The following is a 97,433-nucleotide window of genomic DNA, read 5'->3' as shown; positions in this document are numbered from 1 at the left end:
CAAATTTATCAAGTGGTGTTGGAACTGCAATAGCTACTGCATCCACATCTTTAACAAAAGAGAAATTAGTAGTAGCTTTTATTTTACCTTCTTTAACTAAATTTTCTAAATCCTCATCTAAAATATCCCCAATATAGTTATGTCCTTCATTTACCAAGTTTACCTTTTTTTCTTGAACATCAAAGCCTATTACAGCATATCCTGCTCTTGCTTTTTCTACAGCTAGGGGCAATCCTACATAACCTAGCCCAACAACTCCTAGCTTTGCAGTTCTGTTTTTAAGTTTTGATAAAAGTTCATCCTTTAATATTGACATTATTTTTCCTCCCAAATAGTAAAATAATTTATTGTTTTCTTTTATAAGTAGGAACTTTTTCCTCTAATAGCTCTATAATATTTTCTCTATCCTTTTCAATAACATTTTTAAATTCTTCAATTGATTTTTCTACATAATCAATATCAAATCCCATAGGCTTTTCTACAAAAATTTTCTCATGCTCTGTAGAAGTAAGTGCAACTTCATCCATTAATAATTCTTCGTATAACTTTTCACCAGGTCTAAGGCCACTATATTCTATTTTTATATCTACATCTGGTTTTAAACCGGATAATCTTATTAAGTCTCTTGCTAAATCTACAATTTTAACTGGCTCTCCCATATCAAGCACAAATATTTCTCCACCTTTTGCCATTGCTCCTGCTTGAATAACTAATTGTGCTGCTTCAGGAATAGTCATAAAAAATCTATTTATTTCTGGATGAGTAACAGTAATTGGACCTCCTTGCATGATTTGTTTTTTGAAAAGAGGAATAACTGACCCGTTACTGCCTAATACATTCCCAAATCTAACTGCTACGTATTCCGTTTCACTGCCTTTATCGAAGGCTTGAATAATTTTCTCACAAAATCTTTTTGTAGCTCCCATAACATTTGTCGGATTTACAGCTTTATCAGTGCTTATTTGAACAAATCTTCTAACATTATACATATGGCTACATTTTACCACATTATAGGTACCAATAATATTATTTTTTATTGCCTCTGCTGCATTATCCTCCATAAGTGGAACGTGTTTATGTGCAGCAGCATGGAATACTACATATGGTCTATATTTCTCAAAAATTTCTTTTAATCTTTCAAAATCCCTTATTGAAGCAATTACAACAGCTAAATCTAAGTCTGGATATTTATACTTAAGCTCCATTTGAAGATCATAAGCATTATTTTCATATATATCTAAAATAATAAGTTTCTTAGGCTTAAACTTAACTATTTGTCTACAAAGTTCAGAACCTATAGAACCTCCTCCGCCAGTAACCATAACTACTTTATTTAAAATGTATTCATTAATATTTTCATTGTTTAATTTAACTGGAGGCCTTCCAAGAAGATCATTAATATCAACATCTCTCAATTGGCTAATATTAACATCACCATTAATTATTTCATATATTCCCGGAAGAGTTTTAAGCTTACATCCTGTTTTTTTACATATGTTATAAATATCTTTTCTTTCCTGAAATGGTGCAGAAGGTAAAGCAATGAATATTTCTTCAACATTATATTTCTTGCATATATCTTCTATATCTTCTCTTCCACCTAATATTTTTATACTATTAATTACATGTCCAACTTTATATTCATCATCATCTACTAAACCAACAATATCATAATTTAGGGAATTATGCTTTTTTACTTCTTTTATTAGCATAGCTCCTGCATCTCCAGCACCAACAATGAGAAGTTTAGATTTTTTTTCATTCATGGTAGAATTATTTTCATTTTTTTCCATAATTCTATACAAGAATCTAGTTCCACCTAAAGCACCAACACTTAAAACCCAGAATATTATATGTACAGTAGCTGGAAATCTATAATGCATAAGTTTTAGTAATGAATAGTTAATTGTATAACTATACAAAATAAAAATTATATTTGTTAGGGTAACTGAGTATACTATTGAAAGCAATTCTCCTATTGAAGCATATTTCCATATAAAATCATATAGATTAAATAATCTGTTACAAAAGATAGTTATTAGTATGACCGGAATAATTGAAAATTTAAAAAACAATATATATTCACTAGGAATCTTAAAGTCGAATCTTAATAATAAAGCAAAATACAAAAAAAATGTAACTAGAATAGTATCGTATATTAAAAACTTTTTATTACTTTTCAAATTACCACATCCTTAAGTTGTAATTGAATATGCCCTTAATTATTTTACATCATTTATAGAAATATTCAATGTTTTTTATTTATAAATATGAATTAACAAGACATGTTTCATGCATAAAATTTAATTTATGTATGAAACATGTCTATTATATCATAAAAATATAAGATTTTATTATATATTATTTTGTACTTTCTGTGAATTTATATCATAAAGTCATTATATAATACTTATTATTCTTCTTTTAATTCATTTAATATTTGCTCTAATTCTTTTACCACTTCGTCATTTTTGTCTAGTGTTTTAGCTATTTCTAAATGGATTTTCGCTTGTCTTATGTCTCCTGAATTTAAATAGCACATAACTAAATTTGTACATACTTCAACAGATTTAGTTACTTCAAATACTTTTCTTAAATACTTTATTGCCAAATCAAAGTCTTCTAAACAAGCATAATTAATAGCTAGTTCGTTAAAAGCTTCTGGGAAGGAGTTATCAATTTCTATTGACTTTTCTAAGTAGTATATTGCCTTGTTGAAGTTCTCTAGTATCCTATAACCAATTGCAATATAAAAATATATTTCTGCACTATCTCCCATTTGATTGAGCAAAGGAATCAGAATTCCTAATGCTTTTTCGGGGTCTTCATATACAAGTTCTTTACCATTTTTATAAGCATTAATAAGGTTTAAGGAGCTTTTAAACTCTAAAACTTCTTCAGTTTTTTTACCACCTGCCGAAATATAAGAATTAATGCTGTACAGTGCACCTTCATAGTCACCTTTTTCCTGTTTTATGATTCCTTCATAGTAATAAGGTAAGGCAAAATTCTTTATCTCTTTTGCTTCCTCAATAATTTCTATTTCTTCATCAATGTATTCATCATTTGTGCTTCTTAGATTTTCTAATAAGTTTATTAATTTTTCGTAAATTTCAGCTGTAGCTTCAATCTTTGAAAGCCCTTTTAGAAGAATATATCCATCTTCATATTTTTTTAACTTTACTAATTCTGCTATCTTACCTTTAATATATTCTTTTGAATTTGGAACATTATTAATAATATTTAAATATAATCTATTATACTTAAACTCTTCATCTGCTCCTAATACATAAAACATACCTTCTATGAAAAACCCAACAGGTATACTACTAACATCTTCATCTTTATTAACCTTTTCAATTATGTTTTCTGACACTATGGGTAAATAAAATTCTCCCACTTCATTAATTTTGATTTTAAATATGCTCTCAATTCTTTCTTTCTTTACTTCTAAAAATAGAAGCAAAGAAAGCTTATTTTTCATTTCTGTTTTTACTGTCATTTTATCCACCTTATATTTTTTAATTTATTCAGAGAAATCACAAGAATTTTCTATAATATTCATAACTGAATTTTTAAACATATTCATTTTATATTCTGCATCTTCTTTTGATTTACCAACTACCGACATATATATTTTCATCTTTGGCTCAGTTCCAGAAGGTCTAGCAACAAAGCTTGATTTATCTTCTAATATAAATTTTATAACATTTGATTCTGGAAGATTAATTATTTTTTCTGTAAGATTTAGCAAATCTTTTTCTAGTCCTGCCATATAGTCTAATTTTTTAGCAATTTTAATCCCATTTATTTCAACCTTCATGGAATGTCTTAAAGCCTCTAGGGTTTTGCTTATCTTCTCTTGCCCTATTTTTCCTTCTAAATCAATTGATACAAGGTCTTCTTTAAAAAATCCATACTTTTCATATAAATTTAATAAAACTTCATATAAGTTTAACCCATTTTTCTTGTAGTACGCTGCCATTTCACAAATTAGCATAGCTGCAATAACTGCATCCTTGTCTCTTACAAAGTCTCCAGCTAGGTAACCATAGCTTTCCTCAAAACCGAATATAAATTTCTTTTCTTCATCCTCTGAAAACTCTTTTATCTTTTCTCCTATATACTTAAATCCTGTTAACACATCCATTATTTCAATATTAAATTCTTTAGCAATTTCTGCTGCCATTTCAGTAGTTACAATAGTTTTTATTACTACTCCATTGCTTGGAAGAATATTAAATTCCTTTAAAGTAGATAGGATATAATTTGTTAAAAGTATTCCCATCATGTTACCATTAAGAATTTTATATTCTCCATTTTTATCTCTCACAATAGTTCCAATTCTGTCGCAATCCGGATCAGTTCCGAAAATAATATCTGGTTTTATTTCTTCAGCCATTTTCATGGCAAGTGAGAACACCTGAGGCACTTCAGGATTTGGATATTTAGCAGTCGGGAAAGTTCCATCTGGATGCTCTTGTTCTGAAACCACCCATAAATTGCTGTAACCCAACTCACTTAAAATCCTTCTAACTGGTATATTTCCACTGCCGTGTAAAGGAGTATAGATTATTTTCAAATTTTTTGCTTCTGTTTGAATAATTCCCTTCCTCATACTTAAGGATTTTACTTTTTCAATATATAATTTGTCAATCTTTTCTCCAATTACTTCTAATAAGCCTTTATTTGAAGCTTCTTCTAAGCTAATAGATCTTACCTTATTAAAGTTATCTACCTTATTTATAAATGAAGTAATCTCCTTTGCTGCAACATCAGTTACTTGTCCACCATCTTCTCCATATACTTTATAGCCATTATATTCCTTCGGATTATGGGAAGCAGTAACAACTATGCCTGCTTTACTCTTTAAATTTCTAACAGTAAAAGACAATTCAGGTGTTGGTCTTAAGCTTTCGAATAGATATACTTTTATACCATTGGCGCATAATATTGAAGCTGCTCTTTCTGCAAATTCTTTTGACATTATTCTCGAATCATAAGCAATGCTTACAGAAATACTCCTTTGTCCTTTATATTTTTCTAGTAAATAGTAAGCTAAGCCTTGTGTAGCTTTTCCAACAGTATAGACATTTATTCTATTAGAACCTACCCCTATGATACCTCTAAGACCACCTGTTCCAAATTCCAATTCTTTATAAAATCTATCTTCTAAATCCTTTTCATCTATGATAGCATTAATTTCTTCCTTAGTTTTCTCATCAATGCTTTCTGACTCTAGCCAAGAATTATAAATTTCATAATAATTCATTCTTAAATCCTCCTCACAATCAATAAAATAATTATACTATAAAAGGTAAAAATAGAACAATTATTTATAAAATTTTAATACTAAAGACTGCCTTTCAGCAGTCTCTAAAATAATTGGCTATTCTATTGTTGAGTCTTTTCATTTACATTTGAGATTGTATTTATCTCCTCTTGATCTGAGAAACTTACTCCTGACTTACTTACAACAGCTAAAACGGAATTAATATCATCTAAAAATGTTATTTCTTTTGCCAATTCAAGATCAGCTATTCTAAATACATCACCTATCTGCATTTTAGAAACATCAACATTTACAACCTTAGGTATATCGTTATATTTACCTTGAATTTTTACATTGTTTCTTTCCTTTTGAATTATTCCTCCATTTTTAGCAGCTATACTTTCACCAACAAATACTATTGGGACTTCTGTTTGAATTACATTTTGATCGTTTATTTCCTGTAAATCAATATGTATTATCTTTTGAGTTACAGGTTCTTTTTGTAATTCCTTTATTAGTGCCTTGTGTTCACTTTTGTTTATTATTAAACTTATAGCAGAGTGTTCTCCCTGCATTTGGATTTCTCTGTTAAAATCTAAATCTGCTACTTCAAACATTATATTACCTAGGCTTGAACTATATAAAACACCAGGAATCTTTCCCATTCTTCTAGATCTTCTTGCAGAATGAGAACTAGATTTTATTCTTTTCTCACATTTCAATGTTTCCATTATTATCCCTCCTTATCCTCTCTTATTATGGTCAAAAGGGATAATAATATACATTGTTTAAGAATTTTATGAGGTAAAATTCTTAGTAACCAGTAACCAATTCCCGGTAACCAGTTTTTATTAATTCACTGGCAACTGGTTACTGGTCACGGGTTACTTTAAAAAATGCGTCGCATTTTTAATATATAACTCTTCCATCTACATCCTTAATATCTTTACATCCTGTTAGAATCATAGCAGCCTTTAGGTCATCTTTTAATTTATCAACATACATCTTAACACCCTCTCTTTGTCCACCAAAAGAAGCTGTTACAAATGGTCTTCCTATTAATACAGCATCTGCTCCAAGTCCTATCATTTTTAATATATCTACACCATTTCTTACTCCACCATCAGCTAAGATTGTAACTTTTCCTTTTACTTTAGAAGCTATCTCAGGAAGTACATCTGCAACACCTGGAGTTTGATCAAGTACTCTTCCTCCATGGTTTGATACTACAATAGCATCTACTCCTGCTTCTACAGCAAGTTCTGCTTCATCTGGAGTCATAATTCCTTTTAATATAAATGGTAGTCTTGTGCTCTTAACTATTTCTTTAATTTCTTCAACTGTTTTTGGCATTACTGGTTTTCCATGCAATGCAAGAGTTATAAGTCCACAAGCATCAATATCCATTCCAACTGCAAAAGCACCAGCTTCTTCTGCCAATTTTATTTTATTTATAACATTTTCGTTAGCCCAAGGTTTAATAATAGCAATACCTTGTCCATTAAACTTTTTTAATTGTTCCAAATTCGTAGTTAAAAATGAATCCACCGCTGTATCTCCTACCATTGGATAGATTCCTGCATCTAAACAGCCTCCAATAACCCAAGATATGTATTCTTCTTCAGTGAATTTACCCCCCATGTTTAAAGTAGTTCCTGATACTGGTGCTGCCAAAAGTGGTATATCCATCTTCTTACCAAAAAGTTCTATTGATGTATCTGGATTCTTAGCTCCATGAATTACTCTCATATTAAGTTTGTATGCATTCAATGCTTCAAAGTTTTCCTTAAAAGCTGAACCAGTTCCTTTTCCACCCATCCCTGGGACTTCACCTGCACAAACAACTCCATTACATGATGTACAAACTCGACAGCTGCCATTTAAGTTTTCTTTAGCCTTCTTAAGCATTTCTTTATAATCCATAAAAATTACCTCCCGCATTTATATCTTTTTCAGATATAACTTTTATTTGATTATTAATTAATAGCTCTGCAGTAACTCCATTTCCTTTAATTAACTTGCCCTCGAAAAGTCCATTATAAATTTCCCCGCATCCACAGGATGGACTATTTGCTTTCAAAATTGCAAGCTTAGCTCCAACACTCTTTGCAATTTTTAGGGTTTCATAGGCACCCTTAACAAATTGTTCTGTACTGTCCTTGCCTGTTTTACTAACAACCTTAGCTTTACCTTCTAACACATCTATTCCTGAACCACCTTGAATTTCTTGTGGCTCCCTTGGAGTTTCAAGTCCACCTAATTGTTCTGGACAAACTAGTACAGCATTACCTTCCTTAAAAATACTTAATACTTCTTCATTTAAATTACTTCCACCATTATATCTACAGTTAACGCCACAGAGGCATGCACTAATAATTATCATCTTATTTAGACCTCCAAGAATAATTATAAACCACTATAAACTATTTTTAAATAGTAATTAGTTATATTTTTCTACCTTATGTGATAATAAATAACCTTTATTCATTATTTTAGTTCTACAACTGTAACTCCTGTACCGCCTTCTCCATATTCACCTAATCTATAGCTATTTACATGTGGGTTACTTCTTAACATATCATTTATAGCTTTTCTAAGTATTCCTGTTCCCTTTCCATGTATAATAGTTACCTCATTAAGTCCTCCAATATAGGCATCATCAAGATATTTGTCAACTGTGTAAATAGCTTCCTGTGAGTCCATTCCTCTCAAATCTACTGATGTAGAAATAGATTTTAAATTAAGATTTAGACCTTTTTTATTAATTTTTTTATTTTCCACAACATTGCCCTTTATTTCTCTTAAATCCTTTATGTTTACACTTATTTTTAAAATTCCAGCTTGAACTTGAACTTCTCCTTTATTGTCTGGAGTAGTTAATACTATTACCTTTTTATCAAACTTAGGAAGGTAAACTTCTTGTCCCTCATACACTGTAGTAAGCTCTTCTCCCTGTTCCTTTTCCTTTTCCATACTGCTCTCTAATTTATTTATTTTATCTTTTAATTTTTTTCTATTTTCCTCTAAAGCCTGTCGAACATCAGAAGAGTATCCCATTCTTTCAAGCTCTCTTATATCTTTTAATATTTTATCAGCCTCTTCTTTGGCTTCTTTGATTATCTTCTTAGCTTCTTTTTGAGCTTCAATAATAGCCTTTTCTCTTATATTTTCAAATTTATCTAACTTTTCCTCATACTTTTCTTTTAGTTTAAATGCCTCTTTCTTAACATAAGCAGCTTCCGATGCATCTCTTTGAGCCTTAATATTTTTATCTTGAAGTGATTGAATTAAATCTTCAAATCTTAAAGTATCTTTAGAAATCCCACTTTTAGCATCCTCTATAATATAATCAGCTAAGCCTAATCTTCTTGAAATTTCAAAAGCATTAGATTTTCCTGGAATTCCTATAAGTAATTTGTATGTTGGTCTTAAGGTTTCTACATCAAATTCAACTGAAGCATTTTCAACTCCTTGAACTCTAAGAGCATATGCCTTTAATTCACTATAGTGAGTTGTTGCAACAATTTTTGTTCCTCTTTCTCTTAAATTTTCTAATATTGAAATAGCAAGAGCAGCCCCCTCAGTTGGATCTGTTCCAGCTCCTAGTTCATCAAATAAGGCTAGCGACTCATCATCAGCATTATTTATTATATTTACAATATTAGTCATATGAGAAGAAAATGTAGATAAGCTTTGTTCTATACTCTGCTCATCCCCAATATCAGCAAATACCTCTTTAAAAAAACTAATCTCTGAACCAGATCCAGCTGGAATCATAAGTCCACTCAATGCCATTATGTGAAGCAGGCCAACTGTTTTTAAAGTAACAGTTTTACCTCCAGTATTGGGTCCAGTTATTATTAATGAAGAAACTCCTTCATTTAAATACATATCATTTGTTACTACATCCTTTGGATTAATTAATGGATGTTTTGCTTTTAAAATATTAAAGTATCCTTCTTCATTTACATTAGGGCAAATTGCATTAATACTGCCAGCATATTTTGCTTTTGCAAATATAAAATCTAACTCCCAAATTATATTTGCATTACTTTTGATTAATTCTATATCCATATATACCTTAACTGAAAGCTCTCCAAGTATCTTCTCTATTTCTGCTTTTTCTTTTAATACCAATTCTTTTATTTCATTATTTAAGGTTACTAGACTCATAGGTTCTATATATAAAGTTGCTCCTGAGGAGCTTTGATCATGAACAAGTCCCGGAACTGATCCTTTATGTTCAACCTTTACAGGTAAAACATATCTTTCCCCTCTAACTGTATAGATATTTTCCTGAAGAAATTGTGAATAGGTCCTTACAAGTGAGTTTACCTTTGTTTTTACGGAACTTACCTTTTCCTTCAGGCTTCTTCTTATATTATAAAGTGCTGAACTTGCCCTATCGGATATTTCTTCTTCACTTATTATTGCATTAAATATCTCTTCCTCTAGATTTTTTAAAGGTTTCAATCCTTCACAAATATCTTCAATTATTCTAAAGCTCTCTTCTTCATCCTTTCTGCTAATATAGCTTTTAAATCTTCTACTGCATCTTAATAAATTTGCAATTCTTAAAAGCTCCACCGGTAATAATACAAATCCTCTTTCAGATTTTGCTATACCTTCTCTTATATCATAGATACCTTCAAAGGGCGGCATTCCTTTTTTTATCATTAACTCAAAAGCTTCTCTTGTTTCTTCTAAATGCTCTTTCACTTCATACAAATTGCTATAAGGCACCAAAGCATGAATTATATCTTTTCCAGCAGCAGTATTTGTATATTTTTTCAACTCTTCTTTTATTTTATTAAATTCTAGTACCTTTAAAGCTTTTTCATTCATCCTACTCTACTCCTCTTTTAAAGTGTCCTCTTGTATAATTCTTAAAATCTTCATCAAATTTTTCATCCATATAGGTCTTAAGTATTTTTACAGCTTCTTCATAAGTTTCATCTGTAAAATCAATTCTAAATGAATCTATTTTTAATTTTCTTAACTCCTGTAAATTAGGAATAAGATTTATTGCCACAGGATTGTATAAGTGGCTTCTACAAAATTTATCCGTTAAAATTCTAAATTCTGTTTCCTTTCGATCCTTTAAAATAAATTGACCCTTTTCACATGCATTTGTACAATTACTATCAATACTATCTTTTTTACCAAATAAGCTGCCTATAGGACAATACTCATTAACCATAAGCTCTGGTTTCCCATAAATAAGCTGATATGGTCTAATTGAAGTTTTAGATAACAAACTTTGTATTTCTTTTTTATTTAATTCTAAACTTAAAGTGGCAGCCTCAATATAGTCACTATAGCTATTCAATGCATAAGAATTGAATATATTTAATTTATAATCACCGATTATACTAATACTTCCGCTAAATTTCTTTATTATTCCTAAGTTTGAAGTAATTATTCCACAAATATTGCATATATTTTCTTCAATTATTGCACATATATACTCAAACTCATTTCTCACAATTGTAGGTATCCTTAAATATACTTTTTTGTCTTTAATATTTTTTATGTCCACATTACAATTCTTCATGAATATATCCACAGCTACATTCTCTATCTTAAACTTTTCTACAGCTCTTAAATGATCTGTTGAGCTTATTAATACTATCGTTGAATTCAACACGTTATTTTTTTGCAGCACTTTCTCAATATTAAAGTCTAAGCTTTCTATATGTTTTCTTGAATCCTTACTTATAATATCCTTGGTAATTTTATCCAATAATTCTCTGCGGCAAGAATTTATTAGAGAGATTGGTATAAATCCCTCTTCAAATTCAATAAAATTAATTGATTCAAAAGAAAAAGGTGTGTCTCCTGTTTTATTTAAATTTCTAATTAAATTTTCCTTATCTACTCCCTTTTTTAAAGGCTTTTGAACCTTTTCTCCACAGACCTCATAAGTTTTGTCTTTATAATTACCTCTTAAGATGAAAGGTTCACCAATTTTAAAAGTTACCTCTAAATTTATTTTATTTTTTCTATGATAAATATCTTTATAAGTATTACTTAATTCATCCATTAAGCTTATATCTAGAGTTTTATATAAAACATCTCCCGCTTTGTAGTTTACAGGTTTTATTTTTACAATTTCACCTATATAGGCTTCATCTACTTCTATATTATTTTTTTCTATTTTTGATATTGTAAATCCTTTATCTTCACTTCTAACACCATCTTTTACTTTGATGTTTTCTTCTAGCCTAATTGTGTGATCTTTATTTACTTTACCTAATAATATTCCTGTATTTCTAGGATGCCCATAAGACATAAGTTCTTTTCCTGGATTGCCATAAAGATATGCATTAGAAAATCCTTCTCTATTAAATAGTTGAGTAAGTTTCTTTTTTTCTGTAGAAACATTTTCTTTTCTTAGGTTCCCGTCAATAGCTTTTCTATAAGTTGAAACTACTCCAGCTACATATTCTGGTCTTTTCATTCTTCCTTCAATCTTTAAAGAACTAGTGCCGCTGTCAATAATATCTTCTATGTTTTCAAGAGTACATATATCCTTAGGACTCATTATGTATCCTTTTTTTATTTCATTATTTTCTTTATTAATTATTTCATAAGGAAGTCTACAGGGTTGAGCGCATCTTCCCCTATTTCCGCTTCTTCCTCCTATGATGCTACTCATGAGACATTGTCCAGAATAACAAATACATAGTGCACCGTGGATAAATATCTCTGTCTCTATCATTAATCCCTTTGAAATACGTTCTATCTCTTTTAATGATAGTTCTCTCGCTAATACTATTCTTTTAAATCCTAATTCCTTTAAGAATAATGCTCCCTCTCCATTATGTACTGTCATCTGAGTAGAAGCATGAATCTCAAAATTCGGGAAATTTTTCCCAATTAATTGTGCTAATCCAAAATCTTGAATAATTAAAGCATCTATCCCTATTTCATATAAAAGCTTAACATATTCCAATGCTTCTACTATTTCTTCTTCTTTTATAAGTATATTAAGGGTTACATATACCTTAATATTATACAAATGGCAGTATGAAACAGCCTTAATCATTTCCTCTTCATTAAAATTTGAAGCATAGGCTCTAGCAGAAAATTTATTTCCACCAATATATATAGCATCTGCACCATTTTGAACTGCAGCATAAAGACTTTCCATTGAACCTGCTGGAGCAAGCAATTCTATTTTTTTCATTTATATCTCCCCTAACATCTATATCAATTATACATTATAACAAAACAAGCTGATTCAAAACAACTAAAGTAACTTTTTCTTTAAATAAATCATAAGATAATAAAGTAATACTACAAGGAGGTAGCTTAATGTATTATAATAATACATTTTTCTATAATAATGTTAACCCTTACAATAGAATTCCCTTTTTTAGAGGTAGTGATACCATGGAAGACTCATCACTTCTAGCAGTAGCGAGAATAAACGGCAGTCCAACTTATCCTGAAATAAATGGTATAGTCTATTTTAAGGATGTGCCAGGTGGAACAGAAGTTTATGTATCTGTTACAGGCTTACCTGCATTTAAACCTGCTGAAGGGAATAATTCACAAGTTGGTCCTCATGGTTTTCACATACATGAAAATGGCTGTTGTAACATAGAAAATCCTAATGATCCATTTAAATGTGCTGGAGAACACTTTAATCCTACAAACCAGCCTCACGGAAATCATGCTGGAGATTTTCCTGTCTTATTTTCAAATAATGGAGTAGCTAGGATGAGTTTTTTTACTAATAAATTTAAAATTTCAGACATCATTGGTAAATCAGTAATTATTCATGAAAGTCCTGATGACTATAGGACTGAACCTGCTGGAAACTCCGGTAAAAGAATTGCCTGTGGAGTAATAAAAAAAGTATAAAAAAAATCGCTAATCCCTAATTTCTAACCGCTAAATATCTTACTTCTTGATATTTAATAGCGGCTAGTGACTAGAGATTAGCGATTAATTATTTTAGAATAAGTACTACAGGGCAATGGTCAGATCCAGTAACTTCATTGAGAATTTCAGAATCGATAACATCTCCTATCATATTTTCAGATACGAAATGATAATCTATTCTCCATCCTGCATTGTTTTCTCTAGCATTAAAACGGTAAGTCCACCACGAATACTTTATTTCATCTGGGTGAAAGTATCTAAATGTATCAAAATACCCTCTATTAATTATGTTATCCATCCATTCTCTTTCAATTGGTAGAAAACCAGAGGTTTTGCTATTTGCCTTTGGGTTTTTTAAATCGATTTCCTTATGAGCAGTATTATAATCCCCACAAATTAATAGCTTTTTACCTTCATTTTTTAAACCATCGCAATAATTGAACAATGCCTCGTAAAAATCTAGCTTGTACTTTAATCTTTCTTCATCCTTTTGTCCATTAGGAAAATAAATATTAAATAGAATGAAATCCTTATATTCACATATTAATATTCTTCCTTCTTTATCAAACTTTTCAATTCCAATGCCATATTGAATGGCAATTGGCTCTTCTTTAGTAAAAGTTGCTACTCCGCTATATCCCTTTTTTTCTGCACAAGAAAAATATGCTTTATATCCTTTAATACTTTTAAACTTTTCATCTATTTGATCTAATTGAATTTTGCTTTCTTGTATACATAATATATCAGGCTTTTCATCATAAATCCACTGAATAAAGCCTTTCTTTTCAATAGCTCTTAATCCATTTACATTCCATGAGTATACTTTCATATATTCCACTTCCTTTGACTTAACTTTTGTTATTTACATTTTACTCCTAAAGAGGTAAAAATCAAATTAATTTTTTATAAGTTTCATATAACTGATTTGTGTATTTCTCCCAAGTATATTCCTTTTTAACTAATTCCTTTAGTTTTTCAGCCTTGTGCATTTTTAACCCTGCTCTAATGCTTTCATAAATACTATTTTCATCATACGGATTGCAGTATATTGCTAAATCCTTAAAATACTCCTTTGCACATCCTTCTGAAGTTGTTACTATGTTACATCCACTTGCTGCAGCCTCAAGAGATGAAAATCCAGGCATTTCAAAAAATCCAGCTTTCACATGCAACTTTGCAAACCTATAAGCATTGTAAATGTTATAGCTATCCATAAATCCTAAGTACAGTACATTTTTATACTTCATGCACTCCTTATAATAGCTACTCTCTTTTATTCTACCAATTAAAAGCAGCTGAATATCTAACTCATTACATATTTTAGCAATTATATGTTGATTTTTCATTGAACAAATTTTACCTACGCTTAGTACATAAGAATTTAAATTATACCTTTCTCTAATGCTATATAAAGGAACTTGCTCATCCTCAACCTCTACTCCATTATAAATTACATTAAATTTCTTTTTTATATTAAAGTCTCTAATTATATTTTCTCTTTCACTTATACTATTAGTTATAATTGCAGTACTTCCCATAAATATTTCTTTTCTGTATGCATTACTAGCTTCCCATAGCTTTAACTTATCTTTATAATCCTTAAAAATAAGATATTTTTGGGGATTATGATATACAGGTGAAATAACTATTTTTTTCTTATACTTATGAGCTATTTTATAATAATTATAAATATCCCCTATCTTATTAATATTAAATAAATGAATGATGTCATAATTATAGTAATCAAAAATACATCCATTATTTATAGATACTTCTACTCCTAATTTATCTAAATATTTTGCTGTTTTCAATACTTGAGTTGAGTCTCCAGCAATATTTCTATTATAATCTTGCCTCGTACATAGCAGTACTTTCATATAGTGTTTATCCCCCTAAAAATTATTATAAAAATCCTAGTTTAAAATATCTCTATGCTTTATAATATTAAATTATCCGTCTCTTCATATCTTATAATGGGATAAAAATGAATAAATGAAGTTTTTTTACTAATATATAGATATGCCATTGTACTAAATTTGTGTTTTGCTTTTAGAAAGGATGTATTGAATATACTAAAATAGTAGACCCTGCTAAATGCAGGGCCTAAGATACTTCTATTTTTATTGTGGAATTTCTTCTGCAGCTACAGTGTATTGTGTTAAGCTTACATCCTCATCTCCCAAAGTAACTCCAGTTCCATTTACCGTAATTGTAATATAATATTCTGTTGTATCTTCTGTTGATTTTAAAGAAGGAGTATCTAAGAATAAAACAGGCACTTGATAACTAGTAGCTGCAGGAGTACCTACAATACCTGCAACAAGAGTATTATCAAAACTATATGCTAAATCAGTTAAAGCTGCATCTCTATAAACATTGATTGTTACTGAAACTTCATCAGTAACAGCTAAAAGTATACCAGCCAGACTTAATGAAAATATACCTTTAACTAAAGCCTTATCATTTCTATTTGCTAATTCTAATACTAAATTATCTAATAAAGTTTCTGTAGCAGGTACTAATGCTTGAGCAGTTGTACTTGCTGCGTAATCAAATGCCACATCAGTTTGTAATCTAAGACTTCTTGACACTTTTATTTCCCCTTTATCTTGAATTTAGATAACTAATAGTTACCTATATATATTATATGTACAAGCCAATTTTCGGTTACTCATTGAAATTTTAACGCTATTTTAAGCTAATAACTTTAGGTAAGCATAATTAATTAGTCCATTTGTAACACCTAAATTTTTCCTATTGAATATAATAAATTAGTATATTAATAACTGGAGGTACTATCATGGAGACAGTTTATATAATAACTTTTTCTTCAACTAATAGCAGTTTAATGCTATATAAAATTTTAAAAGATTCCAAAATGAAAGTTACTATGATACAAACACCTTGTAAACTTTCAGCAGGATGTTCAAGAGCATTAGAAATTAAACAATTAGACTTGAGTAAAGCAATTGAGAAAATTAACAATTTTAATATAGAAATTCAGAGCATTTATAAAAAATTTATAAATCCAAAAACAAGACGCTACGAATATTTGGAAATTTCATGTTAGTAAATGTGGATTTTGTAGATAATTTATTTTTAAGGAGGATATATGATATATTTTGATAATGCTGCAACTTCTTTTCCTAAACCTACCTCTGTATATGATTCTGTAGATTATTGTCTTAGAAATTATTGTTCTAATCCTAATAGAGGTTCTCACAATCTTTCAATAAAATGTGAACTTAAAATAATTGAATGTCGAGAACGTTTAGCTAAGCTTTTGAATGTAGATGACCCAATGCAAATTGTGTTTACATCTAATGCCACTGATAGCTTAAATATTGCAATAAAAGGTGCGCTAAAACCTGGCGACCATGTTATAACTACTATGATTGAGCACAATTCTGTTTTACGTCCTTTAGAAAGTCTTAAAAAAATCGGAATAGAAACTACTTTTTTGCCTGTAGACTTATATGGATATATATCAATTGATGATATTAAAAATTCTATAAAGAAAAATACCAAGGCTATAATAATTAACCATGGTTCTAATGTTTTAGGAACTATTCAAGATATTGAAGTAATTGGTAGGTTATCTAAATCACTAGGTATATTGCTAATTGTAGATGGTGCACAAACTGTTGGCTATATAGATATTGATGTAAAAAAAATGAATATTGATATACTTGCTTTTCCAGGACACAAATCACTTTTTGGCTTGCAAGGTACTGGTGGTTTATATGTAAGCAAAGAAATTGACCTATTACCGCTTAAAGAAGGTGGTACAGGCAGTAATTCAAGTAGCTTACTCCAGCCATCTTTTATGCCTGACAAACTTGAAAGTGGAACAATGAATACTCCTGGAATTATAGGTTTAAGTGAAGGAGTTAATTTCCTTTTTACTGAGAATCTTATAAAAATAAGAGAGCACGAAATAGCCCTAATTAAATATCTTACTGAAGAATTATTAAAATTACCTTTTATCAATATATACGGTGAATTAGATGCTCCTAAAAAGACACCCGTTATATCCTTTAATGTGGAGGGCTTCGATAGTTCAGAAATGGGAGCATTTCTGAGTCAACACAATATTTGTGTTAGAACTGGTTATCACTGTGCTCCTATGATTCATAAAATCATTGGAACAGATAAAAGGGGTACTATACGTATTAGTCCAGGATATTTTAATTGTTTTAAAGATGTTGAAAATTTCATTGACACAATCATTCAAATTTTCAATATGCATTTTTAGATTTTATCTATATTTTAATTTTTGACTACTATATTTACTATATAAATGGAGGCCAGTTTAACATGAAAAATGAAGTCAGTTTATGTATGATTGTAAAGAATGAAGAGAAATATTTACCTCAATGTCTTAAAAGTATTAAAGATATTGTTGATGAAATAATTATTGTTGATACAGGCTCTACTGATAGAACTGTAGATATCGCTAAAAGCTTTGGTGCGAAAGTTTATTATTTTCAATGGAATAATAATTTTAGTGAAGCAAGAAATGAATCATTAAAACATGCTACAAAAGACTGGATATTGATTTTAGATGCTGATGATGAATTATATACCAAAGATCAAGAAAATCTTAAGGATTTACTAACTAAACAGTTGGACGAAAATGCAATTTACTTTTTTGAAACCTTAAACTACTATGGCAGCACTATTGATGATAATTCTATAACTGTAAATTTAAATCCACGACTTTTTAAAAACAATCAAGGAACTCATTATGAAGGAGAAATTCATAACCAGCTTGTTCATTCGGAAAATAAGTATAATTTAATTTATAAATTTGTACAGATTCATCACTATGGGTATATGGAAAACAGCATAAGTTCTAAGAATAAAAGAAATAGAAATATTACTCTTTTAAAAAAACAAATTGAAGAAAATCCAGATGATGTTTTTGCATATTTCAATCTTGGTACTGAATATGCAGCATTGAATGATGAAAGAACAGCATTAGAACACTATTATAAATCTTTTGAAAATTTTGACCCCCTTAATGGTTATAGTTTTCTACTAATCTTAAGAATAGCAATTTTAAATCACAAAATAAAAGATTATAATACTTCACTAAAATTTATAAATATAGGTATAGAACACTATCCAAAATTTACTGATTTGTACTTTTTAAAATCCCTTATCTTTAGAGATACAAATATGCCTATGTATCAAATAAAAGCATTAGAAAAATGTATTGAATTAGGTGAGCCTTCTCCTGACTTAAAGTGTTTTTATGGTGTAGGTACCTTTAAAGCGTATTATGAATTAGGCAATGCATATATAAAACTAAAAGACTATGATACAGCATATAATTATTTTATTGAAGCTATGAAGTCAAAACCTGATTTTATTGAGCCTATATACTGTATTGGTCATATATTAAAAATCCAAAATATCCCTATAGATGATTTTAAAAAAATTATAGAGAAATTTTTTATAGACTCTCCGAAAAGTAATTTTATTATTGCAAATTTATTTTATAATGAACAATACTATAAGACAGCCCTGGAGTATATAGAAAAATGTGAAAAAGCTAATATAAGTACAACTGACCTATTATTACTTAAGGCTAAGTGCCTTGTAATGACTGGTTACTTTAATGATTGTATTAATATAAAATGCATAGATGAAAAAAATTCATCTTATTTATATCTTAACATGTATAAAATCATAAGTAGTATATTAACTAATAATAATGTCAATGCTTTGTCTCTACTAAGTAACTTTAAAGAAGATACCTTATCTGGTCATGATAAAAAATTATTAAGAGTATATACCCAGTTTATAAATCTATTTATAAAAAAGCCTACTCTAATCATATCCGAAGAAGAAAATGAAGCTGATTATCTTCCAATAATATTAGAAATTTGTGAAATATTGCTTATAAATGATAAATTTGACGAACTAGCAATAGCTGTAAATTTATTGAACCTAGTAAATAATAAATTTGTATTGCTTAACCTTGGAAAATTGTATTATAAACATGGATATATTGACCTTGCCAAGAAAGAAATATTGCGGTCAATAAAAGAACTTGAAGTGTATGATAAAGAAGGATTAGAAATATTGATGCATTAACATTATATTATACACTGTTGTAGCTCTACTATCATATAATAATAGGAAAAAAATAAACTTTTAAGAGTTTTGAAAGCAATGATTAAACAAGGGGAGATAAAATTTGATAAGTATTAGTTTATGTATGATAGTAAAAGACGAAGAAGACACACTTAGTAGATGTTTAGACTCAGCAAAAGATTTAGTTGATGAAATCATTATAGTAGATACTGGTTCTGAAGATAAAACAAAAGAAATTTCAAAAAATTATACAGAATATATATATGACTTTCCTTGGATTGATGATTTTGCTGCAGCTAGAAACTTTTCTTTTAGTAAAGCGAATAAAGAATATATATTTTACCTAGATGCTGATGATGTGATACTGGAAGAAGATAGAGAAAAATTTAAGAATTTTAAAAAAGAATTAGACCCATCCATAGATTCTGTTACAATGAAATATAATGTAGGTTTTGATGAAGATGGAAATGTAACTTTTAGCTATAGACGGAATAGATTAGTGAAAAGAGAAAGAAATTTCAAGTGGTATGGTGCATGTCATAATTATTTAGAAGTATATGGCAACATAGTAAATAGCGATATTGCTATTAGTCATAAAAAAATACGCCAACAAACAAATCGTAACTTGAAAATTTATGAAAAAAAAATAGCTAGAGGTGAAGAATTTTCACCAAGAGATACTTTCTACTATGCTAATGAACTATACGATCATGAGATGTATGAAAAAGCTTTAGAAAACTATGATAACTATTTAAATATGAATGGTGGATGGCATCAAGATAAAGTCTATGCATGCGGAAAAGTGGCGGACTACTATCACTCAATTGGAGATTATGAAAATGCAATGAATTATAGTCTTAGATCGTTTAAATACGATTCGCCACATGCTGAACATTGCTGTAGACTTGGAAGCTACTTCAAGGAAAAAAACAACTTCAAGCAAGCAATATTTTGGTTTGAACTTGCTACAAAATTAGATATGCCCGAAGAGAATATGGGTTTTACCAGTAATGCATACTGGACCTGGGTTCCTCATATACAATTATGTGTTTGTTATGATAAATTAGGTAATCATGACTTAGCTTATGAGCATAACGAAATAGCCAGTAGTTATAATCCAAATAATAAAAGTGTTTTGTATAATAAAAAATACTTTGAAAAACTAGGTTATAGTTAAAAATAGACTGCACCATCAAAATCTGGTGTAGTTTTTATACTAATCTTGTCTTATATATCTCCAATAAAGTACTAATTTCATATACTAAAATATATAGAAATAAGCTTTAAGCAGTAATTATTTTTATATAGATATTCATTTTTGTAAATTAATTTATTGAATTTTGGGAAATGAATAAGACCGAATTTTATGCTAGAAGAAGGAGGAATTTATTTTGAGAGAACAACTTAGAATTTTGACAAGTTCATATAATATGCTCCCTGGCCCAACTGGACCTACTGGTCCTGCCGGTCCTGCCGGTGGTCCTACCGGAGCAACTGGTCCTATAGGTCCTACTGGCATTACTGGACCAACTGGTCCTATGGGTCCTACCGGCGCTACCGGACCAACTGGTCCTATGGGTCCTACTGGCGTTACCGGACCAACTGGTCCTATAGGCCCTACCGGCGTTACCGGAGCAACTGGTCCTATGGGTCCTACTGGCGTTACCGGACCAACTGGTCCTATGGGTCCTACTGGCGTTACCGGACCAACTGGTCCTATGGGTCCTACCGGCGTTACCGGACCAACTGGTCCTATGGGTCCTACCGGCGTTACCGGACCAACTGGTCCTATGGGTCCTACCGGCGCAGGATTAGCCGGCTTTGGTTATGTATATCAATTAGCTACTGTTGCTGACGCCACAGTAGCTGGTGGAGCTGACGTGCCTTTTAGCAATAATGGACCTTTAACTAATATTACCCATTCAGCAGGTACTACAACTATAACAGTTGCTACAACCGGAGTTTATAAAATTTTCTATAGTGTGAGTATAACTGCTGGTGTCGGTTCTGCAATTGCAATCGCAGTAAACGGAACAGTAGATGCTTCCACACCAATTTCAGCTCTAGTTGCTACTGGAGAAGTTTCAGGTGAAGCTATATTATCACTTGCAGCTGGAGATGTTATTACCTTAAGAAATGACTCCGCTACTCCATTAATAACAACCTTAGCTCCTTCAGTTGGTGCCCAATTGACTATTGTACGTTTAGAATAGAAATATTACTAGTCTATGTAAGTAAAGAATAAAGGAGGCTTGATGCCTCCTTTTTCTCATAATATATAACTAAAACACTTAAGCAATAAATCCACCTTGAATTAACATTTTTTTAGCTTCATTATATCCTAATATATAGTCACTAGATGAATATTCTTTTTTATTTAAAGGCTCTAAATTCTTTTTTATATAATGTTCTTTTAAACCTTTTATATCAAGTTGAGGTAATATGACAAAGTAATTTTCATCATAAATATATGCATTTTCAACTTCATATCTCGATATTAATACTTCATGCAGCTTTTCACCAGGTCTTTTACCTATTATTCTAATTTTACAATTTTCATTTCCAAATTCAGCTTGTATAACTTTGGCTATATCTATTATTTTATAACCTGGCATTTTCATTACGAAGGTTTCTCCACCTATGCTATTGCCAATTGCTTTGAATAATAACTGTATTGCTTGTCTTAAAGTCAAAAAATACCTGGTCATATCTGTATCTGTAATAGTGATTTCATTAAACCTTTTTACTTGATCTATAAAATATGGTACAACACTTCCATTGGTTCCTAATACATTTCCTCCTCTTATGCAGACAAACTTAGTCTCATTAGTTAAAGTATTTGCATGAATTATTAATTTTTCACCTATAGCTTTTGTCATGCCATAAACGTTTATTGGTTCAACAGATTTATCCGTAGAAACATCAATTACTTTAGACACCTTATTTTCAATTGCTGCCTTAATAAGATTGTCGATACCTATAATATTGGTTTTCATTGCCTCATAGGGCTGTTCTTCACAAATAGGAACATGCTTTAAGGCTGCCAAATGAAAAATATAATCTACATTTTTTGTAGCTTGTTTTATGGAATCATAATCTCTTATATCACCAATTATAAACTTTAATCTTTCATTATTAAATTTCCTCTTCATATTTACTTGATTTAATTCACTTCTTGAATATATTATTATTTGCTTTGTATTCATCTCTAAAAGCTGAGTAGTTAGTTCATTTCCCCAGGAACCTGTACCTCCAGTAATTAAAATAGATTTATTCTCAAACATATGCAATCCCCCATTTATAAAGTCGCATACAGTACAGTTTCATACCAGCATTTTTTATTATGATGTCTCAGATAGAGTTTATAGCTTTTATTGAAGGCTTTGATTAAAATAGGTATCTTCCATAAGTCTGATGCTAAATGATAGACACAAATAGCTAGTTTTGGATTATTTCTTAATATGGTATTTCTACTGCCAATAAGAGCCTCATATTCACTTCCTTCAATATCCATTTTAATCATTGTAATATCTTCATTATTGCATATTTTATCTATATTAGTAACCTTTATAAAACTATCAGAAAACATGTTAATGCAGGATGCAGAGCTATTTAAGTTAGAAAATCTAACAGTTTTATCACTATCAAATAATCCAAGCTGATATGCCTCAACTTTTTCCCTTATTTCTAAATTTTCAATATACTCCTTAAGTTTATTAAAATTATTGTTATCTGGCTCAAAACAATAATATTTTTTAAAAACACCTTTGCTTTGCTTTATATAACTTTCTAAAGTATCTCCTGTAAAGGCTCCTCCATCAATGATTGTTTCATTATCTCCAAACTGAAAGATATCCTCTAAAAAGTATTGATTTTCATCAAAAGTAATTTTCTTAAAAATACTTGGATTTTGATTAAATACATACTTTATTAATCCTAAAAATATAACTTTTGATACTCTATCTTCAAGCAGATTATAAACCTCTTGTAACTCGTCTAAATGCATTAAATACTCAAGAGAAAATCTATGGTATATATATTTTAAACCTATAGACTTTAATCTAACTGAAATATCATCACTCCATTTAGAGGTAATTATAATTGGTAGATTATTGTGATGGTTTTTTAATTCTTCTATGGAAATAATCGGTATATAATTTAAAAATTTGCCAATTTTATCAATATCATCATCACAACAAAACTTCACGTCAATGTTATCATAATCACTTAAAAACATTCTTGCTTTTTCTCCTGCACCATATAGTATTACATCTACTTTATTATTCTTTGATTTACACTCTTCAAAAATATTATAAAAGTGCGAAGCTTCTCTTTTTATATACTTTCTTATATTCATGTTATCACCTACTTACAAAAATACTGTTCATACAACTGCTTGTTTTTTAACATACAATCTCTTAATTCCATAATCATTTCTGTATAAGTCGGTAAATTCACAGGAAAATCACTTCTTATACTAATCAGAGATTTATTGTTATAATTTTCTTTACAATCTTCAATTATGATATTCTTTTCAAAAACTACATTTATAATTTTTAATAATTCATATTTACTAATTGGTTTATTTGCTGCTAAATTATAAAGTCCAGTTAAATTACTTTCTATCATATCATGCAAGGATTTTGCCAGTTGAAGTGTGGTAACTCCCGACCAAATAACTTTAGAATATCCTTTAATAGAATTAGTTTGTTTCATAAACCAATGAAATAGACCAGTTCCATTGTTTTTTAGCTCTGGTCCTATTATGGAAGTTCTAACCGTTAAATCTTTATTATTATTTATCTCACCTAATATTTTGGTCCTTGCATATATATCCTTTCCATCAGTTTCTGAAGTTTCACTATAATTACCTGTGTCTCCAGAAAAAACGCAATCTGTACTTAAATGAATAAGTTTTACATTAGTATTTTTAAATTTCTTTTCTAAATATCTTGGAAAATAAGAATTAATAAATATAGTTTTAGATGGGTTATCTTCAGCATTTTTATTTAGAATTCCTATGGAGTTGATTATAACATCAGGATTAATCATCCGAATGGTTGTATCTAGTAAATCTAAATCAAATATATCTAATAGTATTGACTCTGAATCCAATTTAATATTATGGCATATTTTATATATTTTATATTTTTCCGTGAAAGTCTTTAAATATTCACAAATCATATGCCCTGCCATTCCAGCTGCCCCTAGCACTAAGACTTTTTTCATTATTTCTCACCTCTAATTAGAAAGTAAAAAATTCACAACTTTATTTGATACATTGTTATCTAAATACCCTTCTGGACAATTCCAATTTTTATTTGAGTTTGCCATAAGCTTTGAACATGTATTAATCTTTTCAAGATTAATACCAGAAACTATATTACTTCCACATTCAACGGTTTCAGGCCTCTCAGTAGTTTCTCTAATTGTAACTGTAGGAATTTTGAAAATACAGCATTCTTCTTGAACTGTACCACTATCTGTTAATACTAAAAGTGTATTTTTTTCAAGCTTAATAAAATCGAAAAAGCCAAAGGGTTCACTGTAAATTATATCTTTATTTTTATTTAGCCAGCCAAATTTTTCTATTTTGTTTTTTGTCCTTGGATGGATACTAAAAATTATTTTACAATTAAATTCTTTTTGAACTTCCTCAACTGCACTTAGAATGATTTCTAATCGTTCTTTTACATCCACATTTTCGGCTCTATGAATAGTAGCTAATATATATTTACCTCTTTCTAGGTTTAAATCTGTAAGAATATTACTTTCTTCAATGCATTCATTGTAATATTCAATTACCTCAAATATTGGATTGCCAGAAACAAATATTCTATTTTTCAATATCCCCTCTTTTAAAAGGTTTTCTCTACTTCCAAAAGTATATGGCAGTGCATAAGTAGAAATTGCATCTATTATTTTTCTATTCTTTTCTTCTGGTACCTTTAAATCAAAGCATCTATTCCCAGCTTCCATATGGAATACTGGTATACCTAATCTTTCAGCAATAATTGCAGCCAATCCACTATTTGTATCACCTAATATGAGTATTTTATCAGGTCTTTCTTTTAAAATAACTTCTTCTGTAAGTTCTAGTATTCTACCAATCTGAATCCCAAAACTATTTCCTGGAGCTTGCAAATAGTAATCAGGTTTTCTTATATCTAATTCTTCAAAAAATATATCATTTAATGAAGAAGAATAATTTTGACCTGTGTGGACTAGAATATGAGTACATAATCTATCTAATTTTTTTATAATCAATGATAATCTTATTATCTCTGGTCTAGTTCCTAAAATAGTCATTATTTTCATTAACCAATCACTCCTAAATTTTTCACTTCTTCAATATATTTATTATATAATTCTTTTAATTCAAGTATCTCACTGGTATAAGTATTTCCCTGTTTTAAGCCTTCTTCAATATATTTCATACCTTCTTCTGCAAATACATAACAGTATTTCATAAGCTCTTGTTTTGTAACATCCCTACTCACATAATTAGGTATTACTCTCATACTTAAGTGATTCTGAATTTGATTGTAATAAAACTGTGCTATTATATAATTTTTGTATTGGTTTTTATCTTCTAATTGACTCCACAAAATTTCTGGATTATATACTTCTTCTTTATAATTGTTGATAATATAATCAAAAATAGAAACGGAATTTTGTATTCGTTTTTGTATGTTTTTTGATAAGTTATCTGTATGAATTCTATAATTTACTACGGCTTCATCAATTTTTCCATAATTCCAGCCATGTTTTATAAAATGTATAGTATTTAATGTATCAGATGAAAAATCATTACCCCTATATACTAACCAACTTATTTTGTTATTTTTGAAAAAGTCTAATCTGTATAAACAGTTCATTGGAATTAACCCAGAAGCAGATTTAAATATATGTTGAACAACCTTATTTTTAGTATATACTTTGTAATTCCACTCTTGTGTTTTTACATTATTGTCATTAATAATATTAAAATCACTATATACATAGTCTTTTTCTGGATTTCTTTCTAAATAATCTACAAATTTTAAGATAGCATCTTTTTCAACAAAATCATCACATGCGATCCATTGAAAATATTTCCCCTTCGCATTACTAATAACTTCTTGAATCCCTTTTGATGCTCCACCTGAATTAACATCATGATAAATTGCATTAATATTTTTGTATTTTTCTTCGTAATCTTTTATTATTTTTTCAGAACCATCAGTGGAACAATCATCAATAAGTAATATTTCTATATTTGAATAACTTTGATTTAGAAAGGAATCTATACATTTTGACAAATACTTCTTGCCATTATAGTTTGTAATTCCTATTGTCACTAGTGGTTGTTCAATTTTAATATACTTTTTTGTTTTAATTAAGTCTAAAAATAAAGACTTGATTTTTTCTAATTGATAATCAAGTTGAAAGTATTTCTCTACAAAATAACTATATTCTTCTGATTTGTATTCATTACTCACTATCATATTGATAGCATCATCTATAGTGTTCCAAATTAGAGCTTGTGGATATATATTTCTTGCTCCAACAAAATTATGAATTATAGGTTTTATACCTTTTGCCATAGCTTGCATAACACTTATATTCTGAGACTCAAGGATACTTGTACATAATATATAATTTTTATCCTCAAGCCATTTATCAAGGTCATTTTGCCATCCTTGATAAATCACATTATTTTCTAAGCCAAATTCTTTTATCATCTGATTAAAATACAGAACATCTCTATGGTCTTGAAAGTTACCCGCAATGAATAATTTATATTGATTATTCTTATCATAAATAGCCTTAAAGGTATGCAATAATAACATAGGGCCCTTCTTATAATTTATATATCCAACATACGCAATATTAAACCCCGGTTTTCTACGATTAAAAGTCCATTTCTTAGTATCTATGCCATTTGGAATTACTACGGTTTTTTCTTCATTTACATTAAAATTATCAATTATAAAGTTTTGTATGTGTTCTGCTACCAAAATAACTTTATCAATATTTTCCCACGTAACTTTATCTGGATATTCTGTAAAAGCTTCATAACTGTGCAGCCTGCAGATAATAATTCTTTCCTTAGCAAGATTAATTTTGCTTCCATAGGATACCAATTCATCACACCATTCAAACCAGCATATATCTCCCCATTCCATACCCTCATCAATTTGTTTCAAATTTGTCACTACTATCTTCTTTGTTATATATTCTTTTTCTAGTTCATTTATAATATCTAACAGAAAATTGTCTAATCCATGTTTCACAAAAAAAACAATTTTTTTCTTATTATTTTTACTAGTATCAATTTTACTATTAATAATCTCTTCCACTAAACAATCCTCCTAATTCAATAAAATTTCTACTAATTTGAACTATGTTAGTCAGTAAACATTCAAATATCGTATTTAAGATAATATTTGAATGTTACTGAATTTATTTTCATATATTAATAAAAGGTGATGCCCTTTCTATTCCTTATAGGAGCCATAAAAGTTTACAGTTTCAACATCACCTGGATTTTCTTTTGGAATAATAGCTACATTATAAGTTTTATCTATATGAAGAGGATTTCCACTTGTTGAATTATCATATTCATCAGCAACATAATAATTATCTGTATGCCCACTACCACTTCTTGTAACTCCCACATTTACTATTGCATCATATTTTGATGCAGGAGCCACAGTTCCTATAACTTGAACTTGTTTAGTAGTTCCATTGTCTATAGGATATCTAGTACAGCATTGATTCTTATTAATTATTGGATTAATTGCAACGTTTATAAAAGGAATAAGATAAGAATTCTCATTTATTGCAGAGCCAAATTCAGCAATAACATTTTGATTTCTACAATACAATGCTATACCTGTATTGGTTAATTGATTTTTAACCCATAGTGAAACAATATAACTTAAATTCACTGTTACAGCCACCTTGGAAGTTATTGGATAAAATTTCATCTTAATAATTTTATTTTCTCTTGGTGGATTATTAAAAGTGGTATAAGTGCTAAAATAATCACTTAATGGCGATATAAAAAATTCAATTTTACTATTATTATAAAAATTATTAGTTTTAAATAGCACAAGTTCTGCATTTGAAACATACACATTATTTGGTATAGCTGAAGAATCAAAGAACAAGTAGCTAGTATACATATATTCCCCATCAATTCCCACCATTATAATGTCTTCATTTATATTTCCATTTGGAAATTTATTGGTTACTGTAAGACTTTTAGTAGCAGGAATTAGTATACTGGACAACTTTCCACCTCTTTTCTAAAATGTTAACTTGAAGCATGGAGCCATTTACGGCTCCATATAAATAGTTAGTATTAATTGTTAGGAGTATAAGACCAAGCAGATACAGCAGCAACAGTGTCTGAGCCTAAAACTTTTGGTACAATAGACATAGTATAAGAGGTATTAACTGCTAGGGAAGTAGCACTACCTGTATTATCGAAAGTTATTTCTCTATAAAATGAACGGTTCCTAGCTGCAGTGACTCCATTAGTAACATTAATTGTAATTGTTAAAAGACCATAGCTGCCAGCTGCAACAGTTCCTGTAACGGCAACAGGACGAGCTGTACTTGAAGCAGGTGTATCAAAATTAATTGTTGTAGCCATTAAAATTTCATCTCCTATATTTTCTTATATTTATTTTTAGGACTTTTAATCCCATTATTAATATATGAATTTACATACTAATGGTTACAACACTCCATTAAAGTTGTCTTTTTACCATACGTATAAAAAATACTACGCCTTAAGCATAGTATTTTTCATGAGGATCCAACATATTTTTATACACTAAAACAAGATTATACTAAACTACTTGGTGGGTCAAAATCGTCAAATGGGAATGGCAAACTATTGAAATATTCACAAGGATCACCAGGTTGGATTGGATCACAAACTGGTACATCACAATTTCCAGCAGATGCTACAAGCATATTTACTATTCTAAATAACTTAATTATAGTAAATAGTCCTATTGTTATATCAGCATGATATTCTGTTTCTGTACCTACTACATAAGTTCCTATATTTATTGTTAGTGGATTTGCAATAGCTTCAACAAGTGTATAAGGGTTTGCTTGACTGTATACTGAACTTGGGTCATATAAAGTATTTAAAGTAACTACAGTTGATGTAGAAGCTTCTCCACCAAATAAAGGAACTAATTTTGTATAAGTTGTAAAAGCATTAATGTCGGTTGTTGTCCCTGTTCCTAATGTTACTGGAATTGGGTCTCCATTACTGTCTAATAAATTAATTTGATACGCAAATGTATATTTGATAGTAACATCATAGAAACCATCTTGTGAGAATACACTAGGTTGAATACTTAATACTTTAATATCAGAAACTGAAAATGTGTTAGGTACCAACTGAACTCCAGAAACTGTTGAATCAAATTTAATTATACTATTTGGTGCAATTGTTCCAATTAATCCTCCCCCTGAAATATTTTCTGTTTCCCCTGATCTAGAAGAGTCTATTTGAATCATTCCAGGAGTAGGAATAGTATTAGAATCTAAAGGTTTTAAACAATCTTGTTGTCTACATTTTCCATAGACTTTCTGTCCAATTATACATTCATCAGTTGTAACCTGTTGTACTTCTGAGTTGGTTACTTGAAAATTGTCTTGCATAGAGATTACCCTCCTTATTTAGGTTAATAATTATCTAGTAATATAGTATGAGATGAATTTTAAATTGTGATTGATTTTATATTTAATAAAATTTGAGTTATTTTTTTATATTAAACATAATTGTTCTAATATTCACATAGTAATATTAAAAATTGTATTTAGGTGGTTTTATGATTAAAGATTTAAATATAATACATTATAAAGACTTTTGCTTTTATATATTTTTAATTAACAATACACTATATATTAGTGAAGGTAATAATATAAAAGTAATCGATAAAAGCGTTTTAAGATATACATTAACGTGTAATAATTACTTTTTATGGATTTGCTATTATACTGTAAACTATTCTGTTTTTATAATTGAATTTGACTTAGAAAATAAAGTTTATAGAAACATCTATAATAATGAATTTTTATTTTATAAACCTTACACCCAAAATATAGATTCCCTAAATCTAATTGTAAATTCATATAATAATATCCAAATAATTTTTAGAGGCTGGAGCAATTTTAGTAAAACTGGACTTATATTTCATTGCAATACTAATACAAATAATATTAGTCTTATAACTAGTAGTAATTGTGCTAGTTACAATAACCCTTTTACTATTTGTAATAAGGATGATACTACGTTTATTCTTATATGTGAGGATTTTAATGACGGAAAATATACTTTATATAATCTATTAACCAATAGGGTAATTGCTAGATTTACTATATCAGATATAAATAATATGTCTTTTATAAATTATAAAAACAGATTGCTAATATTTTACAATAAGCTACATAAAAAAAATTTATCAATATATTACAGAGAACTTATTGTGAAGCATAACAACGGATATTTAAATGATGAGTGTAGCCTATATCTTCCTGAAAATATTCTAAATCCAAATGTATCCTCCTATATGGGAAAAATATATGTAGTTTGGCATAATACTAATCCTATAAACATTGCTGTATCAGATAATTTAAAAACATGGAATTATAACTATATAACTAAATTTAATAATTCTAATTTAGTTAAAGCAACAATTATTAAAATTACTAAATATAACAGTGAAAAGTTAAAAACCTATATAAACGCTTCTAAAATATATTTATTATTAAGCTCTTTTGAAAATAAGGAAAATGTAGAAATTCAAGATAATGTTATTTACGATTATGAAAGCCTGCCACAAATATATAAAAAAATGAATCTTGAATATAGCTTGAAAGAAAAAGCTCTATACGAAAGATATCTTAATACTCAAATAGAGAATTTAACCCATTCAAATCAAATAGAAGAATATCATAAAAATATATGCAATAATTACCTACATACTATAGGTAATTTAATAAAATTCTTAGAAGAAAAAGATAAAATAATAAATTCTCTACTCAATATGAAATAAATTTGTTTAAAATGCTTAATATTTTACTAGTTATAAAATATATGACTAGAATCATATTATATAGTAGTAATATTGTGGAGGAGTAGTATGAATTCATTTAAAGAAGAGACTTTTTTGATTGAAATTAAAGATGAACTTTTTTATTTTTATAGAAATGATGAGAAAATATACCTAGTAAAATATAAACAAAATCAACTTATTGAGGAAAAATTTATAATTAATAATTGTAAATATTTAAATAATGTCATACTTAATCATAATAATGAAATATCACTTATTATTACTAGTTACGAAACAGAGCTAATCCTATTCACAATATTGAATGAAGAAATAACCAATAGAATAACTCTCATAGAATCCTTACAAAATGCAAAATATGTCCAAATCGCTTCTGTAAATAATGCATTAAACATATTTTATATAAATAATAATACGCTTTGTTTTAGAATACTAAACAATAAATTACTCTTATCCCCACCATTAATATTAGATATAATAGACAAAAGCTGTAAGCCTCCATTTATAATAAATGCAGAAAATAATGAGTTATCCATTTGCTATATTAAAAATGGATATCCAAATTTGATTGGCTATAGAGAATTTAATTTTAGAAAAAATAGTTGGAGTAATTTTAATGTTCTAGATTCAGCTTATTTTTTAATAAAAGATTACAGTTTTATTAAATTTAAAGAGATTATTGGATACTCATTTATATTTTCAAAGCAAAATATAAATAATAATTTAATGAGATTTGGATTTGGTTCAAAATCGAATATAAAAAGAGATTTAATTGAAGAATATTCCAATATTTTTAGTTCAAATACTATATTTTTAGGCTTAAAAAATAAGTTTAATTTACTTTATATAGTAGACAATATCATAAAATTAAAAGAAATAGACTTAAATAATAATACAGAATATATTATTGACTTAGATATATTTAATATTAAAAATATAAAAAAATTCTCTTTTCAATCAAATAATAATATTTATACTAACTTTATATTTGCTATAGAATGTGAAAATGAAACTATTTATACTGATAATTATTTTTATAGAAAACATTTAGATAAAAGCCAAAAAATTGAAATGAATATTAATAATAATTATTCTGCTAAAAACTTCACGGTAAAAGAAATAGACTCTTACGAAATAGCTAATAAGGATATGTATTTAAATCCAATACAAGAAAATATAGTTGAAGAACTTAACATTAAACTAAAAAAATATGAAGAAAAACTAAATTTAATTTCTAAAAATAAAGCAAAAAATGATGAAGAAAAAAATAAACTTCGTTTAGGTATGGCATCTTTGTATGAAGAAATCACCAAAAAATATAATAGAATCAATACACTAGAAAAGGCTCTAACTGAAAAGCAAAATTTAATATTTTCTTATGAAAAAAAATTAAAAGATCTAACAAGTTCTACATCAAAATTGCAAAATAAAGAACTTGAATTAGGGAAAAAAGAAGAGGAAATATTAGAATTGAAAAAACTTATTACTGAAAAAGATATGGAAAGGTCTAATTATTCAAATGAGTTGAAGAACCTTAAAGAAGAAATAGCTAAATTAAACAGGCTTGTAAAAGATAAGACTGAAGAGATTAATAATTTAAAAACTCAACTTAATTTTTTAGAAGAGAAAAATAAAGAGTCTTTTATTAAAAAAATATTTAAAACTGGATATTAGATAATTACCTACCAATATTTTAAAATAGATTATATAAAAGGCCTCCTAGATATAATTTTATTATCATAGGAGGCTTTACTTATTTTATATTCAATAATGGATTGTCTTTTTTCTTAATCTTAGCTAAGTCAATCTGATTTTCTATCAGTCTATTTTGAAGATCCATTATTTTATATTTTGAGGATTGAACTTGGAACTTAAGCTCTTTATTTTCTGCCTTTAAATCATTCTTTTCTTTCAAATATTTTTTTGAAGTTTCTTTCAATAACTCCAATTCTTCTCTTAAAGCTTTATTTTCATCCTCTATTTCTTTTATATACTCTCCGCTTTTAGTGCTTTCAAGCTTATTTTGCAATTCTATGTTATATTCCTCTAAATTATTAATATGCCTTTTTAAATCATTAACCTGTGTCTGTAACGCTTTCTCAGCATTGCTTGCCTGTTCAGCTTCTTTTTTAAGGGTTTCAATGATATTGTCCGCCTTAAATTTTTCATCAACTATATTTAACGCTGCAAGAACAGAAGCATCTGACACGTTAAGTCTGCTATTCTTTTTTAGCATATCTATAATTCTTTTATCTACATAACTTGCTACCCTATGCAAATATTCTTCTCTTTCCTCACCTTTTAAATTGTATTCTGAACCATTTATTTTAACCGTTACAACATTCATTTGAACACCCTCTTAAGATAAATTCAATTATTTATCTATATTTTAACACAAATTAGCAATATATAAAATACACTTTATTATGCAAGGATTGATTTATCTATGATTATCTTAATTCAGCACCTAATTTATTCTCTAAAGCTTTAAGAATTCTATCATGAACTTTATTAACTTCATTATCTGTTAGTGTTTTATTCTCTCCTCTATAAACAAAAGAATAAGCAATACTTTTCTTTCCTTCTGGTATTTGTTTTCCTCTGTATACATCGAAGAGTTTTGCGCTTTCAAGAATAGCTCCACCTTGATTTTTAATTATATCTTCTATATCCTGAACTAAAATATTCTCGTCAACTATAACAGCTAAGTCTCTTGTTACGGCAGGGAATTTTGGAAGAGGAATGTATTTTTTATCTAGTTTAGCATATCTAAATAATACATCTAAATTAATTTCTGCTATATAACAGCTTTCTTCAACCTCATAATTTTCTGCAACCTCTGGATGAATTTCTCCAACTACACCTGCTTGCTCTTTCTTTATAACTATTGAAGCAGTTTTCCCTGGATGATAGCTATCATTATTAGTTTCTCTTTGGAATTTTGCATTTTCTATTCCTAATGAAACTAATACATTTTCCACTATTCCTTTTATATCATAATAATCTGCTTCACCATACATAGCTATAGTTAATATGTTTCTTTCTTCTGGCAATTCCTTTGGATCTTCTTTTGGTAAATATATTTTCCCTATCTCAAATAATCTTACAATTTCATTATTTCTTGCATAATTTCTGCTTAGAGCCTCCATTATTGAAGGTATTGTTGTAGTCCTCATAATACTGTAATCTTCGCCTAGTGGATTTTTTATTGCTACAACCTTTCTAAGAGCGCTATCACTCTTTATTAATACCTTATCAAAAACCTTTGGACTTACAAAAGAATAAGTTATCGCTTGATTTAGTCCACTGGCAATAAGTGTATCAACTAGCTTACTGCTAAGTATTTGCTTATGACTTTTACCAGCTTTTTCAGTTTGAGTACTAGGGATAGTTGATGGAACTTTATTATAGCCATATATTCTTGCAATTTCTTCTGCAACATCCTCTTTTATATTTATATCAGATCTAAAGGTTGGTACTGTAATTACTAAATCTTCATTTTCAATACTTGTTTTTAAGTCTAATCTCTCCAAGTATTCCTTCATATCTTCTTTAGATATATTTATTCCTAAAAATTTATTTATCCATGAAGAATCTACCTTTAAAATGTGACTCTCTATTTTTTCAGGATAAATATCAATAGTACCTTCCATAATCTCTCCAGCACCTATTTCTTCAACTAGGGCACAAGCTCTAGCTAAAGCCATTTCTGTTAGATTAGGATCTAAATCCTTTTCGAATTTTCCTGAGGCTTCTGTTCTTAAAGCAAGCTTTTTTGATGAGATTCTTATATTAGTTCCATCAAAGTTTGCACATTCAAAAATTACTTCCTTAGTGTCTTCTTTTACTTCTGAATTTAAACCACCCATGATTCCTGCAAGACCAATAGTGGTATCCCCATCTTTTATGTTAAGCATTGAAGAATCTAGAATTCTTTCTTCCCCATCTAAGGTAGTAAATTTTTCTCCATCATAGGCTCTTTCAACAACAATAATATTTGAACTTATCTCTCTTCTGTCAAAAGCATGCATTGGTTGACCCATTTCTATCATTACAAAGTTTGTAATATCAACTATATTATTTATAGGTCTTACTCCAGCTTCTATAAGTCTTTCCTGCATCCATTGAGGAGAAGGCTTTATTTCAATATTCTTAATTCCTTTAGCCATATATCTTCTGCAAAGAGAATCTCTAACTTCTACCTTAATATCTCCTTCTATTTTATCACTGCAAGTTTCTTTATAATTTAAGTTTGGAAGTCTGTATGTTTTTCCAAGGGTAGCTGCAGTTTCTCTAGCAATCCCAATAATACTTAAGCAATCTGGTCTATTTGAAGTTATTTCAAAATCTATTATAGCCTTTTGCATATTAACAACTTCTTTAATATCTTTTCCTATAGGTGTTTCAGTAGGTAAAATCATTAACCCATGAACAGGCTCATCTCCTGCTATTCCCAATTCTTCTTCAGAGCAGAACATTCCATTTGAAACTTCTCCTCTAAGCTTTCCTTTTTTTATTTTAGTTCCATCTGCTAAAGTAGATCCATGAAGTGCAGTAGGTACTATGTCTCCTTCTTTCATATTTGTTGCCGCAGTAACTATTTGAATTGTCTCATCTTTTCCAATATCTACTTGGCAAATTGATAATCTCTCAGCTTCAGGATGTTTTTCCAGCTTAATTATTTTACCTGTTACTACGTTATCAACTACATCTCCAGTTACAATTACTTCTTCTACCTTAGATCCAGATAGAGTTAACGCATCTGCTAAGTCTTTTGGTGAAACATTTATATCAACATAATCTTTAAGCCAATTAACTGGTACTTTCATTTTATTTCCTCCTCATTATACAATTAATAACTAAAATTGATTTAAAAATCTCATATCGCTTTCATATAGTAATCTAATATCATCTAGCTCATATTTTTGCATTACCATTCTATCTAATCCAAAACCAAAAGCAAAACCGCTGTATACTTCTGGATCAATTCCGCAGTTTCTTAATACTTGGGGATGAACCATTCCGCAGCCTAATATCTCAATCCATCCACTATTCTTACAAACATTACATCCCTTACCACCACACACAAAACATGTTGCATCCATTTCTGCAGAAGGTTCTGTAAAAGGAAAATGATGTGGTCTGAATAATGTCTCCATTTTATCTCCAAACATTTTTCTTATGAACATTTCAAGAGTTCCTTTTAAATCTGCAAAAGTAATTCCTTTATCTATTACTAGTCCTTCTATTTGATAAAATATTGGAGAGTGTGTAGCATCCACCGCATCTGAACGATAAACCTTTCCAGGTGCAATCATTTTAATTGGAGGCTTTTGATTTTCCATAGTTCTTATTTGTATAGGTGAAGTTTGAGTTCTTAAAACTATATCGTCATTTATATAGAATGTATCTTGCTCTCCTCTTGCTGGATGATTTTTAGGTATATTCAAAGCTTCAAAGTTATAATAGTCTTTTTCAACCTCTGGACCTTCTTCAATAGAAAATCCCATAGATATAAATATATCTGTAATACTATTTAATGTTAATTCTAAAGGATTCTTGCTGCCAATTACTGGTTTCTTACCTGGCATTGAAATATCGATAATTTCACTTTTTAATTTCATTTCCTTTTCTTTTGATTTCATTTCATTAAGAGAAGCTTCAATAAAGTTTTCTAGCTTTTCTCTAACCTCATTAGCTAATTTCCCTATTATAGGTCTTTCTTCTGCGGAAAGCTTACCCATTCCCCTTAAAATTTCAGTAAGTTCACCTTTTTTCCCAAGGTATTTTACTCTAATATTTTCAAGCTCAGTTTTATTTGCAATATTCTTTAATTCTTCTAGTGCATTGCTTTTTATTTGTTCTAATTTTTCTCTCATAATAGTACTCCTTTCGTTTAATTTAATAAGTAAAAATGCAAAAAAATAAAAAACTCCGTCCCAAAATAGGGACGAAGTATATCCGCGTTACCACCCTTGTTAGCTATAAATCAATATAGCTCCCTCAAAATTTTATCGGATTTACCGCTAATTGCTACTATCTTCACAACTAGAACTCCAGAGTGAACTTCAATATATATTCTTTTAATAAGCTCTCAGTCTATGGCTTATTCTCCCTGTAAAAATAATTCTATATCTACTCTCTCTATCATAGTTTATGTATATTTATTTTTTGATTATAAGCTTAAATAATATTATAACTATCAGATTAAAAAAATTCAAACATTTTTTATATTTTATTTACAACTAATACTTTGCCTTACCACTTCATACATCATAATACTTGCGGCAACCGCTGCATTTAATGATTCAGCTCCTCCAGGCATTGGAATTTTAACCTTTTCATCAGAAAATGAATAAACCTCTTCACTTATTCCATTTCCTTCATTTCCTACACAAATTACTACTTTACCTTTTAGATCTATATTATAAAAATTTTTCTCTGTATCAAGAGAACTTACAATAAATTTAAATCCATTTTTTTTAAGTTTATTTATTATTTGAAATTCAACATCTTCTTTAACTGGAATATTGAAAATAGAACCCATTGTAGCCCTTAAGGTTTTGTCATTATATACGTCTACTGTACCCTTTGTTGTAATTACTCCAAGAGCACCGCTGGCATGAGCACTTCTAATTATAGTACCTAAGTTTCCAGGGTCTTGAATCTTATCCACTAGAACATAGAAACCTATATTATCTACTAATTCCTTTTCATTATTCCATACAACTGCTATAATTCCTTGTGGATTATCAGTTTCACATAATTCTTTGATTATATTTTTCTTAACAACATAAATTTTAGTTTCTTTAGTAATAAAATTCTTTATATTTAAAGAATTATACTTATCTAAAACATCTTCACCAATGAATAGATATTCTACCTTAAAAAAAGATTTTAAAGCTTCTTCAACAAATCTAAAACCCTCTACAATAAATTGTCCTTTTTCAATTCTGTTTTTCCTTTTATGAAGTTTTTTTACTTCCTTAATAAGTAAGTTATCTTTACTTTCTATTATATTCATGGAAGTCTCCTCAAGGTATATTATTTTATTTTATTCTCTAAGGCATTTAACTCTTCAATTCCACCTATTGCTACTATTACATCACCTTCTTCAATATGGTCATCAGCAGAAGGTGATATATTTATTTCATTGTCCCTCTTTACTGCCATAACATTAATTCCATATTTTGAACGCAAATTTAGCTCTTTCATTGTTTTTCCGTGCCACTCCTGTGGACTTACAATTTCAGCAATGCTATAATCATCTGATAATTCAACATAGTCTAAAATATTTGCAGAAACTAAATTATGTGCAACTCTAATTCCCATATCTCTTTCTGGAAAAATAACTCTATCTACTCCAATTTTTTTAAGTACCTTTGCATGTAATTCAGTGTTTGCTTTTGCAATTATTGTTTTTACGCCTAATTCTTTAACTAATAGTGCTGTCATAATACTTGCCTGAACATTTGAGCCTATTGTTATCACTGCCACATCAAAATTTGTAATTCCAAGAGTCCTTAAGCTGTGTTCATCTGTACCATCTGCTTGCACCGCGTGAGTTACACTATCAGCCATTTCTTGAATTATCTCTTCATCAGAGTCTATAACCATTACGTCATTTCCTAATGAATACAATGTTTTAGCAATTGAACTTCCAAATCTTCCTATTCCTATTACAACAAATTGTTTCTTTTTCATAAAATTCACCTCTACCCCACAAGAATTTTACCTTCCGGATATTTTATTGTATTTCCATTCTTCTTATTTGATAAAGCTAATAATAAGGTTAATACTCCAACTCTTCCAATATACATAGTTAAAGCTATGAAAACTTTACCAACTAAGCTTAAATTTGGCGTAAGTCCTAAAGAAAGCCCTACAGTACCAAAAGCAGAAGTAACTTCATAGATAATGTACTCTAAGGATGCTCCTAATTCAGTAAAAGATAATATCATTGTTTCTATTATTATCAATGCTATAGCTATAGTTGATATTGCAAAAGCTTTATAAACCAACCCTTTACTAATTGTTCTATCAAAAATTTCAGTATCTTCTTTATTTTTCATAACACTAATTATTGTCATAAAAAGTATTCCAGCTGTTGTTGTTTTAATTCCTCCCGCTGTTCCTCCTGGGGATCCGCCAATAAACATTAACACTATAGTTAAAAAGATACCAGCCAAGGTCATGTCCGAGGTCACAATAGAATTAAATCCTGCAGTTCTTGGAGTTACAGAAGCAAAAAAAGCTGATAGTAACTTACCCTTCATTGACATATTTTCAATTGTTTTAGGATTATTCATTTCAAATAAAAACATGAAAATCCATCCAACTAAAATTAGTAGAATTGTCATTCCAATTACAAGCTTAGAGTGTAAAGATATTTTTTTTGTTCCGTTATAATTATATATCTCAGCCCAAACTGCAAATCCAAGGCCACCAATTATAAGCAAAGCTGAAATTGTAAGTATTACAACTGAGTTTTCTGCATATGGTACTAAACTATTCCCAGTAAGGTCAAAGCCTGCGTTACAAAATGCAGATATTGAGTGAAATATACTAAAATAAATTCCTTTGCCAATGCCATAATCAGGTATGAACTGAGTTGACAAAAATAGTGCACCTGCACCTTCAATAGCAAAGGTAAAAATAAGAATATATTTTGCTAGCTTTACAAGTCCTTGAAGAGAGAAAGTATTCATAGCTTCTTGCATTATTAGTCTTTCTTTTAATGTTATTCTCTTTCCTAAAATAAGGGCAAACAAAGTTGCAAAGGACATAAATCCTAAACCACCAATTTGAATTAGAAATATTATAACAGTAGTTCCAAAATAGGTCCAGTGCTCAGCTGTGTTAAGAGTAACAAGTCCAGTAACACAAACAGCAGAAGTTGAAGTAAAAAAGGCATCAATAAACGGTGTTACTGTTCCATCTTTAGATGCAATAGGAAGCATTAATAATAATGCACCTATTAATATTACTATACCAAATCCTAGGGCTAATATTTGCACTGGTGATAAGTTTTTGCTAGATTTTTTTTCCAACTCCAACACCTCTAATTATTACGTTTATTTAAGATTATATCACTTACGAATTAAATGTCAAAAATAATAAAAATGCAGCTATTAGGCCGCATTTTATTAAGCATTTAATTGTTTTTTAGCTACTTCTACTAAATCAGCAAAAGCTTTAGGATCATTTATTGCAATCTCTGAAAGCATTTTTCTGTTCATATTTATTCCTGCAAGCTTTATTCCATTTATAAATCTAGAATATGAAAGACCACTTAATCTTGTTGCAGCATTTATTCTTGCTATCCAAAGTCTTCTAAATTCTCTTTTCTTTAGCTTTCTACCTACGAAAGCAAAATTCATTGCTCTTAATACAGTTTCGTTTGCTACTCTAAAGGTTTTACTTCTTCTTCCATAAAATCCTTTTGCAAGCTTTAATATTTTTTTATGTTTTTTACGAGCGTGCATAGCTCTTTTTACTCTTGCCATTAAATAAACCTCCTTCTTTAAATATATCGATTATAGATATGGTAACATCTTCTTTATTGATTTTTCTTGTGTATCAGATACTAAAGCACTTTGTCTAAGATTTCTCTTTGTCTTTGAAGATTTCTTTGTTAATATATGGCTCTTAAAAGCTTTAGCTCTTTTTATCTTTCCACTTCCTGTTTTCTTAAATCTTTTTGCTGCACCTTTGTGTGATTTCATTTTTGGCATTTGAATTTCCTCCTTTCAATTTTTCAATTATGCTCTCTTTGGAGCTAATATCATAATCATATTTCTTCCTTCGAGTTTTGCTGCCTTTTCAACAACACAAACATCTTCTATTTTTGAAACAAAGAGATCTAATATTGAATTCCCTTTGTATGAATAGTCGGCTTCTCTTCCTCTAAATCTTACTGTAACCTTTACTTTATCTTCATCTTGTAGAAACTTTCTAGCATTATTAGCTTTTATTTCAATATCATGCTCTTCGATAGTAGGACTTAGTCTTATTTCTTTTATATTTACAACCTTCTGGTTTTTCTTTGCTTCTTTTACCTTTTTAGTTTGTTCATACAAAAACTTACCATAGTCCATTATTCTGCAAACAGGAGGATTTGCATTTGCTGATATCATAACTAAATCCATTTCGCTTTCTTCAGCAAGCTTCATTGCATCATTTATGTTAACTACTCCTAATTGCTCTCCATTACTATCAATTAATCTTACTTCTTTTTCTTTTATGTCTTCATTTATAAGAACTTCTTTCTTAATATTGTTTCACCTCCAAAAGAATTCATAGATACAAATATTAAAATTTATACTCTACGGAATAATTATTCTTATCTTTATGAAAATAAAAAGGGACGGCATAAGCCGTCCCATACAATACATAGCAAATAAGCTTAAAATAGCTCGTATGTATACCTTCCTAGCGATGCTGTAAGGTGAGAAACAGCTTCGTTTCCACTTAACATAATGTATTTTACTATTATATATAAAACATGTCAATAGTTTTTTATAATTCATTTACTCTATTTGTAATTTCTGAATTGATTTTTTCTATAAATGACTCTAAGCTAACAGATCCTAAATCTCCATCTTTTCTAGATCTTACTGAAATATTATTTTCACTCATTTCCTTTTCTCCTAATATAAGCATGTAAGGAACTTTCTCTAGCTGAGCTTCTCTAATTTTATATCCTATTTTTTCTGCCCTATCGTCTATCTCAACTCTAATACCATTTTCAAAAAGAGTCTTCTCTACAGATTTTGCATAATCCATGAATTTATCAGATATAGGAAGAATCTTAACTTGAACTGGTGCTATCCATACTGGGAATTTTCCTGCATAGTGCTCTATTAGTATACCGATGAATCTTTCTATACTTCCAAAAGCAACTCTATGAATCATTACAGGCCTATGCTTTTCACCATCTTTTCCAATATAGTTTAAGTCAAATCTTTGAGGCATTTGCATATCTAACTGAATTGTTCCACATTGCCATGTTCTTCCTATACAATCTTCTAAGTGGAAATCTATTTTAGGACCATAAAAAGCTCCATCACCTTCGTTTATCTTGTACTGAAGTCCTAATTCTTCTAAAGCTTCTCTCAATCCATCTTCAGCAATTTGCCACTCTTCATCAGTTCCCATTGAATCTTCTGGTCTTGTAGACAATTCTACATGATACTTAAATCCAAAAGTTTTATAAACTCCATCTATTAGCTTTGCAACTCCTTTGATTTCGTCCTTTATTTGCTCTGGAAGCATAAATATATGAGCATCATCTTGAGTAAAGGCTCTTACTCTCATTAGTCCGTGTAAAGCTCCTGAAAGTTCATGTCTATGAACTCTACCTAGTTCAGCCACTCTCATTGGTAACTCTCTATAAGAATGAATTTGTGTTTTATAAGCAAGCATGCCTCCTGGACAATTCATTGGCTTAATAGCAAAATCTTGATCATCAATAGATACTGAGTACATGTTATCTTTATAATGATCCCAGTGACCTGAATTTTCCCAAAGATGTCTACTTAATATGATAGGAGTTTCAATTTCTACATATCCTGCTTTTCTATGAATCTCTCTCCAGTATTCTAACAGACTATTTTTAATCTGTACTCCTTTAGGTAAGAATAATGGGAAACCAGGACCTTCTTCTGGAATTACGAATAAACCTAATTCCTTTCCTATTTTTCTGTGATCTCTCTTTTTAGCTTCTTCTAGCATGTGAATATAATCATCTAAGTCGCTCTTCTTAGTAAAAGCTGTTCCATATATTCTTTGGAGCATTTTATTTTTTTCATTTCCTCTCCAGTATGCACCTGCAACAGATAAAAGCTTTATGGCCTTTACTTCTTTTGTTGAAGGCACATGTGGACCAGCACAAAGATCAACAAATTCTCCTTGCTTATAGAAAGAAATTTCCGCATCTTCGGGTAAATCTTGAATAAGTTCAACCTTATATGGTTCATCTTTTTCTTTCATAAACTTAATAGCATCTTCTCTGCTTAAAACAAACTTTTCAAGCTGCATGTTTTCCTTTACTATTTTTTCCATTTCTTTTTCTATTTTTTCCATAACCTCTGGAGTAAATGGAAAATCTGCATCAAAATCGTAATAGAATCCATTATCTATAGAAGGTCCTATAGCAAGCTTTACCTCTGGATATAATCTTTTAACAGCTTGAGCTAAGATGTGAGATGCTGTATGTCTAAGAGTTGCCTTTCCATCCTCATCTTCAAAGGTTAAAATTTCTAAAGTGCAGTCTTCAGTAATCTTATCCATTAACTCAGCTTTATTCCCATTTATTTTAGCGCCTAAAGCCTTTTTTCTTAATGAAGGACTTATTATATTAGCTACTTCACCAACACTTAAACCTTCTTCAACTTGAAGCTCTTTTCCATCTTTTAATGTTACCTTTAACATAGTTTTCCTCCCCTTTTAATAATCAATTTATAATTTTATATTTTTCACAAAAAATAAAAACTCATCCCAAACAAAATGGGACGAGTAAACGTCGCGGTTCCACCCAAATTAACAATATAAATCTAGATATTGTTATCTCATTAACTATAACGCCAGAAAAGCGGAAAATACTTACTATTATTTCAATATTCAACTCAAAGGTGGTTTTCAAAAGTGCTTAAACAGAAAATCTTGCAGCCGACGAATTTTCCTCTCTTAGATCAGTAAACTTTTTACTTTTCCTTTTCACTGTTTTTATAATATTCTTTTTTATGATTATATTCTTTATACTCCATACTGTCAATACCTTTATGCCTTTACTATATTTTTTACCTTCTTACACATTTTGCAATCGTGGCAAAATTCTACCCGCTCCTCAAATACTTTTGTTATTGTGTCAATTACCTCTTTATTTTTAGAATTTTTTCTATTGTGAATAATGATTCTTTCAGGACAGTATGTTATGAGTCCACTTATAATTAAATCCTCAACTGTTATAGAATCTGAATATCTTGCATCCGATAAATCACTTAACAATTGATCCATTATATCTTTTCCTTCTCTATCCTTTATAATATAATTTCCATCGGAAGTAATCACTATATTTATTAAATCGATTTTGCTCTCCTGAACCTCCACAAAATATTTTAATAGCTTTATAAATTCATTATACTCTTTTTCAGCCATGAACTTTTCTACAACTCTATCGATAACAGCTTCTAATTCTCCTTTAAGTTCTTTTAGTCTAAAAGTAATAAATCCTTTTATATTTATTTCTTTATTTTCTTCTACGCAAGCTTTTATTTTATTTATAATTGCATTTTTCTTGTTTAAACAATAAACCATATCTTCATCATTTATTACTTCTTCATTTCTTAATATTTCTAAAGTTCTATTAGATATTTCTTTTAACTCATCATATCTTAAGAAGAAATAGGTATCTACTAAATAATGATATATCTCATCATAACAAAATTCTTTTATTACAATTTTATATATAATATTTGATATATATAAATTAAACTTATTAACTAGCTTTGTACTGTAATCTTTATCACTGCAAAATATTTTTATGAAATGAGTGTCTAATTCCAAGGATTCAGAAATTCCAATAAAAGTATCTTTTTCATCAAAATACTCTTTCATCTGCCTTAATTCATCTACAATGTCCTGGTAATCCTTTTCAAAAACGATAGTTAATAGTAGCACATACTTCACTCCTTCCTTGAGTTAGTATATGTTTAAAATAAATGTCTATACAGATTGATTAAAATTTTGTAATATGAATTAAAGTGAAATTAGATGAGTGGTGATTTAATTGAAAAAATTAATTGTTGACTATAGAATTTCTGAAGAGGAAAAGAATAGCATATTAAAGCTGGGATATAATTTCTTATTATGTCCTCCTTCAAAAGATTTGCATTTTTCAGTTTCCGGTCATCCTGACATGCTAATGCATATCCTGAATAGTAAAAATATAATTGTTCATAAAGATATGCCAAAGGAATTTGTTTGTATATTAAAAGATTCTGGATATAACATTTTATACAGCAATTCCTCATTAAAATCTGCTTATCCACACGATATTATCTTAAACGCTTTAAATATTTCTAATTACTTTGTCCACTACCTTGATTATACTGATACTAATTTGCTAAACTTCTTTAAGTACCAAAAAAATTTTCTTAAAGTAAAACAAGGATATACAAAGTGTTCTACAGCTATAATAAATGATAAAGCTATTATAACTAGTGACACTGGAATTGCTTCCATTTTATCTTCAAATCATATAGATGTACTCTTATTACCACCAGGAGATATTTTACTTCCTGGACTTAATTATGGCTTTATAGGAGGTTGTTGTGGCCTAATTAGAGAAGATGTTTTAGCATTCTACGGCAATTTAAAATATTACAAATACAGAGATGAAGTTATGAATTTTCTAAAAAAACATAAAGTTACACCTGTATTTTTAAGAGAAGGTCCACTAATAGATAGAGGAAGTATTTTTGCAATATAAAAAGCATCTTAAAAATTATTAAGATGCTTTTTTGGAGGCGCCACCCAGATTTGAACTGGGGGATCAGAGTTTTGCAGACTCGTGCCTTACCACTTGGCTATAGCGCCACATTTTGTTTTATATAATATACTATGCTGAATAAAAATATTTGAGACAAAATCTTTTATTAATAGGAATAATAAAAGCATCCTAAACATATTATTAAGATGCTTTTTGGAGGCGCCACCCAGATTTGAACTGGGGGATCAGAGTTTTGCAGACTCGTGCCTTACCACTTGGCTATAGCGCCTTATTTTGGAGCGGAAGACGAGATTCGAACTCGCGACGTTCACCTTGGCAAGGTGACGCTCTACCACTGAGCCACTCCCGCAAAATTGGTGGCTCGAACTGGAATCGAACCAGTGACACGAGGATTTTCAGTCCTCTGCTCTACCAACTGAGCTATCGAGCCATTATGGCGACCCAGAAGGGGCTCGAACCCTCGACCTCCGGCGTGACAGGCCGGCACTCTAACCAACTGAGCCACTGGGCCATAATGTATTAAAAAACATGGTGGGCACAACAGGGCTCGAACCTGTGACCCTCTGCTTGTAAGGCAGATGCTCTCCCAGCTGAGCTATGCGCCCATGTTTATTAGCAACAAATAATATTATATAATGTTTTATTATCTTTGTCAACAATCTTTTTATTGACTAATTTAGGTATTTCTTCTACTTGCTCGGTGCATTAATATAATATAAAATTATCCTCACTTTGTCAATATATAAAATTATTATTTATGAAAATAAATATTATTATATATATATATTTGAAAATTTAATTAGTTAATCTATCTAAGCAAAATAACATATACCCTGTAAAATAAAAATACAATCTATTCTCTGTATCTATCTCACAGGGCACTGTTCACCTCAACTTATTTTGTAGTACATTTTCCTTAGCCAAATATATGACATGCAACGAAGTGTCCAGGTTTTACCTCTTTTAATTCTGGTCTTTCCTCTCTACATCTTTCTGTGGCATGTTGACAACGTTCAACAAATTTACATCCAGGTAAAGGATTAATAGGACTTGGCACCTCCCCTTCTAGTAGAATACGTTTTTTGCTTTTTTGCATATCTGGATCCGGTATTGGAATAGCTGATAGTAATGCCTTTGTATATGGATGCATTGGATTCTCATATAACTCATCACTTTCAGCAAGTTCTGCTATAACACCAAGATACATTACAGCAACACGATCAGAAATGTATCTAACCATGGATAAATCGTGAGCTATAAACAAGTAAGTTAATCCATATTGTTTTTGTAAGTCTTGCAGTAAATTAACAACTTGTGCTTGTACAGAAACGTCTAAGGCCGAAATAGGTTCATCACAAACAATGAAGTCTGGGTTTAAAGCTAACGCTCTAGCAATACCTATTCTTTGTCTTTGACCACCACTAAATTCGTGCGGAAAACGGTTAGCATGCTCTCTATTTAATCCTACTAACTCTAAGAGCTCATATATACGATTTTGTCTTTCCTCACCCTTTAAAATACCGTGAATATCAAGTCCCTCACCTATTATATTTCCTACAAGCATTCTTGGATTTAAAGAGGCATAAGGGTCTTGGAATATCATCTGAGCTTTTTTATTGAATTCTTTTTTATCTTTAGAATTCATCTTATGAACATCTTTACCATTAAATTCAACTGTTCCTTCTGTTGCTTTATAAATATTTAAGATAGTTCTTCCAGTAGTAGATTTACCACAACCCGATTCTCCTACAAGTCCTAGAGTTTCTCCTTTATATATATCAAAGCTAACATCATCAATAGCTTTTAGGTAAACGTCTTTGCCAACTTCAAAGTATTTTTTTAGATTTTGTACTTTTACTAATACTTGTTTATCATTTTTATTAAGATTCATTAGTCCCTTGTACCTCCTTTCTCTCCAGCAATACCTCTATGAGGCTTATTAATAGGTGCTTCAACCACAGGAGCATCTGGATGATTTAACCAACATGCTGATTGATGTCCTTCCTTTATATCGAATATAGGAGGCATATCTTCCCTACAGATTTTCATTGCATGTTCACATCTATCTGCAAATGGGCATCCCTTTGGTGGAGCAAATAAATCTGGAGGTGTTCCCTCAATAGATGCTAATCTTTCATCTTCCTTGTCTATATCTAGTCTTGGAACTGATTTTAGAAGACCCCAAGTATATGGGTGTCTAGAATTATAGAATATGTCATTGACAGTTCCTTTTTCTACAATCTTTCCTCCATACATTACCATAATTCTTTGTGCTATATCTGCAACAACTCCCAAATCATGAGTAATCATAATTATTGAAGTATTAATCTTCTTTTGAAGATCCTTCATAACATCTAGAATTTGTGCTTGTATAGTAACATCTAGAGCTGTCGTTGGTTCATCAGCTATTAAAAGCTTTGGATTACATACTAAGGCAACTGCAATCATCGCACGCTGTCTCATACCACCTGAGAACTGATGAGGATATTCTTCAAATCTCTTTTCAGGATTAGGTATTTGAACTAGCTTTAACATTTCTATAGCTCTCTTTTTAGCTTCTTCATATGAAATATTTTGATGCTTTCTAAGCCCTTCTACAATTTGTTTTCCAACAGTCATAGTTGGGTTCAATGAGGTCATTGGATCTTGGAAAATCATACTAATCTTTTTACCTCTGATTTTAGTCATTTCCCTTTCTGATTTTTTAGCTAAATCTTCTCCATCAAATATTATCTCTCCACCCTTAATTCTTGCTGGTGGTTCTGGATTTAATCTCATTATTGCTTTTGATGTAACCGATTTACCGCAACCAGACTCTCCAACTATAGCAATAGTTTCACCTTCATATAAGTCAAAGGATACTCCTCTTACTGATTGTATTTCTCCAGCATAAGTATCAAAGGAAACTTCTAAATTTTTCACGTCTAATATCTTATTCACCATAATTCACTCCCTACGCTCTTAGTTTAGGATCTAGTGCATCTCTTAATCCATCTCCAAGTATATTAAACGCTAGCATGGTTAAACTAAGTGCTAGTGCTGGTACTAATAGTTGTTGTGGATATTGAGTAAATATGCTAGCACCGGTATTTACCAATGCTCCCCAAGATGCCATAGGTGCTGGTATCCCTAGCCCTATAAAGCTTAAAAATGCTTCTGCAAATATCATTCTTGGAATCATCATTGTCATATTAACTATAATTGGTCCCATTGCATTTGGAATTAGGTGCTTAAATATAATTCTTTTGGATCCTGCTCCTAAAAGCTCAGCTGCTATAACATATTCAGAATTTTTTAGTCTTAAAATTTCTCCACGTACAATCATGGCAGTCTGCATCCAACCTGTAGCTGCAAGAACTATGATTATTGGTCCAAGCCCCGGCTTCATAACGGTAAGTAGCAATATAATATATAACAAATCTGGTATGACCATTATTATCTCAACAAATCGCATCATAAGAATATCAGCCGTTCCTCCTACATAACCAGCAACGCCTCCATAAACGATTCCTATAAATACAGTAATTAATACTGAAACAAAGGCAATTAAGAAAGATACTTTTCCACCTTCCCAAAGACGGGTAAATAAATCTCTGCCGAATTCATCAGTTCCAAACCAGTATTGCTTATTGAACCATTTTTCTCCACCTGTCTCAATAACAAGCTTACTTCCACTCTTATTAAATTTAACTCCCCTAAAATCTGGATCTTGTTGAAGTAGCTTATCTGACTCAGCATTTAATTTTGTTATAACACTATCCAAAGTATCATTTGAGCCTGCCTTTATTGATAAAGAAAATTCCTTTTTATCTCCTTGATAGGAAACTTCTGATTTGTTTCCTACTTTAAATTCTATAATACCTGCTCCTTTAAATTCTGCATTCTTAAATTCAATTTTAGTTTTTCTTAAGTTAGATTTATATGCACTATATTTAAGAACTTGATTCTTTAATACTGCTATACTTCTTTGATTGGACATTACCGATGTTTGGTTTTGATTAGCTAAATTTTGCTGACGGTAATCATGCCCTTGTACCTTAGCGGAAATAATCGGTCCAATTATAGACATAGTAATTAAAATTACTAAAATCCAAAAGGAGATCATAGCAGGTATATTTTTCTTCAATCTTCTCATAGCGTCTTCTAAATAAGACATACTTGGACGTTTAATTTTTTGAGCTTCATTTAAATTTTTTCCTACATGTTGGAACATAGATTTATCTAAATTTGCCATGCTATTTATTTTCCTCCTTTTCCTGATAATCTAAGTCTTGGATCTATGAATCCATATACTATATCAACTAACAATACTGAAATAATTATCAAGATTGCATAGAATATTGTAATTCCCATAATCATTGAGTAATCTTGTTCTAATATTGAACTAACAAATGAATCTCCAAGTCCTGCCACTGCAAATACTTTTTCTATAACTATTGATCCTGTTATTATTCCTGCAAATAATGGACCAACAACTGTTACAACAGGCATTATTGCATTTCTTATTACATGCTTCCACACTAATTGTATCTTATTAAGTCCTTTTGATTTTGCAGTTTGAATATAGTCTTGTCCCAAAACTTCTAGTGTTGTTGTACGCATAAGTCTTGCAATAAATGCTAATGTAGCAAATCCTAAAGTTATCGACGGCAAAATAAGTGATTTTTGAGTACCATCTACTGTTACAGGAAGCCAACCCAAATCTACTCCAAAGGTATATGCAAGGAAAGGTCCCATTACTATACTTGGCACAGATACCCCTATAATTGCTATGAATATTACAAGATAGTCAGATACCTTTTCATGGTTTAATGCTGCAATAATACCTAAAATTAGTCCGAAAAATGTTGCGAACACCATTGCTCTCCAACCAATTGCTAAAGATTTTGGAAAGCCGTCTTTTATAATTTGATTTACAGATCTTCCTGGGTACTTTATTGATGTTCCTAAATCTCCTTTAACAAGATTACCTATATAAATACCGTATTGTTCTAATAATGGTTTATCTAAAGCATATTTACGCTGCAAAGCTTCTTTTACAGCTGGAGACATTTTAGGGTTGTGAAAAGGATCACCAGGAAGCGCTTTCATAAGCCCAAATGTCAAGGTTGCTATTACCCATATAGTTATCAAGGCGTATACTATTCGTTTTAATGTATATTTCAGCACATTAACTTCCTCCTATTAATTTATTTATATTATCAAATTAATTTATAAACCAATTAAAATATGTATCATAGTTTATAATAAATCTGTATAATTCTACCTTATGTATATATCATAAGCAAAAAGGTATACGCGAAAACATATACCTTTTCACTAATTATTATTTTTTTAAAATTAACTATTTTGCTTGTTCTGCCTTAGCTTTCATGTCTATATCAGCCCAGTAGAAGTCAGTATCTGGACCTGCTCCTCTGTTAACTACACCAGTTAGATAATTTTTATATACATAGTGTGCAATTCTGAAATATTGTGGAGCTGTAACAGCGTTGTCTATTAGCATTTTTTCAGCTTTATATAACATATCCATACGTTTTGCTGCATCTTTTTCTGTTCTAGCACTTGATATTAATTTATCATATTCTGGATTGTTGAATTTTCCATAGTTATTTCCGTTTGTAGATTCAAATAAATCTAAGTATGTCATTGGATCCATATAATCTGGTCCCCAACCATCAGAGCATATTGCAAATTGTCCTGCTTTTAATCTTCTTAATTTTTCTCCCCATGGTACTGGTACAAGATTAACAGTAACTCCTATTTCCTTCCAGTCTTGTTGGAACTTTACTGCCATCTTTTGCGCAATATCGGTATCCTCTATAACCATGTCTAATGCTGGTAATTGTTTTAATCCTAATTCTTGAAGTCCTTTTGCTAAGTATTGTTTAGCTTGTTCTTTGTCATTATCCTTTATTAACTCTACTCCATTTTCTTCTCTAAAGGATTTGCTTAATCCTGGGAAGCTTTCAGGTACAAAAGCTAATGCTGGTTTATCTCCTAGGTTGATTTTTTCTACAAAGCTCTTACGATCCATTGCTAATGTTAATGCTTTTCTAATATTAACATTCATTGTAGTTTTATTATTAAATTGATTAAAGTCTACATAGAATACACTGTAATCAGGTCTATCTACCATATCTTGTAGTTTAAGCTGATCACGTGTTGCAAGATCTTGGAATTCTGGAAGGTCTTTTGCTTGGATAGCAGAACCATCAAGTTTTCCAGTTTTTAATAAGTTAGTTCTTGTTTCAACTTTATCAACTACTTTTAAGTTGATTTCATCGATTTTAATATTGTTCTTATTCCAATAGTTCTCGTTTTTAACTAATTTAAAGCTATCTTTATGCTTCCATTCAGTTACTTTCCATGGTCCATTTGAATTAAGTCCAGCTGCTTCAAGTCCATAAGTGTTATCAGCTTTATGCTTTTCATAAAAAGCTTTATTCATTGGATAGAATACAGGGAATGCAGTTAAACCAATAAAGTATGGAGTAGGACCAGCTAATTGAATTGTTAAATTTTCTCCTTCAGCCTTAACTCCAACTTTTGACCATAAATCATCTTGAATCTTTTTAAATTCAGTTTTTTCTGCATCTGTCATTTTTTCTTGTCTATCAGCTATTTTAGCATTAATTTCTTTTTTCTTATCAGCATTTGTTTCTTTCTTTGCACTATCAACTAAAGCCTTAAAGCTTGCATCTTTTCCTGATAAGAAAGATTTCTTAGTTACAGCAGCGTATGCATCAGCACCCTTAATATATTGACTGATCATAAAGCTATATACTGTTTGCTCATCCAAAGCCAGTCTCCAAGCAAAAAAGAAGTCATCAGCAGTAACAGGTGTTCCGTCACTCCATTTAGCATCTTTTCTTAGCTTAAATGTGTAAGAATTAGCAGCCTCATCAAATTTATATGATTCAGCTATACCAGGTTCATACTTGCCTTCCTCTTTACCAAAACGCATTAATCCCTCAATAAACATGTTAGCAATAACCATGTCTGGTTGTCCTGAAATTTGTTGTGCGTCTAGTATTTCCGGTTCAGCCTTTGAGTAATAATCAAGTACCTTCTTCTCTCCAGCTGCTCCATTGCCGCCATTGCCGCAGCCAGTTAGAATAACTGATAAGGCTAAAGTGGCAGACAGTAATACTGATAGTAATTTCTTCTTTACTAAAATTCCCCCTTAATATTTATTAAATTTTATTTAAAAAATTTAAAACAACACTAATAAATGGAATGCGAAATTTTCTAGCATACCATTTTCTTTATTAATAATAGCTTTATTGTATCATACTTAAATAAAGAATTATTAAAAAATTTCAATCTAAAACCATAATTTATATATATCACAAAAGTAGAATATTGCAATTATTAATTTATCAATAAACAAGGACTTTTTTTATCATATTATCATACCCATAATTTTCTGTCAATTAAAATTTGTATTCCATATAGCTATATTTGTCTTATTTAGTCGTTCATTTTTACAATATATTTCATTTTTTAAGATATATTACATTTATTAAATACATTTTTTGCCTTACATAGTATAAATAGTATATTTTTAAGCTAAAACTTTAATATGGTAAAGTGATAAATGGCTAAATTTTCTATATCAATTTCTCAATATCTTCTTTATTAAATTCATATATTTTATTACAGAAGTTGCATTTTAATTCCTCTTTTTTACCTTCATTGTAAAGTTTTCTTAGTTCTTCTTTTCCTATACTAATTAAAGCCTTTTCTACTTTTTCTCTAGAACAATCGCATTGATATTTCGGTTCTAATTCCTCTAAAATTTTTAAATCCATATCATCGAATAAAAAGTTTAAAACATCTTCTAAAGACTTCCCTTTAGAAAAATTACTAGTCAGTGATCCTAAATCTTGAAGTCTATAAGTAATCAAATCTGCTAGCATTTCATCTGCTCCAGGCATAAGCTGAATAATTATTCCCCCTGAATTTTTTATAGTTCCATCTCTGTCAACTAAAACTCCCAAAGCTACTGCAGATGGGGTTTGTTCCGAAACTGTAAAGAAATATGCTATATCTTCCGCAATTTCTCCAGAATAAATTCCTACTTGTCCTACGTATGGTTCTTTTAACCCCATATCCTTAATGACTATTAATGAACCATCCTTTCCCACTGCCCCTCCAACATCCAATTTACCTTGCTTATTTGCAGGCAAATCTACTGAAGGATTACTAATATATCCTTTTACTCTTCCATTACTATAAGCTGTAACTATTATTGGTCCTGCTGGTCCATTTCCATTTATTTTAATAGTCATTACATCCTTTTCAGATTTTAGCATTGTTCCCATAATTGCCCCAGCAGTAAGCATTCTACCAAAAGCAGCTGCCGCAGTAGGAGCACAATTATGCAGCTTTACTCCAGTATTAACTAGTTCTTCAGTATAAGCAGCAATAATTCTCACTTGTCCCTTGTTTGCTAAAGCCTTAATAATTCTATCCGCCATTGCATTAACCTCCTCTTATTTTTGAACTATATAGGCTATTCTCTCTGTATCTGCATTTATTGCATCATAACAGTAATTGTCAAGTTTTTTTATTATCTTATAGCCAAGTCCTAATAATAATTTATCTATAGTTTCGTCCTCGTATGCCCTTTCTACATGGTGCTCATCAAATCTTCTGTAAACGTCCTTTTCCCTTATAAAAAATGTAAGATACATATTAACTATATTTTCTTCTAAAACGTTTTCCCATATATAAACAATATTATCATCATCATAATTAAATAGGTTATTTCCTAACACGTTAGTTAATTTATAGTAAGAATTTATATCGAAAATAAATACTCCATCATCCTTTAAATGATTATATACTCCTAAAAAATACTGTTTTAAATCCTCAAGTTCAAGTATGTAGTTCGTTGAATCTAAAACACAAGTGACTAAGTCAAATTTAGTATTTAAATTAAGACTACTTATATCTTGGCACACAAATTTTGCTTTTATCTTTTCATTTCTAAGCTTAGCTTCAGCTTCACTAAGCATTTCATTTGACATATCTACAGCCCATACATTATTAAAAAATTTCCCTATCTCTTTTGTCATGTTACCAGTTCCACATGCAAGATCTAAATAACTATCTTTGTTTATCTTTAGTTCGTTGCAAATATTTATGATTTTATTTGACCATGCTTTATAATCAATATCTCCATAAAGCAGTTTATCATAAATATGTGCAAATTCCTTATAACAATCCAATACCTTTCCCCCTACTTTATTAAATTACATTAATTTTACAAGAAAGTTAGAAATAAACCATAATATTTATATATTAAAATTATAATTCTCAGATAAATATAATATATTTATGTATTAAAAATCAATAAATTATAGAAAATATTTTTTATCATGTACAATATTGATTTCTTGTACTTTAATTGTATCCATCCATTTCACGAATGATATTGTTATTTGGTACCTTAAGTTCTCTTTTCTTTCTAGTCATTATTCCACCAATTCTCCCTGTTTCTTCGGCAGTCAATGCACCCCATCCAAGCTTATCTACCTTATCTTTTAATCCAAGTTCCTCTGCAATTTCATATTTTATCTTTTCTCTAAGTTTCTCCATTTCGGAAAGTTCCTTATTAGACTTTATCTTAGACTTAATTATCTTTTTTAAAGGTGTCCCACTCACAAAGATTTCTCCTTTCAATCCAATAGAATATAAATTTTTAAATATCTACTTCTAATATTATTTTCCACTGAATATGAAACTTTTATACTTTATTATGTATATAATATTATTATATTTAAGTATTTTTTTGATTATTTCTAAAAAGCATAATAAAGCAATAAAAATAATTGTATTTTTTGCGCCATACGTTGTATAATTATTAGTAATGTGTATATTAAATTTGAATGGGAAATAACTATAATTTTAGATATAGGGGGATTTATTATGCAATACAACGTTGCAGTAGTTGGGGCCACTGGTATGGTTGGTAACAAATTTATTGAAGTTCTAGCTGAAAGGAACTTTCCAATAAAAAACATTTATTTTTTTGCTTCAAAAAGATCAGCTGGAAAAATACTAAAATTTAAGGACGCTGATGTAGTAGTAGAAGAGCTTTGCGAAGAAAACATAAAAAATAAACAGATTGATTTTGCTCTTTTTTCTGCTGGCGGAGATACCAGCTTAAAATTCGCACCAATTTTCGCTAAATATAATGCTGTTGTTATAGACAATAGCAGTGCTTGGAGAATGGATCCTGAAGTTCCATTAGTTGTTCCTGAAGTTAATCCTGAAGCGATAAAGCTTCATAAAGGAATTATTGCTAATCCCAATTGTTCTACAATACAAGCTGTAGTAGCTTTGAAACCTTTAAAAGATAAATATGGAATTAAAAGAATAGTTTATTCTACTTACCAAGCAGTTTCAGGTGCAGGTGTAGCTGGATTTAATGATTTGAAAGAAGGATACCTTGGAAATTCACCGAAGAAATTTCCTTATCCAATAGCAGGAAATGTTCTTCCTCATATTGATTCTTTCTTAGAAAATGGCTATACAAAAGAAGAAATGAAAATGATAAATGAAACTCAGAAGATTATGAACGATTATGACTTAAAAATTACAGCTACTACAGTAAGAGTACCTGTTTTTTATGGTCATAGTGAAAGCATAAACGTGGAATTAAAACAACCTTTCGAAATAAAGGATATCTTCAATCTGTATAGTAATGCACCAGGTGTAATACTAAAAGATGATGTTGAGAACCTAGTTTATCCATTACCAATAGAGGCTGAAGGTCATGACGAAGTTTACGTTGGTAGAATCAGAAGAGATTTTAGTATTGAAAATGGCTTAAATCTATGGGTAGTTGCAGATAACATTAGAAAAGGTGCAGCTTCTAATGCTATTCAAATTGCTGAATGGATGATTTCTCACAAATAAATACATTGTAAGGGGGTACTCAAAATGGCTTTGTTTAAAGGTCCTGGAGTAGCTATTGTTACTCCTTTCAAAGATGATAAAGTTGATTTTAATAAATTAGAAGAATTGTTAAATTGGCATGTTGAAAATGGCACTGCTGCCATAATAATATGCGGCACTACTGGCGAAGCGTCAACCATGTCTGAAGCAGAAAGAAAAGAAACAATTAAATTTACAGTTGATGTAATAAATAAGAGAATACCTGTAATTGCAGGAACTGGAACTAATGATACAGCAAAAAGTGTCAGCATGAGTGTTTGGGCTGAGAGTATAGGAGTTGATGGGCTTTTAGTAATTACTCCATACTATAATAAAACTACTCAAAAGGGAATTTATGAACATTTTAAAGCCATAAACGATAAAGTAAATATTCCTATTGTTGTTTATAATGTTCCTGGAAGAACTGGTTTAAATATAACTCCGAAAACTTTACTAAAGCTTTCTGAATTAAAAAATATAACTGCAATAAAAGAAGCAAGTGGAAACATAAGTCAAATTGCTGAAATGATGTCTTTATGTAGAGGTAAAATAGATCTATACTCAGGAAATGATGATCAAATAATACCTTTACTTTCTCTAGGTGGGCTTGGAGTTATTTCTGTTGTAGCAAATTTATATCCTAAAGAAATTAGCAACATTTGTGATTTATATTTTAATGGTCGCCAAGATGAAGCACTAAAATTGCAATTAGATATGCTTCCAGTTATAAATGCAATGTTTATAGAGGTAAACCCTATTCCTATTAAGACTGCTATGAATTTTAGCGGAATGAATGTAGGTCCTTTAAGACTTCCATTATGTGAAATGGAAGAAGGAAATTTAAAGACATTGAAGGATATTGTAGAAAAGTTCAACTCTTTTAAGGGGGAATAACTTTATGAAAAAAATATTGTTATGTGGATGCTTGGGTAAAATGGGAAGGGTAATTACTCAAAGTATATCAAACTTTCCAAACTTAGAAATAGCTGCTGGTGTTGATATGCAAAAAGACTCTTCTGTAAAATATCCTATATTTGCACATATTTCAGAATGTACTATACCTGTTGATGTGGTTTTGGATTTTTCAAGACCAGAAGCATTAGATTCTTTATTAGATTACTGTTCAAATAAAAATCTTCCTTTAGTCCTATGTACAACTGGATATTCAGAGGAAGCCTTAGAAAAAGTCACAGAATATAGTAATAAAATACCTGTTTTCAAATCAGCTAATATGTCAATAGGAATTAATCTTATTAATGGAATATTAAAAAACATTAGTGCTATGCTTTATAATAACTATGACATTGAAATAATAGAAAAACATCATAATCAAAAGGTTGATTCTCCAAGTGGTACAGCTCTATTATTAGCAAATTCTATAAAAGACTCTATACCAGAAGAAACTAATTTTGTATATGGTCGTGAAGGAATAAAGAAAAGAGAACATAAAGAAATTGGTATTCACGCTGTTAGAGGTGGAAGCATTGTTGGAGATCATCAAATAATTTTTGCTGGGCAAGGAGAAATTATTGAACTTAGCCACTATGCACTTTCCAGGGAAGTTTTTGCCATAGGCGCACTTAAAGCTTCTGAATTTATGTGCGGTAAAGAAAAAGGCTTTTATACAATGGATGATGTATTAAAATAAACTAAAATAGTAGCTTTGAAATAACTTTTCAAAGCTACTATTTTTTCATTTAATTTATATCTATATTTTTTTAATAAATTTTTCTAATCTTATTAATGCTTCTTGCAAGGTCTCCATACTATAAGAGTAGGAAATTCTAAGATACCCTTCTCCACCACTACCAAATGCATTTCCTGGAACCATTGCAATTTTCCCTTCTTTTAAGGCCCTTTCACAAAAAACTTCGCTTTCTAAGTTAAACTTCTTTATACTAGGAAATATGTAGAATGCCCCCTTTGGCATATTTACATCTAATCCAAGGTCAACTAATCCTTTATAAACAAAATCTCTTCTTTTTATGAATTCACTTTTCATGTATTCAACCTCGGGAATACAATTTCTAAGCCCTTCTAATGCTCCCCACTGAACTATAGAAGGAGCACAGGATACATTATATTGATGAACCTTAATTATACCATTCATTAACCTTTCTGCAGCACAAATGTAACCTAACCTTAGACCAGTCATAGAGAACATTTTAGAAAAGCCGCTTACAAGTATAACTTTTTCTCTAATATCCTCAAACTGAGCAATAGAATAATATTCTTTTTCAAAGCTTAAGGAGCTATATATTTCATCACTTATAATTACAATTTCCTTATCTTTTAAAATATTATATAAAGCATCTCTGTCTTCCTTTGTAAGTATCGCTCCAGTTGGATTGCTTGGATAAGAAACTACTATCGCTTTAGGTTTTTCTTTAATTATTAGTTCTTCTAGTTTTTCATAATTAATTGAAAAATCCTCTTTTAATTCATAATTAATAACCTTCCCACCTAGAATTCTTACACAGCTTTCGTAAGCAGGATAAGCTGGTGTTGGTATAAGAACCTTATCTCCTGATTCAATTAAGGTACCAAATACAGAAAAAAGTCCTTCGCTGCCACCTACAGTTAGGCATATTTCTTCTTCATCAAATTTTATTTTAAAACTATTTTTCAAGTATAATGATATTTCTTCTCTTAATACTTCTATACCTGCATTTGCTGTATATTCAGTTCTATTTTTTTCAATAGCGTCAACTATAGCCTCTTTTATTTTAGAAGGCACCTTAAAATCAGGTTGACCAAGAGTTAATGATAGTGCCTCTGGATAGTTTTGAACCTTATTATAAAACTTTCTAATTCCAGATATTTCAATGCTATTTACATTTTTTGATATTATTCCGTTCATATTTTCATCTCCTCGTTCACTGCAATTAATTCCATTTTACTGTAATTGTTTATTTAGGTCCATATTTAATTTCTAATTTGTGTGTTTTTACATATTCTTACTTTTAAATAATTGATTTTTTCATTATAATATAAACTATACTTATTTTTTAAAAGGAGGCTATTTAATGCAATATGATTTAACTAATCCCTATGAAATTGCAAGGTACATAAAAGAAGCTAAAAAAACTACTCCTCTAAAAATCTATATTGATGGAGATTTAAAGGGCTGTGATTTTGGTAATATTGATTGTTTTGGGGATAACAATTTCTATGTACTATTTGGTGAGAGTTCAGATATACTGAATTTTTTAGAAAAATATAAAGGAAAAATTAATAAGTATAGAATGGAACAGGACAGAAGAAATTCTGCAATACCACTATTAGATATAAAATATGTTGATGCTAGAATAGAACCAGGTGCAATAATAAGAGATAAAGTTCTTATCCAAAAAAACGCTGTTATAATGATGGGAGCTGTAATCAATATAGGTTGCGAAATTGGTGAAGGAACAATGGTGGATATGAATGCAGTACTTGGCGCTAGAGCAAAGGTAGGTAAAAACTCCCATATAGGTGCTGGAGCTGTTGTAGCAGGAGTTTTAGAACCGCCAAGCAAATCTCCTTGTGAAATTGGTGATAATGTTTTAATTGGCGCTAATGCAGTTGTTTTAGAAGGAGTTAAAATAGGTTCTAATTCTGTTGTAGCTGCTGGATCCGTTGTAGTAGAAGATGTACCTGAGAACGTAGTTGTTGCAGGCAGTCCAGCTAAAATAATAAAACACGTGGATGAAAAAACTAAAGATAAGACGAAAATACTTGATGATTTAAGAAAATAAATAAAAAATACTTGGCTGGGCCAAGTATTTTTTATTTATTCCGCTATATCTTCTAAAAATTCAATTTCTTGATTAACATTATCATCTGGATTTGCATATTCTAACTTTGATATAGACACTTCATAAGCAGTTTTTGTTAAGGTATCACTTTCACCAATCTTTTTCTGATATTGTCTGCTCTGAAGTCTTCCCCATACCTTTATATTGTCACCTACTCTTAAAGATTTACAAAACCTAGAATTTCTACCCCAAGATATAGTTGGTATATAATCTGATTTGTTATATGGCCTATTAACTGCTAATAAAATATCCGAAATTTCTCTTCCAAAAGGGGTAGTTCTGTATACAGGTTCTTTGCATATATAGCCGTTTAAAAATATTTGGTTTGGATTTTTGCTTTTTTCTATGCAAGGCTGTATATCTCTTGCAAATACCGTTAAGATTAGTCTATTAGAACCATCGATAAATTTGTTATATGACCTAAGCTGTCCTTCAATAACCAAGTCTAATCCTTCTTTGATTTCTAATTCAGTAAGTAGTCTTTCTGAAACTGTAATAGGTAAGATATCGCTTACATCACTTAACCTATTTACTGCAATTTTAAAAGAATAAAACCCTTCTCCATACATGTCGTGACTAAATTCTAAGCCTGATACACAAGTACCTTCTAAATAAATTTTGTTGTTTAACATTAAATTGTCCATCATAACCCATCTCTCCCTTAGTTTCCTTTATTATTTATCTTACTGAAATATAATTATTCAGTTAATTAATAAAATATAACAACCAAATTGAAATAATTAATAAAATTGTTTTTAATTGAAATGCATTATGTAGTATTACAAATAAATACCATCAAAAGCATATTTCCATTATAATACAATTATGAGTTAAATTTCAACACCTTTGTGAAATTTAACCTCAATCTAATTATTTATTTTCTGAACTCCTCTATGATCAATAGAATAGTTGTCTTTATAGATTAGTTCAGAAACAGTTACAAAGCTATAACCTTCTTTTTTTAGATTTTCAATTATTTTAGGTAAAGTCTCAGTAGTGTACTTAGCACCGTTATGGAATAGTATTATAGAACCTGGTTTTACATTTTTAATTACTCTATTAAACTCAATATCAGCCCCTTGTTCTTTCCAATCTATGCTGTCTACATCCCATTGAATAGCGATATGTCTGGTTCTTTCCACTACTTGTACTAAATCTTTGTTATATTCTCCAGATGGGAATCTAAATAACTTAGTATTTGAACCTGTTAATTTTCTTAGTTTTTCATCTCCAAGAGTAATCTCCTTAGTTAATCTTTCTGCTGAAATATTACTCATACTTGGGTGACTATCAGAATGATTTCCTATTTCATTACCTCTTTTATAAATTTCTTTTGTTTCTTCCGGAAATTCATCTACCCATTTTCCAAGCAGGAAAAATGTTGCTTTTACCCCTTCCTTATCTAATATATTTAAGATTTCAATGGTATTATTATTTCCCCAAGTTGAATCAAAAGTTATTGCAACCTTTTTTTCATTAGTTTCCACTGAATATATTGGCGAATAATTCTTTTCTACTAGATTTACACTTATAACATACTTACTTAATAGAAAAGAAGAGATAATAATTAGCATTCCTGCAGTTATACATATGCCAGTAATAAGCTTTTTTGATATTGTAGTAAAAAAAACTATTTTCATATTTCCTCCTTAAAGCTTTTTATTAAATTTATATTTAGTTTATTACTAAATATTACCTATAATCTAATATCCTTCTTACCCAAATATGAAAAAAATTATAAGCACCGATTTATTTCAGTGCTTTTTATGATATAATAATTTAGTAAATAGTCTTAAAGGAGTGAGAATTGTGTATAATACTACCTCAGACTTAGCTGAAGACAAACTTCTTTTACTTTATTTGTTGGAAAAAATTAAACTCCCAATATCAAACAATAAAATAACTCAAATAATTTTAGAGAATAATTTTATCAATTATTTTTCTCTTCAACAATATATAACTGAACTTTTAAATTCTAACTTTATAGACACTATAGAGCAAGAAGGTAAAAATAGAATTGTTATATCCGATAATGGTTTAAAAGTTTTATCATTATTTAGAAATAGAATTTCTGAAAATAAAATAAAAGCAATTGATGCATACTTAGATAATCAGCTTGATGATATTAAAAAGGAAATCTCGGTTTATGCTGAATATACAATTGAAGGCAATAATTATATTGTAAATTTAAAAACTTTAGAGAAAAATTATATTTTAATTGATATAAAATTGAATGTAGCAACCAATAAGCAAGCTCAAGATCTATGTGCAAAGTGGAAGAAAAATTCCTCGGATTTGTATAAAAAATTGCTTCAAGTGCTTATTGATGATTAAATATATGTCATTCCATTAGGTTCACCACCTATGGATATGACTTTTTTATTTTCTCTCTTTATGTCAACTCTAATTAATAAGTTATTATAATTATCCCCCACGTAAATGAAATCTCCAATTTTTATAACGCCCCTTGGCATACCTCCAATATTTATCTTTTTTACTTCGTTGCAGTAATTTATGTCTACAATGCTTACAGTTCCTTCTCCAAAATTGGATACAAAAGTGTATGCTGAATTTACAAACATATCCACAGGATATTTTCCAACCATGACCTTATTTATTTGTTTAAAGCCTTTTAAAGAGATAATACTTATGTTTCCTCTAACATCTGCTCCTAAATTACTTTCACAAATTATAATATGGTTTCCATCTACTGAAAATACTGCTTTCGTTGGGTATGCACCAACCTTTATTTCCTGAATGTTTTTTTTATTCTCTAAATCAATTAAGGTTAGACTATCATTTTCAAAGTTCGAAACTATCATAAGCTTCTTCTGCTTATTTATTTCTATACTATGAGGTAAATTGCCGCAGGGTAATTCCTCATCAATTTTATTTGTAAGTAAATTAAATTCAACTACATAATTTGATTCTCCACAAATAACATACGCCTTATCTTCATACACAACAGCATCATTGCAATGCATTCCAATAAAATGACTTTCTATTTCTTGTTTTTTATATCTATCTATTATGGAAATGCTATTGCTATAATTATTTGCAATAAGTAATTTATCTCCGTATTTACAAATGCCATGTGGTCCTACTCTATCCATTTGAGATGCCTCTAAAGAAATCTTACATTCTTCACTAAATTTATTTAAATCAATTACAGATAAATTATCTGAAGATGTATTACATACATATAAATATTCCTCCACCCGTCTCACCCCCCCTTGTACAATATATGAGATTTTTAATGAATTTGAACCCTTTTTGCAGAGGCTATTATGAGAATTTTACTCCGTAAAATTCTTCAGTAACCAATTCCCAGTAACCAGTTTTTATTAACTCTATTAGCTACTGGTTACTGGTTACTTAAGAAAAATGCCCTGCATTTTTCTTATGCTTCTAATTAAAGATAAAGCCTTGCCTATTTAGGAATAATACTTTATAATATTAAAATCATACATTAAAGTTTTTACTAAGGGGGAGTTTTGCTATGTACACATATAATCCTAAAGGAATTTGTAGTATGCAAATTAATTTTGAAATAGAAAATAATAAATTAAAAAACGTTTCTTTTACAGGTGGTTGTGATGGAAACTTAAAGGGTATTTCTAATTTAGTTGAAGGAATGAATGTGAAAACAGTTTTTGAGAAATGTAAAGGTATTACTTGCGGTAAAAAACCTACATCTTGTCCAGATCAGTTAGCTAAGGCATTAGAAGAATTAGTAATTAAAAAAAATAAGTAAAGAGGCTTGCCTAAGGCTGCTTCTTTACTTATTTCTTTTTAATCTAACTTGGAAACAAATTTATTATCTTTTATATAGAATCTCCATAGAAAATCTTTAGCTTCTTCTGCATAATCAATTCCTATTCTTTTTGAAGATACTATTTCTATTTTTTCTTCCTTTACATTTTGCAAAATGTAAAATTTATCCCCACAAAGATCTTCACCATTAAGCTCTTTCGTAATATTCATTGCCTTACATAGCTTTCCAGGCCCATTTGTTATATTTTTCTTTTCATAGCTATTTAGTTCCTTAAAACTTTTACCATACCTATTTCTGCACATTGTATCAAGTTCGTTAATAGGTTCAATTGCTCTAATAAGTATTGCCTCAGGAAGGTTTTCTTCTGAAGTAACCACATTCATGCAGTAGTACATTCCATATATTAAATATACGTATGCATATCCACCTTCCTTGTACATAACCTTAGTTCTTTCTGTAATTTTACCACTATATGAATGAGCCGCTTTATCCACAGTTCCCATGTAAGCCTCTACTTCCACTATTTTACCTTTAAGTATACTATTTTCATTATTCACCACAAGGTACTTACCTAGTAACTCCTTTGCAACTAACAAGGTGCCCCTTTTGTAAAATTCTCTAGTTAGTTTCTTCATTAATTGAATCTCCTTTAGAATATTTCTATTAAAAATTATATTCTTTTTTAAACACTTATCAGTACTTCCTCATATACTAATATTGATAGGAACTGCCGAGAATCCTATCAATTCAATTTCTCCAAGAAGGGAGGAAATTATAATGAGTAACAACTGCCATCCAATAAGAAGAGATGACAATCTTCTATTCATAATAATATTAATAATATTAATTTGCTGCTTCTGCGGTGGATTAGGTTTTGGTTTCGGTGGATTAGGCTGTGCTGCACCTATATTCTGCTGTTGTTGTTAGTATGTAGCAAATTGGCGGTATATTATGTAATTTTATAATATACCGCTTTTATAAAATGTTATAAATTCCAATAAAATACTAGAATAGCGCAAATTTTGATGATATAATCAATTAAGTTACATATATCAAAAGGAGAGATGCTACTTGATAAACCGTAAAAAAATCCCTTACTTCAACTTAATTCCAATTTTAATTATTGCATTTTTTCTCTTTAAAATTATTAACAACATTGATTATTTTGTTCGTGGATTTGGGTTTATTATATCAATCTTAAGTCCTTTTTTTTGGGCATTTGGAATAGCTTATATATTAAATCCAATGATGGTTTATATAGAAAATAAATTCAAATTAAGAAGAATATTAAGTATAATAGTTGTTTATATTATTGTATTTGGATTTTTAGCCCTCATTGTGAATATAATTTCACCAACTATATCCAAGAATATAAAAGATTTAGTTAATAATACTCCTATTTATTTAAATAAAACACAAGATTGGTTTGAAAATAATTTATCCCATAGCAGCTTTTCTAATAATCCTGAAATAATGAGTTATGCTCATAGAACCTTTAACAGTTACTTGGAGAAATTTACCATGTCACTAAATAGAACTTTAAATTTAGCTTTTAGTAAAGCTATTGCCTTTACTTCTTCATTTTTAAAAATGATTTTTGGTTTCATAATAGCTGTTTATATTCTTAAAGATAAAGAAAACTTTATAAAGAATGCAAAAAAGTTTCTTTTTGCAATGTTTAATAAAGATTCTGTTGAATCCTTCCTAATCTACGGAAGAGAAGTAAATTCCATATTCTCTCGTTTTATTATCGGAAAAGCAATAGACTCCACAATAATAGGTATTCTATGTGCTATTGGATTATCAATAATTGACGTACCATATGCTCTCTTAATCAGTCTAATAGTTGGAGTTACAAATATGATCCCTTACTTTGGACCATTTATTGGAATGATTCCAGGCGTTACAATTACTCTCTTTTATAGTCCTATTGTTGCACTAAAAGTACTTTTATTTATTTTCCTTCTTCAACAATTTGACGGCTGGTATTTAGGCCCTAAAATCCTTGGAGAACAAGTTGGTGTAAGTCCTTTTTGGATTATTCTGGCTATAATTGTAGGTGGAGGTACCTTTGGAGTTTTAGGTATGTTCTTGGGAGTACCTTTTATTGCTATTATAAAAATAACTCTCCAAAGGTATATTGATAAACGCTTAGCAGAAAAGAGTAAAGAAAATAATACTAAACCAGATGTTTATTAGTAATCACCTTTCTCATATCTCCAATCATGTAAAGTGAGCCAGAAATCAATAATAAATCATCTTCACTGCAATAACTAATAGCCTTTTCATAGGCTTTTTTATAATCCTCTATGGCTTCACAATTTGTATTGTATTTTTCCACTTCACTCTTTAAAGTAGCTGCTAGCTCCCCTCTATCACTGTGAGGAGTAACACAAATGATTCTTTTAGCAATAGGAGCTATAATCCTAATCATAGCTTCTACTTGCTTATCAGCTAAAATCCCAAGTATCAAGACTACATCTTTATAATTTAAGTATTCTTCAAGACTTTCCCTTAACTTAACAATACCATCAATATTATGAGCACCATCTATAATAGTTAAAGGTCTTCTTTCTAATATTTCCATTCTACCAATCCATTTAACCTTACTTAGTCCTTTTTCTATAGCTTCATTAGAAATCTCAATGCCTAAGCGTTTAAGCTCTTCAATTGAATAAATTACTGTAGCACAGTTTAAAATTTGGTGTCTACCTAGTAAAGTTAAACTAATATTATACTTATTATCTTTTGTATCTATTTTAATATCTTGAACCCTAATGATCTTATCATTAAATATAGCGTCTCTTACCCCTAATAATTTAGCAGAATTTGCTGGAACCTTAATAAGCCTAGTTCCTTTTTCTAAAGAAACTTTTTCTATAACCCTCTCTGCTTCTTCCTCTTGAGGATAAAGAATTACTGGAACAGTCTCTTTAATTATCCCTGCCTTCTCATAAGCTATTTCTGATAAGGTGTTTCCTAAAACATTCATGTGATCATAGCTTATTGAAGTAATTATACTTAAAATAGGAGTAATTAAATTTGTTGAATCAAGTCTTCCTCCAAGTCCTACTTCTATTACTGCAAAATCTACAGCTTGTTTATAAAAATAAAGAAGCCCTGCACAGGTTATTACTTCAAATTGAGTTGGATTATCATATCCAAGCTCTATTACCTTCTCTACAGCATTAGCAACTTTTGAAATCACTTCTGCTAATTCATCTTTAGGAATGTTTAAATTATTAATTTGAATTCTCTCTTCAAATTCTTCAATAAAGGGTGAAGTATACATTCCTACCTTATACCCATTTTCTATTAAAATTTTTGATATCATGGCTGTGGTAGATCCCTTGCCATTTGTCCCTGCAATGTGTATACACCTAAGCTTTTCTTGTGGATTTCCCAGTAGCTCTAATATCTTTCCTGTTCTACTTAACCCTAATTTCATGCTAAATTTCGCTAAATCATCTATGTATTCCATAGCTTCTAAATAATTCACTATAACTTCCTCTCTTCATTTTTAATAATTACTTTTAAAAACGCTGATATTTATCATATCAGCGCCTAGATTATTTTGTTATTTATCTTTTTAGACTTTCTATTCTTTCCAACACCGCTTTGTACATTTCTTTATATTTTTCGCCTTTTTCTTTCTCTTCTTGAACAACAGAAGCAGGTGCTTTGCTTACAAACTTTTCATTTGAAAGCTTCTTTTCAACCCTGTCAATTTCACTTTGAAGCTTATCTTTTTCCTTGTTAAGTCTTTCTAATTCCTTCTCTAAATCTACTAAATCTAATAAAGGCATGAATAATTCTGCACCTTTAATAACTGCTGATACAGAGTTTTCTGGAATTTCTTCTTTTGAGCTTACAAACTCAACCTCTGAAGCAGAAGCAAGTTTTTCAAAATATATTTTCCCTTCCTCAAAAGCTTCCTTTCCTTCTGTAGCAAATATAATAACCTTTGCTTTTCTTGAAGGTGGTACATTCATTTCAACCCTAACATTTCTCAAAGCCTTAATAGCTTCAATTATGTTGTTCATTTGTGCTTCTACATTTTCATCTTTTAATTCTGCATGAAAAGTAGGCCAGTTAGAAATTACAATAGATTCTTCAGTATTTGGTAAATTAGTGTATATTTCTTCGGTAATATATGGCATAACAGGGTGTAATAATTTTAGTCCTGTTGATAAAACTTCATTTAATACATTTAATACTACACCTTTTGCTTTTTTATCTTCACCATATAATACAGGTTTTACAAGTTCAATATACCAGTCACAGAACTCACTCCACATGAAGTCATATATTTTTTGTGATGCAATTCCTAATTCGAATTTTTCAATGTTTTCTGTTACTTCTTTTACTACAGTATTAATTCTTGATAAAATCCACTTATCAGCAATTGTATATTCCTTGCAATCCTTAAACTCTTCCATTATATCTTTGTCTAAATTCATCATTACAAATCTTGAAGCATTCCAAATTTTATTTGCAAAATTTCTAGCAGCTTCTACTTTTTCTTCATAATATCTTATATCATTACCAGGTGCATTGCCTGTTACAAGCATAAATCTTAAGGCATCTGCTCCATACTTTTCAATTACTTCAAGCGGGTCAACTCCGTTGCCTAGAGATTTTGACATCTTTCTTCCCTGTGAATCTCTAACAATACCATGAATAAGTACTGTATCAAAAGGTATGTCTCCCATACTGTGGAGGCCTGAAAATATCATTCTAGCTACCCAGAAGAAAATAATATCGTACCCTGTAACTAAGGTACTAGTTGGATAGAAGTACTTTAAATCCTCAGTTTTTTCAGGATATCCTAAAGTTGAGAATGGCCATAGTGCTGAACTAAACCAAGTATCAAGAACATCCTCATCTTGAACTAGATTTTTGCTATTGCACTTAAGACAGCAGCTTGGTTCCTCTACAGCTGCAATTACTTCACCGCAGTCTTTACAATACCAAACTGGAATTCTATGTCCCCACCAAAGCTGCCTTGAAATACACCAATCTTGAATGTTTTCCATCCAATTAAAATAAGTCTTTGAAAATCTTTCTGGTACAAATTTAATTGATCCTTCTTTTACTACTTTTATAGCAGGTTCAGCAAGGGGCTGCATTTTTACATACCATTGCTTAGATGTTACAGGTTCTATAATAGTATTACATCTATCATGAGTTCCAACATTATGAGAATGATCTCTTACCTTAACAAGATATCCTTGTTCCTCTAAATCTTCTACTATAGCTTTTCTTGCTTCATATCTATCAAGACCAGAGTATCTGCCATAGCCTTCAGCTATGCTGCCGTCTTTATTCATAATTACAATTTCAGGAAGGTTGTGTCTTTTTCCAACCTCATAATCATTAGGGTCATGTGCTGGAGTAATTTTAACCGCACCAGTTCCAAACTCCATATCTACATAATCATCTGTAATTATAGGTATCTCTCTATTAACTAGAGGTAGCATTAAAGTCCTTCCAACTAAATGAGAGTATCTTGTATCCTTTGGATTTACTGCAACAGCAGTATCTCCAAGCATTGTCTCAGGTCTAGTTGTGGCAATTTCTATAGTTTCCTCTGAACCTACTACCGGATATTTAATATGCCAGAAGTGCCCTTCTTTTTCTTCGTATTCTATTTCAGCATCTGAAATTGCTGTTTGGCATTTAGGACACCAGTTTACTATTCTGTTTCCTTTATAAATTAAGCCTTCATTATATAAATCAACAAATACTTGTCTAACTGCCTTACTTAAGCCTTCATCCATAGTAAATCTCTCTCTTGTATAGTCAGCAGATATTCCTAACTTGTTATATTGATTTTTTATTTTTTCTCTGTATTTATCTGACCATTCCCATACTTTTTCTAGGAAAGCTTCTCTCCCCATCTCTTTTTTATTAAAGCCTTGTTTAATTAGCTCTTTTTCAACTCTTACCTCTGTCGCAATACTTGCATGGTCCTCTCCTGGCAGCCATAAAGCACTATATCCCTGCATTCTTTTAGTCCTAATTAGAAAATCTTGAAGAGTTCCATCAAGTGCATGACCTAAATGTAATTGTCCTGTAATATTTGGTGGGGGCATCATAATAGTATAAGGCTTTTTCTTCTCGTCTACTTTCGGAGTAAAATAACCTTTATTTTCCCACTCCTTATAAATTCTATCTTCAAATTCTTTTGGATCATAGGTTTTTGCAATATTTAATTCAGTCATATTTATTCCTCCTCATTTATAACATATAAAATTCCAATACAAATAAAAAAAGCATTGACCTCCCAAAGGACGACAATGCGCGATACCACCTTAATTCCTGCAATAAATACAGGCATCTTAATCTATTAACGATGTAATCTAATCCACCGTCTTTATCTACTAAAATTCGATAAAGAAGCTCCAAAGCTACCTTCAAGATATTTTGTATAGAAAGTCTTTCAGCCTCAAACTTTCCTCTCTTAATACTCCTGTATCTTTACTCCTCTTTTTCACTGCTAGTAAACTATATACAATTATTTTTTATTATACATCTATTTTAAAAACTGTCAAGAGCACGGTTTTAAGAAAAATGCGTCGCATTTTTCTTAAGTAACCAGTGACCAGTTGCCAGTAGAATTAATAAAACTGGTTACTGGGAATTGGTTACTGTTTACTAAGAATTTTACCTTGTAAAATTCTTATGTTCTCACTTAAATAACTCGCTTTGAATATTGTAATATTATAACCCAAATCATTATAAATATATACTATATAAAATTATATCTCTTTAATTAAATAAAGATAAATGAGGTATTATATATGGAAGAAGCTATACTAACAGGAGTAGATTTATGTAATTCAAAAATAATACATCACAGCAAAAAAGAAAAAATCTACCTTACCTCCGATAATAAAATCATTAAAATATGCAAAAATACTGATGAATGTAGGCGAGAATATTTAATTTTACGTTATTGTCAAGAAAATAAGTACTTTCCAAAAGTTTATGAATATAGATTAGGATACATTATAAGAGAATATATAAGCGGCACATGTTTAATAGATTATATAAAAAAGTATAGTCTTTCTGAAACTATGGCTTTAGCTTTAGTTGATTTGATAGATAATTTCAAGCTTTTAGAATTTACAAGATTGGATACAGGTATTTCTCATATTTTCATAACTGATGACAATAAATTAAAAGTAATAGGATTAAAAAACAATTTTATTAAAAAGGAAAAATACCCTAAGCATATGATATCTGGCTTAAGAAATTTAAAAGTATCAAAGAAGTTTTTTAAGATTTTAAAAAAAGAAAGACCTGAATTATATGATGTTTGGAGAAGCTAATTCTCTATGCCTAATGATGAAAGGAGATGACTTATGTCACCTCCTTTCTGATTTAGACTTGTACTACCTTGCAAGTTTTACCTCAACTAAATTAGAATGTTGTGGATTTCCTTTTGCTAGTGGTGTTGGTTTAGATGTTGTGAGTACGTTAATAGATCCTCTTTGATCAATTCCCCCGCTATCAGGGGTATACCAAGCTCCCTGAGAAACTGCAACAACTCCTTCTACGATTCTTTCCGTAACAAAAGCTGGAATATGAATCACACCTCTGTCATTCCATATTTCAACTAAATCATTATTTTTAATATTACGTCTTTCAGCATCCTTAGCATTAATCCAAGCTCTCTGTTTTTCAATTTTTTCCAATGCAGAATTGCTATCATGAGTAGAATGGGTTCTACGTTTTGTATGCCATCCTATTAATTGTAATGAATATTTCTTTCTTAAAGCATCATCTACTCCCTCAAAAGAAGCTACATACTTAGGAATGGCAGGAATCTCCTCTGGTTTATTCATTTTAAATAAAGTTTCTGAAAAAATTTCAATTTTACCAGAAGGTGTTGGAAATGGATTTTGTTCTAAATCTTCTATCTGTTTCTTAAAAGCAATAACTGTAGGATTATTTTTGTACTGGTATCCACCATTAGACGCAAAAATTTCAAATTCCGGCAGTTCACTTTCTTTTTTTCTCAAAGCTTCATAAAGTGTTTTTAACCAATCCCGTACACTATTATGGCCTTCAGTAAATTGCCCTTTTAAATTTAGTCCTTCTGCAACCTCACACAGCCAATCATATTCAAAACGGCATTCATAAAGTGGTTCAATTACCTTTTGATTATATAAAAGATAATCTCCATATCCCCAGGGCATAGTTATGTTTTCTCCTTCGAACATGGAGGTTCCAGGAAGCAAAATATCTGCAAACTTTGCACTAGGTGTCATGAATAAGTCAGAACAAACTATAAATTCACATTTTGAAGTATCCTTTAAAATTTCAATAGTTCTGTTAATATCTGAATGCTGATTTAGTAGTGTATTACTTGCTAAATTTAATATCATTTTGATATTCCCATCCAGCCTTTCCGATCCTCTTACTCCATCATTCTTTGAGGTCATTTCACTTCCTCTAATAATAGCATCTGTCCATAAAAAGCAAGGAATTTTAGCTTTATATGGATTTTCTTTTACAGGGAAACTCGGGCTTTTATGCCTCTCTACTGAACCCATTCCACAGGCCCATCCTCCAGATATTCCAACATTACCTGTTATACAAGCAAGCATTGTTCCACTTCTTACATTTTGTTCTCCATTTGCATGCCTTTGAGGTCCATAGCCTTGTACTAGTGCAGCTGGCTTACTAGTTGCATACTCTCTTGCAAGTTTAATAATAGTATCCTCATCAACTCCAGTAATTTTCGCTGCCCATTTTGGAGTTTTAGCAATACCATCTTTTTCTCCTAACAAATATGATAAATAGCTCTCTTTACCATCATATCCCTCTGGCATATGCTTACTATCAAATCCTATACAATACTTATCCATAAAAGCTTGATCATGTAAATTCTCAGTATATATAGTATATGCCATTCCATCCATAAGAGCGCTGTCTGTTGCAGGTTTTAATCCTATCCACCGATCTGCAAATGCTTTTGCTGTATCACTGTAACGAGGATTAACCACAATTATTTTCGCTCCAGCTTCTTTCGCCTGTTTCAAATGCCACAAGGCAGTACCAAACCTGGTTTCTACAGGATTGTGTCCCCATAGTATAATTAACTTTGAATTAACCCAATCTTCAAGGCTGTTTCCTGTTAAATTTGTCCCATATGTGTACGGTGTGGCAGTACTAATACATGCTGTACTGTAGCTGTTATAACTATCTAAAAATCCACCATCTAAAGCTAATAAACGTTTAGCGAGAACATTTCCCTTCATTAATGCACTTACACCTGTAGCATAATTTACATACCTAGATCCTACACCATAGGTCTTCTTTATTCTTTTCCATTCAGCTATAATAATATCTACCGCTTCTTTCCAAGAAATTCGGACGAACTTTCCTTCTCCACGTTCACCAACTCGTTTCATTGGATATTTTAAGCGATTATCTCCCAAAAAAGTTTCTATATACTGCTTACCCCTTGTGCAGGAACAAAGTGGTGGTGTGCCATTTTTTCCATCACTGGAATCAGTAGTCAATTTAACTATCTTACCATCAACTACATGAGCTTTAATAATACATCTCCCACCACAATTATTTATTCCTGATGTTAAGTATACCTTTTCCATGCCTATTCTCCACCTAACTTGTATATCTTCAGTTGGACTAATTATAACATTATTCCACCAATTATCATATATTCATAACTATATCTATGGCATTTTAATGTTTTTAAATTGCCACATATGTTATAATACTAGTAATATCATTTAATTTTTTGAATATTTTGTATAAATAATGTTAATAGGAGTGTTGAAATAGTATGAATAGATGCCCTTGGTGCGGTACAGATGAATTATATGTTAAGTATCACGATGAAGAATGGGGAGTTCCAGTTCATGATGATAAAAAACATTTTGAATTTTTAGTCCTGGAATCAGCTCAAGCTGGTTTAAGTTGGATTACTGTGTTGCGAAAAAGAGAAAATTATAGAAAAGCTTATAAAAACTTTGATGCTGCAAAAATTGCCTTATACGATGAGAATAAGATTAACGAACTTATGCAGAATGCAGGAATCATAAGAAATAGAAGAAAGATAGAAGCTTCCATAAACAACGCTAAAGGCTTTCTAAATATTCAAAAGGAATTTGGAAGCTTTGATAAATACATTTGGGGCTTTGTTAATAATGAACCTATTGTTAATCATTGGCATGATATATCTGAAGTACCTGCCACCTCAGAAATTTCTGATAAGGTAAGCAAAGATTTAAAATCAAGAGGCTTTAAATTTCTAGGCAGCACTATAATATATGCTCATCTTCAAGCTACTGGTGTCATAAATGACCACTTAATTAGCTGCTTTAAGCATAATGTTTTATAGTACTGCTACTATTGGGAGTTCTTATTATCATCTTAAAATTTTATATTCCTCTTTTGTAATAACCTCAATGAATGAATTAGTTATGCTAGGATCAAATTGAGTACCACTGCATTTTTTCAGTTCCTCTATTGCCTCTTCATAAGTTTTTCTTTTATTATATGGTCTATTTGAGGTCATGGCATCAAAGCTATCAACAACTGTTAAGACTCTTGCTAAAAAAGGAATTTCTTCTCCCTTTAAATTCCCAGGATATCCTTTCCCATCATATCTTTCATGATGATGTAGTATAAGCGAAGAAATATCTCTTAGAGATTTAACAGGCTTAATTATTGCAACTCCATTTTGTGGATGTTGTTTAAGAAGTTCCCATTCCTCATTAGTTAGTGGCATCTTTTTGTTTAATACTTCCTTTGAAATATTTATCTTTCCAATGTCATGCATATATGCTCCATATATCAATTTCTTTTTATCATCATTGCTAAGTCCAAGCTTATCAGCTAATATTCTGCCATAAGCTACCACTCTCTCAACATGTCCATATGTATATCTGTCCTTTGCATTAATAACACTTATTAATGTTTTTATAGAGGTTACAAGGTCTATATCACTTTCCTCTATATCCTTCTTTAATTCATCTAGTATAGAAGTATAAGTCTCCACCCTATTTTTATTGAAAAACTTAGCTCTATAAAGTGCATCATCTGCACTTTTAATAAGCTCAACATCATTTTTCGCTTTATCTGGATAAACAGAAACTCCTATAGAAACAGTTATCTTACCATTAGGCTGATTTTCTTCTCCTTCAAAGTAAGTTTCCTCAATTTTGCTTCTTATATTCTCAGCTATTTTAATTGCATCCTCTTCAATAGTATTAGTCAATACTATTGCAAATTCTTCACCGCCATACCTGGCTACAATATCTGTTTTTCGTACACTACTTTTCAGTATTAATCCTATACTTTTAAGTACTTCATCACCTTTTTGATGTCCATATAAATCATTATAGTACTTGAAATAATCTATATCCATTAATATCATGGAAACAGGCTTTCGTTCCACTTCACATGATAATATTTTCTTATTTAATACTTCATAAAAAAATCTGTGATTATACAGACCTGTTAGTCCATCTTCATTTACTAACCTTTTAAGTTCCTCAATATGCTCCCCTTCTATTTTTACATAAAATCCCAAAGGCCATGCTGTAAGGATAAATACTCCCACTAATATTAAATCATTTTCGAAATAAGAATTCACTTCTCCACTATGAACCCCCAAAATATCTATTGCTAATATAATAACTGAAGAAATACAGGCAATAATTATTCCTTGTTTCATACCAGATTGTATTGTAGATGTAATAATAATAAATAAAAATAGGAACTTATAACTACTTTCATAGCCTCCCGAAATGAGTATTGCAGTAAAAAATATAACAGTAAATATAAATCCTTCGGCAAATTGTATATATTTATCATCTTTTAAAATATTCTTTTTATCTGTTGGAAATGTCCATACAATATAAACTAAAGATAATAATAATACTAAGATAATGCAAAATAAAGATGTATAAAAACTTTTTGTATTTGATAGTACAAATCGATTATCAAAGTAACTTCTAAAAAATGCTACTCCTGAAAATAATAGTGCTGCTAATTTTACTATTGAGAGTATTTCGTATATTCTTTTATGTTTATCAAATTCAAAGTTTGACATTTTCTATTTACCTCAATTCACTTATTATAAGTATAAGGTGGTATTTAACCACCTTATACTATTCTTCTCTTAGGCATTTTGGTTCTTCAGGCTGATATGAAAACCAAAGGCATGCAGAAGTAGATACTGAAGCTGCAACAAGAGTAGTAATAGTCGCAACTAAAGCTAAGAATTTAGTATTTAGTTTTTTCATAATATATTCACTCCTTTTTATTTAATTATCTAATTATATAATTTAAAAAATCATCTAACTTTCTCAATGTAAAATGACCAGACCTTGTCAGTGTAAAAACTTGCCAATCTATGCCGCCACTAATACATAGAGCATATACAAGAAATATTTTCTTTGCAAAAAAAATATAAAGCATTATTGTACATATTGTAATTATAAGATAAATACTTAAAATAACTAATGATCCTTTTTTCATCCTCTTCTTTTTTTCATCCTTTTTTATAGGTTTTGCTAGACTATCAACAGGTGCTAGCATATAAATTATTATGTATGCCCATAAAAAAGTACTTAAAATAATAATTATAGTCATGTTCAAATCAATGAAACTATTTACTAAATTATAGATTAATATAGCTTGTCCAATACATATTATTAGTCCAATAAAAGTACACTTCCATGGTGAATTAGCATGAGCTCCACCTGAGTATTTTCTAAGAATGCTTGCTGTAAATAATACTATTGTAGCTTCAAAAGAAACGTGAAATAAATAGCCAATTACACTTACCGAGAATATAGAAAGAAAAGTCTGCAATAAAGCAAATGTGCCATAGGCTATAACTTCTTTTTTATCATTATCCAACTTTAATTCTGATGCTATTTTATTTGCAATACTATGTGATAAATTATTCATTTAGTTAAGTTCCAACTCTTTCTTTTTTAGTAATATTATATAGTAGCCAATTACTACACATGCAAAAATCACAATTGATGGAATCCCATACAATATTTTTGCAGATGGTTGAGTAAATACATAGTTTATATCAACTTTAAAAATATACTGTATTATTAGAACATTGATTCCTTCAAATAAAAACTGTAGCATTATAATAATTACTCCTGATCTTATTGATTTAATTAGACTTATCTTATTTATATTAACAGTCAATATAATTAATACAAAAATGTTTAGTATAGCATGCACACCATAGTGAATTGGTAGGCTTCTAATTAGATATACCAGAATAACATATAATATACTTGACATAATAAAACTCTTAGCATTGATAATTCTCTTTGAAAATGCATATGTTCCAAAAATAAATAAAAATCCCTCTGGTACTCCACGTAAAAATAATTCTAGCAGAGTTATTTTCAACATATCTTTTCTCCTTTGTTTGTGTTATTATTATGAAACTCCTCTTCTTATCATCAGAGGAGTAAGCGATTCACGACAAATCACAGATTTGTGTTCTCTGCTTATGAAACTCCTCTTCTTATCATCAGAGGAGTAAGCGATTCACAACAAATCATAGATCTGTGTTATCTGTTTAAATTCCCTACTTTTTTCTGTATTTAAATGCTTAATTACGTTATAAATAATAATAAAGGCAAAGGCTCTTATAAAAACATCACCTATACTTAATATACTATAACCTATATCGATTACATCGGTTAAAAACTTTAATTTTGTATCTGAATTTCCTAAAACATGTATATCATTTACCTTTTTAAAAGTATCAGGTTTTACATAGCCTGTCCAATATGATAATTTAGGGAATACTGGCATATAACCATCATTGTATTTTATTGCAATTTTATTTAGAACAGTCCCTAAAACAACAAATATTGATCCAATAATAGAACTATAGTATTTCCTATATTTAATGATAGGAAATAAAAATAAATATAAATATAACAATTTCAATATTCCTGCATATTGTATGAATCTGTATTCTCCCATAAAAATTGATATTTGTAAAAGAATATAGACTAATTCACATACTAATATGGGATATATTGTCCATGATTTAAAAAGTGGTTTTAAGTTATATCCTTTTAATTTTGCAACAAGCATTGCTAATAATAATGTTTCTATCATATTATTACTCCTGCGCTTTCTTTATAATATTGAATAACACCTTAATTATAACAACTTTTCTAAATTAATTCCACTTATTTCTTAAAATACCATATATGTAATTATAACTTGGATAATACAGCTGAATATTTTTATTCACTCACCCCTTTATGATTATAAACATATACTATTTTATAACATAAAATATTTCTATTGAGGGGGATTGAAAAGTGATAAAAAAAATACTGAGTACATTTTTAGCTGTAATACTAGTGGCAAGTTCAATTTTCCTTGTTGGCTGTGGTGAGAAAGAGAATACTACAACTTTGCAAAAGGTTAAATTAAACGAAGTTGTTCGTTCTGTTTTTTATGCTCCAATGTATGTTGCCTTAAATGAAGGCTTCTTTAAAGATGAAGGATTGGACATAGAACTTTCCACTGGACAAGGAGCAGATAAAACCATGCAGCAAGTTTTAAGTGGTAGTTCTGACATTGGTTTTAGTGGACCTGAACAAGTAGTATATATCTACAATCAAAAGCGTAAGGATTTGCCGATAGTATTTGCTCAGTTAACTCAAACTGACGGTTCTTTCCTAGTTGGAAGAAATCCTGAGAAAGATTTTGATTGGAAATCACTTAAGGGAAAAACTGTAATTGGCGGAAGACCTGGTGGAGTTCCTCAAATGGCTCTTGAATATGTTCTTAAAAAGAATGGTTTAGAGCCTGGAAAGGATGTAACCTTTATTACAAACTTAGATTTTACCGCAACAGCAGGAGCCTTTAAGGCTGGCACTGGAGACTATGTAGCCCTATTTGAGCCTACAGGAAGTATGCTAGAAAAAGATAAATCTGGATACATTGTGGCTTCTGTAGGAAAAGAAGCAGGAAATATTGCTTATACTTGTTTCTATGCTACTAAATCATATATGGAAAAAAATCCTGAAGTTATTCAAAAATTTACTAATGCAATTTATAAGGGTCAACTATGGGTAACAAATCATAGTGATGAAGAAGTAGCTAAATCCATTCAATCCTTCTTCCCTGGAAGTGATCTTTCTATATTAACAAATGTTATTAAAAATTATAGAAGCATTAATGCCTTTGCTGAAGATCCAACTTTAAAAGAAGCTGATTTAAATAAACTTATGGATATAATTCAAGGCTATAAAGCTGACTTAATCAAAGAAAGGCCTGCCTTTGGAGATGTAGCTACTAATGAATATGCTGAAAATGCTATAGATTAAACAAATTTAAAAGAGTGTTGATTTTCAAATTAATGAAATCAGCACTCTTTTTATAGCTTTTATCTATGTTCTTTTACACAAATTATTAAATTTGTTTCCCGCTAGCTACTTCTCCAATAGCCTCTAATTTATGATTTAAGCCATTTTCTTCTTTTAAATTCTTTTCTGCTACTGCAAGCATAAGCTTTATTCTATTTAATTGATTTACTTCACTAGCTCCTGGGTCATAATCTATAGCAACTATATTGGAGCCTTTATATCTTCTTCTTAATTCCTTAATTACTCCTTTACCAGTAACGTGATTTGGAAGGCAAGCAAATGGTTGTAAGCAAACAATATTCTTTACTCCATTGTGTATTAATTCAACCATTTCACCTGTTAAAAACCATCCTTCTCCTGTCTGATTGCCTATAGATAGAATAGGTTCTGCACCGTCGGCAATTTCCTTAATAGTTGCGATAGAATGGAATCTCTTGCTATTATCTAGGGCTTTCTTCATATCTTTTCTAAAATAGTCAATACCCCAAATTACTGCATCGCTAATTAGCTTAGATTTTAGATTGCCAGATAAATACTTGTATTTAAAAGTTTCGTCATAAGCACAGTAAAGGAAGAAATCTATAAGATCTGGAACAACTGCCTCCGCTCCCTCACTCTCTAGAATAGCTACAATGTCATTATTAGCAGTTGGATGATACTTTACTAATATTTCTCCAACTACCCCAACTCTAGGTTTTACTATATCTAGTATCTCTAGATTATCAAATTCCTCCACTATTTCATATATATATTGCTTTGCTTTTTTATAATCTCCTTCTCTTACTACCTTTTTACACTTCTCAACCCACTTTTCATAGAGTAAATTAGCAGATCCTTTTATTTTTTCATAAGGTCTTACTCTATATAAGACCCTCATAAACAAATCTCCAAATAAAAGTGCTGTCAAGGCTTTTTTAGCCATCTGGAAAGTGATTTTAAATCCAGGATTACTTTCGAGTCCCACATAGTTTAATGAAATAACCGGAACATTTTCAAAACCAGCTTCCTTTAATGCTTTTCTAAGAAAACCTATATAATTACTTGCTCTGCAGCCTCCCCCAGTTTGGCTCATTATTAGTGATGTATTATTAATATCATATTTTCCTGATTTTAAAGCTTCTATCATCTGACCGACAGCTATAATTGAAGGATAGCAGGCATCATTATTAACATACTTCAATCCTTCTTCAACTGCTTTCTTATCCACTGATGGCAAAATCTCAACTCTATACCCTGAAGAAGCTAAAGCCTCTTCTAAAAATTGAAAATGTATAGGTGACATCTGTGGCGCAAGTATAGTATGTTTTTCTCTCATTTCCTCTGTAAAGGAAACTTTCTTCTCTGGTTTATATGTTTTCTTTGCCTTAATACCCCTTCTATCTCTTTCATTCATTGCAGCTATTAATGAACGCATTCTTATTCTAACTGCACCAAGGTTGCTAACCTCATCTATTTTTAATAAGGTAAATATCTTATTATGACCTTTTAATATTTCTTCTACCTGATCTGAGGTAACTGCATCAAGACCGCATCCAAAGGAATTTAGCTGAATTAATTCAAGATTATCCTGTGTTGCAACAAATTCTGCTGCTGCATATAACCTTGAGTGATATACCCACTGATCAACTACTCTGAGTGGTCTTTGAACTTTTGCTAAATGAGCTACCGAATCTTCTGTAAGTACAGCCATATTATATTCAGTAACTAATTTTGAAATCCCATGCTCTATTTCTGGATCTACATGGTATGGCCTCCCAGCTAAAACAATACCTTTGCTACCAGTTTCTGATAAATACTTTAATACTTCTTCTCCTTTAATTTTTATATCATTTTTATAATTTTCTCTTTCCTGCCAAGCCTTATGGGCAGCTTCAATGATCAGATTTTTAGAAATTCCGAATTTTGAAAACTCCTCATACAACCTTCTTGCAATTCTATTTTTATCATCTAAAGGAAGGAAAGGATTTAAAAACTTAATATTCTTTTCTTTTAATATGTCTACGTTATTTTTTATTACTTCTGGATAGGAAGTGACAATAGGACAACTATATTTATTATCTGCTCCCTCTTGTTCTTTCTTATCCACAGGAATGCATGGATAAAATATCATGTCTACTTTTTTCTTAATTAAGTCCATAATATGTCCATGAACTAATTTTGCCGGGTAGCATACAGACTCTGATGGTATAGTTTCCATGCCAAGCTCGTATACTTCCTTAGATGACCTTCTTGATATTTCAACTCTATATCCAAGCTCATTAAAGAATGTAAACCAGAAAGGATAATTTTCATACATATTTAGAACTCTAGGAATTCCAACTGTTCCCCTTTTTGCTTCTTCCTTTTTTAATGGAATATAGTTGAAGGTTCTATTATATTTGTATTCATATAAATTTGGTATTTTCTTTTTTGTAATTTCTTTTTCAACGCCTCTTTCACATCTATTTCCTGTAACAAATTGTCCACCTTCTGAAAAGTTATTAATAGTCATTAGGCAGTTGTTACCGCAATGAGAACATCTTTTCATAGTTGTATCTACTTTTAATTTATCTAAGCTTTCCAAAGAAATTAGACTAGTATTTAAACCTTCTTTATATCTTTCTCTTGCAATAAGTGCAACTCCAAAGGCACCCATAAGTCCTGCTATATCTGGCCTTACTACTTCTCTTTCTGAAATAAGCTCAATACTTCTTAAAACAGCATCGTTATAGAAGGTTCCTCCTTGAACAATGATCTTTGAACCCATTTCTTCAGGATTTCTAACTTTAATAACCTTATATATAGCATTTTTTATTACTGAATAGGATAAACCAGCAGATATATCGCCAACAGTTGCCCCTTCTTTTTGAGCTTGTTTTACTCTTGAGTTCATAAATACTGTACATCTTGAGCCTAAATCAACAGGTTCATTTGCAAATATTGCAGAGTTTGCAAATTCTTCCACACCCATACTTAAGGATTTTGCAAAGGTTTCAATGAAAGATCCGCAACCTGAAGAACAAGCTTCATTTAGCATTATGCTATCTATAACTCCATCTTTTACCCTTAAGCATTTCATATCCTGTCCACCTATATCTAGGATAAAATCTACTCCAGGTAAAAAATGTTCAGCTGCTTTATAATGTGCAATAGTTTCTATTTCACCTATATCCATTCTTAAAGCGGCCTTTATAAGACCTTCTCCATAACCAGTTACTGCAGCATGTGCAATTTTCGCTTTAGATGGAAGCTTACTATATATATCCTTCAAAATCTCTATTGTAAGTGCCAATGGTTTACCTTGATTACTTCCATAGTATGAATATAGAAGGGAAGCGTCTTCCCCAATTAATACAGCTTTTGTTGTAGTAGATCCTGCATCAATTCCAAGGAAACATTTTCCTTCATATTTGGATAAATCAGATTTACTTATATTATATTTGGAATGCCTATTTTTAAACTCCCTATACTCTTCTTCATTTAAAAATAATGGTCTTAATCTATTTACTTCATGACTATTAGCATTTTTCATCTCAGGTAATTTATCATAAAGAGATTTATATGAAATTATTTTTTCTTCTCTAGAAGCTATGGCAGCACCCATTGCTACAAAAAGCTGAGAGTTTTCTGGAAATAAAATTTGCTCTTTAGATAAATTTAAAGTTTCAGCAAATCTCCTTCTAAGCTCAGATAAAAAATATAGAGGTCCTCCTAAAAAAGCAACCTTACCTCTAATAGGTTTACCACAAGCAAGTCCACTAATTGTTTGATTTACAACTGCTTGAAAAATTGATGCAGCTAAATCATCCTTGGAAGCACCTTCATTTAATAAAGGTTGAATATCTGTTTTTGCAAAAACTCCACATCTTGATGCAATTGGATAAATGGTTTTATATCTTTTTGCCATTTCGTTCAATCCTAAAGCATCTGTTTGAAGAAGTACTGCCATCTGATCTATAAATGCTCCTGTACCACCTGCACAAGTTCCATTCATTCTCTGCTCAATACCATCATCAAAATAAGTTATCTTAGCATCTTCTCCTCCAAGTTCAATTGCTACATCTGCTGAAGGAATAAATTCTTCTACAGTTTTTGTAGAAGCAATTACCTCCTGAATAAAAGGCACATCTAACCACTTCGAAACTGCAAGACCTCCTGAACCAGTTATCATTATAGTAATGCTATCATTTCTGAATTTTGTGTACGCTTCTTCTATTAGGCTTATTATAGTATTCTTTATATCAGAAAAATGTCTCTTATAATTGCCATATAGAATTTTATTATTCTGATCTAAGGCAACTAGTTTTACTGTTGTTGAGCCTACATCTAATCCAAAACTTAATAACTTTTTCATACATTCCTTCCTATTCTTCTTAATATTTTTGAAATAATTATAAATAGATTATTGTTATGTTTTGTAATAATCTATTATACGGTTTTTATGTTTTTTTTTCAATGGAGAGTTTTTCTCCTTTCATCATAATTCAATTAAATTTAGTATTTGGATATTAATTTATGAAAAATATCTAATAATTTCTCTTATTTAATTATGATTACACAAAATCAGTAATGGTTTATATATACTTTTAACATAATTTTACCCAATTCATATAATGAATTATAATCACTAAGGAGTTGATACTGTGAAAAACTTGAGATTATCTCACATATATATGAACTATCATACTATTAAGGGTGAAACTGAAACATTGAAAGATATATCCTTTAATGTTGAGCATGGAGAATTTATAAGTATTGTAGGACCTTCAGGCTGCGGTAAATCAACAATATTAAATATTATTGCAGGTCTTTTAACTCCTTCAAAAGGTGAAGTACTGGTTGATAATGAACCAATTAATAAATCCCTTCTAAAAATAGGTTATATGTTTCAAAAGGATCAATTATTCCAGTGGCTTTCTGTTTTAGATAACGTATTACTAGGACTTAAAGTTCAAAATAAGATTACAAATGATGCAAAAGATAAAGTTAAAGAGCTTTTACTAACCTATGGACTTTGGGACTTTAGAGACTACTATCCAAATCAATTATCTGGAGGAATGCGCCAAAGAGTTGCACTAATTAGAACTTTAGCTATAGATCCAACAATACTTTTATTAGACGAGCCTTTTTCTGCCCTTGACTATCAAAGCAGACTAAATGCTAGCGACGAAATTTATAAAATAATAAAAAATGAAAATAAAACTGCCATAATGGTAACTCATGATATTGCAGAAGCTATTTCTATGTCTAATAGGGTTTTAATATTATCAATGCGACCTGCATTTATAAAAAAAGAAATCAAAATTGACTTATGTGAAAAATGTGAATCTCCTCTTAAATCTAGAGAAAATCCAAATTTCAGCTTCTTCTTTAATACTATTTGGAAGGAGATGGACTTAAGTGAGTAATTATAGTTTAGAACATCAAAATTTTGTTGATAAAGTAAAGAAAGAAAAGAAAAAGGTTATCATTACTAGAATATTAATACTGATAGCTTTGTTTGTATTTTGGGAAGTAGCAGGGAATGTGGGATTAATAGATCCATTTTTAACTAGTACACCTTCAAGAATGTATAAAAGTTGTATAAAAATATATTCTGAAGGAACTCTATATAAGCATATTTTAATTACTTGCGGTGAAACAATACTTGGATTTTTACTTAGTACATTTTTAGGAACTATTATTGCAATTCTTTTATGGATGTCAGACTTTGCCTCAAAGGTATTAGATCCATATTTAGTTGTTTTAAATGCACTACCTAAGGTAGCATTAGCTCCTATTATTATCTTTTGGGTTGGAAATGGGATAAGTGCTATCGTATTTATAGCAATTTTAATATCAATAGTTGTAACCATAATAAACATACTAAATGGCTTTAAGGAAGTAGATCAAGATAAAGTAAAGCTACTTAAGACCTTTGGAGCCTCTAAGCTTCAAATACTCTACTACTTGATAATTCCTGCAACAATACCAACTATTATATCTTCTTTAAAAATTAACGTAGGTTTATCCTGGGTAGGAGTAATAATGGGAGAGTTCTTAGTAGCAAAAGATGGACTAGGTTTTCTTATTATTTTTGGAGGTCAAATTTCTCAGCTTGATATGGTAATGATGAGCATAGTAATACTATGTATTTTGGCCTTTTTAATGTATGAAATAGTTGCGATATTGGAAAAAAAGCTAATAAAGCATAGTAGTATAAAAAACTAAAACAACATGAATAATTTGGATAAAAAGAGATAATAATTAAACATGAATATAAATTCATGTTTAATTATTATGCATTAGATTACAGGAGGCATAAAATGAATTATTTTGATGAAGCGAATAGTTTATATAATAAAAAGCAATACAAAAAAGCAATCGATGTATATAAAAAAGCTATAGAAATCAAAGATAACAAGACAGCTTCCTTATACAATACTGCCGTATGCTTTATAAAGTTAAAAGATTATGAAAAGGCAATTCCTCTTTTAATGTTAGCAATCATGGAGAAACAAGATAGTCGATACTATTTCAATTTAGGATATTGTTATGCTATGATGAAAGATTCTCGAAAGGCATTAATCTATTTTAACACAGCCTGGGCACTTGACAATACTGATTTGGACTGTGAAAAAGCTATAAATATTATTATTGAAAAATACACTAAGGATTGTTAGCTAATTTTCCCGTAATACTCTTGCTTTACTCTAAATTCTATTAGAAACTCAGTTTCTTCTTGTGAACTAGAGAACAGTATTTCACCACCATTTTTCTTAACAATTTGATCTACAATATACAATCCAAAGCCATGGTCTTTTTTATTATTTTCCTTAGTTGAAAATCCTTTTTTAAATATTTTGTTTCCTATTTCTTTTGGAACCATAGGTCCATTATTAGCGATAGATAGATAGTATCTGTCATTTTCAATATATCCATAAACGGATACTATTTTCTTCCCCTCGTCTTTTTTTAGATTAACTGCATAAAAGGCATTATCTATGATATTTCCAATAACTCTAACTAAATCATTATCATTTATAATAACTGCTTCTAAAGAAGTTTCAAAATCCACATCTAAATAAATATCATTTTCAAAAGCAAAGTTACTCTTAACAGCAATTAACCCATCTACATATCCATTACCAGTTTCAAAAAATTTATAGCTTGACTCTAAATTGTTAGTAGTATTTTTTAAATAGTTTTTAATTCTATCTAAGGAATCTGGTCTATTCATTATGCACATTGCATAAATTGTATTTATGTGATTTGCAAAATCATGTTTTTCTCTTCTAATAATATCTACTATAGCTTCTAAATTATTAATATATTCTTCTTTTAAATGAAACTTATTTTTTATTTGAAGCAGTTCCATCTTTTTTTTGTAGTCAAGCATTCCTACAATTATAAATATAAAAAGGAATAAATAAAGGGACATTTGAAGTATAAATGAATCTGCCTTATTAAAAATCCCAATACTTATAAATAAGGTCATTAAAAACATCCCTAAAACCCAATAACCTAGGATACCTTCATCTACATCTCCAGACTGTAATCTTATCATTTTTTTATTAAATTTATATATTAAAAATATTATGAATAGTTCAACAAATTTTGCTACAAACATAACTTGGCCTTTATATTGATTTAATATATCCAAATCGAATAAAGAATGTCCAAGAAAAAAAGAAAATATAATTAGAACGAAAAAATCTATAATCCCTATAAATATGACCCCTATCAATACTGCAATAAAAGATTTAAGAAATTTTGTGGATATTTGAATTGAAAGAATAATAGTCATGAAGGTAATAATTACCATAGTATGGTAACCTGGTTCAATTATTAAAGAAGCCCAAGCTGAAAATGCCGTGCTCATAACAATAAGAGATATTATTTTATATTTATTTTCCTTAAGATAATAAGTCTTATCAAAAATTTCCAAATATATCAAAACTATTGTTATTGTTTCAAATAGCCCTGCTAAAGATTCACCCCAAATTGCATTATAGCTCATTTTATCCTCCCAATGCATTAAAGAGATATAAACATATTCTTTATTTATATATTTAAACAAATCAAAACTAATGACACATTTTTTATCGAATACACAAAATACTACACAATATTACACAATATTCTATATTAAATAATACATTATATTGAGAAAATGTCAATATAAAAATTAGAATCATGCTTCCGCATGATTCTAATTTAATTTGCTATTGTTGAATTTCTATGATCTAATTTGAATACAGAACTATCAAAATAGTTGCCACCTTTATAAAAAGTAGTATCTACATTTATCCATTTATTTTCTTCTTCAATGTAAACCTGATTCCATGCATGGCTAACCCAACTAGACCCATTATAACCTTCACCAGTAATTATCCTTGTCTTAATTCCATTAGCCCTACACATAACAGCATATAGGCAAGAATAATCAAAACAAATTCCTTTCTTGCTATAAAAAGTTGGGATTGCTCCTGACTTTATTGTAAAGTCATTGTTCATTATTTTATCTACCTTTGCATAATCATAATCAATATTTTTTCCTACCCAGTTATATATAACTTTCGCTTTAGATCTTGTGTTATTACTGTCAGCTACCAACTTTCTAGCAAAGTTGTCTATCTCGTCATTTGATTTTAAGCCTTCCTCTAATGTAATTCCATTATAATATACTATAGTCTTACCATTATCTTTTGAAGATTCATCAGCATTGTTTTTAATAACAATTTTAAACGAATTATTAATTATGTTTGGAATATTCTTTGCAAAATTTGAATTTGTAATTGGATTTACAAGTTCACTTGATAAAAAGCTATAGACCTGAGAACTCTCTAATTTATTATTAAACCTGCTACTTATTCCAATCACAGACAAAATGTTAAGTAGAAATGTTGCTAAAATAACATAGCAGATTGCCTTAGGAGTTTGAAATATTAGCCCTATTATCCTCTTAGTAAAATTACTTTTTTCTCTTAAAAAATTTTCTACTACGTCTAGTAATAGATAAAAGGTTACTCTATTAATAAAACCAATAATAGTTTCAATGCCCTTATAAACTATGAATATTATTATAGGCATTATTAATAGATATACTAGTATTGGCTTATTTTCTAGCATATTAATCAAATTTTCAGGTATAATATTATATATTTTACTATAAATTCCTTGATCATGTCTTATAAAAATCCCTTTAGTAATTACAACACCAAGAATCGTTCCAATTATAAAAGAAGTGTAACTTGTAGCCTCTTCAATATCATTCTTTAGGCTTTTTGAAGAGAATTTAAATAAAAATCCCTTTATTACTGGATAAATTAATATTAAAATTAATGTTATATCTATTATATTGTCTTTTAAAAAAAGTACTATTTTACTCATCTTTCACTATCCCTTTTAATATTTTCTTTACATCCTCCCAATTATAACCTCTTCTTAAAAGATATTGACTAAGCTTTTTCTTTATAATTACATTGTTATCTTCTGATTTAATTAGACTTTCATATTTTTTTCTGGCTAACTTTAATGCTCCATCCTCTTCTAGATTTTCTTCCATACAATTTAACTTTTGATTTATAATTTCTTCTCTTATGCCTTTTTTCATAAGCATGAACTTAATCTTGTTCTTACCATTGGAAGAGCGTTTTTCTTCTATATATCTCTCAGCAAGTTTCTCATCATTAATAAAATCATATTCTTTTAAAAAATCAATAATTCTTTCTACAGTTTTTAAATCGTATCCCTTGATTATAAGTTTATCTGAAATCTCTTTTTCGCTTTTATAGCTTTTTTCTAATATTTTTAAAGCATGATTTTTACCCTTAATATAGTTATCTTCTTCAATTACATCATTAAGCAATTTTAAATTTACTTTCTTTCCTTTTTCTATGGAATGATAATATACTAAATCTATACTGCATGCAAATGCAAATTCTTCATCAATATATATATTTACTCTATTTTTATTTTTTTTACATAATTCTATTTTTGTTATTATACCTTCCACTACTTATCACTCTTTTCAGAAAGCAAAATGTGTACTGTAGGATTTTCTAGTACTTTTCTAGCAATATTATATATATCTGTATTATCAATACTTTCCATTCTTTTTATATCTTCAATAAATTCATATATATCTTCTTCATCAACTATTTGGTGTAGAATATAATTAGAAAGTTCAGTAGAATCTTCCAATGTTCCTGCTAAAGCTGTTTTAATTACTTTTTTCATCAATGCAATATTTCTCTCATCAAAGATGATTTTTTCATTTTTTATTTCCTTAAGTAAATTTTCTATTATTTCAATTGATTCATTAACATCTTCTTCGTTCACTGCAGTATAGATCATAAGCATTTTAACGCTCTTTGTAGTGTCTATTTCAGAATAAACATCATATGCAAGTCCTTTTTCTTCTCTTAATTTTCTAAAAAGAATTGAGTTTGCGCTTTCACCTAGTTTGTAATTTAAAATCCTTAATGCAAGTTCATCATGTTTTGTTAAATTGTGAAAAGTATAAAGATAAATAATAGTACTCTGCTCTATATCTTTTTTATAAGATATTTTCCTATTTTGAAGGTTATTTTCACAAATAACTTTTCCTCTTTCAAAAGGCGCTGCATCCCAATTTTTAAAATACTTTTCTACAAGTTTAAATATATCATCATGTTCATTTGGCGATACTATTGATATGAATGTGTTATTAGGAACATAATATCTTTTATAGTAATTAAACAGTTGCTCTCTTGTAAACTTCTTAACAGTGCTGCTTTTCCCTATAGTATCAATTTTAATAGAACTATTTTTAAATGCTATTTCTAAGGTCTTATTAAAGCTATACTCTTCAACGTCATCTTTACTAGTACGTATTTCAGCTAATATTACTCCTCTTTCTTTATCCATCTCTTCCTTAGAAAATATAGAATTTTGAAGCATATCCGATAGTAATTCCACAGATGCATCCAATTCTTCATTTAATGCCGAAATACTATATACAGTACAATTATAATCTGTATAAGCGTTATATTCTCCAGCCCTTTGTTCTAAGGCTTCATTAAGCTCTTCATTACTCCTGTTTTTTGTTCCTTTAAAAAGCATATGCTCAACAAAATGAGATATCCCTTTTTCTTCTTTATTTTCATATATAGATCCGATCTTAACTCCAATATGAACAGATGCTAATTGAGTATCTTTTTTTATTGATACTAGTTTAATACCATTATTTAGATTAAATGTTCTTAAGTCAAAAATGCCTTTCTCCATATATTCTCCTTTTAAATAACCTTAATAAAGACTATTATAATTTATATTCAAATAAATAAAAAGTCCTAAATGAATGTTTGTTTTTACATTCATTTAAAACTTTCCATTAGTACGCTAAGGCTATTTTTATTCTTCTAAAGCATCCTGTATTGAAGCTCCTGGAGGAACTATTGGAAAAACCATTTCTCTTTCATCTATGATGCATTCAACAACCACTGCCTCATTCATATTTAAGGCTTGTTGTAGCTTTTCTTCTACTTCATCATCTGATGTGATTCTTATTCCCTTTATTCCATATGCGTCTGCAAGCTTCATAAGATCTACATCATTTCCTAGCTTAGTGCTGTTAAATTTCTTTTCATAAAATAAGTCTTGCCACTGACGTACCATTCCAAGAGCATGATTGTTTAATACCAGTTGTATAATAGGTAATTTATATCTTGAAATAGTAACAAGTTCAGTTGAATTCATTCTAAAGGAACCATCTCCAGCTACATTTATTACCCTTTTATCTGGATTTGCAATGCAAGCCCCAATTGACGCTCCAAGCCCATAACCCATTGTTCCAAGACCACCTGAAGAAATAAAAGTTCTAGGCTTCTTAAATACATAGGATTGCGCTGTCCACATTTGATTTTGACCAACTTCAGTGGTAATAATTACCTCACCTTTAGTTAAATCCGAAAGTTTTTCAATAATATAATGAGGATTTAATGTATGTTTATATGTGAACTTTGGAGGGAAAACTCCTTTCCACTCATCAATTTGTTTATTCCATGAACTTAATTTTTTCTCATCTATTCTCTCATTTAGCATAGAAAGAACATTTTTTAAGTGTCCACATAATGGAATGTGTGCAAAAACGTTTTTACCTATTTCTGCAGGGTCTATATCAATGTGTATTATCTTCGCATTTGCAGCAAAGGTTTTAACATTTCCAACTACCCTATCACTAAATCTAGCACCGATAGCAATCAAAAGATCACAGTTACTTGCAGCTCTATTGGAAGCCCTTGTTCCATGCATTCCGATAAGTCCAGTATAGAAAGGATGATCTTGAGAAAATGCACCCATTCCCATAAGTGAACAAGCAACTGGTGACTTTATTTTTTCTGCAAAAGTCATAAGTTCATCACAGGCTTCAGCTATTATTACTCCTCCACCTGCATAAATAAGTGGCTTCTCAGCATTGTTTATTGCTTCAATAGCTCTTTCAAGATTTCTTTTTAATGCTTCTTGGTTCCACTCATCTCTGTGGAATCCCCATTCTATTCTTTTATTTGAAGTGTCAATAACTGCTGGTTCATACTCTGATGTATCCATTTGAACATCCTTTGGAATATCTACAAGTACTGGTCCTGGTCTTCCCGAACGTGCATTTTTAAATGCTTCTCTTATTGTCTGTGCCAACTTTTTAACGTCTTTAACTATATAATTATCTTTAGTTATTGGCGCAGTCATGCTTGTTATATCTACCTCTTGAAAGGATGAACGTCCCAATATTGGTAGAGGAACTTGTCCTGTAAAAACCACTAAAGGAACTGAATCCATATATGCTGTGGCTATACCAGTAACTGTATTTGTAGCACCAGGACCTGAAGTTGCAAGTACAACTCCAACTTTTCCCGTGGATCTAGCATATCCGTCAGCTGCATGAGTTGCCCCTTGCTCATGAGCTGTTAAAATATGCTTTATTTCAGTTGTATTATATAGTTCATCATAGATAGGAAGTACTGTACCTCCTGGATAACCAAATATTACATCTGCACCTTGTTCTTTTAAACATTCAATAAATATTTGTGCACCAGTTAATTTCATATTTGTGCCCCCTTTTAAAACATATCCATAATTAAATCTACATGATTTTTTCTATTTACTATTTTAGAGTCTCAGCAATCAAGTCTCCCATTTTTTTAGTTCCAACTAAAGTCATACCTGTTTGCATTATATCTCCTGTTCTATATCCCATATCAAGAACCTTTGATACAGCTGCTTCTATCTCTTTAGCTGCGTCTTCCATATCAAGACTGTATCTAAGCATCATTGCAACGCTCATTATTGTAGCTATAGGATTAGCCTTATCTTGTCCCGCAATGTCTGGAGCAGAACCATGTATTGGCTCATAAACCCCAAGTTTTCCTGATCCTAAACTAGCTGATGGCAACATTCCAAGAGAACCAGTAAGCATTGAAGCTTCATCACTAAGTATATCTCCAAATAGGTTTTCAGTAACTATAGTGCTAAATTGTCTTGGATTTCTAATTAATTGCATTGCAGCATTATCAACATACATGAAATTTAATTCTACTTCAGGATAATCTAGTGCAACTTTTTTAACAGTTTCACGCCATAATCTTGAACTTTCAAGTACATTTGCTTTATCTATCAATGTAAGTTTATTATCCCTCTTCTTAGCTGTTTCAAAAGCAACCTTAGCAATTCTTACAATTTCAGAAGTAGAGTAAGCCATTGTATCCCAAGCTTTTTGTCCATCTTCTGTATCTATTCTTACTTTTTCTCCAAAGTATGCTCCACCATTTAGCTCACGGATTACCATTATGTCTAATCCATCTCCTAAAACTTCTTCCTTTAGTGTTGAAGCTGATTTAAGTTGTGGAAACATTATTGCTGGTCTTAAGTTAGCAAAAACTTCAAGTGCCTTTCTCATTCCAAGAAGTCCAGCTTCTGGTCTTAGATGACCTGGAAGTACATCCCACTTTTCTCCTCCAACAGCACCTAATAATACTGCATCACTTTCTTTACAAATCTTTATAGTTTCTTCTGGTAGAGGAACTCCTGTTGCATCTATTGCAACTCCTCCCATTAAAACTTCAGTAAATTCAAATTTGCAATTGTACTTTTTTTCTATAACTTTAAGTACTTTTACGGCTTGTTCTATTATATCTGGACCAATACCGTCACCGGGAATTAACGCTATTTTCATTATCTCTTTCTCCCTTTCTTTATATAGTTTACAAATCATTCTGACTTATGACTGTATAAAAAGTATTCTATTGAATCAATTAAAGCAACCCAGCTTGCTTCAATAATATTTGTTGATACTCCTACAGTTCCCCATACATCTTTACCGTCTGTAGACTCAATATGAACTCTAACCTTTGATTTAGTTGCTGTATTAGTATTTAATACTCTAACTTTATAATCAACAAGTCTCATTTTTCTTATATGAGGATAAAAAACTTCTAATGCTTTTCTAAGAGCTTTATCAAGTGCATTTACAGGTCCATTTCCTTCTGCAGCAGTAATTTCCTCAACTCCATCAACTTGAACCTTGACAATTGAAGAAGCACTGTTATCTTCTCCCCAATTATCATCACAGATAGCCTTAAAATCCTTAACCTGAAACATTGGTTTAAAGTTACCTAGAGTTTTCATTACCATTAGTTCAAAGGAAACTTCTGCTCCTTCAAAAACATATCCTTGATGCTCTAATTCCTTAATTTTATCCATTAAGTCTTTTGTTTCTTCTGAATCTTTTGTAACCCATGGAGCTACCTTTTGAATTTTCTTAAGTATAGTACTTCTACCTGCTACTTCAGACATAGCGAAATTTCTAGTATTACCTACATCTTCAGGAGATACGTGTTCAAAGGATTTTGGATTTTTCTGAACACCATCTATGTGCATTCCTCCTTTATGAGTGAATGCACTAGCTCCAACATAAGGGTCCCTATCATTTGGCATTATGTTTGTAATTTCGTTAATATATCGTGAAAGCTCTGTTATTTCAACTAATCTTTCTTTTCCAACAGTTGTTTTTTCCATTTTCAATTCTAGATTCGGTATTACTGTGCATAAATTAGTGTTACCACATCTTTCACCATAACCATTTATAGTTCCCTGCACCTGTAATACACCTTGTTTTACAGCAACTATTGTATTTGCTACAGCCATACCTGCATCATTATGGCAGTGTATTCCTAATGGTGTTTTAATGACTTTACTTATTTTATCAATAATATCTGCAGCTTCCCAAGGCATTAGTCCTCCATTTGTATCACAGAGAACTATCCAATCTGCCCCTGCAGCCTCTGCTGTTTTCAAGGTCTCTATTGCATATTCTGAATTGTTCTTATATCCATCAAAGAAATGTTCTGCATCGAATATTACTTCTTTCCCTAGTTTTTTCATATATGAGAGTGTATCATATATCATATTAATATTTTCTTCCAGGGTTGTTTTTATAACATCTGTAACATGGAAATCCCAAGACTTACCGAATATAGCTACAGAATCAGTTCCAGCATTTGCTAATGCCATAACTGTCGGATCATCTTCAACTTCCATACTTGGTCTTCTGGTGTTACCAAAAGCCGTTAATTTTGTATGACCTAATTTTAAATCTTGGGCCCTTGCAAAAAACTCAAGATCCTTTGGATTTGACCCTGGATTACCTGCTTCTACATAATCGATTCCGAATTCATCTAATTTTTTTAATATCTTTAACTTATCTTCTACTGTAAAAGAAATTCCTTGTGCCTGCGCACCATCCCTAAGTGTTGTATCAAAAATGTAAACTTTGTTCATTAATTTTGAATCCCCAATTTAATCCCAGCCCCTTATTCTTATTATTTAATATTTACTATATATATAAGTGCAAAATTTCTAATTAAAACTATATTTCTTCACTATTCAAATCATTAATTCAACTTATATTCTTATAAATTAAGTTTTACTATAAATTAAATTCCAACCTGAGCACAAAGAGACTTGGCATAAGCCACAGCCTCTCCTGACAGTTCTAGAACTTTCTCAGGTTGCATTTTTAATTATATTTCAGCTAATAAAACTACTTTCTATCTGTCCATGACATCATTTTTCTTAATTCTTTTCCAACTTTCTCTATTTGATGTTCTTTTTCAATTCTTCTTATTGCATTAAAGCTAGGTCTGTTAGATTGATTTTCAAGTATCCAGTTTCTAGCAAATGTACCATCTTGAATTTCAGTAAGTACTTTCTTCATTTCTTTTCTTGTTTCATCAGTAATTATTCTCTTTCCAACTGAATAATCGCCATATTCAGCAGTATCACTGATTGAATATCTCATATATTCAAGTCCACCTTGATTTATTAAGTCAACAATTAACTTCATTTCATGAAGACATTCAAAGTATGCACTTTCTGGTTGATAACCAGCTGCTACTAATGTTTCAAATCCTGCTTTTATTAGTTCAGTAACTCCACCACAAAGAACTGCTTGCTCTCCAAATAAGTCAGTTTCAGTTTCTTCTTTAAATGTAGTTTCAAGTACTCCTGCTCTAGCTCCACCAATTCCTTTTGCATAAGCTAGGGCTAAATCCTTAGCTTTTCCAGTATGATCTTGATAAATAGCTATAAGACATGGAACTCCTTTTCCTTCTTGATATTGACTTCTAACAGTGTGTCCTGGTCCCTTTGGAGCTACCATAAATACATCAACATTTGATGGAGGAACTATTTGACCAAAATGAATGTTGAATCCATGAGCAAATAAAAGTGATTTACCTTGAGTGAGATATGGTGCTATACTTTCCTTATATAAATTTGCTTGCTTTTCATCCGGAATTAAAATCATAATAAGGTCTGATTCTTTTACAGCATCAGCAACTTCTAATACTTGAAGTCCTGCATTTTCAGCTATCATCCAAGATTTACTTCCTTTGTAAAGTCCAACACAAACATCTACTCCGCTATCTCTTAGATTTAAAGCGTGAGCATGCCCCTGACTTCCATAGCCGATAACTGCTACCTTTTTACCAGATAATAATTCCAAATTTGCATCCTTGTCATAGTATAACTTTGCCATTAAAATTGCCCCCTTAAAAATTTATAATTTTTATATATAATATAATTTTATATTTTTTAACAAAATAATTAAACTAAAAAAAACAATCACCTAGCTTTAGGCAAGGTGTAAAAATGTGTGCCCTTAATTTTAAGAATCCCTTAACATCACTCTATTGACATATATTAAGGTTTTATCTATTTTAACAGTGAACCCTATGATTGTCAATATATTTGAAATAATTAGAAAAAATGAATTTTAAAATTCATTTTTTTTTGAAGTTGAATATTCATTCTCATTTTCTAATAATTATTCAGTTTCACTCTGAATATATAAACTTTCTATCTTTTTAATGTGTTTTATTATAACTTAAATATACTCTATAATCTAAATCTGAAAATATATTATCTATTTGCTCTATTTTTTCTAAATAACTTTCATCTATTGAATCTTTTGTAATCATATCATACAACCTATTAAATCTTTCTAAATGTAAATTCACTCTGTTTACTGCGTACTCTACTGAAGTGCCATTCTTTATAATAAATGGCCAATCAGATGCCTCTGCTAGCAGCAGTTCTCTAGCTATCTGGTTTAAGATCCTTCTCTCAATCTCTGTTGGATTTTGATATGT

85 protein-coding genes, 6 tRNA genes and 3 other annotated features (1 of these 94 only partly in view) are annotated in these 97,433 nt (G+C 30.0%); of the genes, 23 read left to right on the top strand and 68 right to left on the bottom strand.

All coding sequences use genetic code 11. The annotated features are described in order from the left end of the window. The 9 genes from CLHOM_RS07225 to CLHOM_RS07185 all read right to left on the bottom strand — a co-directional run. Positions 1 to 316, bottom strand: a 316-nt coding sequence (locus CLHOM_RS07225) for an NAD(P)-binding domain-containing protein (protein ID WP_242846745.1), incomplete at its 3' end; no start/stop codon positions are given. 28 nt (positions 317 to 344) lie between these two features. Continuing rightward, entirely contained in the window at positions 345 to 2,183 is a 1,839-nt protein-coding gene (locus CLHOM_RS07220) for a polysaccharide biosynthesis protein (RefSeq protein WP_052221023.1), read from the bottom strand. Between the two features lie 230 nt (positions 2,184 to 2,413). Then, entirely contained in the window at positions 2,414 to 3,502 is a 1,089-nt protein-coding gene (locus CLHOM_RS07215) for a capsular biosynthesis protein (protein ID WP_052221022.1), read from the bottom strand. 24 nt (positions 3,503 to 3,526) lie between these two features. Further along, complete coding sequence (locus CLHOM_RS07210; protein ID WP_052221021.1) at positions 3,527 to 5,272, bottom strand: phospho-sugar mutase; 1,746 nt, start codon at positions 5,270 to 5,272, stop codon at positions 3,527 to 3,529. A gap of 122 nt (positions 5,273 to 5,394) precedes the next feature. After that, positions 5,395 to 6,003 (bottom strand): 50S ribosomal protein L25, encoded by a 609-nt coding sequence (locus CLHOM_RS07205; RefSeq protein ID WP_052221020.1) that lies wholly within the window; start codon positions 6,001 to 6,003, stop codon positions 5,395 to 5,397. Between the two features lie 178 nt (positions 6,004 to 6,181). Further along, a complete protein-coding gene (locus CLHOM_RS07200; RefSeq protein WP_052221019.1) occupies positions 6,182 to 7,195 on the bottom strand; it encodes an alpha-hydroxy-acid oxidizing protein in 1,014 nt (337 codons plus the stop codon). Beyond that, positions 7,185 to 7,655 carry a 2-thiouracil desulfurase family protein gene (locus tag CLHOM_RS07195; RefSeq protein ID WP_052221018.1) on the bottom strand — a complete coding sequence of 157 codons (471 nt, stop codon included), beginning with the start codon at positions 7,653 to 7,655 and terminating at the stop codon, positions 7,185 to 7,187. Before CLHOM_RS07195 ends, CLHOM_RS07200 begins: the two co-directional genes overlap by 11 nt. A gap of 104 nt (positions 7,656 to 7,759) precedes the next feature. Further along, the gene (locus tag CLHOM_RS07190; protein WP_052221017.1) at positions 7,760 to 10,117 is read right to left on the bottom strand and encodes an endonuclease MutS2; all 2,358 of its coding nucleotides are present in this window, start codon (positions 10,115 to 10,117) and stop codon (positions 7,760 to 7,762) included. A 1-nt stretch (position 10,118) separates the two neighbouring features. Further along, positions 10,119 to 12,461, bottom strand: a complete 2,343-nt coding sequence (locus tag CLHOM_RS07185) for a U32 family peptidase (RefSeq protein ID WP_052221016.1) — start codon at positions 12,459 to 12,461, stop codon at positions 10,119 to 10,121. 206 nt (positions 12,462 to 12,667) lie between these two features. Here CLHOM_RS07185 and CLHOM_RS07180 point away from each other — a divergent pair, with 206 nt between their 5' ends. Next, positions 12,668 to 13,141: a superoxide dismutase family protein gene (locus CLHOM_RS07180; RefSeq protein ID WP_052221037.1), complete on the top strand. Its 474-nt coding sequence runs from the start codon at positions 12,668 to 12,670 to the stop codon at positions 13,139 to 13,141. A gap of 88 nt (positions 13,142 to 13,229) precedes the next feature. On the opposite strand, the gene CLHOM_RS07175 is transcribed toward CLHOM_RS07180, so the two are convergent. The 3 genes from CLHOM_RS07175 to CLHOM_RS07165 form a co-directional block, all read right to left on the bottom strand. Beyond that, positions 13,230 to 13,991, bottom strand: a complete 762-nt coding sequence (locus CLHOM_RS07175; protein WP_052221015.1) for an exodeoxyribonuclease III — start codon at positions 13,989 to 13,991, stop codon at positions 13,230 to 13,232. A gap of 61 nt (positions 13,992 to 14,052) precedes the next feature. Continuing rightward, entirely contained in the window at positions 14,053 to 15,039 is a 987-nt protein-coding gene (locus CLHOM_RS07170) for a glycosyltransferase family 4 protein (RefSeq protein ID WP_052221014.1), read from the bottom strand. 243 nt (positions 15,040 to 15,282) lie between these two features. Then, positions 15,283 to 15,753: a hypothetical protein gene (locus tag CLHOM_RS07165; RefSeq protein ID WP_052221013.1), complete on the bottom strand. Its 471-nt coding sequence runs from the start codon at positions 15,751 to 15,753 to the stop codon at positions 15,283 to 15,285. 209 nt (positions 15,754 to 15,962) lie between these two features. On the opposite strand from CLHOM_RS07165, the gene CLHOM_RS07160 reads away from it, so the two are divergent. From CLHOM_RS07160 to CLHOM_RS07140, 5 genes are all read left to right on the top strand, one after another. Beyond that, positions 15,963 to 16,232: a putative Se/S carrier protein gene (locus CLHOM_RS07160; protein WP_052221012.1), complete on the top strand. Its 270-nt coding sequence runs from the start codon at positions 15,963 to 15,965 to the stop codon at positions 16,230 to 16,232. Positions 16,233 to 16,274: 42 nt separating this feature from the next. Continuing rightward, entirely contained in the window at positions 16,275 to 17,417 is a 1,143-nt protein-coding gene (locus CLHOM_RS07155; protein WP_052221011.1) for an aminotransferase class V-fold PLP-dependent enzyme, read from the top strand. Between the two features lie 62 nt (positions 17,418 to 17,479). Further along, positions 17,480 to 19,264, top strand: a complete 1,785-nt coding sequence (locus CLHOM_RS07150) for a tetratricopeptide repeat-containing glycosyltransferase family 2 protein (RefSeq protein WP_052221010.1) — start codon at positions 17,480 to 17,482, stop codon at positions 19,262 to 19,264. Positions 19,265 to 19,367: 103 nt separating this feature from the next. Further along, positions 19,368 to 20,441 (top strand): tetratricopeptide repeat-containing glycosyltransferase family 2 protein, encoded by a 1,074-nt coding sequence (locus CLHOM_RS07145; protein ID WP_242846744.1) that lies wholly within the window; start codon positions 19,368 to 19,370, stop codon positions 20,439 to 20,441. Between the two features lie 214 nt (positions 20,442 to 20,655). Further along, complete coding sequence (locus CLHOM_RS07140; RefSeq protein WP_052221009.1) at positions 20,656 to 21,477, top strand: collagen-like protein; 822 nt, start codon at positions 20,656 to 20,658, stop codon at positions 21,475 to 21,477. Positions 21,478 to 21,555: 78 nt separating this feature from the next. On the opposite strand, the gene CLHOM_RS07135 is transcribed toward CLHOM_RS07140, so the two are convergent. The 8 genes from CLHOM_RS07135 to CLHOM_RS07100 all read right to left on the bottom strand — a co-directional run bounded on the left by CLHOM_RS07135 (position 21,556) and on the right by CLHOM_RS07100 (position 29,935). Further along, the gene (locus CLHOM_RS07135; protein WP_052221008.1) at positions 21,556 to 22,548 is read right to left on the bottom strand and encodes an SDR family NAD(P)-dependent oxidoreductase; all 993 of its coding nucleotides are present in this window, start codon (positions 22,546 to 22,548) and stop codon (positions 21,556 to 21,558) included. 14 nt (positions 22,549 to 22,562) lie between these two features. Continuing rightward, positions 22,563 to 23,621: an FkbM family methyltransferase gene (locus tag CLHOM_RS07130; RefSeq protein ID WP_052221007.1), complete on the bottom strand. Its 1,059-nt coding sequence runs from the start codon at positions 23,619 to 23,621 to the stop codon at positions 22,563 to 22,565. An 8-nt stretch (positions 23,622 to 23,629) separates the two neighbouring features. Continuing rightward, on the bottom strand, positions 23,630 to 24,493 hold the full coding sequence (locus CLHOM_RS07125) for a dTDP-4-dehydrorhamnose reductase family protein (RefSeq protein ID WP_052221006.1): 864 nt from the start codon (positions 24,491 to 24,493) through the stop codon (positions 23,630 to 23,632). Between the two features lie 12 nt (positions 24,494 to 24,505). Next, positions 24,506 to 25,582, bottom strand: coding sequence for a non-hydrolyzing UDP-N-acetylglucosamine 2-epimerase (gene wecB / locus CLHOM_RS07120; protein WP_052221005.1), 1,077 nt, complete (start codon positions 25,580 to 25,582; stop codon positions 24,506 to 24,508). Further along, positions 25,582 to 27,606 carry a glycosyltransferase gene (locus tag CLHOM_RS18665; protein WP_052221004.1) on the bottom strand — a complete coding sequence of 675 codons (2,025 nt, stop codon included), beginning with the start codon at positions 27,604 to 27,606 and terminating at the stop codon, positions 25,582 to 25,584. Before CLHOM_RS18665 ends, wecB begins: the two co-directional genes overlap by 1 nt. 138 nt (positions 27,607 to 27,744) lie before the next feature. After that, positions 27,745 to 28,542, bottom strand: a complete 798-nt coding sequence (locus CLHOM_RS07110; RefSeq protein ID WP_052221003.1) for a DNRLRE domain-containing protein — start codon at positions 28,540 to 28,542, stop codon at positions 27,745 to 27,747. 71 nt (positions 28,543 to 28,613) lie between these two features. Beyond that, positions 28,614 to 28,907 carry a hypothetical protein gene (locus CLHOM_RS07105; protein ID WP_052221002.1) on the bottom strand — a complete coding sequence of 98 codons (294 nt, stop codon included), beginning with the start codon at positions 28,905 to 28,907 and terminating at the stop codon, positions 28,614 to 28,616. 194 nt (positions 28,908 to 29,101) lie between these two features. After that, on the bottom strand, positions 29,102 to 29,935 hold the full coding sequence (locus CLHOM_RS07100; RefSeq protein ID WP_052221001.1) for a hypothetical protein: 834 nt from the start codon (positions 29,933 to 29,935) through the stop codon (positions 29,102 to 29,104). A gap of 170 nt (positions 29,936 to 30,105) precedes the next feature. On the opposite strand from CLHOM_RS07100, the gene CLHOM_RS07095 reads away from it, so the two are divergent. Together CLHOM_RS07095 and CLHOM_RS07090 are read left to right on the top strand one after the other, a co-directional pair. After that, positions 30,106 to 31,332 carry a hypothetical protein gene (locus CLHOM_RS07095; RefSeq protein ID WP_052221000.1) on the top strand — a complete coding sequence of 409 codons (1,227 nt, stop codon included), beginning with the start codon at positions 30,106 to 30,108 and terminating at the stop codon, positions 31,330 to 31,332. A gap of 87 nt (positions 31,333 to 31,419) precedes the next feature. Continuing rightward, a complete protein-coding gene (locus CLHOM_RS07090; RefSeq protein ID WP_052220999.1) occupies positions 31,420 to 33,024 on the top strand; it encodes a hypothetical protein in 1,605 nt (534 codons plus the stop codon). Positions 33,025 to 33,103: 79 nt separating this feature from the next. On the opposite strand, the gene CLHOM_RS07085 is transcribed toward CLHOM_RS07090, so the two are convergent. From CLHOM_RS07085 to ytxC, 11 genes are all read right to left on the bottom strand, one after another. Next, a complete protein-coding gene (locus tag CLHOM_RS07085; protein WP_052220998.1) occupies positions 33,104 to 33,697 on the bottom strand; it encodes a cell division protein ZapA in 594 nt (197 codons plus the stop codon). 103 nt (positions 33,698 to 33,800) lie between these two features. Then, positions 33,801 to 36,179, bottom strand: coding sequence for a phenylalanine--tRNA ligase subunit beta (gene pheT / locus CLHOM_RS07080; RefSeq protein ID WP_052220997.1), 2,379 nt, complete (start codon positions 36,177 to 36,179; stop codon positions 33,801 to 33,803). Positions 36,180 to 36,209: 30 nt separating this feature from the next. Beyond that, on the bottom strand, positions 36,210 to 37,229 hold the full coding sequence (pheS, locus tag CLHOM_RS07075; RefSeq protein ID WP_052220996.1) for a phenylalanine--tRNA ligase subunit alpha: 1,020 nt from the start codon (positions 37,227 to 37,229) through the stop codon (positions 36,210 to 36,212). Between the two features lie 64 nt (positions 37,230 to 37,293). Further along, positions 37,294 to 37,510: a binding site (T-box leader), on the bottom strand. 75 nt (positions 37,511 to 37,585) lie between these two features. Next, entirely contained in the window at positions 37,586 to 38,374 is a 789-nt protein-coding gene (locus CLHOM_RS07070) for a TrmH family RNA methyltransferase (RefSeq protein ID WP_052220995.1), read from the bottom strand. 20 nt (positions 38,375 to 38,394) lie between these two features. Continuing rightward, positions 38,395 to 39,054 (bottom strand): potassium channel family protein, encoded by a 660-nt coding sequence (locus CLHOM_RS07065; RefSeq protein ID WP_052220994.1) that lies wholly within the window; start codon positions 39,052 to 39,054, stop codon positions 38,395 to 38,397. A gap of 11 nt (positions 39,055 to 39,065) precedes the next feature. Continuing rightward, positions 39,066 to 40,409: a TrkH family potassium uptake protein gene (locus tag CLHOM_RS07060; protein ID WP_052220993.1), complete on the bottom strand. Its 1,344-nt coding sequence runs from the start codon at positions 40,407 to 40,409 to the stop codon at positions 39,066 to 39,068. Between the two features lie 87 nt (positions 40,410 to 40,496). After that, positions 40,497 to 40,856, bottom strand: coding sequence for a 50S ribosomal protein L20 (rplT, locus tag CLHOM_RS07055; protein ID WP_052220992.1), 360 nt, complete (start codon positions 40,854 to 40,856; stop codon positions 40,497 to 40,499). A 30-nt stretch (positions 40,857 to 40,886) separates the two neighbouring features. Further along, on the bottom strand, positions 40,887 to 41,084 hold the full coding sequence (gene rpmI / locus CLHOM_RS07050) for a 50S ribosomal protein L35 (protein WP_052220991.1): 198 nt from the start codon (positions 41,082 to 41,084) through the stop codon (positions 40,887 to 40,889). A gap of 27 nt (positions 41,085 to 41,111) precedes the next feature. Further along, complete coding sequence (gene infC / locus CLHOM_RS07045; protein WP_052220990.1) at positions 41,112 to 41,606, bottom strand: translation initiation factor IF-3; 495 nt, start codon at positions 41,604 to 41,606, stop codon at positions 41,112 to 41,114. A 262-nt stretch (positions 41,607 to 41,868) separates the two neighbouring features. After that, entirely contained in the window at positions 41,869 to 43,782 is a 1,914-nt protein-coding gene (gene thrS, locus CLHOM_RS07040; RefSeq protein ID WP_052220989.1) for a threonine--tRNA ligase, read from the bottom strand. Positions 43,783 to 43,855: 73 nt separating this feature from the next. Continuing rightward, positions 43,856 to 44,080, bottom strand: a binding site (T-box leader). A 50-nt stretch (positions 44,081 to 44,130) separates the two neighbouring features. After that, positions 44,131 to 45,030, bottom strand: a complete 900-nt coding sequence (gene ytxC, locus CLHOM_RS07035) for a putative sporulation protein YtxC (protein WP_052220988.1) — start codon at positions 45,028 to 45,030, stop codon at positions 44,131 to 44,133. Between the two features lie 109 nt (positions 45,031 to 45,139). Here ytxC and CLHOM_RS07030 point away from each other — a divergent pair, with 109 nt between their 5' ends. Continuing rightward, complete coding sequence (locus CLHOM_RS07030; RefSeq protein ID WP_052220987.1) at positions 45,140 to 45,841, top strand: DUF6873 family GME fold protein; 702 nt, start codon at positions 45,140 to 45,142, stop codon at positions 45,839 to 45,841. Between the two features lie 32 nt (positions 45,842 to 45,873). On the opposite strand, the gene CLHOM_RS07025 is transcribed toward CLHOM_RS07030, so the two are convergent. The 14 genes from CLHOM_RS07025 to CLHOM_RS06960 form a co-directional block, all read right to left on the bottom strand. Then, positions 45,874 to 45,948 (bottom strand) — tRNA-Cys (locus CLHOM_RS07025). Between the two features lie 107 nt (positions 45,949 to 46,055). After that, positions 46,056 to 46,130: transfer RNA gene (locus tag CLHOM_RS07020), tRNA-Cys, on the bottom strand. 6 nt (positions 46,131 to 46,136) lie between these two features. Continuing rightward, a tRNA-Gly gene (locus CLHOM_RS07015) sits at positions 46,137 to 46,211 on the bottom strand. 5 nt (positions 46,212 to 46,216) lie between these two features. Further along, positions 46,217 to 46,292, bottom strand: a tRNA-Phe gene (locus CLHOM_RS07010). A 4-nt stretch (positions 46,293 to 46,296) separates the two neighbouring features. After that, positions 46,297 to 46,373, bottom strand: a tRNA-Asp gene (locus tag CLHOM_RS07005). Between the two features lie 18 nt (positions 46,374 to 46,391). Continuing rightward, a tRNA-Val gene (locus CLHOM_RS07000) sits at positions 46,392 to 46,467 on the bottom strand. A 311-nt stretch (positions 46,468 to 46,778) separates the two neighbouring features. Next, positions 46,779 to 47,753: an ABC transporter ATP-binding protein gene (locus CLHOM_RS06995; RefSeq protein ID WP_052220986.1), complete on the bottom strand. Its 975-nt coding sequence runs from the start codon at positions 47,751 to 47,753 to the stop codon at positions 46,779 to 46,781. After that, positions 47,753 to 48,802 (bottom strand): ABC transporter ATP-binding protein, encoded by a 1,050-nt coding sequence (locus tag CLHOM_RS06990; protein WP_139205657.1) that lies wholly within the window; start codon positions 48,800 to 48,802, stop codon positions 47,753 to 47,755. The genes CLHOM_RS06995 and CLHOM_RS06990 overlap by 1 nt, the downstream gene beginning before the upstream one ends. A gap of 13 nt (positions 48,803 to 48,815) precedes the next feature. After that, positions 48,816 to 50,096, bottom strand: coding sequence for an ABC transporter permease (locus CLHOM_RS06985; RefSeq protein WP_052220984.1), 1,281 nt, complete (start codon positions 50,094 to 50,096; stop codon positions 48,816 to 48,818). A 5-nt stretch (positions 50,097 to 50,101) separates the two neighbouring features. Then, positions 50,102 to 51,031, bottom strand: coding sequence for an ABC transporter permease (locus CLHOM_RS06980; RefSeq protein ID WP_052220983.1), 930 nt, complete (start codon positions 51,029 to 51,031; stop codon positions 50,102 to 50,104). A 175-nt stretch (positions 51,032 to 51,206) separates the two neighbouring features. After that, positions 51,207 to 52,862 carry a peptide ABC transporter substrate-binding protein gene (locus CLHOM_RS06975; RefSeq protein ID WP_052220982.1) on the bottom strand — a complete coding sequence of 552 codons (1,656 nt, stop codon included), beginning with the start codon at positions 52,860 to 52,862 and terminating at the stop codon, positions 51,207 to 51,209. Between the two features lie 613 nt (positions 52,863 to 53,475). Continuing rightward, entirely contained in the window at positions 53,476 to 54,345 is an 870-nt protein-coding gene (gene hslO, locus CLHOM_RS06970; RefSeq protein WP_052220981.1) for an Hsp33 family molecular chaperone HslO, read from the bottom strand. A gap of 15 nt (positions 54,346 to 54,360) precedes the next feature. Next, complete coding sequence (locus tag CLHOM_RS06965) at positions 54,361 to 55,098, bottom strand: class I SAM-dependent DNA methyltransferase (protein ID WP_052220980.1); 738 nt, start codon at positions 55,096 to 55,098, stop codon at positions 54,361 to 54,363. 175 nt (positions 55,099 to 55,273) lie between these two features. Continuing rightward, complete coding sequence (locus tag CLHOM_RS06960) at positions 55,274 to 55,534, bottom strand: alpha/beta-type small acid-soluble spore protein (RefSeq protein WP_052220979.1); 261 nt, start codon at positions 55,532 to 55,534, stop codon at positions 55,274 to 55,276. 264 nt (positions 55,535 to 55,798) lie between these two features. On the opposite strand from CLHOM_RS06960, the gene CLHOM_RS06955 reads away from it, so the two are divergent. From CLHOM_RS06955 to dapB, 3 genes are read left to right on the top strand one after another with little or no spacing between them, the layout of a single operon-like run. Next, entirely contained in the window at positions 55,799 to 56,791 is a 993-nt protein-coding gene (locus CLHOM_RS06955) for an aspartate-semialdehyde dehydrogenase (protein ID WP_052220978.1), read from the top strand. A gap of 24 nt (positions 56,792 to 56,815) precedes the next feature. Next, a complete protein-coding gene (dapA, locus tag CLHOM_RS06950; RefSeq protein ID WP_052220977.1) occupies positions 56,816 to 57,703 on the top strand; it encodes a 4-hydroxy-tetrahydrodipicolinate synthase in 888 nt (295 codons plus the stop codon). Positions 57,704 to 57,707: 4 nt separating this feature from the next. Then, the gene (dapB, locus tag CLHOM_RS06945) at positions 57,708 to 58,457 is read left to right on the top strand and encodes a 4-hydroxy-tetrahydrodipicolinate reductase (RefSeq protein ID WP_052220976.1); all 750 of its coding nucleotides are present in this window, start codon (positions 57,708 to 57,710) and stop codon (positions 58,455 to 58,457) included. A gap of 60 nt (positions 58,458 to 58,517) precedes the next feature. On the opposite strand, the gene CLHOM_RS06940 is transcribed toward dapB, so the two are convergent. Continuing rightward, complete coding sequence (locus CLHOM_RS06940; protein WP_052220975.1) at positions 58,518 to 59,669, bottom strand: pyridoxal phosphate-dependent aminotransferase; 1,152 nt, start codon at positions 59,667 to 59,669, stop codon at positions 58,518 to 58,520. Between the two features lie 166 nt (positions 59,670 to 59,835). Here CLHOM_RS06940 and dapD point away from each other — a divergent pair, with 166 nt between their 5' ends. After that, positions 59,836 to 60,546 carry a 2,3,4,5-tetrahydropyridine-2,6-dicarboxylate N-acetyltransferase gene (dapD, locus tag CLHOM_RS06935; RefSeq protein WP_052220974.1) on the top strand — a complete coding sequence of 237 codons (711 nt, stop codon included), beginning with the start codon at positions 59,836 to 59,838 and terminating at the stop codon, positions 60,544 to 60,546. 35 nt (positions 60,547 to 60,581) lie between these two features. Here dapD and CLHOM_RS06930 read toward each other — a convergent pair whose 3' ends face one another. After that, entirely contained in the window at positions 60,582 to 61,250 is a 669-nt protein-coding gene (locus tag CLHOM_RS06930) for a single-stranded DNA-binding protein (protein WP_052221035.1), read from the bottom strand. Between the two features lie 222 nt (positions 61,251 to 61,472). Continuing rightward, a complete protein-coding gene (gene pdaB, locus CLHOM_RS06925; protein ID WP_074782902.1) occupies positions 61,473 to 62,246 on the bottom strand; it encodes a polysaccharide deacetylase family sporulation protein PdaB in 774 nt (257 codons plus the stop codon). Positions 62,247 to 62,415: 169 nt separating this feature from the next. Here pdaB and CLHOM_RS06920 point away from each other — a divergent pair, with 169 nt between their 5' ends. Next, positions 62,416 to 62,940 (top strand): DUF4364 family protein, encoded by a 525-nt coding sequence (locus CLHOM_RS06920; RefSeq protein WP_052220973.1) that lies wholly within the window; start codon positions 62,416 to 62,418, stop codon positions 62,938 to 62,940. On the opposite strand, the gene CLHOM_RS06915 is transcribed toward CLHOM_RS06920, so the two are convergent. Then, entirely contained in the window at positions 62,937 to 63,824 is an 888-nt protein-coding gene (locus tag CLHOM_RS06915; RefSeq protein ID WP_052220972.1) for a YncE family protein, read from the bottom strand. The two genes, CLHOM_RS06920 and CLHOM_RS06915, sit on opposite strands and share 4 nt — an antisense overlap. Positions 63,825 to 64,105: 281 nt before the next feature. Between CLHOM_RS06915 and CLHOM_RS06910 the strand changes: the two genes are divergently transcribed. Continuing rightward, complete coding sequence (locus tag CLHOM_RS06910) at positions 64,106 to 64,360, top strand: TIGR03905 family TSCPD domain-containing protein (protein WP_052220971.1); 255 nt, start codon at positions 64,106 to 64,108, stop codon at positions 64,358 to 64,360. Positions 64,361 to 64,398: 38 nt separating this feature from the next. Here CLHOM_RS06910 and CLHOM_RS06905 read toward each other — a convergent pair whose 3' ends face one another. Then, the gene (locus CLHOM_RS06905; protein ID WP_052220970.1) at positions 64,399 to 65,016 is read right to left on the bottom strand and encodes a DNA-3-methyladenine glycosylase; all 618 of its coding nucleotides are present in this window, start codon (positions 65,014 to 65,016) and stop codon (positions 64,399 to 64,401) included. 142 nt (positions 65,017 to 65,158) lie between these two features. Between CLHOM_RS06905 and CLHOM_RS18480 the strand changes: the two genes are divergently transcribed. Both CLHOM_RS18480 and CLHOM_RS06900 read left to right on the top strand, forming a co-directional pair. Continuing rightward, positions 65,159 to 65,308, top strand: coding sequence for a hypothetical protein (locus tag CLHOM_RS18480; RefSeq protein WP_175478668.1), 150 nt, complete (start codon positions 65,159 to 65,161; stop codon positions 65,306 to 65,308). Positions 65,309 to 65,452: 144 nt separating this feature from the next. Further along, positions 65,453 to 66,580, top strand: coding sequence for an AI-2E family transporter (locus CLHOM_RS06900; RefSeq protein ID WP_175478669.1), 1,128 nt, complete (start codon positions 65,453 to 65,455; stop codon positions 66,578 to 66,580). Here CLHOM_RS06900 and CLHOM_RS06895 read toward each other — a convergent pair. After that, positions 66,561 to 67,880: a bifunctional folylpolyglutamate synthase/dihydrofolate synthase gene (locus CLHOM_RS06895; protein WP_175478670.1), complete on the bottom strand. Its 1,320-nt coding sequence runs from the start codon at positions 67,878 to 67,880 to the stop codon at positions 66,561 to 66,563. The genes CLHOM_RS06900 and CLHOM_RS06895 overlap by 20 nt on opposite strands. Before the next feature lie 82 nt (positions 67,881 to 67,962). Beyond that, positions 67,963 to 70,605, bottom strand: a complete 2,643-nt coding sequence (locus tag CLHOM_RS06890; protein WP_052220969.1) for a valine--tRNA ligase — start codon at positions 70,603 to 70,605, stop codon at positions 67,963 to 67,965. Between the two features lie 62 nt (positions 70,606 to 70,667). Next, positions 70,668 to 70,887, bottom strand: a binding site (T-box leader). 297 nt (positions 70,888 to 71,184) lie between these two features. Between CLHOM_RS06890 and CLHOM_RS06885 the strand changes: the two genes are divergently transcribed. Continuing rightward, positions 71,185 to 71,715, top strand: a complete 531-nt coding sequence (locus tag CLHOM_RS06885) for a hypothetical protein (protein WP_052220968.1) — start codon at positions 71,185 to 71,187, stop codon at positions 71,713 to 71,715. A gap of 63 nt (positions 71,716 to 71,778) precedes the next feature. Here CLHOM_RS06885 and CLHOM_RS06880 read toward each other — a convergent pair whose 3' ends face one another. Continuing rightward, positions 71,779 to 74,004 carry a DMSO/selenate family reductase complex A subunit gene (locus tag CLHOM_RS06880; RefSeq protein WP_082204378.1) on the bottom strand — a complete coding sequence of 742 codons (2,226 nt, stop codon included), beginning with the start codon at positions 74,002 to 74,004 and terminating at the stop codon, positions 71,779 to 71,781. Positions 74,005 to 74,198: 194 nt separating this feature from the next. Between CLHOM_RS06880 and CLHOM_RS06875 the strand changes: the two genes are divergently transcribed. Next, a complete protein-coding gene (locus CLHOM_RS06875; protein WP_052220966.1) occupies positions 74,199 to 74,756 on the top strand; it encodes a DNA-3-methyladenine glycosylase I in 558 nt (185 codons plus the stop codon). A 27-nt stretch (positions 74,757 to 74,783) separates the two neighbouring features. Here CLHOM_RS06875 and CLHOM_RS06870 read toward each other — a convergent pair whose 3' ends face one another. The 5 genes from CLHOM_RS06870 to CLHOM_RS06850 form a co-directional block, all read right to left on the bottom strand. After that, entirely contained in the window at positions 74,784 to 76,472 is a 1,689-nt protein-coding gene (locus tag CLHOM_RS06870) for a bifunctional diguanylate cyclase/phosphohydrolase (RefSeq protein ID WP_052220965.1), read from the bottom strand. A gap of 58 nt (positions 76,473 to 76,530) precedes the next feature. Next, the gene (locus CLHOM_RS06865) at positions 76,531 to 76,665 is read right to left on the bottom strand and encodes a cyclic lactone autoinducer peptide (RefSeq protein WP_052220964.1); all 135 of its coding nucleotides are present in this window, start codon (positions 76,663 to 76,665) and stop codon (positions 76,531 to 76,533) included. Positions 76,666 to 76,690: 25 nt separating this feature from the next. Beyond that, positions 76,691 to 77,335, bottom strand: coding sequence for an accessory gene regulator ArgB-like protein (locus CLHOM_RS06860; RefSeq protein ID WP_052220963.1), 645 nt, complete (start codon positions 77,333 to 77,335; stop codon positions 76,691 to 76,693). After that, entirely contained in the window at positions 77,336 to 77,803 is a 468-nt protein-coding gene (locus CLHOM_RS06855; RefSeq protein ID WP_052220962.1) for a hypothetical protein, read from the bottom strand. Between the two features lie 138 nt (positions 77,804 to 77,941). Next, positions 77,942 to 78,523 (bottom strand): DUF5317 family protein, encoded by a 582-nt coding sequence (locus CLHOM_RS06850; RefSeq protein ID WP_052220961.1) that lies wholly within the window; start codon positions 78,521 to 78,523, stop codon positions 77,942 to 77,944. Positions 78,524 to 78,732: 209 nt separating this feature from the next. Between CLHOM_RS06850 and CLHOM_RS06845 the strand changes: the two genes are divergently transcribed. Beyond that, entirely contained in the window at positions 78,733 to 79,746 is a 1,014-nt protein-coding gene (locus CLHOM_RS06845) for an ABC transporter substrate-binding protein (protein ID WP_423230631.1), read from the top strand. 85 nt (positions 79,747 to 79,831) lie between these two features. On the opposite strand, the gene CLHOM_RS06840 is transcribed toward CLHOM_RS06845, so the two are convergent. Then, positions 79,832 to 84,118, bottom strand: coding sequence for a 2-hydroxyacyl-CoA dehydratase (locus tag CLHOM_RS06840; protein ID WP_052220960.1), 4,287 nt, complete (start codon positions 84,116 to 84,118; stop codon positions 79,832 to 79,834). A gap of 289 nt (positions 84,119 to 84,407) precedes the next feature. Here CLHOM_RS06840 and CLHOM_RS06835 point away from each other — a divergent pair, with 289 nt between their 5' ends. The 3 genes from CLHOM_RS06835 (at position 84,408) to CLHOM_RS06825 (ending at position 86,426) form a co-directional block, all read left to right on the top strand. Next, entirely contained in the window at positions 84,408 to 85,172 is a 765-nt protein-coding gene (locus tag CLHOM_RS06835; RefSeq protein WP_139205658.1) for an ABC transporter ATP-binding protein, read from the top strand. Beyond that, a complete protein-coding gene (locus tag CLHOM_RS06830) occupies positions 85,165 to 85,974 on the top strand; it encodes an ABC transporter permease (protein ID WP_052220959.1) in 810 nt (269 codons plus the stop codon). The genes CLHOM_RS06835 and CLHOM_RS06830 overlap by 8 nt, the downstream gene beginning before the upstream one ends. A 95-nt stretch (positions 85,975 to 86,069) precedes the next feature. Next, on the top strand, positions 86,070 to 86,426 hold the full coding sequence (locus tag CLHOM_RS06825) for a tetratricopeptide repeat protein (RefSeq protein WP_052220958.1): 357 nt from the start codon (positions 86,070 to 86,072) through the stop codon (positions 86,424 to 86,426). Here CLHOM_RS06825 and CLHOM_RS06820 read toward each other — a convergent pair. The 9 genes from CLHOM_RS06820 to CLHOM_RS06780 all read right to left on the bottom strand — a co-directional run. Beyond that, positions 86,423 to 87,763 (bottom strand): sensor histidine kinase, encoded by a 1,341-nt coding sequence (locus tag CLHOM_RS06820; RefSeq protein WP_052220957.1) that lies wholly within the window; start codon positions 87,761 to 87,763, stop codon positions 86,423 to 86,425. The genes CLHOM_RS06825 and CLHOM_RS06820 overlap by 4 nt on opposite strands. Positions 87,764 to 87,960: 197 nt before the next feature. Further along, positions 87,961 to 89,136, bottom strand: coding sequence for a transglutaminase-like domain-containing protein (locus tag CLHOM_RS06815; protein ID WP_052220956.1), 1,176 nt, complete (start codon positions 89,134 to 89,136; stop codon positions 87,961 to 87,963). After that, on the bottom strand, positions 89,129 to 89,761 hold the full coding sequence (gene recX / locus CLHOM_RS06810; protein WP_052220955.1) for a recombination regulator RecX: 633 nt from the start codon (positions 89,759 to 89,761) through the stop codon (positions 89,129 to 89,131). The genes CLHOM_RS06815 and recX overlap by 8 nt, the downstream gene beginning before the upstream one ends. Then, complete coding sequence (locus CLHOM_RS06805) at positions 89,761 to 91,014, bottom strand: M16 family metallopeptidase (RefSeq protein WP_052220954.1); 1,254 nt, start codon at positions 91,012 to 91,014, stop codon at positions 89,761 to 89,763. Before CLHOM_RS06805 ends, recX begins: the two co-directional genes overlap by 1 nt. Positions 91,015 to 91,140: 126 nt before the next feature. Then, positions 91,141 to 92,832: a biosynthetic-type acetolactate synthase large subunit gene (gene ilvB, locus CLHOM_RS06800; RefSeq protein WP_052220953.1), complete on the bottom strand. Its 1,692-nt coding sequence runs from the start codon at positions 92,830 to 92,832 to the stop codon at positions 91,141 to 91,143. A 58-nt stretch (positions 92,833 to 92,890) separates the two neighbouring features. Next, positions 92,891 to 93,958: a 3-isopropylmalate dehydrogenase gene (gene leuB, locus CLHOM_RS06795; RefSeq protein WP_052220952.1), complete on the bottom strand. Its 1,068-nt coding sequence runs from the start codon at positions 93,956 to 93,958 to the stop codon at positions 92,891 to 92,893. A 35-nt stretch (positions 93,959 to 93,993) separates the two neighbouring features. After that, positions 93,994 to 95,562, bottom strand: a complete 1,569-nt coding sequence (gene cimA / locus CLHOM_RS06790) for a citramalate synthase (RefSeq protein ID WP_052220951.1) — start codon at positions 95,560 to 95,562, stop codon at positions 93,994 to 93,996. Between the two features lie 262 nt (positions 95,563 to 95,824). Then, positions 95,825 to 96,820, bottom strand: a complete 996-nt coding sequence (ilvC, locus tag CLHOM_RS06785) for a ketol-acid reductoisomerase (RefSeq protein WP_052220950.1) — start codon at positions 96,818 to 96,820, stop codon at positions 95,825 to 95,827. A gap of 328 nt (positions 96,821 to 97,148) precedes the next feature. After that, positions 97,149 to 97,433, bottom strand: the 3' end of a protein-coding gene (locus CLHOM_RS06780; RefSeq protein ID WP_052220949.1) for a glycoside hydrolase family 57 protein. It continues 1,311 nt past the right edge of the window; only the last 285 of its 1,596 coding nucleotides appear in the window; its start codon lies off the right edge, out of view; the stop codon is at positions 97,149 to 97,151.

Origin of the sequence: Clostridium homopropionicum DSM 5847 (assembly GCF_001263795.1) — a bacterium.
In the GTDB taxonomy this organism is placed as follows: Bacteria; Bacillota; Clostridia; order Clostridiales; family Clostridiaceae; genus Clostridium_H; species Clostridium_H homopropionicum.
The sequence above is the reverse complement of the archived record's forward strand: the minus strand, read 5'-3'. Positions and strand labels throughout refer to the sequence as shown.

Excerpts from the sequence above, each read along its gene's own strand:
- ilvB (WP_052220953.1), bottom strand. The coding sequence starts at position 92,832 with ATGAAATTAACTGGTGCACAAATATTTATTGAATGTTTAAAAGAACAA.
- CLHOM_RS06860 (WP_052220963.1), bottom strand. The coding sequence starts at position 77,335 with ATGAATAATTTATCACATAGTATTGCAAATAAAATAGCATCAGAATTA.
- pheS (WP_052220996.1), bottom strand. The coding sequence starts at position 37,229 with ATGAGAGAAAAATTAGAACAAATAAAAAGCAATGCACTAGAAGAATTA.
- CLHOM_RS06995 (WP_052220986.1), bottom strand. The coding sequence starts at position 47,753 with ATGAATCTTAATAAAAATGATAAACAAGTATTAGTAAAAGTACAAAAT.
- CLHOM_RS07195 (WP_052221018.1), bottom strand. The coding sequence starts at position 7,655 with ATGATAATTATTAGTGCATGCCTCTGTGGCGTTAACTGTAGATATAAT.
- CLHOM_RS06940 (WP_052220975.1), bottom strand. The coding sequence starts at position 59,669 with ATGAACGGAATAATATCAAAAAATGTAAATAGCATTGAAATATCTGGA.
- CLHOM_RS06820 (WP_052220957.1), bottom strand. The coding sequence starts at position 87,763 with ATGAGCTATAATGCAATTTGGGGTGAATCTTTAGCAGGGCTATTTGAA.
- CLHOM_RS07215 (WP_052221022.1), bottom strand. The coding sequence starts at position 3,502 with ATGACAGTAAAAACAGAAATGAAAAATAAGCTTTCTTTGCTTCTATTT.
- CLHOM_RS07085 (WP_052220998.1), bottom strand. The coding sequence starts at position 33,697 with ATGAATGTTGTAACGGTTAAAATAAATGGTTCAGAATACAATTTAAAA.
- CLHOM_RS06885 (WP_052220968.1), top strand. The coding sequence starts at position 71,185 with ATGGAAGAAGCTATACTAACAGGAGTAGATTTATGTAATTCAAAAATA.
- cimA (WP_052220951.1), bottom strand. The coding sequence starts at position 95,562 with ATGAACAAAGTTTACATTTTTGATACAACACTTAGGGATGGTGCGCAG.
- CLHOM_RS06840 (WP_052220960.1), bottom strand. The coding sequence starts at position 84,118 with ATGAAAAAGTTATTAAGTTTTGGATTAGATGTAGGCTCAACAACAGTA.
- CLHOM_RS07130 (WP_052221007.1), bottom strand. The coding sequence starts at position 23,621 with ATGAATATAAGAAAGTATATAAAAAGAGAAGCTTCGCACTTTTATAAT.
- CLHOM_RS06910 (WP_052220971.1), top strand. The coding sequence starts at position 64,106 with ATGTACACATATAATCCTAAAGGAATTTGTAGTATGCAAATTAATTTT.
- rpmI (WP_052220991.1), bottom strand. The coding sequence starts at position 41,084 with ATGCCAAAAATGAAATCACACAAAGGTGCAGCAAAAAGATTTAAGAAA.
- CLHOM_RS07205 (WP_052221020.1), bottom strand. The coding sequence starts at position 6,003 with ATGGAAACATTGAAATGTGAGAAAAGAATAAAATCTAGTTCTCATTCT.
- CLHOM_RS07190 (WP_052221017.1), bottom strand. The coding sequence starts at position 10,117 with ATGAATGAAAAAGCTTTAAAGGTACTAGAATTTAATAAAATAAAAGAA.
- hslO (WP_052220981.1), bottom strand. The coding sequence starts at position 54,345 with ATGGCGGATAGAATTATTAAGGCTTTAGCAAACAAGGGACAAGTGAGA.
- CLHOM_RS18480 (WP_175478668.1), top strand. The coding sequence starts at position 65,159 with ATGAGTAACAACTGCCATCCAATAAGAAGAGATGACAATCTTCTATTC.
- CLHOM_RS07210 (WP_052221021.1), bottom strand. The coding sequence starts at position 5,272 with ATGAATTATTATGAAATTTATAATTCTTGGCTAGAGTCAGAAAGCATT.
- CLHOM_RS06890 (WP_052220969.1), bottom strand. The coding sequence starts at position 70,605 with ATGACTGAATTAAATATTGCAAAAACCTATGATCCAAAAGAATTTGAA.
- dapB (WP_052220976.1), top strand. The coding sequence starts at position 57,708 with ATGAAAAAAATATTGTTATGTGGATGCTTGGGTAAAATGGGAAGGGTA.
- wecB (WP_052221005.1), bottom strand. The coding sequence starts at position 25,582 with ATGAAAATAATGACTATTTTAGGAACTAGACCAGAGATAATAAGATTA.
- CLHOM_RS06815 (WP_052220956.1), bottom strand. The coding sequence starts at position 89,136 with ATGAGTAAAATAGTACTTTTTTTAAAAGACAATATAATAGATATAACA.
- CLHOM_RS07070 (WP_052220995.1), bottom strand. The coding sequence starts at position 38,374 with ATGAATATAATAGAAAGTAAAGATAACTTACTTATTAAGGAAGTAAAA.
- CLHOM_RS06880 (WP_082204378.1), bottom strand. The coding sequence starts at position 74,004 with ATGGAAAAGGTATACTTAACATCAGGAATAAATAATTGTGGTGGGAGA.
- CLHOM_RS06825 (WP_052220958.1), top strand. The coding sequence starts at position 86,070 with ATGAATTATTTTGATGAAGCGAATAGTTTATATAATAAAAAGCAATAC.
- CLHOM_RS07135 (WP_052221008.1), bottom strand. The coding sequence starts at position 22,548 with ATGTTTGAGAATAAATCTATTTTAATTACTGGAGGTACAGGTTCCTGG.
- CLHOM_RS07125 (WP_052221006.1), bottom strand. The coding sequence starts at position 24,493 with ATGAAAAAAGTCTTAGTGCTAGGGGCAGCTGGAATGGCAGGGCATATG.
- thrS (WP_052220989.1), bottom strand. The coding sequence starts at position 43,782 with ATGTTAAAGGTAACATTAAAAGATGGAAAAGAGCTTCAAGTTGAAGAA.
- ilvC (WP_052220950.1), bottom strand. The coding sequence starts at position 96,820 with ATGGCAAAGTTATACTATGACAAGGATGCAAATTTGGAATTATTATCT.
- CLHOM_RS06985 (WP_052220984.1), bottom strand. The coding sequence starts at position 50,096 with ATGGCAAATTTAGATAAATCTATGTTCCAACATGTAGGAAAAAATTTA.
- CLHOM_RS06855 (WP_052220962.1), bottom strand. The coding sequence starts at position 77,803 with ATGTTGAAAATAACTCTGCTAGAATTATTTTTACGTGGAGTACCAGAG.
- CLHOM_RS07180 (WP_052221037.1), top strand. The coding sequence starts at position 12,668 with ATGGAAGACTCATCACTTCTAGCAGTAGCGAGAATAAACGGCAGTCCA.
- CLHOM_RS06805 (WP_052220954.1), bottom strand. The coding sequence starts at position 91,014 with ATGGAGAAAGGCATTTTTGACTTAAGAACATTTAATCTAAATAATGGT.
- CLHOM_RS06905 (WP_052220970.1), bottom strand. The coding sequence starts at position 65,016 with ATGAAGAAACTAACTAGAGAATTTTACAAAAGGGGCACCTTGTTAGTT.
- CLHOM_RS07065 (WP_052220994.1), bottom strand. The coding sequence starts at position 39,054 with ATGAAAAAGAAACAATTTGTTGTAATAGGAATAGGAAGATTTGGAAGT.
- CLHOM_RS07160 (WP_052221012.1), top strand. The coding sequence starts at position 15,963 with ATGGAGACAGTTTATATAATAACTTTTTCTTCAACTAATAGCAGTTTA.
- CLHOM_RS06875 (WP_052220966.1), top strand. The coding sequence starts at position 74,199 with ATGAATAGATGCCCTTGGTGCGGTACAGATGAATTATATGTTAAGTAT.
- CLHOM_RS07185 (WP_052221016.1), bottom strand. The coding sequence starts at position 12,461 with ATGAAAAAAATAGAATTGCTTGCTCCAGCAGGTTCAATGGAAAGTCTT.
- CLHOM_RS07170 (WP_052221014.1), bottom strand. The coding sequence starts at position 15,039 with ATGAAAGTACTGCTATGTACGAGGCAAGATTATAATAGAAATATTGCT.
- CLHOM_RS07095 (WP_052221000.1), top strand. The coding sequence starts at position 30,106 with ATGATTAAAGATTTAAATATAATACATTATAAAGACTTTTGCTTTTAT.
- dapD (WP_052220974.1), top strand. The coding sequence starts at position 59,836 with ATGCAATATGATTTAACTAATCCCTATGAAATTGCAAGGTACATAAAA.
- CLHOM_RS07105 (WP_052221002.1), bottom strand. The coding sequence starts at position 28,907 with ATGGCTACAACAATTAATTTTGATACACCTGCTTCAAGTACAGCTCGT.
- rplT (WP_052220992.1), bottom strand. The coding sequence starts at position 40,856 with ATGGCAAGAGTAAAAAGAGCTATGCACGCTCGTAAAAAACATAAAAAA.
- CLHOM_RS06865 (WP_052220964.1), bottom strand. The coding sequence starts at position 76,665 with ATGAAAAAACTAAATACTAAATTCTTAGCTTTAGTTGCGACTATTACT.
- CLHOM_RS06930 (WP_052221035.1), bottom strand. The coding sequence starts at position 61,250 with ATGGACAATTTAATGTTAAACAACAAAATTTATTTAGAAGGTACTTGT.
- CLHOM_RS06955 (WP_052220978.1), top strand. The coding sequence starts at position 55,799 with ATGCAATACAACGTTGCAGTAGTTGGGGCCACTGGTATGGTTGGTAAC.
- CLHOM_RS06870 (WP_052220965.1), bottom strand. The coding sequence starts at position 76,472 with ATGTCAAACTTTGAATTTGATAAACATAAAAGAATATACGAAATACTC.
- CLHOM_RS06975 (WP_052220982.1), bottom strand. The coding sequence starts at position 52,862 with ATGGTTATTGCTAACATGTTTATTGAGGGATTAATGCGTTTTGGTAAA.
- CLHOM_RS07200 (WP_052221019.1), bottom strand. The coding sequence starts at position 7,195 with ATGGATTATAAAGAAATGCTTAAGAAGGCTAAAGAAAACTTAAATGGC.
- CLHOM_RS07150 (WP_052221010.1), top strand. The coding sequence starts at position 17,480 with ATGAAAAATGAAGTCAGTTTATGTATGATTGTAAAGAATGAAGAGAAA.
- dapA (WP_052220977.1), top strand. The coding sequence starts at position 56,816 with ATGGCTTTGTTTAAAGGTCCTGGAGTAGCTATTGTTACTCCTTTCAAA.
- CLHOM_RS07100 (WP_052221001.1), bottom strand. The coding sequence starts at position 29,935 with ATGCAAGACAATTTTCAAGTAACCAACTCAGAAGTACAACAGGTTACA.
- CLHOM_RS06850 (WP_052220961.1), bottom strand. The coding sequence starts at position 78,523 with ATGATAGAAACATTATTATTAGCAATGCTTGTTGCAAAATTAAAAGGA.
- pdaB (WP_074782902.1), bottom strand. The coding sequence starts at position 62,246 with ATGAAAATAGTTTTTTTTACTACAATATCAAAAAAGCTTATTACTGGC.
- CLHOM_RS07155 (WP_052221011.1), top strand. The coding sequence starts at position 16,275 with ATGATATATTTTGATAATGCTGCAACTTCTTTTCCTAAACCTACCTCT.
- CLHOM_RS07175 (WP_052221015.1), bottom strand. The coding sequence starts at position 13,991 with ATGAAAGTATACTCATGGAATGTAAATGGATTAAGAGCTATTGAAAAG.
- leuB (WP_052220952.1), bottom strand. The coding sequence starts at position 93,958 with ATGAAAATAGCGTTAATTCCCGGTGACGGTATTGGTCCAGATATAATA.
- pheT (WP_052220997.1), bottom strand. The coding sequence starts at position 36,179 with ATGAAAGTACCAGTTAATTGGCTTAAAGATTATGTTGATATAAATGTT.
- CLHOM_RS07090 (WP_052220999.1), top strand. The coding sequence starts at position 31,420 with ATGAATTCATTTAAAGAAGAGACTTTTTTGATTGAAATTAAAGATGAA.